The 115343-nt window shown below is 47.6% G+C and carries 97 protein-coding genes and 2 riboswitches (1 of these 99 running past the window's edge); of the genes, 66 read left to right on the top strand and 31 right to left on the bottom strand.

Annotated elements, in window-relative coordinates; translation table 11 throughout:
* Both mmuP and mmuM read left to right on the top strand, forming a co-directional pair.
* On the top strand, window positions 1–837 hold the 3' portion of the coding sequence (mmuP, locus tag Q9R46_RS23580) for an S-methylmethionine permease (protein WP_311282011.1). 558 nt of this gene lie to the left of the window's left edge; only the last 837 of its 1395 coding nucleotides appear in the window; the start codon falls outside the window, past its left edge; it ends in the stop codon at window positions 835–837.
* Between the two features lie 62 nt (window positions 838–899).
* On the top strand, window positions 900–1910 hold the full coding sequence (mmuM, locus tag Q9R46_RS23575) for a homocysteine S-methyltransferase (protein ID WP_397386412.1): 1011 nt from the start codon (window positions 900–902) through the stop codon (window positions 1908–1910).
* A gap of 136 nt (window positions 1911–2046) precedes the next feature.
* Here mmuM and Q9R46_RS23570 read toward each other — a convergent pair whose 3' ends face one another.
* From Q9R46_RS23570 to Q9R46_RS23550, 5 genes are all read right to left on the bottom strand, one after another.
* Window positions 2047–4452 carry an ABC transporter permease gene (locus Q9R46_RS23570; protein ID WP_311282009.1) on the bottom strand — a complete coding sequence of 802 codons (2406 nt, stop codon included), beginning with the start codon at window positions 4450–4452 and terminating at the stop codon, window positions 2047–2049.
* 3 nt (window positions 4453–4455) lie between these two features.
* Entirely contained in the window at window positions 4456–5214 is a 759-nt protein-coding gene (locus Q9R46_RS23565) for an ABC transporter ATP-binding protein (RefSeq protein WP_311282008.1), read from the bottom strand.
* A gap of 104 nt (window positions 5215–5318) precedes the next feature.
* The gene (locus Q9R46_RS23560) at window positions 5319–6767 is read right to left on the bottom strand and encodes a sensor histidine kinase (RefSeq protein WP_311282007.1); all 1449 of its coding nucleotides are present in this window, start codon (window positions 6765–6767) and stop codon (window positions 5319–5321) included.
* 20 nt (window positions 6768–6787) lie between these two features.
* The gene (locus Q9R46_RS23555; protein ID WP_311282006.1) at window positions 6788–7486 is read right to left on the bottom strand and encodes a response regulator transcription factor; all 699 of its coding nucleotides are present in this window, start codon (window positions 7484–7486) and stop codon (window positions 6788–6790) included.
* A 103-nt stretch (window positions 7487–7589) separates the two neighbouring features.
* Window positions 7590–8441: a helix-turn-helix domain-containing protein gene (locus Q9R46_RS23550; protein WP_186331824.1), complete on the bottom strand. Its 852-nt coding sequence runs from the start codon at window positions 8439–8441 to the stop codon at window positions 7590–7592.
* A 205-nt stretch (window positions 8442–8646) separates the two neighbouring features.
* Between Q9R46_RS23550 and Q9R46_RS23545 the strand changes: the two genes are divergently transcribed.
* Window positions 8647–9423, top strand: a complete 777-nt coding sequence (locus Q9R46_RS23545) for a sugar phosphate isomerase/epimerase family protein (protein WP_311282005.1) — start codon at window positions 8647–8649, stop codon at window positions 9421–9423.
* A 71-nt stretch (window positions 9424–9494) separates the two neighbouring features.
* Window positions 9495–10517 carry a Gfo/Idh/MocA family protein gene (locus Q9R46_RS23540; RefSeq protein ID WP_090924332.1) on the top strand — a complete coding sequence of 341 codons (1023 nt, stop codon included), beginning with the start codon at window positions 9495–9497 and terminating at the stop codon, window positions 10515–10517.
* A 510-nt stretch (window positions 10518–11027) separates the two neighbouring features.
* Here the strand turns inward: Q9R46_RS23540 and Q9R46_RS23535 are convergent.
* Together Q9R46_RS23535 and Q9R46_RS23530 are read right to left on the bottom strand one after the other, a co-directional pair.
* On the bottom strand, window positions 11028–11891 hold the full coding sequence (locus Q9R46_RS23535; RefSeq protein ID WP_311282004.1) for an IS3 family transposase: 864 nt from the start codon (window positions 11889–11891) through the stop codon (window positions 11028–11030).
* An 11-nt stretch (window positions 11892–11902) separates the two neighbouring features.
* Entirely contained in the window at window positions 11903–12220 is a 318-nt protein-coding gene (locus Q9R46_RS23530; RefSeq protein ID WP_090921784.1) for a transposase, read from the bottom strand.
* A 608-nt stretch (window positions 12221–12828) separates the two neighbouring features.
* Here Q9R46_RS23530 and Q9R46_RS23525 point away from each other — a divergent pair.
* A complete protein-coding gene (locus tag Q9R46_RS23525) occupies window positions 12829–14253 on the top strand; it encodes an aldehyde dehydrogenase family protein (protein ID WP_311282003.1) in 1425 nt (474 codons plus the stop codon).
* Window positions 14254–14615: 362 nt separating this feature from the next.
* Window positions 14616–15383, top strand: coding sequence for a MerR family transcriptional regulator (locus tag Q9R46_RS23520; protein ID WP_145415389.1), 768 nt, complete (start codon window positions 14616–14618; stop codon window positions 15381–15383).
* 183 nt (window positions 15384–15566) lie between these two features.
* On the opposite strand, the gene Q9R46_RS23515 is transcribed toward Q9R46_RS23520, so the two are convergent.
* Window positions 15567–16046, bottom strand: coding sequence for a GAF domain-containing protein (locus Q9R46_RS23515; RefSeq protein ID WP_145336610.1), 480 nt, complete (start codon window positions 16044–16046; stop codon window positions 15567–15569).
* Window positions 16047–16233: 187 nt separating this feature from the next.
* Here Q9R46_RS23515 and Q9R46_RS23510 point away from each other — a divergent pair, with 187 nt between their 5' ends.
* The 4 genes from Q9R46_RS23510 (at window position 16234) to Q9R46_RS23495 (ending at window position 19746) form a co-directional block, all read left to right on the top strand.
* Window positions 16234–16530, top strand: a complete 297-nt coding sequence (locus Q9R46_RS23510) for a hypothetical protein (protein WP_145336608.1) — start codon at window positions 16234–16236, stop codon at window positions 16528–16530.
* A gap of 233 nt (window positions 16531–16763) precedes the next feature.
* Entirely contained in the window at window positions 16764–17336 is a 573-nt protein-coding gene (locus Q9R46_RS23505) for a GNAT family N-acetyltransferase (RefSeq protein WP_308723476.1), read from the top strand.
* A 247-nt stretch (window positions 17337–17583) separates the two neighbouring features.
* Complete coding sequence (locus Q9R46_RS23500) at window positions 17584–19092, top strand: MDR family MFS transporter (RefSeq protein WP_260984867.1); 1509 nt, start codon at window positions 17584–17586, stop codon at window positions 19090–19092.
* Window positions 19093–19254: 162 nt separating this feature from the next.
* Window positions 19255–19746: a hypothetical protein gene (locus Q9R46_RS23495; RefSeq protein ID WP_311282002.1), complete on the top strand. Its 492-nt coding sequence runs from the start codon at window positions 19255–19257 to the stop codon at window positions 19744–19746.
* Window positions 19747–19845: 99 nt separating this feature from the next.
* Here the strand turns inward: Q9R46_RS23495 and Q9R46_RS23490 are convergent, their stop codons facing one another.
* Entirely contained in the window at window positions 19846–20307 is a 462-nt protein-coding gene (locus Q9R46_RS23490) for a MarR family winged helix-turn-helix transcriptional regulator (protein WP_090924920.1), read from the bottom strand.
* A gap of 464 nt (window positions 20308–20771) precedes the next feature.
* Here Q9R46_RS23490 and Q9R46_RS23485 point away from each other — a divergent pair, with 464 nt between their 5' ends.
* The 8 genes from Q9R46_RS23485 (at window position 20772) to Q9R46_RS23450 (ending at window position 28859) form a co-directional block, all read left to right on the top strand.
* Window positions 20772–22106 (top strand): MFS transporter, encoded by a 1335-nt coding sequence (locus tag Q9R46_RS23485; RefSeq protein ID WP_311282001.1) that lies wholly within the window; start codon window positions 20772–20774, stop codon window positions 22104–22106.
* A gap of 199 nt (window positions 22107–22305) precedes the next feature.
* Window positions 22306–23652: a hypothetical protein gene (locus Q9R46_RS23480; protein ID WP_311282000.1), complete on the top strand. Its 1347-nt coding sequence runs from the start codon at window positions 22306–22308 to the stop codon at window positions 23650–23652.
* 49 nt (window positions 23653–23701) lie between these two features.
* Window positions 23702–25264 carry a hypothetical protein gene (locus Q9R46_RS23475; RefSeq protein ID WP_311281999.1) on the top strand — a complete coding sequence of 521 codons (1563 nt, stop codon included), beginning with the start codon at window positions 23702–23704 and terminating at the stop codon, window positions 25262–25264.
* 155 nt (window positions 25265–25419) lie between these two features.
* A complete protein-coding gene (locus tag Q9R46_RS23470; protein WP_397351832.1) occupies window positions 25420–25665 on the top strand; it encodes an AbrB/MazE/SpoVT family DNA-binding domain-containing protein in 246 nt (81 codons plus the stop codon).
* Complete coding sequence (locus Q9R46_RS23465) at window positions 25662–26015, top strand: type II toxin-antitoxin system death-on-curing family toxin (protein ID WP_397386410.1); 354 nt, start codon at window positions 25662–25664, stop codon at window positions 26013–26015. Before Q9R46_RS23470 ends, Q9R46_RS23465 begins: the two co-directional genes overlap by 4 nt.
* Before the next feature lie 216 nt (window positions 26016–26231).
* Window positions 26232–26969: an ABC transporter ATP-binding protein gene (locus tag Q9R46_RS23460; protein WP_090924924.1), complete on the top strand. Its 738-nt coding sequence runs from the start codon at window positions 26232–26234 to the stop codon at window positions 26967–26969.
* 16 nt (window positions 26970–26985) lie between these two features.
* Window positions 26986–28239, top strand: a complete 1254-nt coding sequence (locus tag Q9R46_RS23455) for an ABC transporter permease (protein WP_311281998.1) — start codon at window positions 26986–26988, stop codon at window positions 28237–28239.
* A gap of 209 nt (window positions 28240–28448) precedes the next feature.
* On the top strand, window positions 28449–28859 hold the full coding sequence (locus Q9R46_RS23450; protein WP_145415372.1) for a hypothetical protein: 411 nt from the start codon (window positions 28449–28451) through the stop codon (window positions 28857–28859).
* Window positions 28860–29486: 627 nt separating this feature from the next.
* Here the strand turns inward: Q9R46_RS23450 and Q9R46_RS23445 are convergent.
* A complete protein-coding gene (locus tag Q9R46_RS23445; RefSeq protein ID WP_145336118.1) occupies window positions 29487–30755 on the bottom strand; it encodes a BaiN/RdsA family NAD(P)/FAD-dependent oxidoreductase in 1269 nt (422 codons plus the stop codon).
* Between the two features lie 195 nt (window positions 30756–30950).
* Here Q9R46_RS23445 and Q9R46_RS23440 point away from each other — a divergent pair, with 195 nt between their 5' ends.
* The 6 genes from Q9R46_RS23440 (at window position 30951) to Q9R46_RS23415 (ending at window position 37485) form a co-directional block, all read left to right on the top strand.
* The gene (locus tag Q9R46_RS23440; protein ID WP_311281997.1) at window positions 30951–32645 is read left to right on the top strand and encodes a two-component system sensor histidine kinase NtrB; all 1695 of its coding nucleotides are present in this window, start codon (window positions 30951–30953) and stop codon (window positions 32643–32645) included.
* 221 nt (window positions 32646–32866) lie between these two features.
* Complete coding sequence (locus Q9R46_RS23435) at window positions 32867–33301, top strand: BrxA/BrxB family bacilliredoxin (protein ID WP_090924929.1); 435 nt, start codon at window positions 32867–32869, stop codon at window positions 33299–33301.
* Window positions 33302–33487: 186 nt separating this feature from the next.
* Window positions 33488–34297: an ammonia-dependent NAD(+) synthetase gene (gene nadE, locus Q9R46_RS23430; RefSeq protein WP_090924930.1), complete on the top strand. Its 810-nt coding sequence runs from the start codon at window positions 33488–33490 to the stop codon at window positions 34295–34297.
* A gap of 283 nt (window positions 34298–34580) precedes the next feature.
* Window positions 34581–35036, top strand: coding sequence for a holo-ACP synthase (gene acpS, locus Q9R46_RS23425; protein WP_311281996.1), 456 nt, complete (start codon window positions 34581–34583; stop codon window positions 35034–35036).
* A 229-nt stretch (window positions 35037–35265) separates the two neighbouring features.
* A complete protein-coding gene (gene mutY, locus Q9R46_RS23420; protein ID WP_311281995.1) occupies window positions 35266–36534 on the top strand; it encodes an A/G-specific adenine glycosylase in 1269 nt (422 codons plus the stop codon).
* A 504-nt stretch (window positions 36535–37038) separates the two neighbouring features.
* Window positions 37039–37485 carry a hypothetical protein gene (locus Q9R46_RS23415; RefSeq protein ID WP_311281994.1) on the top strand — a complete coding sequence of 149 codons (447 nt, stop codon included), beginning with the start codon at window positions 37039–37041 and terminating at the stop codon, window positions 37483–37485.
* An 8-nt stretch (window positions 37486–37493) separates the two neighbouring features.
* Here Q9R46_RS23415 and Q9R46_RS23410 read toward each other — a convergent pair whose 3' ends face one another.
* Window positions 37494–38105: a superoxide dismutase gene (locus Q9R46_RS23410; protein WP_145336127.1), complete on the bottom strand. Its 612-nt coding sequence runs from the start codon at window positions 38103–38105 to the stop codon at window positions 37494–37496.
* A 417-nt stretch (window positions 38106–38522) separates the two neighbouring features.
* On the opposite strand from Q9R46_RS23410, the gene Q9R46_RS23405 reads away from it, so the two are divergent.
* The 8 genes from Q9R46_RS23405 (at window position 38523) to Q9R46_RS23370 (ending at window position 45399) form a co-directional block, all read left to right on the top strand.
* Complete coding sequence (locus Q9R46_RS23405; RefSeq protein WP_090924581.1) at window positions 38523–38948, top strand: GNAT family N-acetyltransferase; 426 nt, start codon at window positions 38523–38525, stop codon at window positions 38946–38948.
* 316 nt (window positions 38949–39264) lie between these two features.
* Window positions 39265–39849, top strand: coding sequence for a signal peptidase I (gene lepB / locus Q9R46_RS23400; RefSeq protein WP_311282032.1), 585 nt, complete (start codon window positions 39265–39267; stop codon window positions 39847–39849).
* 184 nt (window positions 39850–40033) lie between these two features.
* Complete coding sequence (gene queG / locus Q9R46_RS23395; protein WP_311281993.1) at window positions 40034–41983, top strand: tRNA epoxyqueuosine(34) reductase QueG; 1950 nt, start codon at window positions 40034–40036, stop codon at window positions 41981–41983.
* 15 nt (window positions 41984–41998) lie between these two features.
* Window positions 41999–43024, top strand: coding sequence for an HD-GYP domain-containing protein (locus Q9R46_RS23390; RefSeq protein ID WP_145336131.1), 1026 nt, complete (start codon window positions 41999–42001; stop codon window positions 43022–43024).
* 179 nt (window positions 43025–43203) lie between these two features.
* Window positions 43204–43467 (top strand): YneF family protein, encoded by a 264-nt coding sequence (locus Q9R46_RS23385; protein ID WP_123066848.1) that lies wholly within the window; start codon window positions 43204–43206, stop codon window positions 43465–43467.
* A gap of 56 nt (window positions 43468–43523) precedes the next feature.
* Complete coding sequence (gene folE, locus Q9R46_RS23380; RefSeq protein ID WP_145336133.1) at window positions 43524–44117, top strand: GTP cyclohydrolase I FolE; 594 nt, start codon at window positions 43524–43526, stop codon at window positions 44115–44117.
* Between the two features lie 111 nt (window positions 44118–44228).
* Entirely contained in the window at window positions 44229–45101 is an 873-nt protein-coding gene (locus tag Q9R46_RS23375; RefSeq protein WP_311281992.1) for a lipoate--protein ligase family protein, read from the top strand.
* A 73-nt stretch (window positions 45102–45174) separates the two neighbouring features.
* Complete coding sequence (locus Q9R46_RS23370) at window positions 45175–45399, top strand: hypothetical protein (protein WP_145336135.1); 225 nt, start codon at window positions 45175–45177, stop codon at window positions 45397–45399.
* A gap of 236 nt (window positions 45400–45635) precedes the next feature.
* Here the strand turns inward: Q9R46_RS23370 and Q9R46_RS23365 are convergent, their stop codons facing one another.
* The gene (locus tag Q9R46_RS23365) at window positions 45636–46934 is read right to left on the bottom strand and encodes a Fe-Mn family superoxide dismutase (RefSeq protein ID WP_311281991.1); all 1299 of its coding nucleotides are present in this window, start codon (window positions 46932–46934) and stop codon (window positions 45636–45638) included.
* A 173-nt stretch (window positions 46935–47107) separates the two neighbouring features.
* Window positions 47108–48127, bottom strand: coding sequence for an alpha/beta hydrolase (locus Q9R46_RS23360; RefSeq protein ID WP_145336141.1), 1020 nt, complete (start codon window positions 48125–48127; stop codon window positions 47108–47110).
* 422 nt (window positions 48128–48549) lie between these two features.
* Between Q9R46_RS23360 and Q9R46_RS23355 the strand changes: the two genes are divergently transcribed.
* Both Q9R46_RS23355 and thiC read left to right on the top strand, forming a co-directional pair.
* Complete coding sequence (locus tag Q9R46_RS23355; protein WP_090924571.1) at window positions 48550–49293, top strand: IclR family transcriptional regulator; 744 nt, start codon at window positions 48550–48552, stop codon at window positions 49291–49293.
* Between the two features lie 164 nt (window positions 49294–49457).
* Window positions 49458–49571, top strand: a riboswitch (TPP riboswitch).
* A gap of 395 nt (window positions 49572–49966) precedes the next feature.
* The gene (thiC, locus tag Q9R46_RS23350; RefSeq protein ID WP_311281990.1) at window positions 49967–51787 is read left to right on the top strand and encodes a phosphomethylpyrimidine synthase ThiC; all 1821 of its coding nucleotides are present in this window, start codon (window positions 49967–49969) and stop codon (window positions 51785–51787) included.
* A gap of 719 nt (window positions 51788–52506) precedes the next feature.
* Here the strand turns inward: thiC and Q9R46_RS23345 are convergent.
* The 5 genes from Q9R46_RS23345 to Q9R46_RS23325 form a co-directional block, all read right to left on the bottom strand.
* Complete coding sequence (locus Q9R46_RS23345) at window positions 52507–52956, bottom strand: hypothetical protein (RefSeq protein WP_311281989.1); 450 nt, start codon at window positions 52954–52956, stop codon at window positions 52507–52509.
* Between the two features lie 103 nt (window positions 52957–53059).
* Complete coding sequence (locus Q9R46_RS23340) at window positions 53060–53734, bottom strand: aspartate/glutamate racemase family protein (RefSeq protein WP_311281988.1); 675 nt, start codon at window positions 53732–53734, stop codon at window positions 53060–53062.
* Window positions 53735–53872: 138 nt separating this feature from the next.
* Complete coding sequence (locus Q9R46_RS23335; RefSeq protein ID WP_186331900.1) at window positions 53873–54040, bottom strand: hypothetical protein; 168 nt, start codon at window positions 54038–54040, stop codon at window positions 53873–53875.
* Between the two features lie 500 nt (window positions 54041–54540).
* Entirely contained in the window at window positions 54541–55335 is a 795-nt protein-coding gene (locus Q9R46_RS23330) for a zinc ribbon domain-containing protein (RefSeq protein WP_311281987.1), read from the bottom strand.
* Between the two features lie 80 nt (window positions 55336–55415).
* Window positions 55416–56366 (bottom strand): helix-turn-helix transcriptional regulator, encoded by a 951-nt coding sequence (locus Q9R46_RS23325; protein WP_311281986.1) that lies wholly within the window; start codon window positions 56364–56366, stop codon window positions 55416–55418.
* 344 nt (window positions 56367–56710) lie between these two features.
* On the opposite strand from Q9R46_RS23325, the gene Q9R46_RS23320 reads away from it, so the two are divergent.
* The 6 genes from Q9R46_RS23320 to Q9R46_RS23295 all read left to right on the top strand — a co-directional run bounded on the left by Q9R46_RS23320 (window position 56711) and on the right by Q9R46_RS23295 (window position 61744).
* Window positions 56711–57409: a response regulator transcription factor gene (locus Q9R46_RS23320; protein WP_145336153.1), complete on the top strand. Its 699-nt coding sequence runs from the start codon at window positions 56711–56713 to the stop codon at window positions 57407–57409.
* Window positions 57402–58508, top strand: coding sequence for a HAMP domain-containing sensor histidine kinase (locus Q9R46_RS23315; RefSeq protein ID WP_145415345.1), 1107 nt, complete (start codon window positions 57402–57404; stop codon window positions 58506–58508). Before Q9R46_RS23320 ends, Q9R46_RS23315 begins: the two co-directional genes overlap by 8 nt.
* A gap of 79 nt (window positions 58509–58587) precedes the next feature.
* Window positions 58588–59457 carry a M15 family metallopeptidase gene (locus Q9R46_RS23310; RefSeq protein ID WP_311281984.1) on the top strand — a complete coding sequence of 290 codons (870 nt, stop codon included), beginning with the start codon at window positions 58588–58590 and terminating at the stop codon, window positions 59455–59457.
* Window positions 59458–59507: 50 nt separating this feature from the next.
* The gene (locus Q9R46_RS23305; RefSeq protein ID WP_145415343.1) at window positions 59508–60155 is read left to right on the top strand and encodes a VanZ family protein; all 648 of its coding nucleotides are present in this window, start codon (window positions 59508–59510) and stop codon (window positions 60153–60155) included.
* Window positions 60156–61009: 854 nt separating this feature from the next.
* Window positions 61010–61417, top strand: a complete 408-nt coding sequence (locus Q9R46_RS23300) for a hypothetical protein (RefSeq protein ID WP_311281983.1) — start codon at window positions 61010–61012, stop codon at window positions 61415–61417.
* A gap of 12 nt (window positions 61418–61429) precedes the next feature.
* On the top strand, window positions 61430–61744 hold the full coding sequence (locus Q9R46_RS23295; RefSeq protein WP_311281982.1) for a hypothetical protein: 315 nt from the start codon (window positions 61430–61432) through the stop codon (window positions 61742–61744).
* Window positions 61745–61938: 194 nt separating this feature from the next.
* On the opposite strand, the gene acnA is transcribed toward Q9R46_RS23295, so the two are convergent.
* Entirely contained in the window at window positions 61939–64653 is a 2715-nt protein-coding gene (gene acnA / locus Q9R46_RS23290; protein WP_311281981.1) for an aconitate hydratase AcnA, read from the bottom strand.
* A 340-nt stretch (window positions 64654–64993) separates the two neighbouring features.
* Here acnA and Q9R46_RS23285 point away from each other — a divergent pair, with 340 nt between their 5' ends.
* The 14 genes from Q9R46_RS23285 (at window position 64994) to Q9R46_RS23220 (ending at window position 81949) form a co-directional block, all read left to right on the top strand.
* Window positions 64994–66031: an amidase domain-containing protein gene (locus Q9R46_RS23285; RefSeq protein ID WP_311282031.1), complete on the top strand. Its 1038-nt coding sequence runs from the start codon at window positions 64994–64996 to the stop codon at window positions 66029–66031.
* A gap of 138 nt (window positions 66032–66169) precedes the next feature.
* Complete coding sequence (locus tag Q9R46_RS23280) at window positions 66170–67270, top strand: D-alanine--D-alanine ligase (RefSeq protein ID WP_145336168.1); 1101 nt, start codon at window positions 66170–66172, stop codon at window positions 67268–67270.
* 59 nt (window positions 67271–67329) lie between these two features.
* Complete coding sequence (locus Q9R46_RS23275; RefSeq protein ID WP_123066865.1) at window positions 67330–67653, top strand: hypothetical protein; 324 nt, start codon at window positions 67330–67332, stop codon at window positions 67651–67653.
* A 252-nt stretch (window positions 67654–67905) separates the two neighbouring features.
* Entirely contained in the window at window positions 67906–68907 is a 1002-nt protein-coding gene (gene uvsE / locus Q9R46_RS23270) for a UV DNA damage repair endonuclease UvsE (RefSeq protein WP_311281980.1), read from the top strand.
* Window positions 68908–69016: 109 nt separating this feature from the next.
* Window positions 69017–69880, top strand: a complete 864-nt coding sequence (locus Q9R46_RS23265; protein WP_260984864.1) for an inositol monophosphatase family protein — start codon at window positions 69017–69019, stop codon at window positions 69878–69880.
* 33 nt (window positions 69881–69913) lie between these two features.
* A complete protein-coding gene (locus Q9R46_RS23260; RefSeq protein ID WP_311281979.1) occupies window positions 69914–70231 on the top strand; it encodes a hypothetical protein in 318 nt (105 codons plus the stop codon).
* A gap of 269 nt (window positions 70232–70500) precedes the next feature.
* Window positions 70501–71826 (top strand): SGNH/GDSL hydrolase family protein, encoded by a 1326-nt coding sequence (locus Q9R46_RS23255; RefSeq protein ID WP_311281978.1) that lies wholly within the window; start codon window positions 70501–70503, stop codon window positions 71824–71826.
* 1047 nt (window positions 71827–72873) lie between these two features.
* Window positions 72874–74610: a sensor histidine kinase gene (locus tag Q9R46_RS23250; protein ID WP_483874825.1), complete on the top strand. Its 1737-nt coding sequence runs from the start codon at window positions 72874–72876 to the stop codon at window positions 74608–74610.
* Window positions 74585–76138 (top strand): response regulator transcription factor, encoded by a 1554-nt coding sequence (locus tag Q9R46_RS23245; RefSeq protein ID WP_145336241.1) that lies wholly within the window; start codon window positions 74585–74587, stop codon window positions 76136–76138. Before Q9R46_RS23250 ends, Q9R46_RS23245 begins: the two co-directional genes overlap by 26 nt.
* 256 nt (window positions 76139–76394) lie before the next feature.
* Window positions 76395–77684, top strand: a complete 1290-nt coding sequence (locus Q9R46_RS23240; protein ID WP_145336179.1) for an ABC transporter substrate-binding protein — start codon at window positions 76395–76397, stop codon at window positions 77682–77684.
* Window positions 77685–77823: 139 nt separating this feature from the next.
* Complete coding sequence (locus Q9R46_RS23235) at window positions 77824–78726, top strand: carbohydrate ABC transporter permease (RefSeq protein ID WP_311281976.1); 903 nt, start codon at window positions 77824–77826, stop codon at window positions 78724–78726.
* 2 nt (window positions 78727–78728) lie between these two features.
* Window positions 78729–79568, top strand: coding sequence for a carbohydrate ABC transporter permease (locus Q9R46_RS23230; RefSeq protein ID WP_311281975.1), 840 nt, complete (start codon window positions 78729–78731; stop codon window positions 79566–79568).
* A gap of 221 nt (window positions 79569–79789) precedes the next feature.
* Entirely contained in the window at window positions 79790–80974 is a 1185-nt protein-coding gene (locus Q9R46_RS23225) for a rhamnogalacturonan acetylesterase (protein ID WP_311282030.1), read from the top strand.
* 573 nt (window positions 80975–81547) lie between these two features.
* Window positions 81548–81949, top strand: a complete 402-nt coding sequence (locus Q9R46_RS23220; RefSeq protein WP_311281974.1) for a sensory rhodopsin transducer — start codon at window positions 81548–81550, stop codon at window positions 81947–81949.
* A gap of 172 nt (window positions 81950–82121) precedes the next feature.
* Here Q9R46_RS23220 and Q9R46_RS23215 read toward each other — a convergent pair whose 3' ends face one another.
* The 4 genes from Q9R46_RS23215 to Q9R46_RS23200 all read right to left on the bottom strand — a co-directional run bounded on the left by Q9R46_RS23215 (window position 82122) and on the right by Q9R46_RS23200 (window position 86938).
* A complete protein-coding gene (locus Q9R46_RS23215; RefSeq protein ID WP_311281973.1) occupies window positions 82122–83276 on the bottom strand; it encodes a Ger(x)C family spore germination protein in 1155 nt (384 codons plus the stop codon).
* On the bottom strand, window positions 83273–84751 hold the full coding sequence (locus tag Q9R46_RS23210) for a spore germination protein (protein WP_311281972.1): 1479 nt from the start codon (window positions 84749–84751) through the stop codon (window positions 83273–83275). The genes Q9R46_RS23215 and Q9R46_RS23210 overlap by 4 nt, the downstream gene beginning before the upstream one ends.
* On the bottom strand, window positions 84726–85841 hold the full coding sequence (locus Q9R46_RS23205; protein WP_311281971.1) for a GerAB/ArcD/ProY family transporter: 1116 nt from the start codon (window positions 85839–85841) through the stop codon (window positions 84726–84728). The genes Q9R46_RS23210 and Q9R46_RS23205 overlap by 26 nt, the downstream gene beginning before the upstream one ends.
* Window positions 85842–86002: 161 nt before the next feature.
* Complete coding sequence (locus tag Q9R46_RS23200; protein ID WP_311281970.1) at window positions 86003–86938, bottom strand: DMT family transporter; 936 nt, start codon at window positions 86936–86938, stop codon at window positions 86003–86005.
* A gap of 244 nt (window positions 86939–87182) precedes the next feature.
* Here Q9R46_RS23200 and Q9R46_RS23195 point away from each other — a divergent pair, with 244 nt between their 5' ends.
* Window positions 87183–88574: an aminotransferase-like domain-containing protein gene (locus Q9R46_RS23195; protein ID WP_311281969.1), complete on the top strand. Its 1392-nt coding sequence runs from the start codon at window positions 87183–87185 to the stop codon at window positions 88572–88574.
* An 889-nt stretch (window positions 88575–89463) separates the two neighbouring features.
* On the opposite strand, the gene Q9R46_RS23190 is transcribed toward Q9R46_RS23195, so the two are convergent.
* Window positions 89464–90780 (bottom strand): glutamate-1-semialdehyde 2,1-aminomutase, encoded by a 1317-nt coding sequence (locus tag Q9R46_RS23190; RefSeq protein ID WP_311281968.1) that lies wholly within the window; start codon window positions 90778–90780, stop codon window positions 89464–89466.
* 321 nt (window positions 90781–91101) lie between these two features.
* Complete coding sequence (locus Q9R46_RS23185) at window positions 91102–92142, bottom strand: LCP family protein (protein ID WP_145336196.1); 1041 nt, start codon at window positions 92140–92142, stop codon at window positions 91102–91104.
* A gap of 228 nt (window positions 92143–92370) precedes the next feature.
* Between Q9R46_RS23185 and Q9R46_RS23180 the strand changes: the two genes are divergently transcribed.
* The 4 genes from Q9R46_RS23180 to bcp all read left to right on the top strand — a co-directional run bounded on the left by Q9R46_RS23180 (window position 92371) and on the right by bcp (window position 95538).
* Window positions 92371–93417 (top strand): ABC transporter ATP-binding protein, encoded by a 1047-nt coding sequence (locus Q9R46_RS23180; protein WP_090924538.1) that lies wholly within the window; start codon window positions 92371–92373, stop codon window positions 93415–93417.
* A 1-nt stretch (window position 93418) separates the two neighbouring features.
* Window positions 93419–94213: an ABC transporter permease gene (locus Q9R46_RS23175; RefSeq protein ID WP_311281967.1), complete on the top strand. Its 795-nt coding sequence runs from the start codon at window positions 93419–93421 to the stop codon at window positions 94211–94213.
* A gap of 4 nt (window positions 94214–94217) precedes the next feature.
* Window positions 94218–95003: an ABC transporter permease gene (locus tag Q9R46_RS23170; RefSeq protein WP_311281966.1), complete on the top strand. Its 786-nt coding sequence runs from the start codon at window positions 94218–94220 to the stop codon at window positions 95001–95003.
* A 64-nt stretch (window positions 95004–95067) separates the two neighbouring features.
* Entirely contained in the window at window positions 95068–95538 is a 471-nt protein-coding gene (gene bcp / locus Q9R46_RS23165) for a thioredoxin-dependent thiol peroxidase (RefSeq protein WP_397386409.1), read from the top strand.
* A gap of 113 nt (window positions 95539–95651) precedes the next feature.
* Here the strand turns inward: bcp and Q9R46_RS23160 are convergent, their stop codons facing one another.
* From Q9R46_RS23160 to Q9R46_RS23135, 6 genes are all read right to left on the bottom strand, one after another.
* On the bottom strand, window positions 95652–96776 hold the full coding sequence (locus Q9R46_RS23160; protein ID WP_311281964.1) for a GerAB/ArcD/ProY family transporter: 1125 nt from the start codon (window positions 96774–96776) through the stop codon (window positions 95652–95654).
* A gap of 25 nt (window positions 96777–96801) precedes the next feature.
* Window positions 96802–97911, bottom strand: a complete 1110-nt coding sequence (locus Q9R46_RS23155) for a GerAB/ArcD/ProY family transporter (protein ID WP_311281963.1) — start codon at window positions 97909–97911, stop codon at window positions 96802–96804.
* Window positions 97912–97930: 19 nt separating this feature from the next.
* The gene (locus tag Q9R46_RS23150; RefSeq protein WP_154891948.1) at window positions 97931–98167 is read right to left on the bottom strand and encodes a hypothetical protein; all 237 of its coding nucleotides are present in this window, start codon (window positions 98165–98167) and stop codon (window positions 97931–97933) included.
* Between the two features lie 6 nt (window positions 98168–98173).
* Window positions 98174–99373, bottom strand: coding sequence for a Ger(x)C family spore germination protein (locus tag Q9R46_RS23145; RefSeq protein ID WP_311281962.1), 1200 nt, complete (start codon window positions 99371–99373; stop codon window positions 98174–98176).
* 20 nt (window positions 99374–99393) lie between these two features.
* On the bottom strand, window positions 99394–100908 hold the full coding sequence (locus Q9R46_RS23140) for a spore germination protein (RefSeq protein WP_311281961.1): 1515 nt from the start codon (window positions 100906–100908) through the stop codon (window positions 99394–99396).
* A 173-nt stretch (window positions 100909–101081) separates the two neighbouring features.
* The gene (locus Q9R46_RS23135; RefSeq protein WP_311281960.1) at window positions 101082–101738 is read right to left on the bottom strand and encodes a DedA family protein; all 657 of its coding nucleotides are present in this window, start codon (window positions 101736–101738) and stop codon (window positions 101082–101084) included.
* A 264-nt stretch (window positions 101739–102002) separates the two neighbouring features.
* Here Q9R46_RS23135 and Q9R46_RS23130 point away from each other — a divergent pair, with 264 nt between their 5' ends.
* The 7 genes from Q9R46_RS23130 to Q9R46_RS23100 all read left to right on the top strand — a co-directional run bounded on the left by Q9R46_RS23130 (window position 102003) and on the right by Q9R46_RS23100 (window position 114937).
* On the top strand, window positions 102003–103307 hold the full coding sequence (locus Q9R46_RS23130; RefSeq protein ID WP_311281959.1) for a polysaccharide deacetylase family protein: 1305 nt from the start codon (window positions 102003–102005) through the stop codon (window positions 103305–103307).
* A gap of 104 nt (window positions 103308–103411) precedes the next feature.
* Window positions 103412–104404, top strand: coding sequence for an AAA family ATPase (locus Q9R46_RS23125; RefSeq protein ID WP_311281958.1), 993 nt, complete (start codon window positions 103412–103414; stop codon window positions 104402–104404).
* Complete coding sequence (locus Q9R46_RS23120; RefSeq protein WP_311281957.1) at window positions 104401–105798, top strand: DUF58 domain-containing protein; 1398 nt, start codon at window positions 104401–104403, stop codon at window positions 105796–105798. Before Q9R46_RS23125 ends, Q9R46_RS23120 begins: the two co-directional genes overlap by 4 nt.
* Window positions 105740–108412: a DUF4129 domain-containing transglutaminase family protein gene (locus Q9R46_RS23115; protein WP_311281956.1), complete on the top strand. Its 2673-nt coding sequence runs from the start codon at window positions 105740–105742 to the stop codon at window positions 108410–108412. Before Q9R46_RS23120 ends, Q9R46_RS23115 begins: the two co-directional genes overlap by 59 nt.
* 823 nt (window positions 108413–109235) lie before the next feature.
* Window positions 109236–110774, top strand: coding sequence for a glutamine-hydrolyzing GMP synthase (guaA, locus tag Q9R46_RS23110; RefSeq protein WP_311281955.1), 1539 nt, complete (start codon window positions 109236–109238; stop codon window positions 110772–110774).
* A 168-nt stretch (window positions 110775–110942) separates the two neighbouring features.
* Window positions 110943–112823 carry a flagellin gene (locus Q9R46_RS23105; protein ID WP_311282029.1) on the top strand — a complete coding sequence of 627 codons (1881 nt, stop codon included), beginning with the start codon at window positions 110943–110945 and terminating at the stop codon, window positions 112821–112823.
* Window positions 112824–113273: 450 nt separating this feature from the next.
* Window positions 113274–113373, top strand: a riboswitch (purine riboswitch).
* Between the two features lie 187 nt (window positions 113374–113560).
* The gene (locus tag Q9R46_RS23100; RefSeq protein WP_145336233.1) at window positions 113561–114937 is read left to right on the top strand and encodes an NCS2 family permease; all 1377 of its coding nucleotides are present in this window, start codon (window positions 113561–113563) and stop codon (window positions 114935–114937) included.
* Window positions 114938–115343: the final 406 nt, after the last annotated feature.

The following is a 115343-nucleotide window of genomic DNA, read 5'->3' as shown; positions in this document are numbered from 1 at the left end:
GCTCCGTTCTTTTCCAACATTACAGCGTCTGGGTGGTTCCCGTATGGAGCGACTGCGATCCTGATGACGATGCTGGCTGTCAATTTTGCTTTCTCAGGCACGGAACTGATTGGTATAGCCGCAGGCGAAACGGAAAATCCGGAAAAAACCATTCCGAAAGCCATTCATACCACGCTGTGGCGTTTGATTATTTTCTTTATTGGCACGATCGTTATTCTGTCAGCATTGCTTCCGATGTCAGATGCAAGTGTGCTGGAAAGTCCGTTCGTTGCTGTCATGGAGCGAATCGGTGTTCCTTATGCAGCCGACATCATGAACTTTGTTATTTTAACGGCAATTCTATCCGCAGCCAATTCGGGGTTATATGCTTCATCGCGGATGCTCTGGTCATTGGCGGATAAAAAGACCATCTCTCCATGGTTTGCCCGTTTGACCAAACGCGGTGTACCGTTCAATGCACTCGTGCTTAGTATGGCTGGTGGTGCGCTGGCGTTACTATCCAGCATCATTGCGCCGGGAACCGTCTATATTACGCTTGTTTCGATCTCAGGTCTTGCTGTGGTAGCTGTGTGGATGAGCATCAGTATATCTCAGTATATGTTCCGTAGGCAGTATCTGCGGGAAGGGCATGACGTGAAAGACCTGGTTTATCGAACGCCATTATATCCAATCGTACCTATCGTTTCATTTGTATTGTGCCTCGCATCCTGTATCGGTATCGCTTTTGACCCGACGCAGCGGATTGCTCTATACTGTGGTATTCCATTCATTATTTTGTGTTACATTGTGTATTATTGGACGGATCGTATGAAGAAGAAAAGAGGGCTGACTTCATGACTCAACGAGAGCAAACGAATGATATAAATGTGGTTCAACGTATTCTGGACGAGTATCCGATTATGATTCTGGATGGTGCACTGGCAACGGAACTTGAACAGCATGGCTGTGATCTGGATGATCCGCTCTGGTCTGCACGAGTGTTGCTGGAGAACCCGGATGTTATCGTGAACGTGCATGCTGATTATTTCCGTGCAGGGGCAGATTGCACAATCACCTCCAGTTATCAGGCGACAGTGGAGGGCTTCCTCAAGCGTGGCATTGGAGAAGAGGCTGCACTGGATCTGATTCGCAAAACAGTAGAGCTGGCCGCCAAAGCGAGAGATGAGGTATGGGCAGAAGTGCAAAGAGCTACAGCAGGTGCAGAAGGTTCAACTGGACAACCTGCGGTAGCGACATCGGAACATGTCGAGAACGCGGGGAACGAGCAACGTGAACATCGTACAGGTGAGCACACTGGTGGCGACAAGCTACGTCGTCCGCGACCTGTCGTTGCTGGTTCTGTTGGCCCGTACGGTGCCTATCTGGCGGATGGTTCCGAATATGTGGGACATTACGGCGTATCGGATGAGACACTTGCTGCATTTCACCGACCTCGCATGGCTGCGCTGATTGAAGCGGGAGCTGACATTCTGGCATTTGAGACAATTCCTTCGCTACAAGAGGCTCGGGTTCTTGTAGAATTACTTAAGGAGTTTCCCGATACTCATGCATGGCTTTCTTTCTCGTTAAAAGATGGGACAAGCATTAGCGAGGGCACACCTCTTGAGGTATGCGTACAGACCTTTGGCTCTGAACCGCAGATTGCGGCAATCGGCCTGAATTGCGCTCCGATGGAAGTGGTCACGAAAGCCATTGGTATTCTTCACCAAGGTAGCGATAAACCGATCATCGTGTACCCGAATTCAGGTGAAACCTACGATGCCGAGACCAAAACATGGAGCGGCGAAGGTTCCTGCGGAAGCATGAAGGACGCATCGGAACAATGGGTTGCCGCTGGTGCGCAGATTATTGGTGGATGCTGCCGGACAACACCGTATCAGATTAGTGAGCTGGCGAAGAAGTGGCGTTAGTGAGTAGCACGAAATTTTTATAGAACAAACCTGAATAAGAACATAGAATGTATATAAACATAAAAAACTTATATAATCTCCAAGAGCCCTTACCTTTTTCTAAATAGGTAAGGGCTCTTTTTAGGTTCCTTTTAGGTTATTCAATAACTAACATACGTGGTGATGCCTTGCGAATTTCCAGGGATGCCAGCCAGCATCCGATTGCTGCTGCCAATATACTCAAACAGGCGAATAGCAGGATGCCCCATCCATCCAGAACCAAGGGAAGGTGTACGATTCCATATCCCGAGAGAACTTGTTCAAGTAACCGGGGAAGAAGATAGACGCCCGCAATAATGCCAAACATTGAACCGATCAGGGATAACGACGCGACACCAAACGTGAGGGAAGAACGAATACTGCCGGATGTCATACCTATTGATTTGTAGATGCCATACGTCTTGTTCTCTTTGCGAATGCTGATCCGGCAGGTACTGAAGATGATCATAAAGGTAACCATGATGAACAGTAGACCAATCAGAGCCATGGGATATATAAGAATGTTTAATGCTTCTTTGAAAACGGAATCCAGCAGTGTTTTTTGCGTGACGATGGAAGCAGAGTCTCTGAACCGCTCATTCAGTTGGGCTGCGATTGCCCCTGCTTGTGATGGGTCGATTACATTAATAAAGGCAGCATCTACGTCACTGTAACTTGGATTTACGCTCTTAACCGCCTGAACGGTGATTCTCCCGGATACCGACATGTTTGCGATCGCTTGATAGATACCCGAAATGATGAATGTGCGCTTCTCTCCTTCAACGTAAAGATCGATAAGGTCTCCCAAATCCTTGTTTAACATCTTGGCAACACTGACTCCGATTGAAATTTCATTTTCGCGTTCAGGGTTATTTCCTCTTAACGTTTCGAATCCGGAGTCCTTATAGCTCCCATCCAATACACCCAAATAAAGACTGATCGACGGACGGGTTGTATGGTTTGCCGAAACTTCGGATGGAATAACGCCGGTAAGGTTTCCTTGCCAGCCCACATTTTTGATGCGGTGATCTTCTTCCAGTACACGTTGAAGTGTTGCTTTTGGAAATGTCGTTTTGTCTACGACCACCGCGGCAATATTAGCATTGTCATACCCCCATTGGGCTGCCGTCTGATTGATTCCGGTAATACTGGTCAGAACAGTATATCCGAAGACGAGGACGGAAGCGGCCACCGACGTCAGCAATATCATTAAGACAGATCTTTTTCCATTTTTGACCAAACTGCGTACGCCGATAACCCAAGAAATAGGCAACTTTCCAAATGAAGCCATATGTGCTAGCGGTGAATTCATTCGTCGCATCATGCGTACATTGTCGCTCTCCGACATACCATAACGAATGGCCTGAACAGGCTGGATCATGCGAGATTTTCTGGCGTATAACACGACAAATGCAATAACTAAGACGAGTAACAGCAGCCCTACAACAATAGCAGCTCCAATGCCCTCAATGGCAAGATCACCCTGGTCAGTCCGCAGGGACGATACGGAGATGTTGATGATAAATTTGGAGACGAATACGCTAAGTACCTCCCCGGGAAGAACGGCGATGATGGACAACAGGGCATATTGAATAACGTAGGTAGCAATGGTTGCTCGGGAGGTCAGTCCAAGCGACTTGAGGATACCTATCGTTTTGTAGTTGGCTAGTATGGCATCGGATATGGTGAAGCCAACCGTAATGAGTGAAATCATCATCATGACGGTCCCTAAGAATATCATAATGAAACCGATGATCTGGTTGATGATTAGATAGAAGGATGAGATACTTTCGAATTCCATTTTGGTTTCCAGAAAAGGAGAACCTGTTTCGCTTGTATAACGGTCCCAGTAGCTGGAGCTCGTACTGTAATCATCAAAATGTATGCCTATCATGTGGTGTTCTTTACCTGCAAGTGTGGTGAAATCATGTTGATAATCTCCAGGATTCATCCAGATTCTTGCCGTATTGCTGAACGGTGCTCCGTAAGGAACATCTACAACAATCGCAGATACGGTGAGACTTAGCGTAGCAGGTCCCGTTCTGAATTGAACGACATCACCGACAGTAATGTTATAACTGTAGGCCATCGAAGTAGGGATCCATACATTTCCTTGTGCGGGAGACGAGCTTTCTTTACCGGCTGCAAATACGAGTTGATCTACATTCCATGGAGGAGGAGGGGTGTTCATCATGTACAGATAAATGTTGGGAATATCCACATTATCCAAGGTCATGCCTGACAACGTACGGTAAGTAAGCAAAGGCGAGACCTGAACACCGTTCTGAGCGGCCCACCAGTCATACACCGTCTGGGGATCATTTAGATCTTTTTCGAATGTCAACAGCTGATGCGATCCGTTCGTTCGGCTATGCATTTCCTTGAACTGATGACCTGTGTTCGCCAAAATGATGACTGAAGTGCACACCAGAAGGGTGGAAAGTAAAATAAGCAGGGTATTAAACAGGTTTTGGATTTTATTTTGAGTGAGATAAGAAAAACTCAGCTTCAGGATGGCAACCATAAATTACTCCTTCCCCGATACAAAAGCGAAGACTATGGACTCCCGCTCCGGAATCTGATGCTCGTGATATTTATCGAATTCCAGCATACCGCCGATTTTGCCATCCTGGATCAAGATCAGACGATCAGCCCGGCATGCGGCTTGGATATCATGGGTTACCATCACGACGGACTGTCCTTCCCGGTTCATATCTGTCAGGATGTCGAGCACCGCTTTTCCATGTTCGAAGTTTAAACTTCCGGTAGGCTCGTCAGCGAACAGGATATCCGGTGAATTGATGAGTGCACGGGCAATCGCAGCCCGTTGTTGCTGACCCCCGGAGGTCTGGGAGGGCAGGCGATTGTGTTGTTCATGGATATCCATGTCGCGCATAAGTTGTTTCGCCCGCGCTTGAACCTCGCTTTTTTTGTTTCTGGCGATGTATCCGGGAAGTGCGATATTTTCTTGAATAGAAAGGTCGGGAACCAGGTTGATGCTTTGATAGATGTACCCGATTCGACGTGTGCGAAATGTTGACAATTCTCGTTCGCTATAGGTATCAATACGTTGATCCTGAAAATAAACCTCGCCAGCAGTGACTTGGTCCAGTCCGCTCAGTAAATATAACAGCGTTGATTTGCCTGAACCGGAATTGCCCATGATTACAGTGAAATCCCCTTCATAGATATTGAGATTAACATTACGAATCGCATGGTACTGTTCACTCCCGGTCTGGTAGGTCTTACACAGGTTTTGGGCACGAATGATAGATGTTTTGTTCAAGCAGATTCACTCCCCGTTGCAGTATATCGTTCATCATAAAGGGAAGATATTGAGAAACCCTTATCCAAATATAAATAAAGTATTACAAACCTAGGACAGACAACTCAACATAAGGGCAGACTGAACTGAAAGAGAGTTTCTTGGCCATTTTTGCTGGAAAAATGAATCTGCCCTCCATGCGCTTCAATGATGCTTTTGCAGATAGAGAGGCCAAGTCCTGTTCCTTCCTGAATTGGAGTGGAGTAGGGGGAAGAGGAAGAGCCACCTCTAAAATATCGTTCAAATACAAATGGCATGTCCTGAGCCAGTATCCCTCGCCCCGAATCAGTGATGGTCAGCTTGAATTGTCCCGAGTGAACCTCGGCATGAATGCGGATATAATCACCGGGAGCAGTATGTTTAAGTGCATTAGATACCAGATTGGAGATGACCTGTTCCATGCGTACAGGGTCAATCCGAATAAGTACGTCAGGGATAGGGCTAGGCTGTTCGTAGGTCAATCCGTGGGATTGCACGATATGTGCAATGGGTCTCAGCATATTTTCAAAGACGGAACGACTGTATCGTTCTTGTGGCTCAACCGAGATCTGCCCAAGCTCATGTAATGCGTGAACAAGCAAATCCTCTACTAGCCGGGCTGTTTTGTCTGTATGGATCTGCATAATATCCAAATATTCTTTGAGGGTATCTTCATCTTCGCATACCCCTTGGGAGATCGCATCTATGTACGCTTTTATCGTTGTAATGGGAGTCTTCAGGTCATGAGAGATATTGGTGATGAGCTCTTTCTGGGCTTTTTCCTGCCTCATGCGCTGTGTGCTTAGATGCATAAGTTCCATCCGCATCAAGTCCAGCATAGCGTAGAGGTCGCCTATTTCGTCCGTGCGTTGGTATTGAATTTTCTCGTCATATTTGCCTTTAAGAATCGATTCGGCGTGATGTTTCAGCTGGTTGACCGGGGTTAACATCTGTCTCTTGATCCGGCGAACGATGGTGTATAGAAGAAACATGAGCATTAGGGAAAGTATGATTACTGTAACCAGTAGGAATATGGGAACAGTAGATTTCTTCTGAGCAAACACCAGAGATTGGGGGACGGTGAAAATGACATTTCCAATCTGAGGACCCTCCGGGCTTCCCATAACGGGAAAAGCAATGTCCAGTGATTCATTGCCATCCGCAAGCTGTAACACATCTGCGAGATTATAATGCAATGAGGATCTCAGATTAACTAATGATCCTTCGGATGATGATACAGAGGACAGTTTGATTAGACCATCCAATCCTACATAGGAAAAAGGAATGTTTTCTTTGCTCGCTGTGGCGCGGATTTGCTCCTGAACAACAGGGTTAGCAAGACGATCATGATTTTGCTCCAGTTCAAGCAGGATCGGGTTAACCTTCAGACGCACCTGATTAATCATCGGTACAGACTCACTGGAAGAAGGAGATGTGAGCAGGTGAAGGAATAAGCCAAGGCTACATAGCAGAATTAGAAGTAGGATTGCTAATGATAATTTCAGCCATCGTGTAGACCAGTTGTGCAGTGACATGAACGCTTCTCCATTCGTGCTTAGTCATGATTAAACTTGTATCCGACTCCCCAGACAGTTTTTAGAAGGGTTGGATGAGAGGCATCGTGTTCGATCTTTTCCCGCAGTCTGCGTATGTACACCGTTACTGTATTTTCATCTCCGTAAGCGTCGAAGCCCCAGATCGCATCAAGTAATTGAGATTTGGAGAAGACCTGATTTTTGTTGCTGGCGAGATAATATAGCAGTTGGAATTCTTTGGCCGATAGAGAGACTTCATTACCATTTACGGTAACTTTATAAGCCTTCTTGTCAATCTCCAGGTTAGCAAAACGTAGCAGATGGGAGTGATCCTGTACCGTGTTCAGACTGTCGTATCTTCTGAAGTGAGCATTGATTCTGGCGAGCAGTTCGCTCAGGGAGAAAGGTTTGCTCATATAGTCGTCTGCACCAAATCCAAGCCCCAGTACCTTGTCGGTATCACTTCCTCTGGCACTTAGGATAAGAATGGGAATGTTGTTCCGCCTGCGAATTTCACGGCATACATCGATACCGTCCTGATCTGGCAGCATAATATCGAGAATAATATAGTCCGGCCGGAGCAACTCCATAATCTGAAGTCCATCCTCTCCAGTAGCAGCAACGGCGGCCTCATATCCATTTTTCATCAGAAAATCGCGTAAAATGCGGGAAATGTCATGTTCGTCTTCAATAATGAGAACTTTGCGTTTCGAGTTCATGGGATCACTCCAGTACATCCAGTTTTATAATGAAGGTTTATGAAAATAAGTAATGATTTAGGATGCATCGCCGAATGCATGGATTGGAATTAAAGTGTTTAACTTACACATGCTCCAGATCATCGATCGGTTCATGCTGTCTGGATTTCTGGTACTCTGCTGGAGACACGCCAAAATGCGCCCGAAACACCCGATGGAAATAGGAGTAGCTGGCAAAACCGCAGGATTCCGCAATATGCTCTAGTGTCATCTCGCTGTATTTCATACGCTCCAGTGCTGCATTCAGTCGGATTTCGATAGCATATTGGATCATGGTCTGATTATAGTGTTCCTTGAATAAACGCACGGCCCGCGAAAGACTGAGTCCGGCGTAACGGGCGGCTTCCTCCAATTTGAACGTAACCGTGGCATGTTCTTCGATAAAACGCTTCAGCTTAAGTGCCGAGGAGACGGCCCGGTCGGTCTGGATATTTTCCGTAATCGCCCGGTCAATGTACAGGCATAGCCCCCGCAGCAGAGCGTCCTTCAGCTCGGCATTTTCCTCCAGCGGGCCGCGACGTTTCTCCAGCAGCATGTTGCGCCACAGGCTAATCAGTTTGTCATCCAGCCCAATACGGCTTACCGTCGGACGTTGCTGGCGTTTCCACCACTTTTCAATCCAGTCGCCTTCACAGAAAAGATAGTAGTCCCCACTCGACAAGCGCCCTTCCTTGTGTGGCTCATCTACGACGAGGCGATAATCGTCTCCTGGTTTTAATAAAAGCAAATCACCGCTGGTCATGCGGAATTCCTCTTCCTGTACATATACTTTGCACGAGCCTTCTGTCTGCAAGCGGAACAGATAGGTGGCTAGCTCGCCTTTCATATTATGGGTGAATGCCTTGTAGTGATAGGAGTAGTCACAGATCAATACGGATGTGTCCAATGTGTCCACAGATGTACGTCCCCCAATCATTCGATCCTGTTGTATCACCGATTCATCATCCTGTCCGAGTGCAGTTAAACGGCTGAAATGATGGGACAATCCAGGATGGAAATAAAATTTGATCAGATAGTTCATGTTCTGACTATATTGTATATGTTCATTTTAGCCTGTTTTGCGTTAGGATGATACCAGATAGAGCAATGTAAGCAAATTTGAGAGCAGAGGAGTATCTGTCATGAAAAAATTGAACATTGGTTTGCAACTTTTTACACTTCGTGATGAAACTGCAGCAGATTTTCGTGGTACACTGCGCAAAGTGGCCGCCCTTGGATACGAAGGGGTTGAATTTGCCGGATATGGCGACATTCCAGCAGAGGAAATGAAAGCGCTACTAGATGAGCTAGGTCTAAAAGGTTTCAGTAGCCACGTGTCCCTTCATGCGATGCGCGAAGACCTGCAAAAACAAATCGATTACCTGAAAACCATTGGTGCACAATATATGATCTGTCCTTATCTGATGCCGGAAGATCGCCCGGACAATGCAGAAGGCTGGACAAAACTTTTCGATGAATTGCAACAATACGGAGCCGAAGCAGCGAAACAAGGTTTGATCTTTGGTTACCACAACCATGACTTTGAATTCCAAGGCCAAGTTGGGGATGCCAATGCTTTTGATGCGATGTTCGCTCAAACGACTCCAGAAGCTGTACAAGTGGAAATGGACGTATGTTGGGTACAGTTTGCTGGACAAAATCCAATCGAGTATATTAATAAATATGCGGGTCGTTTGCCGCTGCTTCACTTGAAAGATTTCAGCAAAGACGAGCAGGGTCAGATGAAAACACTGGAGCTGGGACAAGGTGAAGTGGATCTGCCAGCTGTAATTGAAAGCGCAACAAATGCAGGGGTAGAGTGGCTGATCGTGGAACAGGACGTATGTCAGAACCCTCCGCTTGAGAGCGTGGAGAACAGCCACAACTGGCTGAAACAAAACTACCTGAACCAGTTTTAAGAGTTAAACGACTCAACATAACATCTGACCGTGTCAAACATGAATCTAATTGTCAAAGGAGACTTTTGTACATGAGTAAAATTAAAGTTGCTGTATTCGGCTGTGGAGCCATCGCCCAGCGCAGACATATTCCAGAGTACGCTGCCAATGAGAACGTAGAACTTGTCGCATTTGCTGATCCGGTAGTGGAGCGTGCGCAGGAAATGGCTGAAATGTACGGCGGTAAAGCATATTCCAGTTACGAGGAATTGCTTGCAAACGAAACAACAGTAGAAGCGGTGAGCGTATGCACACCGAACTATCTGCATGCACCGATGACGATTGCCGCTGCTAATGCGGGCAAGCATGTGCTGGTTGAGAAACCGATGGCGGTTTCCACTGAAGAAGGCGAGCAGATGATTGAGGCGGCTAAGAAAAACGGCGTATATCTGATGGTAGGTCACAACCAACGTTTGATGCCTCCTCACGTGAAAGCCAAAGAAATTCTGGATTCCGGCCGATTGGGCAAAGTGCTGACCTTCCGTACTGCTTTTGGTCACCCGGGTCCGGAAGGCTGGAGTTTAGATGGAGCAGGTAGCTGGTTTTTCCGCAAAGAAGAAGCCATTATGGGCGCGATGGGTGACCTTGGCGTGCACAAATCCGACTTTATCCGTTATTTGCTGAACGACGAAGTATCCGAAGTAGCTGGTTTCATCAGCACGCTGCACAAAGAAGGCACGGATGTGGATGACAATGCGACATGTTTGTTACGCATGAAGAGCGGTGCAATCGGCACACTCGTAGCCAGCTGGACACAATACAGAGGCGGAGACAACAGCACCGTGCTGTGGTGTGAAAATGGCGTAATGAAGATCGGTACAGTGGAAGGTGACGAGGTTATCGTCGAGTTGACCAATGGTACGGTCGAAACGTACAAAGTTGGCGCGATGGCAACCAATGAAAAACAAGTACCAAGCGGCGTAATCGATGCATTCGTAGAATCCATCGTAACCAAGACGCCTCCATCCATCTCGGGTGAAGAGGGCTTGCGTTCCCTGCAAGTCATTCTGGCTGCGTTTGAATCCGAGAAAACAGGTCAGATCGTTAAGCTGTAACAGACTTAATGGGCTGTAATAGGCTATATTCAGGATAGACATTGCTATTGGTTAGCAATCATCAAATTTAGAGGACATTCTCCAGCGCAGTGTGCTGGTGGGTGTCCTTTTTATGTGAGTCATCGGTTCAGTTAGAGTGCAACTGTTAAGCACATTACGCGAGTTGATTTCATGTTCACATATGATGCAGACGGGATATGAATTTAATCCAAAGACATTCTCCAGTACCCTATACTAGAGAATGTCTTTTTTGTGAGTAATCTAGGGAGACATCGTATGTCCAAAATACCAGGACTGCGCTAACGATCCCAGATGAGCTTATTTGCACCGTTTTGGCGGTCTGAAAAATGTAACGATCACCAGCGACGTTATTTATTCAGAAAGGCCCCCAAAAGAGCAGATTTGAGGGTGAAATGAGAAAATAGCGTTTCCTGTGATCGTTAGATTTGAGAAGAGGCTAAAATAGGCGAAATAGCGTTATCTGTGGACCTATGTCAAGAAAGTAGACACTTACGCGACGGATTTGTCCGTAAATTTCTTCGCAAAACGAGCAGGGGAAAGATAACCTAGCGCCCCATGCATTCGCTTGCGGTTGTAATAGAACTCAATGTACTGGTAAATGGCGGTATAAGCCTCTTCTGGATTCTTAAAACGAGGGTTACAGTAAATGAGTTCCTTTTTCAAAATACTGTGCCAAGACTCGATACATGCGTTATCATAACAGTTTCCTCGGCGGCTCATACTGAGTTCCATACCATACGATTTCAGTTGCTCCACGTATTCTTTTGACGTATACTGCGAGCCACGATCGGAGTGATGGAGCAGTCCTGGAGCGGGGCATTTGGCCCGGTAAGCATCATTCAATGCATCGAGCACCAGGCTCGTTTCCATATGGTTGTACAGACGCCAGCCTACAATTTCACGCGTACACAAATCCAGAACACTGGCGAGATATAGCCGGCCTCCTCGGCAGGGAATGTAGGTGATATCGGTGACCCATGTGGTGTTCGGTTTGGACGTTTGAAATTGCTGGTTCAGCGTATTGGGTGCAATGGGATGATGATGGTTAGAATCCGTTGTTTGGACACGATACCGAGGACTATGCACGGAACGAAGATTCATTTGACGCATGTATATACTGACGGTACGGGAAGAGATGTTGTATCCTTCCCGATGGAGCGCATACGTAATTTTCGGACTTCCACACCGCTTCTGGTGGTCGTAGAAATGAAACCGAATACGCTTCATGATCTCAGCTCTCCGGTGCTGCTGTTTACTTGTTCGATCCATCCGCCATTTGTAATATCCGCTCCGTGACACATGTAACAGGGTGCACATCTTCTCCAAAGAAAACAGGGAGCGATGGTTTTCCACAAACTGAAATCTTAGTTCTTTGGTTTGCTGAAGATGTGCACTGCTTTTTTTACGATAGCCAGTTCCTCTTGCGTGTCCGCAAGGGTATGTTCTTTCTCTTGAAGTAACCGGCGCATTTCTTTAAGCTCTGCTTCCAGTTCTTTCACTCGATCTACGCTAGCTACGGGTTCATGTTTAAGTTCGCGATACTTGCCCATCCACTGGTGTAATGTACTTTTTGGAATGTTGAGTTCTTCTGCCAAGTCTCCGAGTGTCTTGGTTTGTTCTTGGATAAATTTTACCGTTTGTTTCTTGAATTCTTCATTGTATCGTTGCCGTTGTTCTCCCATATGGACACACCTCCGTTAGCCTTATTATCCTTCTGTCCGTTAACGGGTGTCCACTTTTTATTCTAGTTCCATGGTGATCGTTAGAATTTCATTCGCCTCAAATCTCGCTAAATAACGTTCCTGGTGATCGTTAGAGCTGAGAAGTATCGTCCTATGCCAGCCCTGTGGTTCAACAGACTGCTGCATACTGTGAAGTATGTTCTTTTGCACAAAGTAACATGTGTGTGTACGTGATATGTACTAGGTTTACTAGTGGCAATGGTGCCATAGAAACAGCACTGGTCACAGTGCGCAGTAACGAAGCACCAAAATAACAGCAACCAGTGACAGGACTCAGTAAGGATGCCCAGAGCAACGGCAGTCAGTAGCAGTACCTAGTCACGATAAAGCAACACCCGGTAGCGGGGCTTAACCACATTTTCACCAACGATCCGTTCCAATTCACTTTTATCGTTTCGCCAACTGGGTGGAAGAGGACGAAATGGTGTATAACTAGAGTAGAGTTATGTAAGGTAAGTAATTGTTACTCGTGGGTAATGAGCATCCATAGATGCTTATGAAGAGAAATATGGAGCATGTGAGGAATCGAATGAACGGAGGATGCGTTTATGAAAAAACAACATCTGTTTATCGGCGGTAAACATACCGAATCGGTAAAATATACAACACTTCAGGCGCCGTATTCCGGAGAAACGCTGGCAGAAGTGGCTTCGGCCTCGGCGGAGGAGACCGAAGCCGCCATTGCGGCGGCCGTGAAGGCACGTAAAGCGATGCGCCAGATGCCTGCACATCAGCGTGCAGACTTGCTGTACAAGCTGTCCGCCATGCTGGAGGAACGCAAAGAGGAGGCGGCCCGCATCGTTGCATTAGAGGCGGCAAAGCCGATCACGGCGGCAAGAGGCGAGATTGATCGTACAATCGAGACCTATCGGTTTGCTGCCGAAGAGGCAAAACGGTTGACCGGAGAGACCGTTCCGATGGATGCGGCAAAAGGCGGCGAAGGCCGCATTGGCTATACGATGCGGCAGCCGCTCGGGGTGATTGGGGCCATTACACCTTTCAATTTTCCGATGAATCTCGTTGCGCACAAAGTTGGACCCGCACTGGCAGCTGGAAATACCATCGTGCTTAAGCCTGCGGAGCAGACTCCGCTGTCTGCCTATTACATCGCAAACCTGCTCCAAGAGGCGGGATTGCCTGACGGAGCACTGAATGTGGTGAGCGGTGATGGTAAAACAATTGGCGATGTACTTGTGAGCCATCCGGATGTAGCTTATCTTACCTTTACAGGTAGCCCGGCCGTAGGAACAAACATCCGTAGCAACGCTGGACTGAAACGGGTTACGCTAGAGCTGGGCTCCAATGCAGCTGTCATTATAGACAAGGATGTTGATCTGGACAAGGTGATTCCGCGTAGCGTGACGGGAGCTTTCACATATCAGGGCCAGGTCTGCATTTCATTACAGCGTATCTATGTGCATCAGTCGATCGCCGAGCCATTTATTAAGCGCTTTGCCGAAGCTGCTGAACAGGTTGTGATTGGTGATCCGCTGAGCGAGGATACGGTTGTATCAGCACTCATTACATCTAAGGATGTGCAACGTACTCTGGACTGGATTGAAGAAGCGAAACAGGCAGGGGCAACCGTGGTCGCAGGTGGTGAGGCTGAAGGAGGCATATTGCGTCCAACCGTGCTTGCGAATGTGCCACGCGATGCAAAGGTTTCTTGTCAGGAAGTGTTTGCACCGATTGTTGTGATTAACACGGTTGATTCCGTAGAAGAAGGCATTCAGCATGTTAACAACTCTATGTATGGACTCCAAGCAGGAGTATTCACCAATGACATTCAAACGGCACTCCGAGCTGTGGACGACATTGAAGCGGGCGGCGTAATGATTAATGATATCCCGACATTCCGGGTAGATCATATGCCGTATGGCGGTGTGAAGCAAAGCGGCATCGGGCGCGAAGGTGTGAAATATGCAACGGAAGAAATGACGGAATTGAAGTTTGTCATGTTTAACAAAAATTAAGTGAGTTCATCGCTTTTGCTTTGCAATAAAGCGATCATATGATATTTTCGAAGATCCTGTATCCATCTCGTGGGTGCAGGATTTTTGCTTGTAATTCTATTTCACAAACGATCGACATCCGCTTGAAGTGGCATCAAAAAAACGATCATTTTTCTGCGCTGACTATAGGTTCACATTGGGTGAGAAGGGTATAAAATAGGTAACATCCTGCAAGCAACTGTCTGAAATCGTTGAATTTCATAGGACATGGATGCATGCATTTTCAACAGCGTTTTCAATTCTTTTGTATCTTTTAAATATATCGTAAGCAATACGGCGGGTGAACACACAGAGAACGCATAACAGGTAGGAGGTGAACTCATATGGCGTATTCTATGACCGAGGTATCGGGTATGTCAGGTGTGAGCCTGAGTGAGTTGAGCTATTATGCGGAGTTGGGGCTGCTGTCCCCTGCTTTTCGCGGACTGGATGAGGATATCTATTATGAAAAAAAAGAATTGCTGACATTGCAACAGATTTTGTTCTGCAAGGAAGCAGGGATAGCGGAGGAAGAGATCGGTTCTATGCTCAAGGAAGAACCGGTGGAAATCATCCGTGTCATGCGGCAACATCGTATCCGAATTTTGGAGGAAGCACTTCGCTTGCACGGTTTGATCCAAACACTGGATCGAACGGTTTCTTATTTGCAGGGGGAAGAAACGATGGAGGGGCACGACCTGTACCGTGGCTTCGCGCATAATACGCGTCATGCCAGATTGCCAGAAGCAGGTCAAACACAGCACTTGCCTGAGACCCTCCCGTCACGTGACTCGAAAACGGAGAAGATCGAGTTGAAATCCAAAGAGGATTTTTTGGACTCACAGACCCAAATCGATCAGGTTCATCTGGATTTGAAACAGGCGCTGGAGCTTGGACTTGATCCGGGAAGTCCGGCTGTGCAGCAAATTATTGGAAGACATCTTGAATGGATCAAAGGATATTACACACCTACGGCTGAGATTTATCGGGATTTGGCCAATCTGTACGTCGAGCACCGCGATTTTCGTAAAATGTATGATGGTTATCATCCAAGACTGGCAGAGTTTTTGCGAGAGGGAATGATCATTAAAGCGGCACAAGATCTATCCTGAGTGCATAAAGTAACATGGGCGGGCAAGATGATTGGTAAGAACATTGGTAAGAGCATTCGTAAGAACATAGCAACAAAAAGCGCAGACCTCCGGGAGGGCTGCGCTTTTTGTTCATACATATGGATATCACCGGGTGAGGACAGAGTCCTCTTGTTCACATGAATAGGAGATGAATCAGACAGTTTACAGTTGCTCGACGAGCAAGCTGACTGCTTTTTCCAGGAAGATACGATCCTCATCGTCAAAACGGTTTTTGATCGGACTGTCGATATCCAGCACGCCATATAATTGTCCGTCTTTGATAATCGGAACAACGATCTCACTGTTGGATGCAGCATCACAGGCGATATGGCCTGGAAAAGCATGCACATCATCGACAACGAGTGTGCGTCTCTCCGAAGCAGATGTGCCGCATACTCCGCGTCCAAGTGGAATACGGATGCAGGCAGGCAATCCCTGAAACGGTCCAAGGACCAGTTCTTTTCCATCATACAGATAGAATCCGACCCAGTTGGTGTCGGTTAAAAATACATTGAGCAGCGCAGCAGCGTTAGCCAGATTGGCAATCGCACTAGGTTCATCGCGGATCAGAGCACTTAACTGTCCCAGGACGGCGGTGTGCTGCTCGCTTCGTGTTCCTTCATAGGAAACAGCTTGAAACATGGTGAATCACCCTCCCGAGCAAAAATGGTACTTATTTTCAAGATAGTGCAGTAGATGCGGTTAGTCAAGCGGAATGATTTTGGAAAGAGATGACAGTACCTGGATTATACGCCTGTTTCTCCGCTTCTTTCGCGGGGTAATTACTTAGCAACCAAGAAGGGCTACAACCCGGGAAGGAGCTTAGCTTATGCATGCAGAAGTACAGAATCTATTCGTACGAATTCATCTTCTATATTTTGCCCAAAATCAGGATTTAAACGTAAGCGACGCGTTGCCTTTGTTAGAAGAGCGAGGATATCGCGTGGGCGAACGTGAGATCAAGCAGGAGCTTGAACACCTGACGCAAGAGAACTTCCTGACTGCCCACGGAGACCAGTGGAGCCTGACCGGGACAGGCATTGAGGAGTATAAGGAAATTGTTGCTGTGCTTGGACGGGTGAGCGAAGAATTGTTGCCTGACAGCAAGAAGGCCTCTCCGGCTTAAAACTGTTGCAGATCAGGTTTTGCGAGTAACTGAGCAAATAAAGATTGTTTCTCGGCATAGAACAGGACAACCTGTGCTGGTGGATTCATAGGTAGATCAGGACCGGGAGCGGATGCGCCCGGTTTTTTGATATGATCAGAGGAGTGAACAGTTGCCAATTGGTGCAGGTTATGGTTAGATGGCTAATGAATCTTATGGTCTGCAAGAGAAGGATCGGATCGGAGTGTCAAGTGATGTATAAATGTAAAGGAAGAATCCCGGAACTGGAGACGCCGCGGTTACGCTTGCGCAAAATGCGCCGTAAGGATGCTGCGCAGATGTTCGTGCACTGGTCCGACCGGGAGGTTACACGGTATATGAATCTCGCGCCCATGATTGGGACAAGCGAGGCGGCCGATATGATCGGGCTGCTGAACCATATGGCAGGGGAAGAGGACGCCATCCGGTGGGGCATTGAACTGAAAGCTACAGGCAAGCTTATCGGTAGTTGCGGATTCAACACCTGGCAGCTGGAAGGGGCGTTTCGCGGTGAGATCGGATATGAGCTGGGCCGAGAGTATTGGCGTTACGGCTATATGTCTGAGGCGTTCACGGCGCTTTTGCCCTTTGGTTATGAGACGATGGGATTGAACCGGATTGAAGCACTTGTGGACCCGCGTAACGCAGCCTCAGGAACTTTCCTGACAAGCCAGGGATTTACAAGAGAGGGCCTGCTTCGCCAGGTACAGCATACGTCTACGGGATATAAGGATATGGTGATGTACTCGCTATTATATGATGAATTCCTCCGAAACAAGAGAAGGTAGTGGCAAGAAAGGTAGGAAAAGATACTTAATTTATTTTGAGATTACACATTAACGAAGAAACAGAACAAAGCTGGAGAAGTGGAACGTTCACCTTTATCACCGGATTTCTCCTTATAGAAAAGAGATGAAAAAATCTGGGGATAACTGTGATCGAAAGCTTGTTCTGTTTTGGAGCAGAAAGTAAAATCAACTGTTAATTATGTATAAGATTAAAGAGAGAAGGGTTTGTGTGAATACAACAGGAGGTTTGAAGCGCAGTTTCATTCTTGCGGGCTTGTTGCTGGCGACGTTTCTGTCCGCGATTGAAGGCACGGTGATCGGTCCGGCGGGTCCAACGATTGTCAGCGAATTGGGGAGCGTGCAGCTGCTCAGCTGGATTTTTACGGCGTACCTGCTCACGATGGCAGTCAGCACCCCGATTTTCGGCAAAATCAGTGACATATACGGACGTAAACCCGTGTTTCTCATCGGCTGTGCCTTGTTTTTGCTAGGCTCACTCTTATGCTGTCTTTCACAGAATATGGAGCAACTGATTATCTACCGTGCCATTCAGGGGATTGGGGCAGGCGCTGTAGTACCGGTTACATTTACAATTATCGGAGATATTTATCGCATAGAAGAGCGTGGCAAAATCCAGGGCTGGATCAGCTCGGTATGGGGCATTTCGTCTCTCGTCGGGCCGTTGCTCGGGGGTTATTTCGTGGACAACCTCGGATGGCAATGGATTTTCGGATTTAATGTGCCCTTTGGCTTGCTCGCCATGTGGTTTGTATTCCGTTATCTCAAAGAGGACATTTCACCACGTACCGCTAAAATTGATTATGTTGGTGCACTCACCTTCACCGTTGGTATTACCGCTATGCTTTTTGTATTGTCGGCAGGTGGGCAGTATTACGCGTGGAGTTCTCCATTGATTGTGGGACTGAGCGTGGTCGCTGTTTTGTTTCTTATCTTGTTTTTTGTGGTGGAAAAAAGAGCCCAAGCCCCGATGGTTCCACTTCATCTGTTCCGTATCCGGGACATCCGGGTGGCGAATATCGCCGGCCTGCTGACCAGTACCTTGATGATCGGCTTAACCAGCTATCTGCCGCTCTGGGTGCAGGGCGTACGTGGAGGAAATGCAACCGAGTCCGGTTTGCTGCTCGCGCCCATGTCGGTTGGCTGGCTAATCGGTAGCGTGCTGGCAGGCCGATTGTTGCTCAAGATTGGATCACGGCTGACCAGCTTAATCGGACTTACCGGGATCGCCATTGGTTCAGGTGGACTGTTCTTAGTTGGCGGAACCTCGCCACAAGCCGTATTGTTTATTCTGACCTTTATTTATGGTCTAGGGTTCGGGTTTGCCTTTACGATCTTCACGATTATCGCGCAGTCGTCTGTAGGGTACAAAGAACGCGGTTCTTCAACGGCACTGCATACGTTCATGCGTACACTTGGTCAAACGATTGGGGCGGCGGCATTTGGAACATGGCTGAATTTCCGTATCTCGACACTGTCGAGTGAACAAAATTTAGCGGCATCAGGTATATCGGAGAAGGATCTGAATGAGCTGCTTGCACCGCATACGGATGTTGCGTTATCGGACGAGAAGTGGGCGTTGCTACGCAGTGTGCTGGAGGGTAGCTTGCACTCCTTGTTTGTCATCATGTTTGTTATTGCGATCGTTTCATGGGTCACTACGCTGGCCTTGCGCAAAAGGCTAATTGTTCCTGAGGATGCAGATGCCCCGCCGCAAGTGGAGGCTATGCAGAAGTAACGGCCATGCCGGGAGAAAGAACGGAAATGCACCGCAAAACAATGGAATTCAAGGATCGAAGCATATCTTTGCTATGTCCTAAAAAAAGCAGCTGAACATCAGCTGCTTTTTATATTTCCATGGGTTTGGTATGATGAACTGGAAAAAGGAGGATGATGTGACTTGAGTAACCCGAAGTGGCTAGCCCTGCATTCCGTTTCTTTTCCTGTCCGTATCTTCTCCGCATTGCTGACCTGTATTTCAATGTCTCTTATTACAGTTCTCAACGAATACGTGCCTGTATCTGAGCGAATGGATAATACGTACTATACTCCGTTCTGGTCTTCATTAGTTATTACCGTGTTGATCTATCTGGCCATAGTCATTTTTCTCATGCTTCCATTGTCACTCTTTGCGGATGCGGTATCGATATCTGTGGTGCAACGAACTAGAGGGAGAATCCATCCGGTTGTATCTGTAGTGATTGGTTATGTTCTTTTAGCAGGATTAAGCGGTGTTCTGTTCTCTCTTTTTGTGTTTCGGGGGAATACGTTTCTTTATATGGACGCCATTCGCCAGATTTGTATCATGACCCTGATCTTTCTGATCTGGCAATATATTTTAAGAGCAGGATCTTACTGGCTACAACACAATAAACAAGCAAAAACCGGATGAGCCTTGGTCAGGCCCTCCGGTTTTTGCATCTCTACCACTCTGCTCAAGTTATCCAGCGTAAACCTGGTTGTCTAACTCGGATGAGGTGCACGTACGCATCTAGCTGCTCGCTGACAGACTTTCTGCTCCATGGGCCAGTCTGCCCAGAAGCTCGGACAGCAGTTCTTTGTCTTCTTCGCTTAGACCGCTGACTGCACGATCAATCTTGACCGCATATCCTGGATAGATGTCATCCATCGTGCGCTGGCCTTCTTCTGTCAGTTCCACAAAAATGATTCGTCTGTCTTGCGGACAATGTTTGCGGCGTAGAAGTCCTTTTTGCTCCAGCTTGTCAATGACATAGGTAACGTTCCCACTCTGCAACAGCAGTTGAGCTCCTACCTGCTGGATGGGTTGTGCTCCTTTCATATATAACACTTCGAGCACTCCATAGGCAGTCGGATTAAAACCATGTACTTTACTTCCAGATACAGCGTGTTCATTCACACTTTTGAACGTATGGGCCAAGGTGCGGTACAGATGAAGTGAACGTTCTGTCCCGATCTCTTGTAATTCCAGCATGCTGATCCCGCCTTTCAGTGTATTTATATAAGTTGACGTGATATATGAAGGTTCTCTTTGCTGTATAAGTTTGAACTAAGGTTAATTTACCCGTGCATAAAGTTAAACTTATACAATGCGTTTAGTAAAAGATCAGATCAACTTATATGAGTTGGATCATTATATCGATTGACGAATCAGAGGATCGTCATATGTTCATTGTAGACCTCAATTTGGCCGAAAAACATGCGATATGTCACAAGATTTGCATTTTTAGCATTTAAAATTTGATCATTTGTCACGATTTTGCGTACATATTTTAGATTGGAGCAATGAAATGGATTAGAGTGCAGGATACCAGGAAAATGAAAAATCATCCTGTGGATGTTCCTTTATCTCCGACTTGGGCAGGAGGTTCTGACTCAACCTCTTTTATATAATCATTTTCATATTAAACATTCGGAAAATGATGGAGGAGAAACGGGATGACAACAAAAAACGCTTTAGCGGGAAAAAGTGCACTGAAACAAAATCGTGCTTTTGTAACATTGATGGTGTCTCAGGCGATATCCAACTTGGGGGATTGGCTGCATCTGTTGGCCATTTTCACTCTGGTTGGGCTTCGCTGGAATGCAACGCCGTGGGAGATTACGTTTGTGATGTTGTCTGCGGCATTGCCGATGCTTCTCACAGGGCCATTTGCGGGTGCGCTGGCAGATCGGTTGAACCGTAAATGGTTGATGGTTACCGCCGACGGAGCAAGAATTATCATTGTGGGTGCGTTTATTTTCGCGAATCAGATATGGCAAATTTACGTATTGCTTATTCTTAAATCTCTATTTGATGTCATGTTCTCACCCGCGAAGAACGGCAAATTAAAAGAAATTGTGCCAGATCACCAGCTTGCTCAAGCGGTTTCCATTAGCTCGGTGATTGAACAGATGTCCAAAATTATCGGCCCGGCGTTGGGCGGATTACTCGTAGCCGGGTTCGGGATCACGTGGTGTTTTGTGTTAGATGCGTCATCGTTTCTGATCTCTGGCATTATTTTATTGTGGATTCCCGGACATCGGGTGATCCAACGAGTGAATTCCGACGTAACAGGAGTAGAGGAAGAGACAGCAGGATCGATTCAAGTCAAACAATCCTTTTGGAAAGAAACACTTGAGGGCATCCGTATGCTAGCTTGTCTGCCTCATGTCGGAACGTCACTTTTTTTACTAGCATCCGCGATTTTGTTTCTGCAATTTGCCGATTCACAAACGGTTGTTTTATTCAGGCAACTTCCCGGTATTTCCGGCGATCTGCTTGGATGGTGTGTCGCGGCAAGTGGTGTCGGAACGTTAATTGCGGCGATGAGTGTCCGGAAATGGAAAACAGCAAGCCATGGCTTAAAAATGGGGCTGGGAACTGCTGTGACAGGCCTTGTAATCGGGACGGCTGGTATAGTCGTTGTCGTATGGCCTTCTGCAGGAATGGGTGCGCATTTGCTTCTTATTTCGCTGTTTGCCTTGGCCGGTGTTGGCATTGGATTTGCTGTCGTACCTTTTCAGATTCTGTTGCAAGAACAGACTCCTGAGCCGATGACAGGCAGGGTATTCGGTACTGTAGGCAGTGTGATGACAACGAGCAACATTCTTGGTCCTGTGGCTGGCGGGTTATTAGTGACTTCGTTTGGTGTTGTGCCTGCGTTTGTAAGTTCAGGTGTGCTGCTGACACTACTCGGTCTACTGTATTTGTTGAAGCCAAGAGCGAAGTGTGCAGAAGATCTGGAGGCAGTTCTTCCGGCGAAGTCTGTGGCAACCGGAGAAGGATCGTAAGGTGTTTTAGAGAGATAATCGCCCAGCATGAAGGCGGAAATTAATTTAATTTTAAAATGTTTTTACTGAAAAATCGTTTGAGGAAACGCCTTCATGTTTAATGAGGAACAGGCAAAAGTCCCTGTATACTAATTAATCCTAGGGGAAAACTCATATGCCTTGTCCCACCAACGCTAACGCGGAAAGGGGGTGAAGTTACTTGAACTTAATAGGGAAATTACCCAGATCGATCACTCGTCTGGCAAGCATTCCGTTAGCCATTCTGGCCGGAACGTTGGTTATGGGCATCGGTTCGTCGCATGTATATGCGGATGATGCTCAGAATCAGGCGGGTTCAAGTAAACCGTCCAGCGGATTGTCATTGAACCTGCTCTCACGCGATGCAGATGGCAGCCTTGATCTGACTCCATCGATATCGGTATCCACACCACTACTCGATGTAGAAGTTCCTTCGATCCAAACGAATGCATCTACCGGCAAGCTAAGTGTATCTGAGTTGAAGGTCGATACACCGCTTGGATCGGCAGGAACATCGCAGATTGGCATCGATGCGAAGCAAGGGACGGTGGATCTTCCTTCTGTACAAGCAGACACACCTGTCATTCAAGCAGATGTGTCCAGCAGTCAGGTTGATCTCCAAGGGGGAACAGCTTCCTTGCCGGGGATTAAAGCCGAGGTTCCCGAGGTTATCCAAGCAGAGACGTCTGCTGTACAAACAGACCTGCGGCAAGGCAAGGTTAAACTTCCTTCCGTGAAAGTTGATGTTCCTGAAGTTACATCGGTGGATGTCAGGGTATCAGGTGTAGATCTGAGCGAAGGCAAGGTACAGCTTCCAAAGGTGAAAGCAAATGTGCCTGCTACTGGTGTATCAACAGAAGTTGATTCTGGTAAAGGAAAGATTGAACTTCCGGTTGTGAAACCGGAGCAGCCTGTAGATACTTCAGATCAGCCTAGTAAGGCAGTCGATCTACCTTCGTCTCAGGGCAAGCTGAGTGGACAAAACACGGCACAAGATGAAATACAGGTTACAGGTCAGGTTATGGATCGTGAGATCAATCCGGATTCGGTAACCGAGCCTGCTGTTTCTCAGGCTGTGCCTGTGAAGCAAGATGGTCTGAAACAACGTGCGAAGGAAACAAATTCAAACGTATCTTTACTGGATAATGAATGGTTGGGGATGAACCCATCCTTTGGTAAATCAACAGCGGAGAAGCAAGGTCAAGGGAATCTGAATGCGGATCAGGCAATACCTGAGAAGCAGGATGAAGCCTCTGTACCATGGCAACCACGGGCAGAACGACCTGCTAACTGGTCTGTTATGGCAATAGCTCCTTCTGCAACGAGTACCTCTACAGGTACAAGCACCGGTTCGTCCGGTGTGACGGGGGGCGGAGCATCCGTTCCAGCTGTAGCACTGCCTTTAGCTTTAACAAGTCCGGTGATGCCGGGTTATGGTTTTGCTTTTAAGATGGAACGCTTGGATGGTTTCAGCCAGTGGTCACAAGCACCACCAGGTCAGCCGCCGAAATATACCTCTTTCTCATAAACAACAATGGCGTTAATTCAACCAAAAATGAGAAGGAGTGTATATTATCATGAAAAAAGTGAATCGTTGGGTAAAATTGTCGGTATTGTCGGGTACGTTGGTAGCTGGATTGCTGGGAGCTTCACAGGCAACCTATGCAGATAGCTATAACAGCAACAGCAACGGTAATTTGGATCTGAATGCAGGTCTGCGTCTGGAACTGGGATCATTGTTGTCAGGACAACGTGACGCTGGTTACGGGAATACTGGCAACTATGGGGGTACCTCTAGCGCAAGCGGTGCATTGAATCTGGATCTGGGGCTAAACGCCGGTGTATCCGCCGAGAACACGAACCGTTACAATAACGAATCTACGGACGTTACGAGCGAGCAAAGTAGCTCTGGCAAACTGGGCCTCGGTCTGAATGCCAATGTGTCTGGAGAAGCAGCAACGATGAACGAGTATTCACGAGATGGTCAGGCACGCAACAGCAACACGAACAGCAGCTATGCTAGTGAAAGTCGAGGCAAGCTCGATCTGGGTCTGAACGCGAAAGCGGAAGGGGAGAGTGCAACATGGGCTCAATCCGAACGTAGCAGTAACGTGAACGACCGTGAGCGTACCGCAAGCAGCAGCTATGCGAGCGAAAGCCGTGGCATGCTCGATCTGGGTCTGAACGCGAAAGCGGAAGGAGAGAGTGCAACAATGGCTCAATCCGAACGTAGCAGTAACGTGAACGACCGTGAGCGTACCGCAAGCAGCAGCTATGCGAGCGAAAGCCGTGGCAAGCTCGATCTGGGACTGAACGCGAAAGCGGAAGTAGAGAGTGCAACAATGGCTCAATCCGAACGTAGCAGTAACGTGAACGACCGTGAGCGTACCGCAAGCAGCAGCTATGCGAGCGAAAGCCGTGGCATGCTCGATCTGGGTCTGAACGCGAAAGCGAAAGGAGAGAGTGCAACGATGGCTCAATCCGAACGCAGCAGTAACGTACACGACCATGAGCGTACCGCAAGCAACAGCTATGCCAGCGAAAGCCGTGGCATGCTGGATCTCGGTCTGAACGCGAAAGCGGAAGGAGAGAGTGCAACAATGGCTCAATCCGAACGTAACAGTAACGTGAACGACCGTGAGCGTACCGCAAGCAGCAGCTATGCGAGCGAAAGCCGTGGCATGCTCGATCTGGGTCTGAACGCGAAAGCGAAAGGCGAGAGTGCAACATTGGCTCAATCCGAACGTAACAGTAACGTGAACGACCGTGAGCGTACCGCAAGCAGCAGCTATGCGAGCGAAAGCCGTGGCATGCTGGATCTCGGTCTGAACGCGAAAGCGGAAGGCGAGAGTGCAACAATGGCTCAATCCGAACGTAGCAGTAACGTGAACGACCGTGAGCATACCGCAAGCAGTAGCTATGCGAGCGAAAGCCGTGGCATGCTCGATCTGGGTCTGAACGCGAAAGCGAAAGGAGAGAGTGCAACAATGGCTCAATCCGAACGTAACAGTAACGTGAACGACCGTGAGCGTACCGCAAGCAGCTATGCCAGCGAAAGTCGAGGCATGCTGGATCTGGGTCTGAACGCTAATGCGGATGCAGAAAGCGAAACGATGACCATGGTGGAAAACAATCGATAATATGAGTTTTCACTTTAATATGAAGAAGCAGAGGCTCCGAACCCCTGCTTCTTTTTTTATATTCAACCAAATACAATGGGTGAATCATGGAGTTATTGTTATAACAGTTGAATAGTATAATTATAGGAGGAATCTAAGTGAGTAGGGTGAGAGAGATGGAACGAAAAGTAACGAAGTTTGGTAACAGCCTTGGAATAACGATGACAGAAGCATTCAAGCAAATTGGACTTGAACAAGGAGACATGGTTCAGGTAGAGGTCGACCAAACGAGCGGAGAAATTATCATTAAAAAGTCGGTCAAGGTAAATTTGCCTAACGGAATAAGTAATGATTTTATGGATACGTTAGCTTCTGTTATGGATGAGTATGATCAAACTTTGAAAGGTCTTAAAGACAGATGAGTCTCATTCGTTATTCAAATATTCAAGAAGTAATTGCGATTAATGTTGCGATGATCAAACGGTATAGCCCGGGAGAGCAGATTAGTGTAAAAGATTCTAATCTGCTTGAATCTGCTGTTCTTAGACGGCAATCATCTGCTTTTGGTGACGAAGCGTATCCGACAGTCTATGAGAAGGCGGCTGCAATTTTTCAGTCATTAGGCCAAAACCATCCTTTTCATAATGCGAATAAACGAACAGCCTTTACTGCATTAGTCATGTTTCTACGTTACAGTCATATTTACTTTAAAATGGAACAGACCTTAGCTGAGGATTTTACGGTTGATATGGTCAACCCCATATTCATTTGAAGATCTTACTTCGATGATTCAAACTCACTGTTGGTCTGAGGAGAGAACATAATAGGGATCAAAGAATGCATGAGCAATAAATCATGGAGTTTTAATGGTTTATTGTTTTTATTTGCCTACTTTTTGCTCAATTTGATCAAACATGATACTCCAAACTCATTTACAATATAAATAGTTCATCACGTATAAAAAGGACAAGAACAGGAGTGTTAAGCCATGCAGCACGCATCGCAGGAAGAAACAGCTTTACCTAATTCTATCCTGAACGTACATATTCGCGAAGCTGGTTACGCGCCAGGGCAGTCTACGATCCGGAATATTCGGATGCACGTGGCGCCGGGAGAGTTGGTCGGGATTATCGGGCCCAATGGTGCAGGTAAAAGTACAACCATCAAGACATTGCTTGGCCTGCTGGAGCATGCCGACTATGATGTAACCATCGGTGGGGAAGGGCGTTACGCCTACATTCCCGAACAGCCTGTTTTTTACGAGTATATGACCTTGTGGGAACATCTTGATCTGGCTGCTGCAGCGTATGAAATAGAAGAAGAGGTTTTTGTTGCGAGAGCGGAGGAATTGTTAGTCCGTTTTGGTATGGATCATGTCCGTAATGATCTGCCAGCGAGTTTCTCGAAGGGCATGCGTCAGAAAATGATGCTCATGATCGGATTTCTCTCCTCACCGGATATCTATATTGTGGACGAGCCATTTATCGGTTTAGATCCGCGTGCAACAAAGGATTTTCTGAAATTGCTTGATGATGAGCGCCGCCGCGGGGCGGGCGTGTTAATGTCTACACATGTGCTCGATACGGCTGAACGGATCTGCGACCGCTTCATTCTGATTGCTGCCGGCAGGTCGGCTGCGGAAGGAACGTTGAATGAGATCCGTGCCGCGGCGGGAATGCCGGAAGCATCTTTGTTTGATTGTTTTGACACGTTAACATCGGATTGAAGAAAGGAGAAGCCTGATGGTAGAGCCCAAACGTTATACCCCGCATCTTCTATACCAGAGAAGACAGAGAGAGCATCTTCGGGAGCAGTGGCGCAATTTCAAACTTGTGGTGGACTGGACAGTCTGGCTGTATCTGCTGATTCCGGGTCTGCTATATTTTATCGGCTGGTACACGAGTTTGTGGACGAAAGCACTGCCAGCATGGGCAACAAGTGTGCCCTTACCTTTGCTTACGGGGATTATCGAACTGATCATCTTGACAGGTGGAGTTCTGCTTTTTATCGAAGAAGCGGATGTATTGTTCCTGAAATCGAGAAGGGTATGGATGCGAACACTGATGATGCGAGGGCTTGTGCGGGTGACGGTGTTACAACTTGGAAAAATGATACTTATTACTGCACTTGTTGCACCACTGCTCGCTCATGTGTATGAAATGTCTCTTTTACAGATCGTGCTAACAAGTATCTGGTTGGGAACCGTAGCGTCGCTTCAAGTCATTGCTATACATATAATTAAAGTTCGATATACGGGATGGCGGCGCTGGCTCTCATTGACCTCGCTTGTGATCGCCATGGGATGGATGATTGTTCGCACATCGGCTTGGATGTCAGGGGACATGTATACGTGGAAAATCATGCTCAGTATTGCCGCCGTTTTGCTACTGCTCATTACGATGATCCAGATGAGATTACGTATGAAAGGTACGTTTGAAGGCGATGTGCGCGAGGATTTGAGAAGCAGGCTCAGGTTGACTGCACTGATGTTAAGTCAGGCTGTGAGGAAGCCGAAGTCTCCGCAGACACGAACAATCGTTTTTCGTAAACCTCGTAAATTATTCCGTAAACGTTCCATTCCAAATCGGACGGCAGAGATCGCTTTCAAAGCATTCTTTCGTAATTCCGAGACGTTGAAATTGTTTCTGCAACTAGGTGGGTTGTCTATCGCAGCGGTAGCTTTACCGCCGTTCCCGGTCAATGTCATTGTGTGTGGATTACTGGTGATTATGCTCACCGTGATGTTGTACCGTGCATGGGATGTACTGGCAACCTCGGAGTATGTTCAGCTTGTCACGTATGATTCTGCTGCGCTGCATGAGGCAGGCTCCATCATGGTGCGTATGTTACTGCTCCCGCTTATTGCGCTGATGGGGTATATCATGGGAGTGTTCTGGCTGGGCTGGCTTTCCGGTTTTCTGACGGCTGCATGCACAGTGGCATTGGGCTATGGTTCAGTGTCCGTTGCAGGCTTGATCAGACAGACTCGTTCATAGTTTGTTTTTGCATCACGATGAGTGAAAGGAATTTGCTATCCGGGGCGCATATCACTTGGTTGAACTGCCCATGCTATAGATGAAAAGTTAAGTGAAGCATGTGGAATTAGGGCGTCCTGTTTATGTATCTCTGGATTCATGGATGTCTTGATTTTCAATAGGTTTCACAGACTGGAGATAGAAATATCTATAGTGAGGAGGAGTAGATCATGATGGATAACGGTGAGCTTCAAGTGCATTTTTCCGATCCTTCGGCACTGCTTGAGGCAAAAGCAACCTTGGAGGAATTAGGCTATAAGCCATATCAATCTACACCACTTGAATTATATATTCCGACGGATCGTCAGGACCCGCAATCCGCAGTAGAGATCGTGCAATCACATGGAGGGAGTGCGGTGTTCGCTTCTTCAGTAGATCAACTGGATCAGTTCCAAAGCGTATCCATTCCGGCACATCTAGTGAATGAGGACTGGAACGAAAGCTATGCACGCGGTGGGAGCCAGGCGGTAAATCACGGTCAGAACGTTGAACAAAGTGTAGACCAGGGCGAGCATAATTATAGTGATGACCCGGTTTACGATGATTCGGCAGATGGATTTTCCGGTAGCGTTAAAGCCTGAGGATAGAACTACGAAACAGGAGAAACAGGGAAAACCAGACACGGCGCTAAAGATTAGAATTAAAGTGGCCACAACAGCAACACTTGTTGCCATTAACAACTCTAATAACGTGACAACACCAGTCCCAACACCAGTCCCAAGAACAGTACAAGAAACAGTACAAGAAACAGTACAAGAAACAGTACAAGAAACAGTACCAATTGCAGTTCTGCACCAATGTACTAGTCCGCAACTATGTTGCATTAAACGGCAAGGTGTATCTGGAACACTAATTAGAGCTGTAAAGAAGAGTTAAAACAAAACAAAGGGCACTCCGGTCATGGACAACGACATAGGGGGTGCCTTTTGCTTTGCGCAAACGTATGGTGTAGTAACTTTTATAGTGCCTCATCGGCCAGTGCTGTACCTGATTATTTTCTAACGATCACAGAGAACGCTATTTGGTCGATTTAGAGGTGTTTGAAAATCTAACGATCTCCAGAGACGTTATTTTAATAGAAATAGCTCATTTCAAGCTGGAAAGGCCTGTTTTGAGCCAAATAGCGTTCCTGGTGATCGTTAGAATTTGAAGAGGGTCAATATTCATGAAATAAGGTTTGTGGTGATCATTAGCGTTTAACGTATTACCTAGGCATTAACATGTTTGTACTCCGCGGCATGCATGCCCGCAGTATAGCCTGTAGAGAAAGCGGCGGTGATATTGTAACCTCCGGTGTAACCGTGAATATCGAGCACCTCGCCGCAAAAGAATAGTCCGGGCAGCAGCTTGGATTCCATCGTTTTGGGGTATATTTCCTTTAAGTGAACCCCACCTCCGGTAACAAAGGCTTCTTTAAGTGATCTTGTGCCGTCTACTCGGAAAGTGAAGGATTTCATCAATTCGCATAGATGGTTTAACATCCCTTTTGGAAAATGGTGAAATGTCAGATCGTCCCCGATCTCCGCTCGTTTCATCAATAGTGGAATCAGACGTTCAGGCACCCATGTTTTCAAAATATTTTTGACAGCCTTGCGTGACTCCTGCTCTAGGCCTTGCTTCACTTGTGCTTCCAGCGCAGCAGGGGTAAAGTCAGGGAAGAGATCGATGCTCATGGTGACCTGTGTATTCCCTGATTTCATCTGAACCTTGCGAATAAACTGACTGCAACGCAGGGCAACCGGGCCAGATACGCCAAAATGGGTGAAGATCATATCTCCGCGGTGAGAAATGACGGTTTTTCCTTTGGCATCCAGTACGGATAGCGCGATGTCACGCAGAGACAAGCCCTGCAATTCCTTGGACTGAATCCAGCTCTCCCCGGATACGATCGGCACCTCGGTTGGATACAATTCTGTGATGGTATGACCAGCTGCCTCTGCCCAAGGGTATCCGTCACCTGTGGAACCGGTTTGCGGCACAGATTTGCCGCCTGTTGCAATAATAACGGAGCGGCCGTGAATGATTTTGCCTGAAGCGAGCTTAACGCCCTGCACTTGCTGACCGTTATGAATAAGCTCTTTAACAGGTTCTTTCGTACGGATCTCGACACCAAGAGAAACAATTTTCCCGACAAGTGCATCAACAACCGTCTTGGCTTTGTCCGTGACGGGGAACATTCTTCCGTTATCTTCTTCTTTCAAGGCAATGCCGAGATTTTCAAAAAAACGCATGATACCCTGGTTGTCCAGATTTTGAAACGAGCTGTATAAAAAACGTCCATTACCCGGAATATGTCGAATAAGCTCATCCGTTTCTTTGGCATTGGTTACATTGCAGCGTCCTCCGCCGGAAATGCCCAGTTTGCGGCCTAATTGATCTCCTTTGTCCAGCAAAAGTACAGATGCTCCGTGCTCGGCAGCTGCCACACAAGCCATCAGACCTGCGGAACCACCGCCTATTACGATAACGTCATACATTTATGATTACCTTCTTTTTGATTGATTTTGTCTTTTTTTTTATAGACAATGTCTGTTACTGCCTTTTTCTGAAATCAGACAGGGTGATTCGATGTTCTATTATGCAGCCTAAAGGGATATATTGTAATATGCTGTCGCCTATGTTTTAATCAGAATTAAATGAGGGAATGTACAGGCAGAGGAGGAGATGACGTTGTGGTTGCGTTAAAGGACATTCTTTTACAAGTACTGCTGGCCGGATCGGCAGTATTCCTGATTCCCTTATTTTATTTGGGTCTCTCCAAACAACAGGTTATGCGAATGGATCATGCAGATCAAGTCAATTTCAGCTTTGCGGCAACAAGTATCATTAGTATGCTGCTCTGTTTACTTTTTGCATTATCCGTAGGTTCCGAGACCGTTCCTATATCCCTGAGTATTATCCCGGTTACTCTTGCGATTCTATATTGTAAAACCCACATAGGCGCTGCCTTGTCTATTCTACATATTCTCTTCTATTTTCTGTTAGCACATCCCTATGATCTGTACGGATTTCTTCTTCATACGGGAATACTTCTCTATCCTATTGTATGGTTGTCTGCCAAACGATTCAAGCATAATACATGTTCCCGCAAAATGAATACGGTCATCGCGCTGATTACCGCTGAACTGGCTGTCGCGAGTCTGTTATGGATGGTTTATGTCTATCCTGATACGACATATTCCAAGCTTTATCTGATTTTATCGGCACTTGGATATATGGCAGGTGCACTGGCTGCTGGGAGCATGAGTCAGCTGTGGCTGGATCGGATGGGACGTTATCGGGGAATGGAACAGCAACTATCTGAAGTGCATCACCATTACATGAGTGAAACAGAGAAACTGCACCAGATTCTGAATGCAGTACCTCTTTCTATAGCCACGGTAGATGTCGAAGGCAAAGTTGTGTTTGTAAACGAACTGATGAAACAAACGGCAAAAGAACAGCTTCCATGCACATCGGCACATAACTTGATTGGGCAACACGCCAGTCAATTTGTTGAGCATGAACAGGCAGATAAGATGGAACAAAGCATCCAGCAAGCCGTTGTCCATGGTGAAGTAAGTGTGCTGACGGTGCGATACGGCTCGCATGTATTTCTGTCCCGGACAGTGCCAATCTATGCTTATGCTGCGAAAGGCTCGAAGGAAGTATCTGGAGCTATGCTCATTATTCAGGATGTTACCGAGCTTGAGATGTTACGTAACGAACTTGATAATGTGGATCGTCTAAGCTTGGTGGGACAGATGGCGGCAAGCATTACACATGAGGTGCGCAACCCGATGGCTGTGGTGCGAGGGTTTCTTCAGTTAATGCAGGAAAAGAGTCCGGATTCCCTGAATCATTATTATCGGATCGTGATGGAGGAACTGGACAGAGCCAACAGTATCATCAATGATTTTCTGTCCCTGGCTCAGAACCGTATTGCCGAAAAAGAAGAATCACAATTACACGACATTATTCATGAACTCAGTCCTTTGCTATGGGCAGATGCCAATCTGCGAGGTCAGAGCATCGAACTGATGCTGGCCCATAACGTACCGAAGCTGCATCTGAATGCGAAAGAAATCAAACAAGTCGTACTGAATCTGGCTCGTAACGGAATGGAAGCCATGACCGAAAAAGGTGTGCTTACCTTGGAAACCCGTTTGGTCGATGACAGGGTGGAGCTGTGTGTGCACGATACGGGGCCAGGAATACCGCCGGTAAAGCAGGAAAAGCTGTTCGAACCGTTCTATACAACCAAAGCAAAAGGAACCGGACTGGGACTATCCATGTGTTTAAGCATTGTCGAGCGCCATAACGGCACAATTACCGTTGAGTCCGAAGAAGGTCATGGAACAACCTTTAAGGTGGCCTTCCAGAGTTAGCGTGTCAGCATATTTTGCCAGACCATTAGCCATAATAAGTGAGAGAAAGCTGTTCCGCAGGTGTTGTCTGAACCTTGCTTTCATTGCATGGGGATGTATAATAGGAATAGCACAGCGTGTATCCATTTTTTTCGATATGGACGCATTCGTTGGTGCATAGCTATTGTCCTCTAACTTTTCAAACGAGATCATAGAATAACCATTATAAGGAGTGAAACTGAATGTCGATGTCATTTGATCAATACATGAGAGATATGGTTCAGCCAATGCGGGATGAGCTGACTCGTCTGGGGATCCAGGAGCTGCGTACGCCGGAAGAGGTTGAAGCAAGCTTGCCGGATGCTAAAGGAACAGCACTGGTCGTAATTAACTCTGTATGCGGATGTGCAGCAGGTCAATGTCGTCCAGGGGTTGCTCAGGCACTTCAGAACGATTTAACACCGGATCACCTCTACACTGTATTTGCTGGTCAAGACAAGGAAGCAACGGCGAAAGCACGTGAATTCTTTGCACCATACCCGCCATCCTCACCGTCCATCGCTTTGCTGAAAGACGGAGAACTCGTTCACTTTATCGAGCGTCACCAAGTGGAAGATCGTTCTGCAGAGGAAATCGCGGCTGACCTGACAAGTGCGTTTGAACGTTACTGCCGTTAATCCGCTTCATAGAACGCCCCGCACTTCGGATGCCCGATGCCGGGGCGTTTCATTTTGGACAGATCAGGTTATTGAACCATTCGAACCTTTCTAGCTGCACATCCAATTACCTTTCAAGCTAAGTATCAAATACCTTTAAAATGTGGCATCAAAATCCTATTCATGTAGAAACGGGGTGTATGAACGATGAGTTTGCAACAACAGATCATCGCTGAATTGAAGGTTAAACCGAGTATTAATGAAGCTGAGGAAGTACGCAAGCGTGTGGATTTTCTTAAAACGTATGTCAAAAATTCCGGCACCAAAGGACTGCTGATCGCCATTAGCGGCGGTATCGACAGTGCTGTGGCAACGGCCCTTTGCAAACAAGCCACGGACGAGCTTACTGCAGAAAACAATCAAGAGTACAAAACGCTGGGTGTGTTCCAGCCTTATGGAGAGCAAGCGGATATTCAGGATAGTTATGCTGTAGCCAAAGCATACGATCTGAAGCATGTTGTGGAAACAAATATCGAGGATGCCGTGAATGAAATTGCTCTGGAAGTGGAGCAAGGCTTCAAATCTCTGGGGAGTCCGCGCCATATGACTCATCAAGGCAAAGGTAATGTGAAGGCCAGAACACGTATGGTGATGCAATATGCGCTTTCTTTTGAAGAAAACCTGCTGGTCGTAGGTACGGATCATGCATCCGAAGCGATCACCGGCTTTTACACCAAGTGGGGCGACGGGGCCGTGGATATTACGCCACTGAGCACACTCAACAAACGTCAGGTTCGTCAGCTGGCTGCTTACCTGAAAGTGCCGCAATCCATTCTGGACAAAGCGCCTTCTGCCGGATTATGGGAAGGACAAACCGATGAGGACGAGCTGGGTATCTCCTATGAGGCGAACAGCGATTACCTTGAAGGCAAGCAGATTGATCCTGCTGCGCAAGAGCGCTTAGAGGCGTTTTACACACGCACACATCACAAACGCAATGCGATTCCTGGCATTTAAGGTTGGGAATTCAGGAATTTAGAATGAATCTGGGCAACGTTTCATTTTTGCCAATGAGTTGTTGCATGAAAAAGAGTCACTGCCTTGAGCAGCGGCTCTTTTTGTTGTTCTAACTTACCGCATTTCATAGGGTGAAAATTTTAGCAAAAGTGGGAATGCGGATAACAGGTACTCGCATCCATGCACGCCTCCTGCTACAATAGAATACGTGTTCGGCAAGCAATGGATTCGTTGAAGTAAGGATTATCTTTTACAGCCTAAAAGATTAAGCGGGTGAATCGTTATGATATATGGCATTGGCAACGATGTATTAGAGATAGAACGGTTACGCAGGTTGCTGTCTGGCCGCCAGGCAGAGGCATTTATGAAACGTATTTTAACTCAGGCTGAACAGGAAATTGCAGCTAGGCGCGGGAAACGGATGGCGGAGTTTGTATCCGGGCGTTTTGCGGCCAAAGAGGCTGTATCTAAAGCATTCGGATGCGGGATCGGCGCTGTCATGGGTTTTCATGATATCGAAGTGTTACCTGATCCGTCCGGTCGTCCGGTCGCTACTTTGTCCAGTCAGGCCTGGGAGCGGCTTCAGCTACCTTGTGGTCAGAGGTACCAGATTCATCTAAGCATTACACATCAGACGGAATTGGCGGCGGCATTTGCCATTGTAGAGCAGGTACATGAAGTGGACGGGAAAGAGATATCAGGGAAATGCACAGGTGACCCGGATGAAGATAAAGGTTAGAAGCGTGAATCGTTATTGGGGTTGGATCAGGAGCATGAGCAAAGAGGAAAAGGCATGAACAGGTGCCAGAGCACGGGTGAACCGCTTGAGAATATTCGCATGGCCTAGGTCGACAGTTGCACGTATCTATTAGATCGGAGCCCTTTTTCATAAAAAAAGCCGAGGCACTGCCTTTTCATTTATATCGTGAAATTTTCAGAGAATCGTGGGTACAGGAAAGGATTGACATATGGGTTTACAAGAACAGAAACGACATTTCAGCGTGAATTTGCTGGAGTGGTACATGATTAATCGTCGGGATTTGCCGTGGCGTCGCCACAACAATCCGTATTTTACTTGGGTTTCGGAAATTATGCTGCAACAGACACGTGTAGATACGGTGATTCCGTATTTTAACCGATTTATCGGGAATTTCCCGACCGTTCAGGCACTTGCCGAGGCACCGGAGGAAGAGGTACTGAAAAATTGGGAAGGGCTCGGATATTATTCAAGGGCGCGTAATCTTCAGGCGGCAGCTAAGCAAGTTATGGAGCTGCACGGCGGGGAGATGCCGCAGGACAAGCAGAGCGTCTTTGCGTTAAAAGGAGTCGGCCCTTATACAGCAGGCGCCATTCTCAGCATTGCCTTTAACCAGCCGCAGCCAGCGGTGGACGGCAATGTGATGCGGGTGCTATCCCGATATTTCCTCATTGATGAGGATATTATGAAGGGTAGCACCCGGGTTTTGATGGAAGAGCTCGCGGGAGAGCTCATTCCGGAAGGGCGCGCGCGTGATTTCAATCAGGCGCTGATGGAGCTTGGCGCGCTGGTGTGTACACCCAAAGCGCCGCATTGCTTAACTTGCCCGGTGATGGAGCAATGTTCCGGCAGAATTGCCGGAAGGGAGCTTACGTTGCCGGTCAAGACCAAAGCGAAGCCGCCACGCCCTGAGCAGCGGCTGGTTGCCCTGGTGGAAGGCCGCGGTGCTCATCGCGGCCGTGTGCTTGTGCGCCAGCGCCCAGAGACAGGCCTGCTGGCCCGGATGTGGGAGCTGCCGCATGTGCTGGCGGCACCTGCCGCAGCGGGTAAGGCGGCAGCGCCGCTGGCGGATGAGCCGGCCATGGCTTTGCTGGCCGGCAGTCTGTGGGCGGAAGGCTTCGCCGCCCGCCCGGAAGGGCTGGCTACCCATGCGGAGCATGTGTTCAGCCACATTGTCTGGAGCCTGCAGGTGTACAAGTGCACCGAGCAGGACCAGAGCAGTGAGCTTCCGCTGATCGCCGCGGAAGCTAGAGCCGCCTACGATGAACAGGCGGCATCCCTAGCGGAACCAGCTCCAGCTGCAGAGTCATCTGCATCCAGCGCCGCTCAAGCGGCACACGAAGCGATGACAGGCAAAGGCGATGGCCTCACTTATCAATGGATTGGCCCGGAAGATATGGAGAAGCTGGCGTTCCCTAATGTATTTCTGAAGCTTCTTCGCAACTATTTTGCTGGAGCCTATGATGAAGTCATTGAGTAATAACGAGGCCGATTGGCTAACCATTGGGATTATATGAACCATCTCTAATGATGTGGGAGAGAAAGTGGGGGGATTTCTAACGATCTCCAGGAACCTTATTTTGCGAAAAATGAGGGCTTCAAAATTCTAACGATCATGAGAGAGGCTATTTCCCTCGAAAACGTGCATTTGGGGTAATATTTGACCGAAAATAGACAAATAGCGTCTCTGGAGATCGTTAGAATTTAGATCGGCTGAAAAAAGCGCAAATAGCGTTGCTGGTGATCGTTAGCGCAGGCTGGCAGCCGCCCGGTGAGCGCGTGGAACGGCCTGCCGGCATTGGGTCAAGTCCGGTGAGCGCGTGGCACGACCTGCCAGCATCGAGTTAAGTCTGGTGAACGTGTGGTGCGGCTTACCAGCATCGAGTTAAGTCCGGTGAACGCGTGGCACGGCCTACCAGCATCGAGTTAAGTCTGGTGAACGTGTGGCACGGCCTACCAGCATCGAGTTAAGTCCGGTGAACGCGTGGCACGGCCTACCAGCATTGAGTTAAGTTCCGGTGAGCGCGTGGCATGGCCCGCCAGCATTGAGTTAAGTTCCGATGAGCGCGTGGCATGGCCTGCCAGCATTGAGTTAAGTTCCGGTGAACGCGTGGTGCGGCCTGTCAGCATTGAGTTAAGTCCGGTGAGCGCGTGGCACGGCCTGCCAGCATCAAGCTCATCACCGGCCCCTCGATCAGGAATCACAAGCGTCGAGATATGCGTCGGAGCCCCTTGGCAAGCCTTAGTAAGCATGGGTCTCAGTTACAGGGCCCCTGCGGCACAGTCTGCAGACATTGCATCACGGCCTTCCATTAGAGGCTACAACATCCCGTTCTACCTGGCACGTGCCCCGCATATTCAGTATGCCTCACTCGAAAACAAAAAAGAGCCTGAATCGATCACAAGGATCGGTTCAGGCTCTTTTATTTGAACAGCGTGTTACTTCGCTGCCGCGTAGCGTTTGTTTACTTCATCCCAGTTGATTACATTCCAGAATGCACCGATGTAATCAGGACGTTTGTTTTGATATTTCAGGTAGTATGCGTGCTCCCAAACGTCAAGACCCAGAACTGGAGTCAGACCTTCGAAGAGTGGGCTGTCTTGGTTAGGCGTGCTAGTGATGGACAATTTGCCATCTTTGCCTACAACGAGCCATGCCCAGCCGGAACCGAAACGAGTTGTAGCTGCTTTAGCGAAGTCTTCTTTGAACTTGTCAAATCCGCCCAGTTCGCTGTCGATTGCTGCTGCGATGTCACCTGTAGGTGCGCCGCCGCCGTTTGGTCCGATGATTTCCCAGAACAAGCTGTGGTTAGCATGTCCGCCACCGTTGTTACGAACCGCTGTGCGGATGCTTTCCGGTACGCTGTCCAGGTTAGCGATCAGATCTTCCAAGCTTTTGTCTTGCAGTTCAGGAGCGCTTTCCAGAGCTGCGTTCAAGTTAGTTACGTAAGTGTTGTGATGGCGATCGTGGTGGATTTCCATCGTTTGTGCATCGATATGTGGTTCCAGTGCATCGTTAGCGTAAGGAAGTGCTGGTAATTGAAAAGCCATAGTGAAATACCTCCTGAGATTTTGTGATTTGTTGTTAAGGTACATATGTAATAATACCCTTGCCATTATTATTAAACCGCATTCGGGATAATTAATCAACATTTTTGTTTATTAAGTACCCCGAACCGTTAATCAAAAGCCGGGCCAGAGATAACAAACATATTTTACCCATTATGAGTAAAATTATGAGATTTCGACGGGGAAAACCGTTTAAATTCGAATTTAATCAATGTAAACGTTTACAATAAAGCGCTTTCAGAAGAAAATGCGTGTTTTATGGAGAAAAGTATGGTTTAATTGACGAAGAAGCGGTATTTTCTCGTTTTTTGTCATTATATGAACATCGGGTTTTTGGTAAAAGGGGATACCCTTTTTGGTAAAACCTCATCTAAGCTAACGAAAAGGGAGATTTAAGACATGCACGTTCGTTCCTTTCAGTTGAGTGATGCAAGCCAGATGACGGAGCTTCTCCAGGTTGCGCTATCGGAAGAGTGTTATGAGAACACGATGGGCCCGTTTGCCCGTCAATTGTCATGGGATTCTGACCTGATCATGGTTGCGGAAGAAGAGGGAGACCTCGTGGGCGCTTTGATTGGTACGATTGATCAAAACCAGGGATGCATCTACCGTATTGCGGTTCATCCAGACTATCGTCGCCGCGGCGTCGGTAAAACACTTGTCGAGGCTATGGAACAGCGGTTCCAGCAGCGTAAAGTCAGCCAGATTTGGGTGGCTGGTGATGAGCACAACAAAGCAGCCATGCCTTTGTATGAAGCAATGGGATATGGGGCCAATAAGATTCTGAGTGCTTTCCAGAAACTTAGTATTTTGTCCAAGGCTTAATCGATGTAGGTAAATTCGGTGTAGTTAGACAAAAAAATAAAGAGATTTTCATTTCATATTAGGCATATCTGTGCACGCATCATGGCGTGAGAGATATGCCTTTCTATTTGTATGAGGAGGAATCGGCTGATATGCATCCTGTTTCCTTTTTCCCAAAGCGTGTATAAAAGATTGTAATTGTCTGTATGCTGGTGGGCATCTCCAATTGTTTCGCTCTTCCAAATAGAGTAGACTGAAAAGGAGAACGACCAAGGTTATTCGTTATAATCTACAAACTGATAAATGAGGTGTCTCTTTGAATTCTAATATGCCTTCTATGGAGCATTCGACGTTTGAGGAGCAAAATCAGAAGCCTGTCCCCAAGCAAGCAACGAAGTCCTGGACAGCCGAACTGTGGGACTGGGTGAAGACCATTGTGGTGGCTTTTGTGATCATGATGCTACTTAACCTGTTTGTATTCAATCTGTCGATGGTCAAAGGACAGTCAATGCAGCCAACGCTGGTCGAGTCTGATCGTCTGTTTGTGAACAAGATGGTCTATCATTTCGGTGAACCGGCCCGGTCGGATGTGATCGTTCTTCGTGATCCGAGTGAAGATGCAGGCAAAAAAGATTTTCTGGTGAAACGAATCGTCGGACTTCCTGGAGATACAATTGAGGTCAGAGACCATCATCTATATGTAAATGGTGTACGGCAGGCAGAGAGTTATACCGACATTGAGGTACAGGACCCTGATTTTGGGCCGCTAACGCTGGCATCGGATCATTTCTTCGTCATGGGAGATAATCGTCATGAAGGCAAAAGCAAGGACAGCCGTGTGTTCGGGAGTATCACTTCCAGCGAGATTGTCGGCAAAGCCGAGTTTATTTTCTGGCCATTCTCCGAGATGAAAAAGCTGTAAAATGTTGGACCACAACAACTTCGAAGCGCAATTTGCGTTTAACCATACAGGCACGTAGACTGTACATTTAATCGTATGCAAGATATATATCGTTATAGTTCAGCGCCTGGTCTCTTAAGTGAGGCGGGCGTTCATTGTTTAAGGATAACGAGATTACGTGCCTGAAAGAAAAGAGGGAAGAACAATGACGAACGTACGGACCGGGGCAGCACAGGCCGCCTCCGTATGGGAAGCGTTAAAGCAGGAGATCAAGGCGGCAGGCCCGGAACTGGGAATAGATGATATCGGATTTGCTTCTGCGGACCCCTTTGTCTCTTTGAAGTCACTGCTGGAGCAGTCCCGGGATAAGGGGTATGCGTCAGGATTTGAAGAACCGGATATTGAAAAAAGAGTGCATCCCGCCCTCCCCGATGGGGAACCTGCTTCCCTGATCGCCATAGCTGTAGCTTATCCGTCCAAAATGGTCAATCCGCCGAAGTCGGAGCCTGGCGCGTACCGCGGTATTCTCGCCCGTTCGGCTTGGGGGCAGGATTATCACCAGGTGCTTCGCGCGGCGATGGACAAGCTGGTGAATTTTATCCGCGAACGCGTACCGGAAGCAATCATTGAAAGTATGGTGGATACAGGAGCGCTTGTGGATCGTGCCGTCTCGCAACGGGCGGGGATCGGATTCAGTGCCAAGAACTGTTCGATTATATCGCCCAAATTCGGTTCATGGATATTCCTTGGTGAGCTTGTCACGAACATTCCGTTCCCGCCGGATACTCCCGTGACCGAGGATTGCGGCGAATGCACGAAATGCATTGATGCCTGTCCTACAGGTGCCCTGGTTGGCCCTGGGCAGTTGAACGCGCAACGCTGCATTTCTTTTCTGACTCAGACTAAAGGGTTCCTGGATGAAGAGTTTATGTTAAAAATCGGCAACCGTCTGTACGGTTGTGATACATGTCAGATTGTATGTCCGAAAAATCGGGGCAAAAACTGGGATCATCATCCCGAGTTTCATCCCGATCCCGAGGTTGTTAAGCCTTTGTTGCTGCCGCTGCTGGATATCGGCAACCGTGAATTCAAGGAACGTTTCGGTCAAAGCTCTGCTGCATGGCGGGGCAAAAAGCCGATCCAGCGCAATGCGGTCATTGCACTAGGCAATTTCAAAGACAAAAGCGCTGTACCGAAACTAACGCAGGTACTGAAGCGTGATCCGCGTCCGGAACTGCGGGGAACCGCTGCCTGGGCGCTGAGCAGAATTGGAGGAGAAGACGCCATGAGAGCTATTGGGGAAGCTGCCGCGATCGAACAAGACGGTAACGTGCTAAGTATGCTGCAGAAGGCCAAGGAAAGATTGTTATCGTCCGAGACCTTACCCGATCGACCACAGGCGGAGCAAGTAAATGTGGGGAAGCAAGAACAAGTGAAGAAACAAGAACAGGCAGATACAGTTGAAGCTGTGCAACACACACAAACCGAACTTGTATCTCAGATAAGAGATACAGAGTTTGGAAGGGACATACAGTGGGCTACGAACGCTAGAAAGAGTGAAGGTGACGAGGAGCATGAGCAGTCTGTCTCTTCTGTCAAGCCGGAAGCAGCTGCATGGAAGCCATCCGCAGTAACCGGGCTTCACGGCACGCCTGTGTTCTATGATGAGGTGCTGACACCGATCGGGACACTTACCTTATGCGCAACCGATGAGGGACTGTGTCATATCGATTTTGGAGCTTTTCATGTTCGGGAAGCTCATCTGCAACAGTGGGCCCGTACGTGGGTCGGTGAATACCGATATGAGAAAAACGAAGAGAAGCTCAGCGAAGCTGCGGGGCAGCTAAAGCAGTATTTTGCTGGGGAAAGAACGACATTTGACTTGCAGCTTAAGCAGTATGGGACTGCATTCCAGCTACAAGTTTGGGAGGTTCTGTCCGATATATCTTATGGAGAAGCCTTAACCCACCAAGAGGTTGCGGAAAAGATCGGCAGGCCCAAGGCTGTACGTGCAGTTTTGGATGCTATTAGCAAGAACCCGATCCCGATTATTATTCCCTGTCATCGCATGAGCGGTAAAGACGGCACCCTGGTGGGTTACGCAGGCGGTCTGCAAACCAAGGAGCAATTGCTCGCATTGGAGCAGCAATCGTAAGAGCGGGGGACGTTCATGAAGTATGTAAACGTGGAAAGCGTGGAGGCGGGAGAGATTCTGGGCAAGACAGTGTACTCCAGTAACGGTACAGTATTGTTGTCTGCCGGAGTCGAACTCACCGTGTTTATGGTCAATACGCTGAAGCGTATCGGGGTTACCACGCTGTACATCCAGGATGAAGCTTATAAAGATGTAGAGATAGAAGATATTCTGGATGAAGCTACGAAACGGGCCATTATCAATGAGATGAGTGTTACGCTGGAAGCGGTACGGTCCGGAAAAGACTGGAGTCCGAAGAAAGTCGCGCTTAGTATAGACAAATTGTTGAATGATGTGCTAAACGGGCGAGAATTGCTGGTGCAGTTAACCGATATCCGAACCCAAGACAATGCACAATATGTTCATGCGATGAATGTCTGTTTGTTGTCTTCGGTTATTGGGCTGAATATGGGGCTTAACTACAATCAGCTCAAGGATCTGGCTGTAGGCGCCCTGCTACATGATATTGGAAAAGTAGGCGAAATCCCTGGCACCATGCCTTCTTCAAAGCTGCATCATACATGGCGTGGCTTTGAAGTGATCAAGAATAAACGTGAGTTCAGCTTGCTTGTTGCACACACTGCGCTACAGCATCATGAGCATGAAGATGGCACTGGTGTACCAAGAGGCATCAGGGGCAAAGATATCCATCTATTCGCCAAAATTGTAAGTGCGGCTAACATCTATGATAATCTCATTAACGGTTTGTCAGGCAGCAGCATGCTGCCGCATGAAGCGTGTGAGGAGATGATGGCGATGTCCGGAACGAAGCTGGACCGGGATATCCTGATTGAGTTTAACAAAAGTGTATCCGTATATCCCAACGGGACGGCCGTTCGGTTGTCTACGAAGGAAACGGGCGTCATTGTCCGCCAGCACCGTGGTCTGCCGGGCAGACCAATCATTCGGGTGGCTCGCGGTAGCACGCGTTATTCGTTAGATGTCGTTGAGATTGATCTGGCCAAACAAACAACGGTCTTTATTGAAGGTGTGCTGACTTAAAGCAGGAAAACTGGAAAATGCGTTTGCTCAGGACGTGTGGAAATGCTATGATAACTCTCAGGAAATCCGGTCGGTGTTATGTTTTGCATCATGGTATAAATCTTCATCATTCATGATGTGTACAAGCACAGATCATCAGTTTTTTTAGATTGCATATTGCATACAGAGGTGTCTAAGAGATGGAGATTGTAATACCGATTATTACATTGATTGTGGGTCTGGTCGGTGGATTTTTCATCGGGGTGTTTTACCTGCGTAAGCAGCTTGAGAAAATGCAAAGCGACCCTGACATGTTACAAAAAATGGCCAAGCAAATGGGTTATAACCTGAATGGCAAGCAAATGCAGCGTGCCCAGCAGATGATGAAGAACCAGCAACCAGGCGCCAAAATGCCTCAGCCGACTCAACATCCTGCGCGTAAAAACTCGGGCCGCCGAAAATAATAGCTGTGGGTAACTAAGTCGCTCGCAGGATGTGGTTCGAAAGGAGGCGCTTGGCAGTGGCTGGCGTGAAAGATTATTTGAATTCCAAAGTATCCGACAATCGGGAGAAGATCGAGTATCATGTCGAACAGATTCTCAAATTGATCGGAGAAGATAGCACACGTGAAGGGCTTCTGGAAACGCCTGCGCGTGTAACCCGGATGTACGAAGAGATTTTTGGTGGATATGAAGTGGATCCCCGTGACGTGCTCGGTGTCACCTTTGACGAGAATCACGAAGAACTGGTCATCGTGAAAGATATCGTGTACTACAGCCAGTGCGAGCACCATATGGCACCGTTCTTTGGTAAAGTCCATATCGGATATGTACCGAGCGGGAAAATTGTGGGTCTGAGCAAAATGGCACGTCTGGTTGAAGCGGTAACACGCCGTCTTCAAGTGCAGGAGCGAATTACATCACAGATTGCCGACATCTTGACAGAAGCGGTTGCACCCCATGGTGTGATGGTTGTCGTAGAAGGTGAGCACTTGTGCATGTGCTCCCGCGGCGTGAAGAAACCGGGCAGTAAGACAGTAACGTCTGCTGTACGTGGATCTTTCCGTGATAACCCTGCACAGCGTGCGGAGTTTCTGTCTTTGGTCAAAGAGTAATACTAAATAAGCCGAGTTCCTTGGGGAACCGGCTTATTTATATAGTTTTTTTTCGTACTTGTCGGAGGGACTGAAACTACATATGAATTCGATAGTCGGAGGTTATGGACGATGAATATACCTTCCCAATCCAACCAACTGCCTGAGCCAGAGAAGAGCGAGTTGACTGTACAGAAAATATCCGCTGATAAACATTCATCGCTGCGTTTGCAAATTTGGGAGACACCGCTTATGCGCCCTGGCAGCAGTGTGCTTGATGCTTTTGCATGGGAAGAAGTGATGTGCAGACGAGTGGGAGCAGGCCATCTACCTGTTGCTCATATATGGCGGCACCCAGATGCCTTTGTGGCCGGCTTACGCGATCGAAGGCTGCCTCGGGCAGTCGAAGCGATGGAGACTATCAGAGCTCAGGGGACAGCTGTATGTGTAAGGCCTTCTGGTGGTGCCGCCGTTCCGTTGAATCCGGGTGTTGTGAATGTATCGCTGATATTGCCTAATCCGGGTCACGCCATTAATATTCATGATGATTTCCGCGAGATGGCTTCGATCATTGCCGAGTCGTTAACTCCCTGGTCAACTCAGGCGCAGACCGGAGAAGTGCAGGGGGCGTTCTGTCCTGGGGATTATGATGTCAGCGTGGGTGGATTGAAATTTTGCGGTATTGCCCAGCGGCGTCAGGCCAAAGCCTACATCATTACTGCATTTATCATTGTGGAAGGTCAAGGGGATCGGCTTGCTGCGGAGGTGCGCAAATTCTATGAAGAGGCCTCGGGGGGCATAGCCGAAGGATATCCTGAGGTAAAGCATGGAACTATGGCAAGTTTGCAGGAGCTGGCAGGGGTGCCATCCACGGCTGCGTATACGGCTTCGCTGGTACGCACACTGCGCAACAGGTATCCTCATGCAGCGACAGAACGGTTGCTTTCTGTTGATGCGGATGATGTGTTGCGGACGGCAGAACAGATGAAACAGCGCTATGATTGAGTTCTTTTGCAGGTAGGCTTGGAATCGGTGAAGAGAGATGGTATGATGTGATTTCGGAAGGAGAGGATTTAGAGTGGAAACATTGCGATATACATACCTGTATGAAGTCATTTCGACAGGTGAAACATCAGAATTCAGCCAAATGGCAACCAGTAAAGAAGAGGCGGCTGCCCTGATTGTGGCACGTATTGCCGATCTGGAGTTCACAGAAGAGTCCGATATCAAACTGGGTGATCTGATCGCCATCAGCAAACAGGTTGGCGACAACTATGTAGCGTGCGAGGGCTGTGCTTCTTAACATAGGTATATTATGAATCGATTGTAATATGAAGTCGATATTGAGGCGAATCTCTAATGAGAGGTTCGCTTTTTTGTTTCCTCGCGTAAGTCGGATAATATCGCATAAATTTGGGTTTTATCCAGCTATAAGAATAATGTCAACAGGTTTCAACGAGATATCTTTCAGTCATAGGCTGGAGATATCTCGTTTTTCATTTAATAAAGGATTTAATATTCCGCAGGTGTTACAACATGCTAGTAAGGCGGCCACAACAGCTTGCGTGCGGTTTCGTACCGTTCAGCGACAGCAGGCCAGTAGACGACATTCCACCAGTCTTCGATGTACTTTTTGCGTTCGTTTTGATGCTTGAGATAGTAGGCGTGCTCCCATACATCCAGTGGCAGGAGTGGAACGATATCCGATTGGGACAGATTCTGATGTTTTTCAGCCTGCAAAATTTCCAAGCGGTGAGCTCGCGGACTCCAGACCAGCATTGCCCAGCCGCTACCTTCCACCTTGTTAGCTGCCTCGGTAAATTGATTTTTGAATGCTTCATAGCTACCAAAATCACGTTTGATCTGCTCTGCAAGCATTCCGGCAGGCTTGCCGCCGCCTGCCGGGTTCATAATGGTCCAAAAGATGGTATGCAGATAATGTCCTGCTCCATTAAAGGCTAGCTCACGCTCCCAGTGTTTGATGAGTTCAAAATTGTTCTTTTTTCGGGATTCCGCGAGTTTCTTCTCCGCAACGTTCAAACCGTCCACGTAGGACTGATGGTGCTTGTCATGATGAATGCGCATCGTCAGCTCATCAATGTGCGGCTCCAGCGCATTATATGCGTAAGGGAGGGGAGGTAACGTGTGCCCGCCAATGGGAACCGGCTTTTCTCTTACCGGGGCAGAAGCAGGCAGCGTTTCGGCAGGAGCCGTCCCACCCGTTGATGGTTGGAGTGACGACGATTGTACCTGTGCAGATGCGGCAAGGGAACCATTGGCATTGGTTTGCCCGGCAGAAGTAGCCTGTAATTCCGTTGCTTCTAGACGTGTGTCTTGGGCGACCTTGGAGTTAATGTTGTGTAGTGCATTCTCTAGCAACATCGATGGTGCCGGTTCTGTCTCACGCAAAATGCCGGGTTGGCTCAGCGTTTCTAATACCCCCAGGAAATACTCCGATTCGCGGATGATATGCAAGATGAAGGTTTGAGCAAGTGGGGCCGCACGCACCGCTGCACTTTGCTCCAGCATGATATAAAGTTGCTTGATAAACTCTTTGGACTGATGCTTTGCTGTCTGGACGAGTTGATCTATACTTCGCATGATATAGGGAGCAGGCGGCTGGGTTGCAGGCAACAGCTGTTTTATCAACTGATTTGCCACTCGCTCACTGTTCGCAAAGGCTGCTTCCCATTCCTCCAGAAGTTTAACGTAGGAGGGCTCAAGGTCCGGAACCAGTGTGCGAATGATAAGCGTGTGTTCTTTCTCTTGCTCTTTCCAGAAACGGATTTCTTCCAGCGTCCGTAGAGGAAGCAGATGGCCGTATCCATCGCAGTTCATATGTGTTATACCTCCAATCTTTCAGATTATTTCTTCGTCCAATTACCTTTGCTCTGTCTCAACAGTGTATTCTTGGGACGCATTGTCCTATGTGTATAAAAAAAGAGCCCCGGAGGGCTCTAAACAGATCGAAATGTTGCATATCATTTGGATTGGTGGACTAAATTAGCTTATTACTTCCGGTTTTGCTGCACATCCTCACTGCTTGTCTTCGTCACATGACTAAGGAAAATCGAAACGCGGCGCAGATATTCCTTTGGATGCTCCCGGAAGATCAGTTCATGATGCGCTCCTTGCACAATCCATTCTTCTGAATAGGGATTCGTCTGATTAGCGGCAAGTTGTTCAGCAATCGGGTAAGGGGCCTTCTCATCTTCTGTACCGTGAATAAAGAAGATCGGGAACGGATAGTCCTTTTTCTTCACTTCCTGATACGGGATTTGCTGCAAGCCGGTACCGTTCAAGATCGGGAAGAGCAACTTCATAATTTCGAGCGTAGGCTGACGCGGCAGGTTGATCTGATTATGAATGTTGTGGTACAGCGTATCCGGCTCCAGCAGGAACGTACTGTCCAGAATCATGGCATCTACCTCTTTGGTTAACAGTCCGGTTTGCAGAGCCGTTCCCGCTCCCATGGAAAATCCCCAGACGACCAGTTCCTGCGCACCGCGCTGTTTAGCAAACTGAATAGCTCCCAGCAATTGCTGAGACTCGGCTTTACCACCTGTTGCTACCGCTCGGTTGACCTGGGAGGCAAAGCCGTAATCGAACATCACCACGTTAAACCCGAGCTGGTGTGCGTAATGGGCGAGGTCATACATAGGCACCCAGGTTTCCTCCCGATTGGCTCCATAACCGTGGCTGAAGATGATGGTTTTGCCTGTATCGGTATTCGCAGGGATATACCAGCCTTGCATGGTTCGGCTACCGTCGGCCGCAGGGAATGTAATGTCCTCATATTTCATGTTTTTGGCCTGCATCGGGTTCGAAAACACCGGTGCGACCGTAGGGTTGGAGAGCACCCATGCAATATAACCGTGTAAGGCAATAAAACAAAACAACAGAAAAAATACAACGGAGAGCAGCAACGCTACGACAATATGTTTGAACCGAATCAGCCTCGGTGACAACGAAGAGGGCAGATCGGACACTTTGGTATGCAGCGGGGCTTCGCTCTGGGATGTCGGATACATGCACGCCCCTCCTTTGAGTTTCGGTTGAGAATAAATATGGCCAAGATCATAACGATGTGAAAATAGCATATAGGTGCTTTTTAGCACTTAATCATGACGATGGCATCCTGATGCTAAAGTCATGCTTTTGTTCTTTTATCTGAAATCGTTCCTATCTTTATCGTATGTCCCGATATAGTCAAAGTCAATTGATTGGAGGCATTTGTTACGCAATTGTTATATAGTTCTTAAGATATAGAGGTAACAATTCCATAGTGTGTAAATTACAGGAGATTACGATGTGCCTAGTGGATATCCTTGTTCATTTTTTTGTTTTTGGATCATCTTCAAAACGGTTCTTTCTGGTTTACAGATGAGACCGTTTCTCATATAATTTATGTAACCAAGTTTCATGTGATGAAACATGAGGAGGGCATCATGCCATGGAAGACCGCAAGTTAACCGTCCGGGCTGTAGAACGGGCGCTGGATATATTATTATGTTTTACCACGCGCAGTGATCTTGGACTCACCGAAATTGCCAGCCAGATCGGTTTGCACAAAAGTACGGTGCATCGGTTGATGGCTACACTGGAGGATCGGGGGTTCGTGATACGTGATGCAGCAACCGAAAAGTATCGACTGGGCATTCGGATCTGGGAGCTGTCGGCGCATATGTCACGTAGTGACGATCCTGCAATTTTGCTTTTACCTGCAATGGAGAGACTTCGTGATCGCTTGGGCGAGACGGTAAGTCTTTACCTTCGTGACGGCGGTGAACGGATTCGGATTCAGGCTGTGCAGAGTGATCAGGCTATTCGGCGGGTTGCGCCTGTAGGGGTCAGACTGCCGCTTTCCGTAGGCGCTTCAAGCAAAGTGTTAATGGCATTTGCCGCTGACGAGGATCGGGAGGAACTGATGAACGGCCCGGAATGGCCTGTATTTATCGATCCGGCCGTCTATCTGGCACAGATGGAAGACATTCGGGTGAGTGGCTACGCAACCAGTTATGAGGAACGCGAGCCGGGAGCTGCCGCTGTGTCCGTGCCCATTATGGATCGCAGAGGCAACATTGCAGCGGCGCTTTCCGTGTCCGGACCTGTTAGCAGGCTCTCGCAAGAGACATTACACGAGTACGCACCTGTGTTGAAAGAGGCAGCTGTGCAAATGGGACTTATGTTGCCTTAGGGGTGGGCTCTTTGCATGAAGTTTTGCTAGAAGGGAATTTCCCCTCTGGAATATTAAGGTTGAATTTCAGCCCAGATTACGCTACTCTGTAATGGACGACCCAGCGGGGTCGGTTGAAAATGTTATTTTGCAAGTTGAACAGCGGCTTGATTGTCGCAATACGTTTACGTTACTGGGGGAGTCCGAATTGTCCGGACTGAGACGGGATCGCATGAGATTCCGGACCCTTTGCACCTGATCTGGATCATACCAGCGTAGGGAAGTAATCGGCCACATGACCACAAACACCACAGGCGTTAACCCGGGACCCATGCTGTATTGCAGCGGATGGCCCTGGTTGCGTGTATGGTGATGGACATCAGTCGGTTCCTTCGGAACCGGCTTTTTTTATTTACAGCGGCAAGCAGAGATTCATGTGTTGTGTTTCACCATGGCAGTGACGGCACAACAATTGCGGCATATATGCCGCGACTTCTAAGAGAAGTGATCTCGCGTATCGTGCTCATGCTGATTGTACATAAAAGTTGTCTTTTGGATTATTCTGGCTGCTTATGCAGGGTTAATCCTGCTGTGCTTCTGTGCTCTGCTTTTTCCAGACAGGTGTGGTAAGTCAAAGCTGTCACATTGGTGGACGATATGGGCAAAAGAAGATCACAGAGGAGGAACAGGAGACATGAGTACACATAAGCAAACGGGGCAACAGACGGGAATAGAGGAAACAGGGCGCGATGGTCATCCGGTGGAAAAGAAAACCGGAGCGGCTGGAGGGGTACAACCCTTCCCGGGCAGCCGCAAAGTCTACATTCAGGGCTCACGACCGGACATTGCTGTGCCGGAGCGTGAAATTGCCCTTCATGACACGAATACTCCCCAAGGGGTGGAGCATAATGAGCCGCTGCGTGTCTACGATACGAGCGGCCCGATGACCGATCCCGAATTCCAGATGGACATTCGGAAGGGGCTACCTGCGCTCCGGAATCACTGGATCATGGAGCGCGGTGACGTTGAAGAATATGAAGGTCGGGCGGTGAAACCTGAAGATAATGGCTTGAAGCCAGGCGGACGGAGGGCCGGGGCAGAGGAGTACCCGGGTTTCCGCGGGCAACCGCTACGAGCTCAGGCCGGGCGGTGCGTCACGCAGATGCATTATGCGCGGCAGGGTTTGATTACGCCGGAGATGGAGTACGCCGCTATTCGTGAAGGCGTAGAGCCCGAATTCGTACGGCAGGAGCTGGCGAGCGGCCGTGCGATTCTTCCATCCAACATCAATCACCCGGAGAGTGAGCCGATGCTGATCGGGCGTTATTTTCATGTGAAAATCAACGCCAACATAGGCAATTCCGCTGTATCTTCCTCCATCGAGGAGGAGGTGGAGAAGATGACCTGGGCTGTTCGCTGGGGATCGGATACGGTAATGGATCTCTCCACAGGCAGAGACATTCATACCACACGGGAATGGATCATCCGTAACTCTCCAGTGCCGATCGGTACGGTGCCGCTCTATCAGGCGCTGGAGAAGGTGAATGGCGAGGCGGAAGCACTCACTTGGGAGTTATACCGAGATACGCTGATTGAACAGGCGGAGCAGGGCGTGGATTATTTTACAATTCATGCGGGTGTGTTGCTGCGATATATTCCGATGACCGCGAAACGGATGACGGGGATTGTGTCACGGGGCGGGTCGATTATGGCGGCGTGGTGTCTGGCACATCATCAGGAGAACTTTTTGTACACCCATTTTGAAGAAATCTGCGAGATTATGAAAAGGTACGATGTTGCTTTCTCCCTCGGGGACGGACTACGTCCAGGTAGCATCTACGACGCCAACGATGAAGCACAGATGGCGGAGCTCGCCACACTTGGGGAATTAACGCAGATTGCATGGAAGCATGATGTGCAGGTCATGATTGAAGGGCCGGGGCATGTGCCGATGCATAAGATCAAAGAGAATGTGGATTTGCAGATGGAGATCTGCCAGGAAGCGCCGTTTTATACGCTCGGACCACTGACCACAGACATCGCACCGGGATATGATCATATTACGTCCGCGATTGGGGCAGCGATGATTGGCTGGTTTGGTACGTCTATGCTCTGCTATGTTACCCCGAAGGAGCATTTGGGGCTTCCGAACAAGGATGATGTGCGTGAAGGGGTTATCGCTTATAAAATAGCCGCTCATGCCGCAGATCTAGCCAAAGGCCACCCACGCGCCCAGCGCCGGGATGATGCATTGTCGAAGGCACGCTTCGAGTTCCGCTGGAGAGATCAGTTTAACCTGTCGCTTGACCCGGAACGAGCGCTATCCTACCACGATGAGACGTTGCCCGCAGAAGGGGCGAAGGAGGCCCATTTCTGCTCGATGTGCGGGCCGAAGTTCTGCAGTATGCGCATTACGCAGGACATTCGTGCCTTTGCCGCTGAACGCGGCCTGAACGACGATGAAGCAGTCACGGCAGGAATGCAGGCAAAAGCGGAGGAGTATCGGGCACGGTAATGCTAGGACGTGTCTTCAAAACACTGAAGTGCATCTTTTACCGACTATCGACTTTTCGCCCCTTGTTGCTTCCGTTTCCCTTGACGTGCCCGGTAGCTTGTGTGAAACTTTCTGGATTGGAACGGATGTTGGTAAAATGGAGTTCCTTCAGCGTTTTAAGACACGTTCTAATCAAGTCTGTTCCAGATACGATACAAGATACCGGCGATTACAAACAATAAGCCATCGGACAGTCTTAGATTACCTGCATGCAGGATAGCTGAACATCCCATACCTATTATGAACAAGATAAGAATATATAGAAATCTCATGTGCTGATCACCTCATATTCTATATTAAGGGGTCAGACGGTTCCAGCTTCTGCACAGAGATGATCTAAAATCTAACGATCTCCACAAACCTTATTTTGGTGATTTTGCCTCGAAAAAAATTCTAACGATCCCCAGCGACGCTATTTCGCTGAAATTAGCCGAAAAAGGGGTGATTCGCTGCTGGAAACCTGAAATAAGGTTTCTCAGGATCGTTAGAATTTCAATGGGGCTGAAATGAAGCAAATAGCGTTCTCTCAGATCGTTAGAGATAAGAAGGGACGATCTAATTCTACCGCGATCATCTTTCGATTGTATAAATCCTCTACGATTGTATGAATCCTCTATCACTATCATCATAGGCTCTGGCTCTGACCATATCAGTAACCATTGACATGAATCGCATCATACTTACTCATAATATCCTTTTGCATACACGGCTGCTGTCGAGAAGCAGAGATGCTTCATTTCGTCCTGCTGATTTTCAGGCGGCATCTCCAGAAACCACGGCTCCTGCATATCCTCTCGGGTCATGGGCACAGGACGCCATAGAATCAAGCCGATCTGATCGAACTGATAACTGCAACCAAGCTCAGGATCTTCGCGGTCATATGGCGCAATAACGTCCAACTGCGGTATCAAAATGTCAGCCTCGGTGCCAAGCAGATCAAGTTCTCCCAGCATGCATTTAAAATCGTCACTTTCATAAAATTCAATAAAATGTGCTTTGCCTTGGGCATCATACTCCACTTTTGGATCAAGGGTGAAAGCTTCCGTTTGTTCCACTTCACTCTGTGTCATGCCTAACCGGATATCTCCGATGGATTGACCTGGTTCTACAGCGAGATGTTTCATGGTCATGGTTATATTCCCCTCCAAAATAAAGTCTGCATAGCTGTGGTTTACCACCCTTGTAAGGAAGCAGGACAGTGCGTACTGGAAGCTGCACACAGCGCGAAAATACTTATACTTTCTTCGTAATACCGATATCCTGCTCTAGACTCGCGCCTAACCCTGATAATGGCGTATGAATGGTTATGCCCGTATCAGCAGATGCCTGCTCAGCCGCAGGAGCCATGGAGAGCTGAGCGGCAACAAGACAGGTATCCTCGCATTCAAGAGCAAGTTGTTGCAACGCACCTTTTAATGCTGCGACGTATCCTTCCTGGTCGCCTCGCATAATCATGTCGAATAGACCGGGGAGCAACATTGACTCTAACTCAGGCTTGTTCTTTCCTGCCGAATGTCGATCCATATAGTCACGATATCGAGCCATCGTCGGTTCTACTGTGGCGGGGTTAGTAAACGCGAGCAAATACCGCTTCGGATGTTTTACCATCATCGCGAGCAGTGAATCGTCAATACCCGTTACCCTAATCGGTAACGGTTGTATTTGTTCCAGTACGGCAGCGAACAAGGTGCATGTCACAAGAATGGCGTCAGCGTGACAGCGGCTCATCCATTGCAATGTCTGATTTACTTTTTCCCGAACAAGCGCACTATTGAAATGCTCATCATGCTTGAGCCGATCAAGACCGGGGTCTACGTAGTGAACCAGTTCGATATTATAGGAAGTCAGGGCTTGTTCAATCAACCTGATATTGGAGTGATGCGCGTGGAAACAGGCAATGGTGCTCATAGGCAATCCCCTTTATGTAGAGTGACTACAAGACGCGCCTGGATCACACAATGAGCGTGAACCATCGGTAAGAAACTTCGAGCCTGAAATGTCACCTTTTACACGTAGTATAGGGAGTAGCCTCAGAGATGTAAAGACTTATCTCATGTTCATGGATACGTTCTTTTTCGCCATTTTTTGCTGTAGAATTTCATGGAAGGATAGGCCTTGAGTGTTCTCATTTTCCTTTTTGGGCGCATTGGTCGCCGTGTTGCGCGGATATTGGTGGTGATACGGGATCATTTGCTGAATAGGCATGCGGATCATCTTGGTTTCCTCCTTACATGCATGATGGACATGCATCGTTAGTTTTGTATGTATTTTCAACACTCGTTTTGTTGGTGAACATAAAATGAATTCACGTTGTACGCATATAGGTACATATGACTTGTTACATGAAATGGTTCATATGAAGCCGGAATTCCGACTCGGATGTAGTGATTTTACCCGGTATTCAGAAGATGTAAACGGTTTTAGGGAAATTCAGGAATAAAGAACCTGATATGAAAGGCGAGGTGTGGGAGCGTGGTATCGGTTGTTATGCGAATGGTCCTAATTTTAGGGAAGTCAATGGTGCTTGCCTCTAAGACATATGTCCAAGTGACTAGGTATGGTATATGCTAACTAACTTGGTTCTATGGTCGGGGTATGTTGATCGAAAAATGTCAAAAAAAGCTGCCAAGACCACTTGGCAGCTGCAGGTTTCCCATTGGATTCTCTATTTAAATTCCCTTTTTGAAGAGGGGTATCCGTTAGTATTACTTCCGTTACCTGCGTTCGTTTACCGCAATATATACATCCACCTGTGCATGTTCCGGGTTTAAACTCCGCTCATCGTAATACTCAAAATCGCCGGTAAATGTGCGGTCACTCTGATGGCTCCACGTCCACACTGCCCCCCACACCTCACTGACCACCTCAACCATGGGTCCGGTTCTCGAAGTAAACACTGCATAGGTAGCAGGCGGTAACTGTACCTCGTCGAAACCTTCAGGTAGTCGTTCTTCCTCGCCGACTTCATGTCCGACCAAAATGGTATATTCTCCAGCAATGCCATCTGCGTAATCCGTGTAACAGCCATAACGTGCAGCTTCAGTAGCCGGAATGTGTTCGGAGGCAAAATAACGACCCCACAACGCACCGATGCTGCCTTGGCCGCTCATCTCAATTGCGTTGGTTGTACGTGCTGACAGCCCGGCTATGCGTTTGCCCGGAAGGGTTACATAACGGACAGGCTCTCTGGAAAACGAAGTATCCTTTGGTGGATTAGCAATAGTTCCGTCCTGACCGTTTCCTACATTTCCTGCATTCCGCCATCGTTTCAAAAAGGGCAGTTGGTTGCGTAGCATCGAGCGGGCTGATTCCTCGTCCATACCTTCTTCTTTCAGAATAGTGGTGCACATCTCGATCATGCCTTCTAGTGTCATCCCCGGTTGTTCAAACTTGCCACCCTTGTAACAATAAATGCAGTATTCGCGGGTTTGGCTGCCGTCTAACTCGGTGCCGAATTGCTCGGTGCTGGTTAGAGGCATTCCACAGCTCTGACATACGGTAACGTTCATTCTTCATTCCTCCTTGGGTATGGTACAACTTCAACGTGAACATAGTTGAAGTATACGGGGAGGAACTGGACAGCTGTCTGTCAGGTTTGAGCTGAGGCTTTATAATTTTGCACAATTTGCTCTGCCACGCGGCATACATTGTCCCGAATGTGCAGAGGTTCCAATACCTCCACATCCGCGCCAAAGCCGAGAATAAAGCCATATAGCCAGTTATCCTCAGGGAAAGCGATCTGGCTGATATAATACCCGTTGCCGTCAGGCAATACATTTTCAATCCCAAACCATTCTTCCGCGAGATGACGGGCACGGGCATGGAATTTCAGCGTGAGTCCAATGTGATTGTTCGGACGGCTCCATTCCTGCTGCCACGGTCTGTCCTGAAGGTTGATGGATTGACGTTCAAAATGTTGTTCGGCAAGCACAACCTCTTTCATGCGCACCAGCTTGAACATGCGGAATTCATTCCGTTCATGGCAAAAGGCATACAGATACCACGCGTGCCTTTTCAGCACAAGGGTGTGTGGATCAACCGTGCGACAGGTCTCGGCACCTTCGGCGCTGCAATAAGCAAAATGAATGCATTGAAGTTGATCGATTCCCTGGTCGATGACCTTTAATTTCTGTTGTAGTGCTTCAGGGTGAGTCCACGTTGAATAATCCACGATGAATCGATGCGTGCTGGCCTGAAAATCTTCATTTTTGGCTTCCGGCACGATACTGCTTAGCTTCTCTACCAATAACTCACGCGCAGTATTCGTATGAGTGGTTGAGATGCTACGCAGCGCCGTGACGATGGAAGCGAGGTCCTTGTCGGTTAACAGATTACGATCCAGCCGGTAGCCTTCTGCCAGCCCGATTCCACCGCTTGCGCCCTGATATGTCACCACGGGAATTCCAGCTTGGCCTAATGTGTCGATGTCTCGATAGATTGTACGTATGGATACTTCAAACATGTCTGCCAGGTCTTTGGCCTGTAATCGCCTGCGATTAATGAGCAGTACCACAATGGCTAACAAACGCTCCAGTTTCATAGCGATACCTTCCTTTTTTATTAGTGTCTATATAAATGGAATATTTTTTTACACTTGAACGGAGAGGACAGAAAAAACCTGGAGAAGCAAAGCGGTCGCTTGAGAGATTTCTGAAAGAAAGCTGCTTCGGAAGCATACGCTGATCACCGGATTTTCCCTATAGAAAAGGGAATCAAAAAATCTGGAGATAACAGCGATTGGAAGGTTATTCTGTCATTGGAGTGGACTGTGTAAAACTTTTGTCCAACTTATATAACATTGCTTTCAATTGTTTATCTGGGAGTTATCTGTTAGATTCAAAGGTGTTATATTGCCCAGCATCCCATATAGGAGTGAAATAAGCAATGAAGCGAATTACGATTCTGATTGCGGACGATGAAATAGAGATCGCGGATCTGGTTGCTTTACATTTACAAAAGGAAGGCTACCATACCGTCAAGGCCTCTGACGGACAGTCGGCACTGCAGGCTGTTCAGACACACGCCATCGATCTGGCGGTTCTGGATATTATGATGCCGGGTATGGACGGGTATGAGGTGACCCGTAAAATCAGGGAACAGCACCATTTTCCCATCATTTTCCTGAGTGCGAAAACATCGGACATGGATAAAATTACAGGACTCGTGATGGGTGCCGATGATTATATGACCAAGCCGTTCAATCCGATGGAGCTTGTGGCTCGCGTGAACTCTCAACTACGGCGTTCTTTGCAGTTCAGCCAGTCCACAACTGCAGCGCAGCGTTCTGTTTTGGAAAAAGGCGGACTTGTTATTGTCCCCGACCAGCACAGCGTAACGCTTTACGGTAAACCGCTGGAGTTAACACCGAAGGAATTTGACATTTTAGTGTTACTTGCCAGCAATCCCAAACAGGTATTTAGCACAGAAGTCATATTTGAAAAGGTATGGGGCGAGGCTTATTTCGAGAGCGGCAATACCGTCATGGTGCATATCCGAACGCTGCGCAAGAAGCTCGGAGAAGATGTGAACAAGAACAAGTTCATCAAAACGATCTGGGGTGTGGGGTACACGTTCAATGACTAAACGGAGAAGTTTTCGTACAACGATGATTATGATGCTCGGTCTGAGCATGCTGGCTTCCGGCGTCGTCACGTTTATCGTATATAAGCTGTTGCAGATGTACTACGCGGGGGTAAGGCGGGAAGACCCGCTGGCGGAATATCGGAATATCATGAGAAGTATTGGCGATCTATATGTCTTTATGCTCCTCTTCATCCCACTTGCGATTTTATTTTTCTACTTGTTTACCAGACGTTACGTTACGTATTTCAAAGAGATTTCCGCGGGCATTAATCACTTGGCTAACGGGGATTTTGATCATCAGGTACAGATTGTGGCCAAAGACGAATTGGGTGCGATTGCGGAAAGTGTCAATATGGCGAGCCAGAAGCTGCGAGAAGCGGTGAATCGAGGGGATTTTGCCGAAAACAGCAAAGACCAGCTCATCGTAAACCTTGCGCATGATCTGCGCACGCCGCTGACCTCTGTACTGGGATATCTGGATTTGTTGATGAAGGATGAACAGTTGACCGAGGAACAGGCGCGGCATTTCATAGCGATTGCGTTCACCAAGTCCCAGCGGCTGGAGAAGTTAATTGATGATCTGTTTGAAATCACACGAATGAACTATGGCATGTTGCCTGTACACAAAACGCGGCTGGACCTGAGCGAGCTGTTGAAGCAAATGAATGAGGAACTTTATCCTGTTTTTGAAAAAAATAATCTGGTCACCCGTTTACATATCGATAACGATCTTACCGTATCCGGAGACGGGGAGCTGCTCGCCCGTGTGTTCGAGAATCTGCTCATCAATGCTGCGCGGCATGGGAAGGACGGGATGTACGTGGATATAAAGGGATTTCAGGATGAAGGCCAGGTTGTCATTCAGGTGACGAACTATGGAGGACATATTCATCCTGATGATCTGCCACGCATCTTCGACATGTATTACACCGGAGATCGGGCACGGACCGTGCAAGAGGGAGGCACGGGTCTTGGACTGTTTATCGCGCGTAATATCGTGGAGCAGCATGAAGGGATAATATCGGCTGTAAGTGATGTGGTACACACGATGTTTGAGGTTCGTCTGCCTGTTTTCCAGCAGGTTTCTCATGAAACTTAAGAAAAATTTAAACATTGCCCTGCGTTTTCTTTAAATTGTTTTGCCTATCCTTGAATTATGAGAGGGAGGAGGAACAATCATGAAAAAGTGGGGCTTTCTACTATGCATCATTTTGATCGGGTATTTCGTGACGCAATCCACGGCAGCTTTGTGGCAGAAGGAAGAGATGCCGATTGTTGTTTTGGATACCAAAGAGAAATACGCGGGGTACCGAGAAGCTGCATTTCAAGAAATGAAACAGCAAATACATAAAGGCAATCTTGTTTTGGTCAATTCCGAGCATCCGATTCACCCGGAGGGTATTCGCTCCGACATTGTAGTTGTGGCTGAAGAGGAAGACTTGCTTTTAGGTTATGGACTACTGGATCACAAATTGATGTTATCGCGTGAGGTTACAGAGAGATTCCAGAAGATGGTTGAAGCAGCAGGCGAAGAAGGAGTACGCTATTTCCTGATGAGCAGCGGATACAGAGATTTTGAGAAGCAGGATGAGCTATATCGGCAAAAGGGTTCGGACTACGCGTTGCCTGCGGGTTACAGCGAGCACAATCTGGGGTTATCCCTGGACATAGGTTCAAGTCTGGCCGCAATGAGTGAGGCTCCAGAAGGAGCGTGGCTGGAGAAAAACGCATGGAAATACGGTTTTATTTTGCGATATCCCAAAGATAAAGTGAACGTGACAGGCATTCAGTATGAACCCTGGCATTTCAGATATGTCGGCATGCCGCATAGTGCGGTGATGTACAAGAATCAGATGGTTTTGGAAGAATATCTGGAGATGTTAAGAGAAAAGAAAGACGTGAGCGTCGATCTGGACGGCGTTACATATGATATCCATTATTATCAGGTATCGAAGGATACGAAGATTTATCTGCCAGAGAATGATGCCTACGACATCTCCGGTGATAATATGCAAGGAGTTATTGTTACGGTTGAAAAATCGTCTTGATGATGAGTATCAACCTAAGAGGGCGGCCTGATGGAGGAGGTAGAGACAGCATGAGACAGAACAAGCCGAACGAGCAGTATAGGCAACAAGGTCAAAAAAATCATCAAAAAATCAAACTTTTTGATGTGAACCAACGTCATAAGAGTCACGGTCAAAAACACAATCGCAATGAGATAAAGAGCAATCCGTTTCGAATCGTCTGGATTGCCCTGTTCGTGATTTATCTCTATCTGCTGACCAAACTGATTTTATTTAAAGGTGGAGCGGTGGATGCAGGACTGGTATGGGACAGACTGATGGCACTGCTGCGTCAACCGGATCTGATCCATACACGAACTGTAAATCTGACGCCTTTTCAGGAGATCAAACGAGACTGGCACAGTCTCTCCGTTCATCACCGATCAGGAACAGCAATTCACTTGGTGGGCAATATTCTTGCATTTGTGCCGTTTGGTGTATGGATTACGGGGATAATACGCCATTCTTTTTTCGCCGGGATTCATGTAATGTTTCTATCCTTTCTGCTTAGTCTGGGTTATGAAGTGACACAGTTGCTGACGGGGATGGGTATCTTTGATGTGGATGATCTTATGCTGAATACAATTGGCGGAATGATCGGATATGTGTTGTATATCGTGTTACTGGTATTGAACAGGCTATTCACTGGGGGAAGATCGAGAGTAGTGGTGAATAATTAGGCGACGGACGACGAGAATCACAGGAGAGTAACTCTGAGAATTACAATGTAAATCACTGGGAGAGTAATTAAGCGAAAGAGTGATCGTGATAACTGTGGAAGAGAGGCCCGTGTTTCTTGGCCTGCCTAAGGAGGGATTACACTGATTATTATCGCTGTGCTGTTGATTAGTGCAGGGTTTATGTTTCTGATATGTCCGCAGAGTACAACAGGTGCCACAGATCAGCAAATCAAGGATCGTCGATTTCTAGCGAGGTGGATAGGAGCAACTTTGATCGTCATGTCGTGTTTATTTCTGATGATGGGAACCATGCAACTGTTCGATCAATCCTCGCATTATATTGGGCATTAAGTGAATCTCCCTATTAGATTTCAGTGTTTTGTCCCCCTCACGGCGCTAACGATCACGACAGACCTTATTTGGCTGATTTTGCCGAGTCATCAATTCTAACGATCACCAGGAACGTTATTTGGCTGGATTTCAGCTGAAACTAGGATAAATCGAGGGGATTTACTTAAATAGCGTCTCTACGGATCGTTAGAATTTCACAAGGCCTATTTGGCGCCCAATAAGGCTTCTCATGATCGTTAGAGTCGTTAGCATTTTGGCTGCCGGTCTCATTGACGTTGATTTCTTAACTTCAGAACCTTTCCTGCGACGGATACGATTTTGCTTTGTTCGCCAGCGGGGATTTTCACCTGAAAGTTACACTCTAGAGCATTGATTTGAGTAATTTTAAGCGGAGCATTTTGTGATACTTCTTCATCGTTGTAGTGGAGAGACATTTAATGAGATAAAGAAAAGACGATTCACCCATAACCTGTATGCTCACTATACTTGGAGGAGGGCTCGCATTGATTTTGTTAGCTAGAGAGCTTGCCGGAAGAATGAGAGCGTTGATCGCTATCGAAAGTGAGATCGCAGACGCAACACATAGACAAGAGGATGAACAGGCCATACTGGACTTGGAAAAGAAAAGGTCCACACAGATCCGAAGCTTCACACGTGATGAATTATTGGTTATCCAAACGGTTATGAATATTGGCCAATGCGAAAGAGGTTATCGTTATTATGCCAACTCAGAGAATCCAGATTATTATGAGATCATTCATCTGCCTATTGAGTTGAACGAGCATGAGTTGATGCAGAAATATTCATATTATCTGGTACATAAAACGGAACGCGAGCTTGCAGATAGAATTGAGCATTATACGGCTGTTTCTGAACAACTGAAGGAAGGCCTGGCTATTTTGAAACTCTAGGAGGCAGATCGGATGATTATGAAAATTTCGTATTACACTCCTGACGGTTTCTATTATTATGTCCCTGACCGGCATGCAGATCAAATCGAAGCGTGGAGAAATGAATTTTCTGATTTTCTGCAACGCATTGAAGGTAAACATCCGTTCACTCAATATATGGAATCGATTAATTTCGATGATGAACTGGAATATGGGGTGTTTATTCGCAGTTACGGCGGGGATGACTTTATGGATTGGATCAACGTCGAAAAGTTGAAAAGCAGGGGAATCTATCGTATACCTGAACCGCCGGATGATTCAGAGGTGGGAATCAGGATCGATTTTTAATCAGATTGCGACAGCAAAGCATCAACAGCAAAGCAAAAATGACTGAAACAAAGCAAAAAGGACTAACGCAAAGCAACATTAAACCCGAGTCCCGCCTCAATACTCCGAATTAAAAAGCCCCGCTTCATTGTGCATGCTACGCACATGAAGCGGGGCTTCGTTATTTCATTTTATCCCATGAAAGATGAAGGGGATTAAGCTTTTTTCATCATTTGACGCAGTACCGTTTGCAGGATACCACCGTTGTGGTAGTAATCCACATCAACCATACTGTCCAGACGAGCGATAACAGGGAAGTCGAACTTCGTTCCGTCTTCACGTGTCACGGTAACAGTCAGTTCTTGGCCTGGTTTCACATCGTTGCTCAGACCTGTGATGTCAAACGTCTCACGTCCGTTCAGACCGAGGCTGGACCAGCCGTGACCTTCCTGGAATTGCAATGGCATAACGCCCATGCCAACCAAGTTACTGCGGTGAATCCGCTCGAAGCTTTCCGCGATTACCGCTTTGACGCCGAGCAAGAACGTACCTTTGGCTGCCCAGTCACGGGAGCTTCCTGTACCATACTCTTTACCTGCGATAACGATCAGGTTCTGTCCTTCAGCCTGATACTTCATGGAAGCATCGTAGATGGACATTTCTTCGTCTGTTGGCAAGTATTTCGTAATACCACCCTCAGTACCTGGAGCTACCTGGTTACGAATACGGATGTTGGCGAATGTACCACGCATCATGACTTCATGGTTACCACGGCGTGAACCGTAGGAGTTGAAGTCTTTGCGCTCTACGCCATGCTCTTTCAGATACAATCCAGCTGGACTGGACGGTGCAATGTTACCTGCTGGTGAGATATGGTCCGTTGTTACGGAGTCACCCAGCAATGCCATTACACGTGCAGCTCGGATATCGGAGATATCGTTCAGCTTGTCACCAAGCTCTTGGAAGAATGGCGGGTTCTGGATGTAAGTGGAGTTCGGGTCCCACTCGTACAGTTCGCCTTCCGGTACAGCAATTTGGTTCCAGCGCTCATTGGCAGTAAATACGTTCTCGTACTTGTTGCGGAACATCTGTGCATTCAGGGAGCTTGCAATCGCATCCTTGATCTCTTCGGAGCTAGGCCAGATGTCTTTCAGGAATACAGGTTGATTATTTTGGTCGTGACCGATTGGATCGGTTTCGAAGTCAATATCAACTGTACCTGCCAGTGCGTAAGCAACGACCAGCGGTGGAGAAGCCAGATAGTTTGCTTTTACTTGTGCGTGTACACGGCCTTCGAAGTTACGGTTACCGGACAATACGGCCGCTACAGTCATGTCGTTGGCGGCAATCGCTTCACTCACTTCATCTGGCAGTGGACCGGAGTTACCAATACATGTTGCACAGCCGTAACCGGCAACGTTGAATCCAAGTTGGTCGAGATAAGGGATCAGACCTGCTTTTTCCAGATACTCGGTAACGACGAGGGAACCTGGAGTCAAGCTGCTTTTCACATATCCTGGTTTAGTCAGACCGAGTTCAACCGCTTTTTTCGCGAGCAAACCAGCACCGACCATAACGCTAGGGTTAGATGTATTCGTACAGCTTGTGATTGCCGCGATGACTACAGCTCCAGCTTTCATCTCAGTTGTGGAACCGTCAGGGTGCTTCACAGGCACTTTTTGTTCAATCTTCTCATCGCTCAGTCCATATCCGCCTTTGTCGACAGGCGTACGGATGATGCTGTTGAAGCTTTCTTTCATTTGAGTCAGCTCGATACGGTCTTGTGGACGTTTTGGTCCTGCAAGGCTCGGTACAACGGAGCCGAGATCCAGTTCGATTACATCCGTGAACTCCGGATCAACGGTGCTGGAAGTACGGAACATGCCTTGAGCTTTGTAGTATGCTTCAACCAGTTCTACTTGCTCGTCGGAACGTCCAGTGCTGCGCAGGTAGTTCAGTGTTTCGCTGTCTACCGGGAAGAAACCGATTGTTGCGCCGTATTCCGGTGCCATGTTGGCTACTGTTGCACGGTCAGCAAGACCGATGTTGGCAAGGCCTGGTCCGTAGAACTCAACGAATTTGCCGACAACGCCTTTTTTACGAAGCATTTGAGTAACGGTGAGCGCGAGGTCAGTTGCTGTTGCGCCTTCGCTCAGGCTACCTGTCAATTTGAAACCGATAACGTCTGGTGTTACAAAATAAAGCGGTTGGCCCAGCATCCCTGCTTCGGCCTCGATACCACCTACACCCCAGCCGACAACGCCGAGACCGTTGATCATAGTGGTGTGAGAGTCTGTACCTACGAGGGAATCCGGAAATACAACCGTTTCGCCATCAACCGTTTTGGTTGCAGCCACGGAAGCAAGGTACTCCAGGTTAACCTGGTGAACGATCCCTGTGGATGGTGGAACAGCACGGAAGTTGTTGAATGCCGTTTGTGCCCAACGAAGGAAGCGGTAACGTTCTTCGTTACGCTCGAATTCAACTTTGATATTGTAATCGAGTGCATCGCTGGTTCCGAAAGCATCAACCATAACGGAGTGGTCAATAACGAGATCAACGGGAACGAGCGGATTGATCTGTTTTGGATCGCCGCCTGCTTTTTTCACGGTGTCACGCATTGCTGCAAGGTCAACAACAACCGGTACACCCGTGAAATCCTGCAATACGATCCGCGCGGGGATAAACGGAATTTCCTTATTATTATCACGGCCTTCTGCCCAGCCGGTCAGTTGTTTAACGTGTTCTTCGGTAATCGCACGTCCGTCGAATTGACGAATCGCTGCTTCAAGCAGCACTTTAATCGAGAAGGGAAGCTTGGAAAGGTCGCCGTGGCCGCCTTCCTGAAGAGCATCGAGACTGTAGTAGCGGTAAGACTTGCCTCCAACCTCAAGCGTACGAGCGGCGGAGAAATGGTTCTTGGCTGACATACATGTACCTCCTTAAAATGTGTCGGTGAGATGAAGAAAACGTTCATTTCTAAATGAAGAACAGGCCTTCACCGTTCCGTGTTCTTGTTCAATGGTTTCATCAGGTGAAACATAATTTCATAATCATAACTTTAGTTCTAAGTATACCGTTTTCACATCCGTACGTAAAGGGCTTTTTGCCTGTGCAAGCAAGCGTTTGAAAGGATGAAGGCGTTTTCTATATTCTGGTGTGAACGTGGATGATTTTGAACTTTTCAGGTCATAGAATTAGGTGCGTTATTTCAACTGTGTACATACAAACTAGGTTCTCTTCATATGAATAGTAGGAGTTTATCTCGTGATGATCCAGACAGAATTCATGCCAAAGGGGGACACAAGCTTGGAACGCGAATGGAAGAGTGCCTTATATACGTACGTCAACCAGTACAATCGCTGTGAGATTGATTACCGTCCACAGACGAGCGAACGGATCGTAACCGATCCCGAATTTGTGGTGGAACGGGGAGAGCGTATGGCAAGGCTGGATGAATGGTATCGCAAACGGCGCGCCGTACCTCTTCGCAGCGAGACCAGCGCCAAGCTTGTGCGTACACTCATTGATGGTTCTGAAGAAGCGGTGGTGGAAGTGCAACTGTACAGCAGGCTGTTCTATGAGAAGAGTGGTATCACCCACCGGGAGGATCGGATCGAACGTGAGCGATTAACCTTTTTGCGCGATAATGGGCATTGGAGTATAGCGCGTGTGGAACGAGAAGTGCCGGAGCGCCGTCCAGCGGGGGAAGGGCGTCCGTATCAACAAGCCGATTTTGTACAGGCGGTGAATCGGCCACTTCTGAATCGGGAAGTATTGGGTCAAGGCAGAAGTGCCAAAAGACATATATATCGCCGGGATCTGGCTGTTGCCTACGCAGATCGATGGTGGAATGCGGGCAATCCCGCATATGAAGAATTCGATGTGGACTGCACGAATTACGTGTCCCAGTGTCTCTTTGCAGGGGAAGCACCCATCCACTATACTGGTAGAAGAGAAGCGGGCTGGTGGTATAAAGGGTATGTGAACGGCGCGGAAATGTGGAGTTATAGCTGGGCCGTATCCAACAGTCTGGCAAGATATCTGTCGGGCAGCAGCTGGGGGCTGACGGCCACCGAGGTGGATCGTCCTGAGCAACTGATGCTTGGTGACGTCATTTTCTACGATTGGGACGGCGACGGAAGATTCCAGCACAGCACGGTGGTCACCGCTTTTGACGCGGGGGGCATGCCGCTGGTAAATGCACATACGGTGAGCAGTCGCCATCGTTACTGGGATTACCGGGATTCCTATGCCTGGACGGAGCGGACGGTATACCGGCTTTTTCATATCGCGGACGAATTTTAACAGGGAAAGATTTGCGAGATTCGGTGACGCAGACAGCCCGTTCCGTGTAAAATAAGAACAGAGACCGGAAGCAGCAGGGCAATCGCCTGTAACGGCTGCGCAGATAGCACCACGTACAGATATAATCGGAGGTTACGCATGAGTATGGATAAATTAAAAGTAGGCGTCGTATACGGCGGGAAATCGGGCGAGCACGAGGTATCGCTGCAAACGGCGTTTGCTGTAACAAATGCATTTGATTACGAAAAATATGAATTGGTTCCTTTTTATATCTCCAAGCAGGGGACGTGGAAAAAAGGAACAGTGATGCATGCACCTTTTGCACGCATTGAAGATCTGAAACTGGAACACTCCGCAGGCGGCACACAGGACGCGCTGAACGCATTATTTGCACGTTTGTACGGTGGCGCGGAAGCACTGGACATTATGTTCCCGTTGCTTCACGGCACGTTCGGCGAAGATGGCACCATCCAGGGTATGTTCGAGATGGCGGATATGCCGTATGTGGGCGCGGGTGTGCTGGCTTCGGCAGGCGGCATGGACAAAGTCGTCATGAAAAAACTGTTTGCCCAAGCCGGGATTGACCAGTGTGCTTTCACGTATTTTAATGCAACACAATGGAAACAGACGGAACACGAAATGATCGTACAGGTTGAAGATCAGCTGGGTTACCCTTGCTTCATCAAACCGGCCAACCTTGGCTCCAGTGTGGGTATTTCCAAAGCGCGTAACCGCGATGAACTGAAAACAGCGATTGAGTTTGCACTCCGGTATGATACCAAAGTAGTCATTGAGGAATTTGTGGAAGCACGCGAGGTCGAGGTTAGTGTTCTCGGCAATGATGAACCGATGGCATCTGTTCCGGGCGAGATCGTATCCTCTGGTGAATATTACGATTATGCAGCCAAATACATCGACGGTCAGTCCCAGATGCTGATTCCTGCACCGCTCGACCCTGAGGCGGCAGACCGCATCCGTGAAGCGGCTTTGCAGGCGTTCCGTGCTATCGAGGGTAACGGCATCTCCCGCGCAGATTTCTTCATTCGCAAATCGGATGGCGCACTGTTGATTAACGAAGTGAACACCATGCCTGGCTTCACTCCGTACAGCATGTACCCGCTCTTGTGGCGCGAGACAGGCGTATCGTATGCGGAATTGCTGGATCGCATGATCGAACTGGGACTGGAGCGGTATAACCGCAAACAGGCACTGAATTACGAAAACGGCGTTCAGGCATAGCCTGGACGATCCGCTATCCAAGCTAGATTTCCACTATCAGGAGATTGGGAGGAATGTGCATGGGATTTCAGACAGAGTTTAATTCCGTATGTAAATTCAAAAGCGAGCAAGAGTTATTTGAACTGCTGGAATACGGCCGCGGCAAAATGGTCAAGCAAGGTTTTCGGGTATTTCCTACCGGGCAAAAAGTCATTGCTTACACGCCGGACAATGTAGCGGTGGCTATTGTGAAAATTGTGGCTTCCATTGCGGAGATCAATTTTCAGAACCAGGAAGTGACGGAAGTAGAGATGCAGCTCATTCGCAAGCTGACCGAGGAAGAATCACGGGTCCAGACGGCGCTTGCCGATGAGATGTTCTTCGGGGAACAGGCTCAGGAGTAGTCTGATCACAGGACGCACTGAACAGTGCTGTCAATAGAGTGGCTCTCTCCAGAGAACTAACGGAGATACTGCTGAATATAGCTGACTACTCTCTCGGACAAACCTCTAGGCAAAGCACTTGGATGGTTTTACATTCATGCGATTACGCTCCCCTGTTTAGGGTAAAGCTTGGTTATATACCATGTCGGCTTAGCTTCGCGGCTGTCTTCAGTCGTGCAAGTCTGTCCGTCCTAAACAGAGAGGAAGAAATTCATGCTTGTACGTTTCGGTTACGTGGCAATGTCGGTGCTGGTGGAGAATGCTTCGCCTTCCAAGACCATGACAATGGCCAGTTTTAATAAAATCGGAGACAGGGAAGCGGCGATTCGCAAGCTGGAACGCATTGCAGCCGAGAACCTGCATAATACCTTACGTTTGCTCCGGCACAACAAAGGAAGCCATATTCATGTATATCGCTTTTCTTCGAAATTAATTCCACTGGCTACCCATGAAGATTTGAGTGATTGGGACCCGTTTCCGGCACTGAAACCGGATTTCGAAGCGATTGGTGACTTCGTGAAGGAAAATCAGATGCGTGTATCCTTTCATCCGGATCATTTTACCGTACTGAGTACTCCTCGCGAAGAAGTGCTACGCAACTCGATGAAGGATCTTCGTCATCATGTTCGTATGCTAGATGCGATGGGGCTTAATGCCACGGCCAAGAACAATATTCACATTGGTGGTGCATATGGGGACAAGCCATCCGCTGCACGGCGTTTTGAGGAAAATTTTTTGAAGCTGGACCGGGACATTCAGGAGAGACTGACGCTTGAAAATGATGATAAAACGTTCAACTCACCTGAGACACTCGCGGTATGTCAGAATCTTGGTTTGCCGATGGTACTGGATATCCATCATCAGTGGGTGAATAACGAAGGCGAGAAGCCATGGGAGCTGTGGACGGATATTTTAAAAACCTGGCAGTCACCGCTAGCACAGGCCGATGCTCCGCCAGACCGACCGTTAGTTCCGAAAATTCATGTGTCCAGCCCGAAGAGCGAGAAGGACCCTCGCGGACATGCGGACGGGGTGGAAGTCGAGCCGCTACTTGATTTTCTGCGTCATATTGCGGCGGATACACCTGCCCTTGATGTCATGATCGAGGCCAAACGCAAGGATGAAGCCTTGGTGCAGCTGATGCAGAAACTGGCCTTTTATCAGGATGAAGGTGTTGAATGGGTGGACGAGTCCACGGTACGAATACATCCCTGAGGTCAAAAGAGGCTTGGACAGCAAGAAACTTTACGAATGCTCAGACGTATACTTCTAACAAGTATTTTTAACTTTTTCGTAGATTGATATAGAAAGTAGAGTGAACGCTTTGAGTGAAAAGGAAAAGGTACCTTATGTCGTGACAAGCAAAAGCTATACTGCCGTTGCTATTAATGCAGCGTCCAAGGCGGGAGAGTGGATCAAGAGCCGTCTGGGTACGGTAAGTGAACTCGGAACGAAGTATTCCCCTCAAGATCTGGTGACCGAAGTGGATAAAGGAGCAGAGCAGATGATTCGCCGCCTGATTCTCACCCATTTTCCAGACCACGCTATTCTGGGGGAAGAGGGAGTTGAACCGGGGCCTGAAGCTTCAGCAAGAGCGCTGAAAGAGGCAGCGGAGGAAGAGTATCTCTGGATTGTTGACCCGGTGGATGGAACGACGAACTTTGTGCACGGATTCCCGTTCTACTCGGTGTCCATTGCGCTGGCTCATAAGGGCGAAGTGATTGTGGGTGTGATCTACGATCCTTCCCGTGACGAATTGTTTGTTGCGGAAAAAGGAAAAGGAGCCTACGTGCACGGAAACCGGATGACGGTATCGGGTGAGGAAACACTGGGCCAGAGCCTCGTGGCGGTAGGCTTCCCGGCAGATACGACGTTTGCGCTGCCACTGAATATGGCCGCTGTTCAGGCCCTTGCTCCACAGGTGCGCAATCTGCGTGCAGGCGGTTCAGCTGCAATTCATCTCGCTTACGTGGCTGCAGGGCGTCTGAGTGCTTATACGGAAGTGGGGCTCAAGCCTTGGGACATTGCCGCAGGTGCGCTACTGGTTGCGGAATCCGGTGGTAAAGTGACGGATACGAAGGGAACACCATATACGCTTGCCGTGAACCACATCGTTGCCAGCAATGGCAAGATTCACGATGCGTTGACAGAAGTATTGAAGGAAGCCAAGGCTACCGGACTGGAGTAAACACATACCACTTTATTATAGGAGTGAATAACGATGGATGAATCCAAAGAACTGGAACAACGGCTTAGCGATATGCTGACGGAAGGAGACATGGAGGCGTCCGGTGATGCTGGTGAGCGCGAACGTCAACTCATTCCTCCCAAATATGAGGTGCGTATTCAGACAGAACGAGACCCGATTGTGGAGGAAACGTTAAAGTTTCGTACCATGGCTCGGGAATTGGATAATCGATATGACAGGTATGTGGATCGGGCTACCGGGCAGGATACTAAGGAAATCGGCGAACCCGCGCCAAGTCAGCCTGCAGATCAGGATCGAGTTAAGGATTCAGATTCGGATATCGAAGCGTAACATACAGGAAACTACGACCATCAATCGATATACCGCTTATCAGTAGGCACACTATCATTCAGATTGCTCTCATGAATAGAGTCGGATTTTTAATAGTAATAGACTTCCCGGCAAAGGGAGGTCTATTATTTTGCGCGCACATTTAGGCAAGAGGACAAAGCTATATTTGTAGTGATAGAATAGAGGTACACAAGCATATGTCATCGGAATGAATGGTGTACTATATAATCGTGTAAATGCTGGATTTAACTAAAGGAGTGTTCACAAGAATGAAGCGTAAACGTATTTGGAAAAACACCGCTGCAGGGCTGAGTGCCAGCATGCTGGCAGGTATGTTGCTACTTACGCCGTCCACATTACCGGCACATGCTGCTGACGCCAAAACGGGCGTATTACCTGTGGCTTCAAATGAAGCATCGCTTACAGCAACCAAGAAAGATGCCTCCGCTGTAACCAAAGAGTTTCGGATCGTCACATTGGGTGACTCCATTACCGTAGGATATGAGCCGAAGATGACCACATTGCCTTATGGTTACGTTGAGCGTTTGCAAGAACAAGGCTTGCTCCATGGGCGCACACAAGTAGATAACTTCGGCATCGCTGGACTTAAAACGAGTGGTTTGAAGAGGTTTACCGATGCGATCAAAGAAGGTAAGGCGCTGACTTCCGAAGCCATTCAGCCGAACCTGCCTGATCCGCGCGCAGGACAGATCGGAGCAAACACAGCTGCGATTCGTGAAAGCATTGCACAGGCTAATCTGGTAGCGATGACAATCGGCGGCAATGATGTCTCGGAGCTTCTAGGTACGGCGAATACCATGAGTGATCAAGAGTTACAAGAGAAAGTAAAAGAATTGCTGTCAACGTATACAACGAATGTTACTGCTATCATTAATGATATTCATGCGATTAATCCATCTGCGCGGATTGTTATTGCTGACCAGTACCAGCCGATGCCCGAAGTAGCAGGCAAAGAGCTGTATGCCAAGCTGATGCAGGCTTCAGAGGGCTTCACACAAACGATTGACGGGATTGCTGCTCAGTTCACAGCCCAAGGAGCTGATGTGAAAGTAGCTCATGTAGCCAACGATTTTGTGGGCGGCGAAGGCACGATGACACATATGATCAAAGATCGGGATTTCCACCCGAATCAGCTTGGATATGCTGCTATTGCTGAAGAGTTTGCAAAAACCATCTGGGGTGACTACACGAAACTGACCGCGCCGGATGCAGGTCAACCGATGAATATTATCGTTAGTGGCAAGACGCTGAACACACCTTATAAACCAGTGATTCGTAACGGCAAAAACTTCGTCGCGATCCAGGATATCGTGAATGCAGTGGGTGCCAAAACCGTTTGGGATAACAAGACGTCAACCGCAACCATTACCTACGGTGACCGCACAGTAGCTGTGAAGATCGGAGCGAATGCCGTGAAAGTGAACGGTGCATCCGTAACAGTGGACACGCCGGCTTTCCTGAACAAAGTAGGCAAAGAAGCCAAAACGTATGTACCGGTGGCTATGGTAGCCGAAGGTCTTGGTTTTGACGTGCAGTATATCGCGAAGCTCAAAACGGTATTTGTAAATCCGTAAGGTTGTTTATCAAAGTGCACATTCTTATGATTGAACATGTAGATATCGAACTTGTAAGTTTGAATATGTAGGAATGAATGTGTAAGAATGAATGTGTAAGAAGTGACCTTAATCCCAAAATATCATTAGTGGCGTGGCAGGACATGTTCCTGACTCGTCACTTTTTTGTGCTGTTCTTTTTGGTCGATTGGATTCGTAAAATCAGTAGGAGATCGAGAAATAGAAATGGTGCCTTCCTCGAGGAAGTCAGGGGGCGGCCATATTCTAACGGTCAGGAGAAGCCTTATTCGGCTTGAAATAAGCCTTTTGAAATTCTAACGATCCGTAGAGACGCTATTTAAGGAAATTCCTTCGATTTAACCCTGTTTTACATAAAAATGAACCCAATAGCGTCGCTGGTGATCGTTAGATTCTGAAACACCGTCAAAATGACTAAATAAGGTCTGTGGTGATCGTTAGCGATGCAAGAGCGCAAGAAGAGCAGTGGGTTTCGAGTAACCGGAATCCGCATATCCTATGGCCCAGCATTGTTCCTCTGAGGAGTGTGACTTTGCAGCAACTTTCCACATTCGTTTCAAGATGAATGTAACCGTCCAGCTAGAAGTGATATCACCTTCCCCACTGAGGTACGAAACTCTCGTAGCATAAAAAGTCACCCTCATCCTGCAAGCTAATCAACATTGCCACGCAGATAAACAGGTTCCACTAAAAAGTGTTATAGTCACCTACATTGATCGTTGTATAGCTTCTCAGGTGACTCCATATGTTGCATAAATATGACTTGTCATCCGACCATGGATGTGTAAATATGAAAATAAATTACATGTAAGCTGAGTTTGTGCATACAGCAGGGTAGCAAACATACTTTTTAATTGTGATATCTTGCGCACCAAAATCAGATTAAGTTTACCGATATATTCAGATCTTTATCAGCTCGATACTAGGCCGGCAACCCTCTAATCCAGCAACCCTTCGCCAAGCAAAGGAGAGCTCCGAGTGAGTAAATTTAAAAACGCTTTCACCACACTACCCATTCACCACAAAACGATGTTGCTGATTGGATTTTTAATGCTGATCAGCTTTGCTTTCTACGTATCTGTCATGCAGTACGTGCTGAATATTTATGACCGTCAGATCTACGAGAAGTCATCGCAAGTACTGAATATGTCGTCCGTCGGCATCGAGAACAAGCTACGCGAGTTATCCAATCTGTCCTTCAAAGTAATGTCGGATGAGCCGCTGCAACAGTATCTATTGCAACTGGAGAAGGCGGAGACCGGATATGAGCGGAATAGTCTTCGTAAAAAGATTACAAACCGACTCGTTGCCTACGCTGGTTCCGAGAAATATGTGTACTCCATGATCTTTATCGACAACGATAACAATGTCATGGCTGCAGGTAATCGCGAAGGCATCTCAGAGACGAAACAACAGGAGCTGATTTCGCTCGGTGAGCAGTATGCCGGTTCCAACGTATGGCTGGCAAGTGGAGATCAACAGGCGAGATTGCTGTCGGTCAGACAGGTGAAGTCCTTTACGGGCGGATCATTTACGCTGGAAAAGCTGGGGACCCTCATTATCCGTGTACGGCTGGATCGTATCGTACAGGATCAGATGCAGGAACCGGCAGAGGACTCGCAGTTGCTGATCGTTGATGGGACGGAAGTCATCTACCCAACCGAATCGACCGTAAGCAAATCCGAAATTGCGGAAGAAATGAAGCGGACTCAACCTTACGGAATTGCCACATTGGAGCAGGGCAAATATTTTGTTGCAAGAGCCCATTCATCCTATACCAGCTGGAATTATTTATATACCACGCCATTTGATCAGATGTTCAAACAGATTCAATTTGTCAAACAGCTCGTCATGGTCATTTTTATTATGATCTTTCTGGTGGCCCTTGTGATTGGAGCTAAATTCTCTCGCAGCATCACCCATCCGATTGCTCAATTAATCAAGAAAATGCGTAATATTGAAAAAGGGGATCTGGATAAACTGGAGGAAGCAGCCCTTGGCAACATTCCCGTATCTCCGCAAAATGAAGTCGGACTGTTACATCGAACGTTCAAGATGATGTTACAGCGGATTCGAGAGCTGATTGATGAGAATTATGCGAAGCAACTCGTCATTCGTGAAACAGAGTTGAAAGCGCTTCAAGCACAGATCAATCCACACTTTTTATATAACACGCTTGAATCCATTAACTGGCTTGCCAAAGTGCAGAAGCAGCATCAAATCTCCGAGATGGTCGAAGCGCTGGGCTTCCTGCTACGTAGCTCGGTCAATATGTCCGAGAAGTGGATTACGCTGGAACGGGAGCTGGACATCGTGCGTAGCTACGTTACGATTCAGCATACCCGGTTCGAGGAAAGACTTGATTTTGACATGCATATTGCACCTGAGGTCGGAACAGCTCGAATTCCCAAGTTAACCTTACAGCCGCTTGTAGAGAATGCCATTCACTATGCACTTGAACCAAGCATCGAGCCTTGTCAGATTCGAATCCGTGCCAGAGCAGAAGGGGAGCATATTCGGATCGAGGTAGAGGATAACGGGCCGGGCATGACCTCCGAATTTATGGAACGTTTACAGGAAGGTCAGATTCAGACCAGAGGACAGGGCATAGGGCTTACGAATATTCAAGAACGTCTAAGGTTGACCTTTGGCGATGAAGGCACCATGAGCATAAATAGCAAGCCTGGATCAGGAACTGTAGTATCGATCAGCATACCTTGGATCAGAGAGGACGATGACGATGTACAAAGTGATGCTCGTAGATGATGAACGTGTCATACTGGAGGGAATTTCCCAGGTGGTTGACTGGGCGGCTGCTGGGACAGAGCTTGTAGATACGGCCAGAAATGGAGTGGAAGCACTGGGCAAAATCGAAAGCGCCAAACCCGATATCATTATCACTGACATTTCCATGCCGGGTCTGGATGGACTGGGTCTGATCGAGAAGGCGTCCGAGGCTTATCCGGCGGTACGATTTATCATGTTGTCCGGCTATAAGGAGTTTGAGTATGCTCGTAAGGCAATGCAGTATGGGGTTAAGCACTATCTGCTCAAACCCTGTAACGAGAATCAGATTCATGATGCTCTGGTTGAGCTGTTGCAGGAGCGCCAGGATGCGCAGGTGAAAGAACATGTTGCAGGAGAGATCAAGCAGCGTCTGCAACGAGTACTTCCCCATGTGAAGGAACAGTTTCTGCTGGAGTTCATGACCAATCGCACGTATGGACCCGTGGATTTGGCGTATTATCAGGATCTGTTCAATATGGAGCTTCAACAGAATAGCGTCCGTTTACTGTTGCTTCGGATAGTGGATGAGCATGATTACAGCCATTTATTTGCGATTAAAAATATAGCTGCAGACCTGCTTCCGGATGTACTGTTAAGCACAACGATTGAAGGCAAGCTCTTGATTGTGCTGGCAGAACAATCCGATGTGAATGTACTCCAGGAACAGATTGAAGCGGTTCGCCAGACGTTTACCCGTCTGTACAGATTAGAGCTGACGGCTGCGCTCAGCGAAGCGGATCATATGACCCAGTCCCGGCGGTTGTTCCGCGAGGTGATGCAGTACTTGAATCATCGCTTTTTCATTGGAGAGGGCAAACTTATTACCAAGAATGATGTGGTGCTGGCAGGGGAGTGTGACGGGGTGAATGTGGAGCAGGATGCCGAGCAACTGTGCCAGTTAATCAAATCGGGCAATACGGAGGAGGCTGCCGCCGAGGTACATCGTCTGTTCGAGCAGCTGGCAGACCAGAAGCTGGATATTGAGGTGACACGTGCTTATGTGGTGCAGTTATACTCTGCCATGATTCAAGTTTGCCCGCCAGAGGAGGCAACCGATTTCACGCAGCGGATGGCCGAACTGACGCATATGGATACGCTAGCTGATTTGAATACATTTGTAGCAGACAGTGCTACCCGTTTAACAGCTGGTTATTATAAAAATTACATCAGCCGTCAATCATCGGCAGTGGAGAAAATGATGGACATTGTGGACCGTCACTATGGTGAGGCTGACCTTTCCCTGAGTGGAGTAGCGCATCAAATGTTATATATGAATCCGGACTATCTCGGCAAAATTTTCAAAAAAGTCACCGGCGAAAATTTCTCCAATTACGTTAATCGTCTTCGCATCGAACGGGCGTGTGAACATATCCGCAGAGGCGGGGATGTGAAGGTGTTCGAGCTGGCCGAATTGTTCGGCTTTGGAGGTAACTCGCAATATTTCAGTCAGGTATTCAAAAAATGGACCGGCATGACGCCTACGGAATACCGAAGATTCGGCATCTAACAGGGGATTAGAAATGGCAAAGCTATGATCATGCGAGGTCATACCATATCTCAAGAGGAGGATAACCGGCGCTTGGAGCGTCAGGGATGTCCTCCTCTGTTTTTTGAACCAACAAGACGGTTTTGTGTATTCAACTTGGATCGTACTTTTGCGAAAATGACAATATCAAGTTTGTGAAAGCGTTATCAGTATATCGTTAACAAGATGGAGATAACCCGTTCACAATACCATATCAGCATAAAAAGGGGAGATTGGCATGGTGAAAAAGGCAATATTCCTGATGATGGCTGCGTTGCTTGTATTTACAGCAGCTTGTAGCTCAGGTGGAGGCAGTGAACAAGGGTCCGGGAGCAAGGGTGATTCGGTAAACCTGCGTATCGCATGGTGGGGCTCGGATACACGGCATGAATATACGCAGAAGGTCATCGACCTGTATAAAACGAAAAATCCAAACGTCAAAATCGATGTGGAATATGCTTCTTTTGACGACTACTGGAAAAAGCTTGCCCCGCAAGCCGCAGCCAACCAGCTGCCTGACATTATCCAGATGGATATTTCCTACATCAGCCAATATGCACAGAACGGTCAGCTTGAAGATCTCGCACCGTATCTGGGCAACCAGATCAAGGTGGATGATGTGGCTGAGAATGTCATCAGCACAGGTGTAATTAACGGCAAACAGTACGGTGTACCTGCCGGGGTTAATGTCCTTGGTTTCCAATATGATCCTGCATTGCTCAAGAAAGCTGGCGTAGATGCCATGCCGGAAAATCTGACATGGGAATCCTACGAAGCGCTTGGTAAACAAGCAGCAGAGAAGGGACTGTATCTGGATGGCGGCGTGGCTCCGGATATTTTCTTCCACTATTTCCTGCGTACCAAAGGCAAATCGCTCTACAACCCGGAAGGAACCGGACTTGGATATGATGACGACGCTCTGTTTGTAGAGTTTTTCGGATTAATGCAACGCATGATCGAGCAGAAGGCTGCGCCTTCGCCGGATGTGGCTAATCAAACGAAAGGCATCATCGAAGAGTCGGATTTGGTCAAAGAAAAAGGCATCGGCGTATGGCAATGGTCGAACCAATTCGTTGCGTTGCAACAGGTAGCTAACCGTCCGCTTGCGATTGCGCCAATGCCGGGACCGGATATGGAGAAAGGGCTTTATATGCAGCCAAGTATGTACTGGGGTGTAACGTCGAACTCCAAGGTGAAGGAAGAAGCAGCGAAGTTCATTGACTTCTGGGTGAATGACGAAGAAGCGAACAAACTGATCAAAGGAGAGCGCGGTGTGCCGATCTCCGGAAAAATCAAAGAGGCTATTGCTCCTGAACTGAGCGATGCAACGAAACAGGTATTCGAATTCGTGGCATCGATGGAGCCGAAAGCTTCTCCAATGAGCCCGCCACCACCGGTTGGATCACCTGAGGTCATTTCCTCACTCGCTGATGTCGTGGAAGAGCTGAACTTTGGTAAAATTACTGCCGAACAGGCGGCACAGACCTTCCGCAAAAATGCAGAATCCGTGCTTGCCAACAATAAATAACAATTGAATGATGGCTTGCTCGTCCCTCATGCAGGGATGGACGGGAAACGGGCTGCTCGCTGACGGCGAGGGCCTTTCCCCGTCCTGTCTGTAACATGAAGGCGTCAGCAAGCTGATCCATGAAGGAGGTACGTTCCCATTGAGGCAGTATTCTTCATTGCGCAGAAACTTGACGGGGTATGCTTTTATCAGCCCATTTATTATTGGTTTCCTGGGATTCACGCTCATCCCGATGTTTGTTTCCCTCTACATGTCGTTTACGAGTTATAACTTGTTCACCTCTCCCAAATGGATCGGGATGGACAACTATACCAAGATGTTTTTTGATGATCCGAAATACTGGAATTCGGTTAAGGTTACGTTTTTATATGTATTCATCGGGGTGCCGTTAAGGCTGATCTTTGCCCTCTTTGTCGCAATGATTCTGAACACGGGCTCTCGTATGGTGGGAACGTATCGTACATTGTACTATCTGCCTTCCATCATCGGCGGCAGCGTGGCCGTATCCATTATGTGGCGTAACCTGTTCAGTAACGAAGGCGTCATTAACAGTGCGATGACCGCCATCGGCATTGGGCCGATCAGTTGGTTCGGTGACCCGGATGCGGCGCTTGTGATGCTGATCTCCCTGTCCGTATGGCAATTCGGTTCGTCGATGCTGATCTTCCTGGCAGGACTCAAAAACATCTCTCCCGAGATGTATGAGGCTGCAGGGGTGGATGGCGCGAATCCGGTTCGGAAATTTTTCAGCATTACGTTGCCATTGCTCAGTCCAATCGTGCTGTTCAATCTGGTCATGCAGACGATCGGTGCATTTATGACCTTCGTACCTGCGTACATCATCTCCAAAGGGGAGGGTGGCCCGATGGACGGAACGATGCTCTATTCGTTATATCTGTTCCGCCAGGCATTTATGTTTAACAACATGGGTTATGCTTCTGCCATGGCTTGGGTCATGTTGATCATGATTGGTGTGCTTACAGCGGCTGTGTTCCTGACATCCAAGTTCTGGGTATTCTATGAATCTGAAGGAGGGAAGTAATCATGGTGTGGAGAAATGTAAAATGGCCCATCTATCATCTGTTCGTTGCCGCACTTGCCCTCCTGATGCTCTACCCGGTGCTGTGGATGTTATTCAGTTCTTTCAAGGAGAGTCGCACGATTTTTGTAACGGCTGAAAGCCTGTTTCCTACCGAATGGATCTGGTCAAACTATATGGATGGCTGGAAAGGAACGGCTGGACGGCCGTTTATGGATTACATCACCAATTCACTGATCATAGTGGTGATCTCTACGATTGGGGCAGTGCTGTCCTCGTCCCTAATCGCGTTTGGTTTTGCCAGACTGAATTTCAAAGGGCGTACCTTCTGGTTCTCGCTGATGATGCTTACGCTGATGTTGCCGCATGACGTCGTACTGGTTCCGCAGTATATTATCTTTACCAAGCTGGGCTGGCTGAACACGATTCTGCCGATTGTTGTACCTACATTCTTCGGAATGCCGTTTTTCATCTTCCTGATGGTTCAGTTTATTCGCACGATTCCGAAAGAACTGGATGAGGCTGCGACCATTGATGGTTGTAACAAATTCAGGCTCTATATCCAGATTATCATGCCACTGATCAAATCTTCGCTGGCAACAGCGGCAATCTTCTCCTTTTACTGGAGATGGGAAGACTTGCTTGGACCGGTGCTGTATCTGAACTCGCCTGACAAGTATACGGTATCGATGGCGCTCAAGATGTTCCTCGATAGTGAATCTGCCTCCAACTGGGGCGCGATGTTCGCGATGTCGATTGTCAGTCTGGTGCCGGTCGTGGCTGTATTCTTCATCTTCCAGAAACAGATTGTGCAAGGCATGAGCACGAGTGGTTTGAAGGGGTAACGAGGCGAGATATAGGAACATTCCCAAATCAAGGTCGCATCAAACTAATAAGAATACGTGGAGGAGAAAAATTAGTGGATGCAGCAGACTTGGAAAACGCAGAACATACAGAACAAATAGAACAAGTTGATCAAAAGAGTGCCTCGTGGAAGTTTAGTTTTGGCCCTATTAAAGCTCAATCGGATCATAGATCAGAAATCATATCGGAATCCACTTTAAACATGAGGAATCCCGATAAGGAAGCTTACGAAGAAGGCATCCATACGAATGTAAGAAAAGCAGATGACTATGTGGCTGTTTCGTCTAAAACGATATACGATGAGAGCCAAGGATTCGGATTCGAACCAGGTTCGCTGGTGTATGAAAGGCAGCGGGTTGAAGAGCAGGAAGCTGGGTCGCCTTCTTCAAAAAGGGCTTATCCTCCGCAAGGGCAGGCAACAATGTCTGCCCGCTTGCGTTCCAGCTTTTGCATCCCGCTTAAGGCATCGTTTATCGTCGATGTACCCAACGGAACGTATCAGGTGCTACTGATCGCCGGAGATGCGCTTGCCGATACAATCACGCGTGTCAAAGCGGGAGAAGGACGTCTGATGTTACCCACGATTCGCACGGTGGCCGGGCAATGCGCAGAAATGCGGTTTGCCGTTGTGGTTCGCGGGGGGGAACTTCGCCTCACCTTCTCGGGATCTGCACCTCGGATCAATGCACTGGAAATAACGCTGGCCAATCAAACGATGACCGTGTTTCTCGCGGGGGATTCAACGGTAACAGATCAGCCAGAGAGCGGATACCCGTATTGCGGCTGGGGACAATTACTGCCTGCACAGTTCAAACATGACGTGGCCGTGGATAACCATGCACAGTCAGGGCGAAGTTCCCGTAGTTTTATTCATGAAGGCCGCTTGGATGCGATCATGAAGCGAATGAAGCCGGATGACTTTTTATTCATTCAGTTTGGACATAATGATGAGAAGCCTGACCCTGAACGAGGGACAGATCCTTTCACTACCTATAAGCAGTATTTGAAAAAATATATCGATGCCGCACGCGAGGCTAAGGCACGTCCGGTGCTGATCACGCCTGTGCATCGCCGATACTTTGCGGAAGATGGCACATTGACCGATACACACGGCGATTATATTACCGCCGTGCGTCAACTTGCGGCAGATGAAGAGGTGCCTCTAATCGATCTCGCTGAACGCAGCCGCCTGATGTTTGAGCAGGCGGGTGAAGAAGGCACCAAAGATGATTTTATGTGGGTGCTACCCGGCGAATATATCAACTTCCCCACAGGGATGGAAGATAACACACATTTTCAGGAGCGAGGTGCCCGCCGCTTGGCAGAGCAGGTGACCGAAGCCATCCGCGAGATGCATTTGCAACCATTGCAGATGTACCTCAGATAAGAGCAAAAGTAGCAGGTAAGGAACAAACTGTTTTGGTGAGGTTCTAATTTTTAAGTTACTGAGATTTGATACCGCAGGATTTTAAGTCCTGTGCGTCTGAGAGTTAACTTGAACTGCAACTGTTGAAAGATAAAACGCGAGTCGAGCGAAGCAACGAGCGCAAAAAAATGGCCCAACGAAGCGAAGGCCATGCCTTTTAAAAGCAGTAGAGTGTGAGCGAGGCAGCGAGGGGGGCGGAATCGGGAAAAGGGAGCGAAGCGCCCGCGTTTGGCACGGGATTTCCCCCTTGGAGGGGAATAGAAGAAATCCCGGACCAATGAGTGGCCCGAAAGCCGATCCGCGCACCGAGCGTCCGCCCGCGAGCCACCGAAGGTTTTAATTTTCAGGGCGTATCGCGAAGTAACGAGCGAAGCGCCCGCGTTTGGCACGGGATTTCCCCCTTGGAGGGGGATAGAAGAAATCCCGGACCAATGAGTGGCCCGAAAGCCGATCCGCGCACCGAGCGTCCGCCCGCGAGCCACAAAGATGGTTTTAACTCACATCACCTTCGCAATAAGCCAAAGGAGGAGAATCATGCCAAACCACACAAGCATCCCAAAATCCACAATCCACGGTCATACCTACTGGGTTATTCCTGATGGTTATATTCCTCCAGATAGCTCAGGCGCGCTGGAGAGCCACGAGAGTATCTGTGTATTAAACACGGGTAGTGAAGATGCAACACTGGAAATTACGATATTTTTTGAAGATCGAGAGCCACTGGAACATCTGCATGCCGAAGTCCCGGCTCGAAGAACGAAGCACATTCGCACGACATCACTCCGTTCTCGCGAAGAAGCCATTCCTTCAGGCGTACCATATGCAATCACGGTAGCAAGTAATGTACCCGTCATCATTCAGTACAGCCGTCTGGACACAACCCAACCCGAACTGGCATTAATGAGTGTCATGGCATACCCAATCGCGGAAGCGTAGGTCTACGTAAAATTGACGTCATGAGACGCCAACTACGGGAGGTAAATCTAACGAATGGAGCAGCAGTACGCAGCAGTATGGATCGGCCCCATTAGTCAAAGTTAATGGAACCAAAAGGCCTGTAATCTACATCAGATGCGATGCAGATTACAGGCGCCTTTTTCTCCTCGCTTTATTCCCCGTATTTATACGTACTGGCATTCAGAATCTTTACGTTGACTTCAACTTTGCCGAGCTGAATACGTTCAAGGGGTTCATCCTGCTGGGCAACCTCTTCTTTCCACCAATCGAGATTGTGCCGGTAGAGGTGCTCCACAAGACCAAAAGAATCCACTTTGCGTGCTTTGGTTTTGGCAAATGTCGTACGGATTTGAGCTTCCATCTGTTTGCTTGCCTCTTGTTCCATAACATGGGGAGAACGGATGGAGCCATGATCCTCGGCAATGGTACCTTTCACCGAAGTGAACAGATCAAAAGTGATACCGTCGGTGCTTTTTCTCGCTTTTATATGCGTTTTAGGTTTGTGAAGAGTCAATGTAAGGTCAGGGGTACTTCCGTGATTCCCATGAACGTACAGCGGATATTGGTACACATGGTCGTAATTCACATAACGTGTGCCGTCGGCTTCGGCTCCCGAGACTTTTCCTTGACTTTTGCCATTACTCACGACGTAAAATCCATCCATTTGAATCAGCGGCGGGTTCTTCTCACCGTTATGCCATGTTTGATTTTTCGTAGAAACGGAAGGCAACAGCACTACTGATGCAGGTTCTCTCAGAGAATCCAGCAGTTGATGCAGGCGAACAGGCTCATACTTGGAATGTTGCTTGTATAGTTTCATCGGTTCAAATAACTCAATCGTTTGCGCCGACTGGTTTAGAATCGCGGATGGAGAGAGCAACGTAGACATATCTTGTTCCGTCGCATAGATCCACGGTGTGTATCGCAGTTGCCCGGAATGGAGCAGTGTATTAAAAATATCCTCCAGTCTTCCTTCGAGCGCGTTTTGGGATAACACAATCGCTTTTACATGAGTCCACAACGTTTGCTGCTGTGATGTCTCATACAGATTGTTGATCGCCATACTTAACGTTGTACCTGTGCCTTGGCCGATCCAGATTTGACTGCCTTCCCTTGGGGTTGGCCCTTCCTGTTTGGCAATGCTGGAAAAATCGATCAACTGCGCATAGGTTGTATACTGATTATCCGCGTAATCGATGCCAATCGCAGTAATAAAGTTAATGCTCTGCACTTCCTTGGAATCCCAGCATCCCGTCAGCAGCATGACACAAGCTGCAAGTATACTACTTATCCAAGCCCATCTCATTTTGGTTTATTCTTGTGACGGGTAGAGTCCTGCGTACGTAATGCAGCCGGGCGTTTGGTACGTGTCATGGATGGCGGCATCGATACGGCTTTTGAGAAGTCTCCCGGAATATACGGCGACACTGGGGAGAGGTAGGATACCCCGTAACACTCCAGAGATACGAGATGAACTAATAAAGCGAACAAGGCAACCATAAACCCAAATAAGCCCAAAACAGAAGAAGCAATTAACATCCCAATGCGGACTTGGGAAGTGGCTCCTCCAAGCACCGTGTTCACCAGAATATAGCTGGAAATGACGGAGATGGCCACGGTGACAATAATGGTCGGGGATGTAATTCCGGCTCGAATGGCTGCGTCCCCGATAATTAAGCCACCAACCACACTGACGGTCTGTCCCAAAGCACGTGGCAGCCTGCGGCCAGCTTCATTGAACAATTCAAACATGAAAATCATCAGAAAAGCTTCAAGGGTAACCGGCATGGGCAATCCCATTCGTGTTCCTGCAATGGTTGCAAGCAGCGGCAACGGAATCTGTTCCAGATTAAAGCTGGTCAGACCGATGTAGAAGGCGGGAAAAAAACAGGCAATGAGCAGCCCGGCAACCCGTAATATCCGTTCAAAGGTCACGATGAAAAAGGGAGTGCTCTCGTCTTCAGGTGATTTCAACTGGTTGAAGAGGGTTGTGGGTGCAATGACGGCTACCGGCGACCCATCCGTGAGTACGGCAAAACGTCCGTTAATTAAAGAGTCGGCAACGTAGTCTGGACGTTCGGAGTTATCCGTGAGCGGAAAGATGCTTCGTACGCCTCCCATGACGGCACGTTCCATGATGGAGGTGCCCATGATTCCGTCGACGTTAATCTGATTCAGATTGCTACGAGCAGTCTCTAGAATTTCGGGGTTAATTATATCTCTTACATATAAGAGACCGATCGTTGTCTGTGTGCGGTCTCCTTTTATAATTTTCTCATAACACATGGATGATGTTTTCAATCGTTTGCGAACCAAGGCGATGTTCGTGGACAGCTCTTCGGTGAAACCGTCGCGCGGTCCTTTTACGGATGTCTCGATGGCAGACTCTTCTGGGGTGCGTCCCGGAATATTGGCAATATCCAGACTGCAAGCCTGTACACCATTTTCAAAAATAAGTAGAAGCTGCCCGCTAAACAGAAGCATGTTTATGTTTTGGAGATCGGAAATATCATCTATGGGTTTCAGGGTTAACCCAAGCTCCTTGGGTACAGCCTCTTCCAAAATCAATGTATGTTTTTCTAACCGTGGAATGATAAATTGATTGATTTGTTTACTGTCCACCAGCCCGTCGCAATAGAGCAGAATGACAGAACGAACAGTCTCATCTTGGGCAGAAAATGTCTGAATGACCACATCGGCGCAGGATTCAAATTTTTTTCTCAGGGAGGCAAGCAGGGTCTCATAGGATGTTGTGTCAATCGGGTGTATCTCCTTCTCCATGGTGTTGTTTCCTCCTCTGCTGGCGTGAATGGATGAAGGCAACGATCGTTGCCAGAACCGCAAATCCGCTCAGATACACGAGATTATATGGAAAGATGTAATCAACCAAAATTTTCACGAAAGTCATATCGTCCAGAGGATATAGCATGGATAGAATAAAAAATACAGCCAAAGACGCACAAGTGACCATCCTTCTGGAAGTGCTCTTAATATTCCAAATTTCTACCACAATATACATGGCCAGACTAATCCGGGTGAATGAACCTGCGAGCCACTGATAGATGGAAAAGAAATCGGTCTGCGCAATATATTTGCCCAAGGAGGCGATGCGCCACTCTTCGAAGGCCGGATACCTCATTTTGGCCGCTTCGTTCGGATTAAACTCTACAATTGCCCCGATGAGCGGGCCTGCGGTCAAACCAATAATAATAAGCGCAAGCATCAGATACTGCCGTAGCTTGATACGATTGGCAAGGTGAGGCTGAATGTACCAGAGGAAGAGCAGTTCAAACATGCCCGCGAGACAGTACACCATGCCATGAATTACAGGTGACCATCCATGCTCCAACACAGGCAACATCCGGCTGTAATCTTTGTACGGGGAATTGACAATCGCAACATAGAAACCGAGTAGCACGACAAGCGGCAGAATCAGTCCGGCTGTAAAGGCAAGCGAACGCATACCCTTATAGGCAGCATATCCGCATAAAGTCATGAGTGCGATCGTTGTAGCGATCACAGGCGTTTCGGTCAGATAGTTCGTTTTGGCCCAAGTGGTGGTATCACGTAACGTAAAGTAGATGGTACATAGAAAAAAGAGACTGTTTCCCACCCGCAGTAGCAAACCCACGGGTTTACCAAGATGGGAAGACAGCCAATCATGCAGATTTTGATGTTGTAAGAAGCGGGAGACAAAAGCAAGCATACATGCAAAAAGAACCAGCGGTCCGGTCGATAAAAGCACGGAAATCCACGAGTCCCTTTTGGCTGCACTCAGAAGAGATGGAATAATTAATACATGGTTGATAAGGCCTACGGATAACATGATTAACATCATGGCTTGCAAGAACGAAGGTTGTGTACGCTTCATGCTGAGGAACTCCCTTTCAGAGTAGAGTATCCTCAGCAGTGTTAACGTGTTTGGTAAGCTTCATACAGGATCTGTATATCATCAAATCGAAATACCGTACAGTCATCGCCTTACGCATTTCGAGCATTGTTCCTTTTGCGGTGTTTCTGGCATGACGGGTATCATGCTTTGGCATGACTGACCAGCTCACGTTTGCGACCACTCATGTTGGTGCCAAGTACACCGATGATGATCAGGATCGCACCTACATAGTGATAACTCTGAACAGGCTCATGTAGAATCAGTGCACCGCCTGCGATGGAAATGAGTGTAGACAGATTACTGAACACACTGACACGTGAAGCCTCCAGATGAGTCAAGGCGTAGCTGGACAGCAGGGTGGATACCATGGTAGATAAGATAGCCAGATAAGCGAGTGCACTCAGGTAGGACAGATCTCCAAGTGGTTGAACATAATCAGCCATTGAGCCCGTAAATGCATGGCGTATTAGTGCAATCGCATTAAACACAACACACCCTACCATTAAGGTCACCCAGGTCAGTTCCAGCGGTTTATATTGCCGAGTAAGTGGTCTGGCCAGTACCCCGTATCCTGCAAAACTGATGGCTGATAGAACCAGTAGCACTATGCCTTGCATATTACTCATCGACATGCCGCTACCTTTCATGGCAAAGATAAAGATGACGCCAGCGACAGAAAGGAGCAGAGACATTTTTTGCACAATAGATGTACGTTCCTTCAGAAAGACGGAGGCCAGAACAAGGGTAAATACAGGAACCATCGCCTGAATAATTCCTGCTTCCGAAGAATTGGAGGTTACCAGTCCGAAGGCTTGAAAGGCAAAGAAGAGCACAGGCGAGAGTAGTCCTAGCGGAATGATTCGCCACAGGTCGGCTATACGTAGATTGATTTTAATCCAGCCGAACAGCACAGGAATGCTGACCACAATGAGTGACAGAGCGAAGCGGTGTGCGAGCACATCGAGGGGATGAGCAATAGTAACGGTCATTTTAACAAATAAAAAAGATAGTCCGATAATGGCGGCGTAAACAACAGCTGCAATATAAGCGTAGGTTCGGTTACGTGTAGTATTCATTCCTTTTCCCTCCAGTAATGCGATATAGTCCGATATCGTTTCGGAACGTATGCTTAATAATTCAGGTCAACACAAAATTGAGTTAAGGTAACTCAACGTAAATTCCGATGAACTCGATTTACTGATTACCTATCAAGCGATGGAACATATTAGCCTTATTTAATATACTTCTACTTCCGCTGTGCTACAATACAGAAAAGAAGTGATTGTACCGGTACAATTTTGCGGAGAAGGAGTGGATGGGGTGAAAAAATACGAGGTAATCGCTCATGCATTGCAACAGTGGATACAGGAGCAAATGGTTCAGCAGGGGAGCCGCCAGTGGGATGACAAAGGAATAAGATTGCCAGCGGTTCGCCGTGTGGCAGAACAATATCAATGCAGTGTGAGCACAGCGATTCGAGCGTATGAATGGTTGGAACAGCGGCATTTGGTGTACGCGGTACCCCAATCCGGTTATTATGCCGTACAGAATGGATTAGGTGTACAGGATATGGACTGGCAGGAGCCGCTGGATTTTGCATCTGCGGCTCCTGATCCAAGGGTGTTTCCTTATGCGGATTTTCGGCATTGCGTGGAGGTGGCGATGAAACAGAAGCAAGACGAGCTTTTTTTATACGGCACACAGCAAGGGTTGCCTTCGTTGATTGCTCTTTTACAGAAACAGTTTGCGGATTATCAGGTATTTGCGCGAGCGGAACAGTTTTTCATCACATCGGGCGTGCAGCAGGCGCTTGCGGCGCTGGCCTTGATGCCCTTTCCCGGTGGAAAAACCAAAGTCATGGTGGAACTACCTACATATCACAATATGCCTACCTTGCTGGAAAGTCTGAACGTGCCTATTGCGGGTGTACGAAGAACGCTGGAGAAAGGGCTGGACTGGGATTCGCTTGAACGCCAGTTTGCGGAGGGGGATATCAAGTTTTTCTATGTGATCCCACGGTTCCACAATCCCATCGGGACTTCCATGAAGGCGGCGGAAAAGAAAAGACTTCTTCGGCTTGCCGAGCGATATGATGTTTATCTGGTCGAAGACGACTATCTGGCCGATTTGGAGGACAATGCGAGACAAGATCCTTTGTGGGCTTATGATACGCATGACCGCGTTATTTATCTGAAAAGTTATTCCAAGATTCTGTTCCCTGGAATTCGTATGGGTGTAGCTGTACTGCCCGTAGCCTTGATTGCCTCTTTCGGTTCAATGAAAAGAATGCTGGATATCGACACCTCACTGCTGTCTCAAGCTGCGCTGGAAGTGTACATTCATAGCGGAATGTTTGCCCACCATCGCAAAATCATTCGCAGCCGCTATGCCGCGCGAATGGAAGTTATGCATGAACAGCTGGCGGCATATTCCGATTTCGAGCCATTTCGCGCTGCGCCACGAAACGGCGGGGAGCATACCGCCCTCCCTCTGCCAGGGAATATACCTGTCCGCACCTTACTATCCCGTTTACAGAGCCGCGGAATTATTGCCGATACAACAGAACGATATTATCCCGAAGGGACGTACCATGCCTATACGGATCAGATGTTGCGACTGAACATCTCCAATGTTCCGAAACAGCGTATTGCAGAGGGGATGCAGATCATCCGGGAGGAGATACTGAGATTGCAGATCAGATCTGCAACGTGAAGATAGACCAGCCTTTAACGGGCTGGTCTATCTTGAATTTAAATTATGTCGCGAAACGTGAGTATTAGGTGGGGGCTATCATCGCACCTGAGATGAAATCATCTCCAAAACATTATTGGGATGATGGGGTAAAGGCGAGGTATTGCCGGATTGTATGAGATTGCGGCCTTGCATAATCCCGTATTTTAGGACGGAAAATTCTAACGATCCTGAGAAGCCTTATTTAGCATGTTTTCAGCCAATCCATATTCTAACGATCACCAGCGACGCTATTTAGTCCAAAATCGCTCTTTGAGGAGGCAATGGGGCTCCATTTTGCAAAATAACGTTTCCTGTGATCGTTAGATTTCAAAATCGATCAAAAAGCAGAAAATAGGGCTTCCTGTGATCGTTAGAATTTCGGCAGTATGGAGGGAAATGATATTGATGAATAGTGTGCTCATCAGGTTGAAAAGCGAGAGTAATGACTGATTAGCAATTCAACGTGCACTCAACGTGCACTCAACGTGCACTCAAGGTGCATTCAACGTACGAGTCAAAGTGAGAGTATTAGCCGACTGCACCAAGTACGAGTTAAAGCGGTTATGTTTGGTTGATAATGGCGAGGTGTGTACACAGAGTTACAGCTTTTTTCAGCATAAAAAGACCTAGCCCAGAGGGCTAGGCTTTCTCTCTTTCTTTGTCGCTACTCTTTTGACCATTTCTCAGTTCTACCGATATTCTATGCGCTACTCGAAGGCTCAGCATTAATGCCATGAACTAACCAGTGCTATACGCATACGCTATGCTCAAACCAACAGTGTTATACAATGTACTTTTACGCTTTACCCCAATGCACTAACCCATAACTCTACGCTTTATCCAGTGCGCTACCCGATGGCTCCGGCTCTTACTCCTGTGCCATTGCTTTAAAGGAAGCTTCAGCCGCTTCGAGCGTGACAGCAATGTCTTCGTCCGTATGAGCGGTGGTCAGGAACCAGGCCTCATACTTCGAAGGAGCCAGATTGATACCGCGGTTTAACATGTGGCGGAAGAAGGACGCGAAGCGTTCACCGTCCGTGTCTTGTGCGTGATCATAGTTCGTCACCGGATGATTGCAGAAATGCGTGGAGAATGCACCACGAATGCGGTTGATCGTCAGATCAATGCCGTGACGGTCCGCGGAAGATTGCAAGCCAGCCGTCAAATCGATGGCGAGACGTTCCATCTCTTCATATACGCCAGCACCTTGCAGCACTTCAAGACAAGCGATCCCCGCAGAGATGGAGGCCGGATTTCCTGCCATTGTTCCGGCCTGATACGCCGGTCCGAGCGGAGCAACCTGCTCCATGACATGTTTACGTCCGCCGTAGGCACCGATCGGCAAGCCGCCGCCAATGATTTTTCCAAGTGCAGTAAGGTCTGGTTCGATCTCCGCGTGATTGCTTAATCCGGTGTACGTCTGCGTGGAACCGTAGTGGAAGCGGAAGGCGGTAATAACCTCGTCATAAATAACGAGTGAACCGTTCGCGCGTGTCATCGCACAGAGGCCTTCCAGGAAGCCGGGCTCTGGCATAACCATGCCGAAGTTACCGACAATCGGCTCCACCATAACGGCAGCTACATCATCACCCCAGCGTTCGAGCGCTTCCTTCAGACCACCCAGGTCGTTATATGGAACGGTAATGACTTCATGAGCAATGCTGGTCGGGATACCTGCGCTGTCGGGAATGCCAAGCGTAGACGGGCCTGAGCCAGCGGCAACCAGCACGAGGTCGGAGTGACCATGATAACATCCGGCAAATTTCACGATTTTATTCCGTTTCGTATATGCGCGAGCTACGCGAATCGTCGTCATCACGGCCTCCGTACCGGAGTTTACAAAACGAACCTTGTCCATGGACGGGATCGCTTCTTTGAGCATTTTGGCAAGCTTAATCTCAAGCTCCGTTGGCGTACCGTACAGGACACCATTTGCGGCAGCTTCCGTGATGGCTTTGGTAATATGAGGGTGGGCATGTCCAGTCACAATCGGGCCGTATGCCGCGAGATAATCGATATACTTGTTGTCGTCAACATCCCAGAAGTGAGCACCTTGCGCTTTTTTCATAAAAACGGGTGCCCCGCCGCCCACCGCTTTGAATGAGCGAGAAGGGCTGTTTACGCCGCCTACAATATGCTCCAGGGCTTCTTTATATAACAACTCCGAGTTCGTACGTGTATTCATGAGATAACTTCCTTTCGTAATTCCATTAGTTTAAACCAGCAAAACAAAGGCATGATATGATTATTTTCGCATACTTTGGCGTACAGGCATAGCGAAAGGGCAGCATGTCGGCTGCCCTTCTGAGAATGAATGAGATGATCGCTATGTTATAAATGGCATGTTTTATAGTCACAGGCTACATATCATTTAACGAGTAACCGTGCACCGTGACTTTTACTGCCGCACGAATTGATGTTTAATCCAATCAACTATTTACCTAGTTAGGTCAGACCTACGTTATGGCATAGATGCATAACTAGTACTCCGTCTCTCCGGGCTCATTTACTCTGCCGGTTGCTGCGTGTTTTTCTCATTACCGCTAGCCGTCTTGTCTTCTTTGGCTTTTTCGTCTTCCGTCTTGGCTGGCGGGTGAATGATGTCTTGAACATGCTGTTTCAACTTTTCTTCACTGGTCACCGTCAAGACTTGTGCACCGCCAGGTGTGCGTTCTTCTTTCAACAGGTTCATTGGTGGAACTTGCTCACTGCCATTCATACTGCTCTGGTAACCAAGCCCGCCCAGCTTCCACATGTCGGAAAGCGTCAGGTTGGTATCTACATACGGGCTAACTTGTTCCAGAATGGAAGGTAGTTTGGCAATCGTTGTTGTGGACTGCATTTTGGCCGTCACGGCTTTGAGCAGCTCCCGCTGACGTTCCGAACGTGCGAAGTCGGACATCGCATCATGACGGAAACGAACATACATCAAGGCTGTTTTACCGTCGAGATGCTGGTAGCCTTTTTTCAGATCAATATCGTACTCATTGTTGTCGGCTTTACTCACATAATGCATGTCCTTCTCGACATCAAAGTCTACACCGCCAACCGCATCGACAAGTTTGATGAATCCCTGGAAATCGGTATACACATAATATTGAACAGGGATACCGAGCAAGTCACTTGCGGCTTCCATCGCTACGTTCGGACCGTGGGTAATCGCGGTGTTAATGCGATCTTTACCATATCCGTCGATATTGATGTAAGTGTCCCGCAGAATGGAGAAGAGATTGATTTTTTTGGTCAGCGGGTCAAGTGATACCACCATCATGCTGTCGGAACGGGGCACTTCACCCTTTTTCAGACCGCGGGCATCAACACCCATAACCAATATGTTCACGGTCTCGGTACCTTCCCATTTCGGAGGGTCGGGTGTCTTCACTTTCTCTACATTTTCAATATTGGCAAATGGCGAATCCTCGCCTTTCTTCTGCAATCCATCCAACTGATTAAGAATAGAACCGAAATAGTAGGCCACTGCCCCTCCAACAATTAACACGAAGGCGGCAAGAGAGATCCATAGGGTTCTCTTCGTCTTTCTGGTCATGCTAGCGCTCCTTTGTATTTGAGATAAAAAATAAACGATTTCAGTACATGTAAAGTTGCGTTGAGTTAGCGTATAAGTCGAAGCTTTCCGTTCGCTTCCCCTCCGAAGCTCAAGGCAGAGGAGGCCACTTCGAACTATTTTTTAAAGCTTGCTGAATTTTGACTGTTACTATTATAATTTCTTTTTGGGCTACAAGCAATTTCAACAAAATCCAAGTGAGGTATAAACATGCTGGCGATTGATGTAAAAGATTTGCGAAAGTCGTTTAACGTCCAGAAAAGCCGAGGTGGGCTGAAGGGCGCGTTTCAGGATCTGTTCAAACGTCAATACCAGGAAGTATTGGCTGTGAATGATATTTCATTTCAAATACCGCAAGGTGAAATCTGCGGATATATTGGAGAGAACGGTGCCGGCAAATCAACAACGATCAAGATGTTGACCGGCATTTTGGTGCCTACATCCGGGCATTTATCGGTAGGTGGGTATGTTCCGTATCAGGAACGGGAGAAGTTTGTCAAAAATATTGGTGTAGTGTTTGGACAACGTAGCCAGTTATGGTGGGATATCGGTGTCATTGAATCTTTTCATCTCCTACGCAAAGTATATCGTGTTGGGGAGCAGGACTTCCGCAAACGGCTGGACGAGCTGGTCGAGCGTCTGCAATTGCAGGAACTGCTCAGTCGCCCGGTGCGTAAGCTCAGTCTCGGTCAGCGGATGCGCTGTGAACTGGTGGCGGCCTTACTGCACAATCCAGGCATTGTGTTCCTGGATGAACCGACCATTGGTCTGGATATCGTGGTGAAGTCGGAAATCCGCGAATTCCTGAAAGACATGAATGAGCAGCATGGTACAACCATCCTGCTTACGACACATGACTTGCAGGATATCGAAGCTTTGTGTTCGCGTGTCATCATGCTGGATGCGGGAAGTATCATCTATGATGGAGGACTGGATCACCTCAAATCCCAGTGGGGCACGGAGCGTGAGGTTCGGTTCAAATTCGGTACAGGTCACACGATGACTCAGATGCAGGAATGGACAGCGGCGATGCCTGTGCGGTGGACCGTAGAGAATGAGTTGTCTGCTTCGGTGTGGATTCCGCTGGAGCTGAACGTTTCCGATGTACTGGCACGTGTGGTGGGACAGGCAGATATTACGGATATTCAGATCATTGAGACCAACACGGATGAGATTGTGCGCAGCATCTACCAGTCTGGTTCTGCCGAACGCCCGGAGATCGTGTCCGCAGATAAAGAAGCGGTAGGTGCTACCTAAGATGAACAGTGCATTTATCGATTTTATGCGCATTCGTTTTCTGACGATGCTCGCGTATCGGGTGAATTATTATTCCGGCATTTTGATATATACGCTGAATATTGGCGTGTATTACTTTACGTGGCAAGCTATTTATGGCAACAGCGGAGAGATTGGCGGATTCACGGCAGCACAGATGACAACGTATGTTGCCGTCTCTTGGATGGCGCGTGCGTTTTACTTTAACAATCTGGACCGGGAAATTGCCGCGGACATTCGGGATGGCTCCATTGCGATTCAGTTTATCCGGCCGATTAACTATGTGATGGTCAAAATGATGCAGGGGCTTGGCGAAGGTATTTTCCGCTTCTTGCTGCTCATGATTCCGGGCATGATTATTGCCATCCTGCTGTTCCCGGTGGAGCTTCCAACAGCGCCTTCGGCATGGATCGGTTTTCTCGTCATGCTGTTCTTCAGCTTCATCATTAATTCCCAGATTAATGTCATTACGGGACTGGCGGCGTTTTTTGTGGAAAATAACGAAGGCATGATGCGCATGAAACGTGTGGTCGTCGATCTGTTTTCGGGCCTGATCATTCCAATCAGTTTGTACCCGGACTGGTTGTCCACAATTATGAAGGTGCTACCGTTTCAGGCGATCACGTATCTGCCCGGTTCGGTCTTCACTGGCAGAGTGGAAGGCACGGGCATTTGGAATGTACTCGGGATTCAGGTGCTCTGGTTTGTCCTGCTGCTTATACCCATGGTGCTAATCTGGCGGCAGGCGCGCAAGCGTCTGTTCGTGCAAGGGGGATGAGCGAATGTACTATATGGGTCTAATCTGGGAATATTTGAAAAATTACATGAAGACACGTCTGACATACCGAGCCGACTTCTGGGTTGAGATTATCTCGGATCTGCTGTTTCAGGCGACCAATCTGATCTTTATCTTTGTCGTTTTCCGGCATACAGATAGCCTTGGTGGCTGGAGTGAGGCGGAAGTGTTGTTTGTTTACGGGTACTTTATGGTGCCGTACGGCATCTTTAGCTGTTTTATCAACCTGTGGGGGTTCAGCGAGCGTTACATTGTCAAAGGTGAGATGGATCGCATTCTGACAAGACCGGCACACAACCTGTTTCAGATTCTGCTGGAAAACGTAGACCCGCCCTCCCTTGTAGGTTCGTTCATCGGGTTAATCATTATGACCATCAGTGGAGCAGAGATGGGGCTTGTACTGGAATGGTGGCACATCCCTGCATTGATTATATTGGCACTAAGTTCAGTGCTAATCTATGCAGGCATCTATACCACATTGACGTCACTATCCTTTTACTCGGATGCACCGACAGGGATTTTGCCGCTAATGTACAATATCCAAGGATACGGTCGCTATCCGGTAACGATCTATAACAGAGCCATTCAGGTGCTGCTCACCTGGATCATCCCGTTTGCCTTTGTTGGCATCTATCCGGCAGCACTGTTCCTTGATCGAGCGGAGATGCATCGGATGGCTTTGCTCACTCCGGTCATGGGGCTTGTCTTTGCAACGATTGGGCTTACCCTGTGGAACTTCGGTGTGAAGCGGTATCGGGGAGCGGGGTCTTGATCCTGCTTACAGGATTACTTCACGCAAATCTGAAGGATCATATAACTTGAATTCCAAGGAGGACATGAAAATGACTTTAACAGAAGGTGTACAAGTTCCGGATTTTGAATTGCCATCAAGCACGGGTGAGTCTGTGAAGCTGTCTGATTTTCGCGGCAAGCGAGTTCTGATTTACTTTTATCCGAAAGATATGACGTCGTCTTGCACGCAACAAGCCTGTGACTTTCGGGATCGACATGAGGATTTTCAAGGGCTGAATACAGTCATCCTGGGAATCAGCACTGATCCGATGAAGCAACATGATAAGTTTATTGCCAAATACGGATTACCTTTTATCCTGTTATCGGATGAAGAGCACACGGTTGCCAAGCAGTTTGGCGCATGGCAGCTGAAGAAGATGTACGGCAAGGAGTACATGGGCATTGTGCGTTCCACCTTCCTGCTGGATGAAGAGGGCAAGCTGATTAAACAATGGACGAAGGTACGTGTGAAGGGACATATCGAAGAGGCATTGGAGACGGTAAAAGGGCTGTAATCCATCGGTTCCGATCTTGTGAAAATAAAACGAGCCATGCACGAAGCGTGTATGGTCAAAAATAATAAACAGGCTACATCTATGGACACCACTCCCATTGAGATGTAGCCTGTTTATTTCTGCGAAAGAGTACTTGCATTATTACGTTGTTTAAATCGACCTTTTATAAGGTGAATCAGTAGTAGGAAAGCTGGAATGACAATACTGACCGTAAAATCCCAATCGAACCAGGCGTACATGATGCCGAGGGTGTAGAAGAGGACATCCGGCGAAATCACAATAGCCATACCGAATAATAAGAGCATCGTTGGCAGAATTAACGGCTGGTAAGATTTGAGACGACACAGTTGTGCAAGTCCAAGAATGAATCCAAACGTGTATAGCGAAGTTTTAAAGTAAGTAGACACGAGCCAAGCTGTCGAAGAGATGGCTTCGATTCGTTGAACGAAGCCGCCAATGTTAATCTTTTGTGCAAGAATATACGATACATAAATATTATGCTGAGTCAGTTCAGCCCCAAGTACAAGTAGCGAGGTAAGGAGTATGAGGGTTAGCATGATTCCTGCAAGTAATGCGGCTAATAATAGGTCTCGCCGCTTATGCACGCCGTGAGTAATATAGGGATAAATCATGGTGATGATAATGAGTTCTCCATATGAAGCTGTAGCCCCTCGAACGCTCCCGCTTATAAATGAAAACAGGGGAGTATCAAAGAAAGGCTGGATGTTCGCTACTTCCATTTTGGGAAGCAAACAAAGCATTAGGATAATCAAGCTGATCATAACGAAGGGGGCCAGAATCTCTGCCATTTTACCGAACGTGCCCAATCCTTTCAGTGCGGACCAACCTAGGGTTATAACAAAAAGAAGAATGATAGCCCGAATGGGGGTATGGAGATAAACCTGGGTTGTCATAAAATCTCCAACTTCACGGATACATATAGCTGAACCCATCAGAAAATAAAACAGATATGCGGCAGCCAAAATTGCACCTATCCATTTACCAAGTGCTTTGGAACAGATCTCGATGAGTGTAAGTCCGGGGTAAGCTTGATGCAGCTTATAGGAAAGCCATAAGATCGACATGCCGATCCCTTGGGAGACGATCGAGCAAATCCAGGCATCCTGTCTTCCAGAGTAAGTAAGTAATGTCGGGTAGATTAGCATCATATCTCCAATCATGCCCATAAAGGCAAGGACTGCAAATTGCCGCACGGTAAGTCTCTCTTTGATGAGCATGATCTGTACCCTCCTTCGATTATCTTTAAGTTCTGCCTTTATTAAATGATAATTTGGACTTGATTTGATGAATGATTAACAGCAGGACAGGTAAGATCAGACTCACCGTTAAATCCCACTCCAGCCAATAGGGAATGACCGTTGTGTTAAAAAAAACGATATTGGGTGTCACGAGGTTAGACAGCGCATATACAATCAGTACGCATGGCAGAATGAGAAAATGGTAGCTCTTGAGGCGAAAAAGTTCAGCGATACCAAGAACAAAGGCATACAGATAAACGGTGGATTTAAAATAGGTGGATATCAGCCAGGACGAGGCCATGAGCACTTCAATTCGTTGAAAGAAGTTGGCTATATTGATTTTTTGGACTAATACAAATGAACCAAAGATCGTGTGCTGTGTAAGAAAAAGTCCCACTACCAGCATGGAGATCGTCACCAGAATAGCCATGAGCAGATTGCCAAATCCGGCAGATATCATAAGATCACGAGTACGATGGGCTTCTTGATTTGCATAGGGGAGGATCATCAGAATGGGAAGGGCTTCACCAACCGGATAGATAAAACCGATCACAATCCCATGCGTAAACTGGCTGAAGGTGGTGTCCGTAAAGGGTACAAGCTGGTTTAATTGTACCTCGGGCAACAAAAAGACCACTAAAACAAACATAAAAATAGTAATGATGGGCACGAGAATTTCACTGCTTCGCCCAATGCTTTCTAGTCCGTTATACAGTGCCCAACCGATGGGAATGAGAAAAATCAGAAGTACAGCCCGAATGGGGGTATACAAAAAAATCTGACTGGTCATGAAATCACCAACGACCCGAGATTGTGCTGCAGAGCTAAAAATAAAATACATCAGGTAGAACAGGGATAACACCGTACCTGGCCAAAATCCAAGGATTTTGCGAAAAACGCCAATCAAATTTTCATTGGGATACGTGTCTGCAAGTTTGACGAAAAGATACATCAACCCCATGCCAAGAGGAACACCGATAAAAGCATAAAGCCAAGCATTTTGCCCCGAAAAGGTTGCGATAACCGAGGGGTAGATCATCATCATGTCACCGGCAATGATCAAAATAGTCAAGATACATAATTGTCTAATGCCAAGGCGACCTTGTTCCAGCATGTTGTCAACTCCCTTTTGGCTAGCTCCCTGTAATATAGGCCAGTAATTGATTCACGGGTTTGTAAATCCAGATGATAATGTATAGCGGGCTTGGAAACTCCCATAGATTCACCGCGACAACACCAAAAAAGGTGCCTGTCAGCAGTAAACAGGAATAGACGGTGATTTCTTTCCATTCCTTCTTTTTCCATAACTTGGGTAGATCAATCACCCCCATCAGGCACCCGACAATGACAACTGCAATCGATAGCAGCAAGCGTGCTCACTCCTTGGCTTTTTTATTAAATGAATTATCCAACGTCCCTATACGACGGATCTGTACGTTTGCTTCATATGTGACGTCTAAATTTTGAAAGTACTTATCCCAGTTCTTTTCTTCTCTTTTGTAGATTTTCGGGTACTTGTGATAAATGTCTTGTCCAAAACCGAAGATATCCACTTTATATTTGCTGCGAACGAGACTCACCGTACCTTTCATCAGTTCAACGATCCGATCTTGCGCCAGTTCTTCCAATTGTTTGATGGCTTCCATGGAACCGATCTCCATATCACAATCTACGGAACCAATAACGGAGACGGTGTTGACTTTCAGACTGATTTGAGGTTCGCCCCGAACCAGTTTGACTTTGTGGTCGGTGGAGGTACGCAACGTTTTCAGGGTGACATAACCTCCTTTTGGACATTTGGTTGGGCCAATCGTTGATTTCACGTTGTCACGAATATAGTTGTAGCCTTTGGAGTCATCCTCACTAAGCCAACCGATCAGTTTGTCTTTTTGAAACACGCTAAGACCAGCGAATTGAAGAGTAGCCGGAGGTTCTATGCTCTGGACATTTTTGGTCTCACCGCTTTTCTCTTGATCTCCAATAAGCTCAATACCAGTAATAACAGGGGACATGCTGGGTGTGAGAATATACTGCATCAGCTTGTCACTGGTCACGGTTGTCGTTGGAGCCCAGCTTTTAGCAGAAATATCGAGTGCATTGAACAGTTTTTCTGACGGAAGATTTTCTAGTGGTGTGAGTACGTTCAAAATGTTAGAAGCGGTTGTTTTGCGAGCTATCATTACATAATAGTCCGGACGCACGTCAGGCTCTCTTAAAAGAGCTTCGATCACATCGTATATACCGTTTTTGCGTGCAAACTCTTCTCCGAAAACCAACACCCGGATATGAGCCATAAAAATGGCACGAGGGCTTGTCTGGGTAAGCTTCTGAATAGCCTCCAGCAGTGTGCGGGCGCTGGCTTGATATTGGGTAACGGGTGTTCCATTGCCGCCTTGACCTTTGGCGACTTCACGAGGCACAACAACCTGTGCACTAACTCTGATCTGGTCACCGTCTCGGTCTACACCCAGACCCAGCATAATCCCGAGCTGATTCAGCTCCTGGCGATCCCAACACCCGCTTAGTAACGGCAATATAACGATGAGGGATAGCATGATACGTAAACATTTCATCATAACCTTTTCTCCTGCCTTCACTAACGCTTGTTTTTTTTACGTTTCTGCCTCGTTACGTTCGAAGTGCCGTTTGATAATGGGCGAGTTTTCATATGCGACCAGGGAACACGGAACAGCGTATCTTTCAGATCATTCTGAATGAAAGGCGCAAAAGGAGACATGTAAGAGATCCCAAAAGAGCGCAAGCTGCAAAGGTGAGTCAGCGTAATGAGTAGCAGAATCAGAATGCCATAGAAACCAAACGCCGCCGCTGCTATCATCAGAATAAAACGCAAAATACGAACCGAAATAGATAATCCGTTCTCAGGAATGACATAGCTGGAAATGGCAGTGATAGAAACAATAATAACCATCGCTGCAGACACAACGCCTGCCTCTACCGCGGCCTGCCCGATAACAAGTGTGCCTACGATGGATACGGCCTGTCCGACCGTTCTCGGAATTCGAATGCCCGCTTCTCGCAAAATTTCGTAGGTCAGTTCCATCAGAACGGCTTCAATAAAAGCTGGAAAGGGGACACCTTCCCGTTGTGCAGCCAGACTGATCAACAAGGTAGTTGGTAACATCTCCTGATGAAATGTCGAAATAGCGATATAAAAGGATGGGGCTAGCATGGCAATCAGAAACGACAAATATCGCAACAAGCGAACAAGAGAGCTGATGTCGGCACGCTGATAATAATCTTCAGGAGATTGAAAAAAGTGCATGAATAATGCAGGCACAAGCAGAACAAACGGTGTGCCATCTATGATGATGCCAACTCGCCCTTCAAGCAGTGCAGCACATATCGTATCCGGGCGTTCGCTGTTGTAGACCGTCGGAAAGATCGTCATGGTTTTGTCCTGAATCAGTTCCTCGATGTACCCGCTCTCCAGAATACTATCGATATCAATCTCACCCAGCCGTCTGCGAAGCTCATCAACGACATCTTCGTTAACGGTATGCTCCAGATATACGACCGCCACTCGGGTTTTGGTGACCCGTCCAATCTCATGCTCCTCGATCCAAAGCTGCGGATCACGAATCCGCTTGCGAATCAGTGCGGTATTCGTACGCAAGTTTTCCGTAAAACCTTCCATTGGACCACGCACAACGGTTTGCGAAACGGGTTCACCTACAGGGCGGTCTTCCCAACCGGCAGCGCCGATTTTGAGTCCCCGAGTAGAGCCATCCAGTAGCAGAATGGCTTCACCGGCCAGCATGGCTTTCAACACATCATCCATGTCATCAATGAACATCACATCACTAGCGGTAAGAACGTCGTTTTGGAGATAACTTAAATGTTCGTCGTCCGCTGAGAAATCAGGCAGGTTGCGTTCTTGCATCAAGGGTTGAAGAACGGCCTGATTGACCACTTTGGTATCGACGAGCCCATCAATGTATAACAGCATGGAAGGCCATTTGTGCAGGCTCTGCAATGGACGAATCATCAAGTCATTGCTATTCCCCATCATCTTTTTGCAGTAGGCAATATTTTCAGCCAGATTTGGATGAATGGCCTGCGTTTTGTGTGCTATTTGTGTATCTGTAGCCATCCAGTTCTCCCCCTCACCCATCCTTTATTTGCAAGTAGTATGACCGGGAGTGTTTTAGTTTATGAAAAAAATATGAATGAAAGGATATCTGGTCTTTATATCCCAATAAAAGCAAACAAAAAGAAGCCGCATATTCACGGCTTCTGTATTTTTAAGGTTCAATGGACGCATCATTAGTCCGCATTTTGTTTTTGACGCTGACGAACAGGGAGGCGCTTGCGACGGTAACGTGCAAACAAGGCTTGACGGTAACGATAGAGGATGCCAGCGATCACAAGCAATGCAACGAAGGCAAGAATGTATGCCGTATATTGATGAGCCAGTGAGAATACCACGCTCCAGCTAGGACCAAACACTTTGCCGATTCCCAGGAATAACACCACCCAGAATAAAGCACCAGAATAAGCGTACAGAGCGAACTTGCGAAACGGAATCGCGGCAATACCGGAGAAATAACCGGTGAAATGGCGGACGCCGGGGATGAAATATCCGATGAATATCAGACCATTGCCATATTTGGCAAACCACTTTTGCGTTTTATCCAGCTTGTCCGGTTTGAGTAAAACCCACTTTCCATATTTAATGATAAAAGGAATACCGGCTTTGGCCCCAATAAAATACGTAATAGTCATGCCAATCGTTGTCCCGAGAAACGCCAAAATGATGAGTGTTCCGAAATCAAGCTGTCCTCTGTAGGACAGGTAACCTGCATAAGCCATCGTTGTTTCGCCCGGGAAGGGAAGTGCGATAAACTCCAGCAACAGGCCGAAGAACAATACACTGTATCCGTAAGACCCGAATAGTTGCTGGACCTTCTCAAGTAATTCCAATAGATTCACACTCCTGGTGGTGTCATATGAATCAGGCCTTCGAGGTAGAGACATGCCCGTTTCATGTTCGTTATTTCCTAATGCTACCGAATTGCGAATGAAGAATCAATGTCCCCGTATCGAAGCCAAGTGTTTTTGTTGCAAATATTTGTTGCAAATAATAGATGAAATGATGTCTTTTTTATGATCTGCCTCCATATAATTCTAACAAATCTGCTGAAGTCTATCAGCAAATTCAATAGAGTGCTGGAGGGTGAATTACAAATGGCGCAGGAATCTCACGAAATGACGCAACGAAATGGGCAACTTATGGCGCAGCAAACTTCAACTCGTTCCTGTGGGAGAGTACGTGTGTGGAAGTGTTTATCTATATGGTTCACACTTGCTACATTACTGCTGACAGATATGTTCGGAGCAAGCGTGCCGTCTGCCGCAGCAGCGGGGAAAAGTAAAACATCAGACAAGGTTGTCTATTTGAGCTTTGACGATGGCCCGGGCAAACATACGTCTGAGGTATTGAATATTTTACGCGATGAGCATGTTCCTGCTACTTTTTATGTGCTGGGAGAGCATGCAGAATGTATGCCGGGAATGATCAAAAGAATCGTAAGTGAAGGACATGCCATCGGCAATCATACATATAACCATGAATACAACGAGTTGTACCGGAACTTTGAAACGTTCTGGCAGCAGATTAAGCGCACGGAAGATATCATTAACAACATTGTGGGTTTTCGCCCTGCACTTGTCAGAGCGCCTGGTGGAACATACGGACATTTTGACCATACGTATTTTGATCTGTTGAAAAAGGGAGGATACGCTGTCATGGACTGGAACGTAGACAGCGGTGATTCCAAGCGGAGAAATGTGCCCGCTAGCGACATCGTCGCTCGTGCAACTGATGTGCCAGCAGGAATGTCTTCTGCTGTTGTGCTGATGCATGATGGAGGTGCGCATGCCGAGACAGTAAAGGCACTGCCGGATATCATTCAATACTACAAACAGCAGGGGTACCGTTTTGAAGTGATGCAGGCTTCAGACAAACCTGTTCAATTCCAGGTCAAACCTGCGGTGAAATATAAGGTTCGCCAGTCTCCATCTGCTAGCTGGATTACCAAACATGTAAACACAAACGCTGCGCAATGGATCGTAGCCAAACCGCTCAAAATTGAATTGGGATATATGACCGTCGAACTCAAGCCGGACGAATATCGCTTCAAAGACCAGACGATAATGGTTCCCTTGCGAAGTTATATGAACAAGCTGGGAGGCAGTATAAGCTGGGATCAAACCTCAGGTATTGCAACCACATGGTGGAAGGATCGCATAGTCCAAATTAATCCGGCGATGGGTACATTGACGTCCAAACGATTGAATATTCAGGATGGCCTGACGGTTCAAGCTGTGATGGAGAGCCGTGAAGGCACGATCTGGGTATCAGCAGGTGATTTGATAGAGCAGCTTGGAGCAAAGCAGTATACAGTCCAATCCAAGAACAGTGAGTGGGTAATTACCGTGGAGCCACCTTGGACGTCTATGGAGCATGGACATTTTTATAGCATAATTTGAAAGAAACAGCAGTTCATCTGACTATTCTCTCTACTTCCGGGCAACAATGAATCATAGATTATGATAATCACGATTCATAGGCAAGGAAGGAGAGTGTGGTTCACGTGACCAGAGTGCGAATAGAGCATGATCATGCTACCGAACTGTTAAAAAGGCTCAGCGATCGAATTGCTGATGTAATCATTGGCAAGAAACAGGAAATTCAATATATCATTGCCGCAATGCTTAGTGAAGGCCATGTTCTGTTGGAGGACGTACCGGGTACAGGAAAAACGATGCTGATTCGCACCGTGGCTTCATCTTTAAGCTGTGCGATGGGGCGTATTCAATGTACATCCGATGTCATGCCAGCCGATGTGACGGGTGTATCTATATATCACGCTCCTACAGGAGAGTTTAGCTTCAGGCCCGGACCGCTGATGAACAATATCGTGCTTGCGGATGAGATTAATCGGGCATCTCCCCGTACACAGTCTTCGTTATTGGAAGCCATGGAGGAACGCAGTGTGACCGTAGACGGCACAACTCACGTATTGCCAAAGCCGTTTCTGCTGCTTGCAACACAGAACCCGTTGCAGTTTGAAGGCACCTATCGTTTGCCGGAAGCGCAGTTGGATCGCTTCATGATGCGGATTACACTGGGATATCCTGAGCCGGAGCAGGAGGTAGAACTGCTTTCTCGTGAGCGTAGCAAGGATATGTTAGAGAACATGCGTCCGATTATGCTGGCTGAAGAAGTGGTGGCCATGCAACGTGAAGTGAGGCAGGTACATGTGGATGCCGTGATCAAGCAATATCTTGTCGCTGTCGCTGTGGCTACGAGAAGTCATGACGCCGTAAGACTGGGCATCAGTCCCCGGGGAACGCTGGCCTGGATGACGGCTGTGCAGGCATATGCCTACTTACAAGGTCGCAGTTACGTTGTGCCAGATGATGTGCAATCCCTCGCTGTACCGGTTCTCGCCCACCGAATTCAGTTGAAATCAATGAACAGAGCGGATGGAAGCGCAGTTCAAGAGCAAGTCATCCGTGAAGTATTGTCGTCTGTTCCTGTACCCGTGCAGATGAGTGGGCAGGGAAGGGGACGACGCGCATGAGAGGGTTTCGCGGAAGTATAGCTCATATGTTAATGGCTGTTCTTCTGGGTGGTCTCTATTTCTGGCATGGTGGAAAATCAGCGTTGTTCTTGGCAACGGTATCCGTGCTTGTTGTGGTATATGGAATACTCCTACGTGTGTTTGGTCCCCGTCAGATTGTTATCAACAGACACTTACGACAAGGGCAGATCACAGCGGGAGAAAGCATCCGCGTTCGGGTTGAGTTACAGATGAGGTGTCCGCTTCCACTATTATGGCTCGTGGTATGTGATAACACCCCTGGGGGTATACATCGTAAATTGCTTTTTCCAGGTTTGAAAAGACGATGGTCTTATCAGTATGAGATAACAGGTCTTACCCGAGGAGTGCATGTTTGGCAGGAAGGGCGAGTATACTGGGGCGATATTTTTGGGTGGAGCAGAGCCTACGCCACAATTAAGGGTGAAGAGCCTGTTGTGGTGGTGCCCGGGACCGGGAATGCTACAACACCAATCTGGCCGGAAGCCTGGACGGGTCATGGCGAAGGCGTGGGTGTGCAACATCCATTGCAAGGTATACCCGGAACAGAAATTCGTGAATATCAACACGGGGATCCGTTTAACCGAATTCATTGGAAGAGCGCGGCGAGAAGCGGAAAGTTGCATACGCTGCTTCCTGATATGCCACAAAGTACCTCACTCGCGATCATGGTATACGAAGAGTGCTCAGGATATGAGGGGGTTGGGGCGGGAGAACGTAGCCAGGAAATTCATCAGGAAAGGCAGGAATTGTTCGAACGAGCAGTGCTCGGTGCGGCGAGTTGGGTACGTGAGGCAACAGATGCACAAATGCCTTGTGAGCTTTGGTTAAGTGGAGATGAGCTTGCAAGTAAACATGACATGTCGTTAGAAGAGGATGCAAGGCATGAAGCACAAACAAACCGTAGTCGGAATGATGCTGGTGGAAGCCGGAGTGTTCATGGGCAACAAGCCAACAGTCTGGATCATGCGTTAAGACGGCTTGCTTATGCACGTTTACATCAGGAACAGGGATCGATTGGAGAGCAACTTGGCGTTGACAGACTGGAGCATCTTTCATACGGGTCAAGTATTCTGGTCTTTACCGGACAGCTGGATGAACGTTTGGTTGCATGGCTTGAATATGCGTCGGCACTTGGCTTCCAGGCGAGAGTCCATCTAACCATGAACGGACAGATGAGAGGCACGGCGGGTGACGGGAAGGAACAATCTGGTGCATCAGCTGTGCTGAGTCCGTCAGTAGTACAGGCGAATCGTTCGCAAGTGTGGACTGAACGCCTTGTATCCAAAGGGGTAAAAATTGTCTATCAGGAGTCTATTGGAACCGTTGGGTCTTGGCATGGCGGAAAGGCAGGGATTGTTGATGTGGGAGCGTAAAATGAAACAGCAGCCCGAATCTGTAGTTCTGTCTGAACAGGCAGTGCAGACACAGCGATCGGAATTAAATTCGCCGTTATTTTCGTCTATGTATCTAACAACTCCTGTGTTATATCTATGGCTTATCACAGTGGGATTGCTCATATTGTGTATGGAATGGATATATCCTGTGACATCTGGTGATCAAGAAGGCAGTGAGCGATTTTCGGCTGTCATGGCTGGCTATTCAGCCATCCTTCTATCCGTTGGCCTGCTGCGTACAGGCTGGATGGGCAGCATTGCGCTACGCATCCCTATGATATACGTTGCACTGTGTGTAATGTACGGAGGCAGTCATCCGATCGAATGGGGCTTATCCTACCCGGGGATACTTAATGCTGATCTGGGACAGTGGATCGATACAGGACGTTTTCGTGTGATGAGCAGGGAAACCAGAGGATTATTCATGTTGTGCGGCTGGAGCATGTTGCTCGCCTCGGTACAGTACCTCGTATTGCTTCGTCGTAGCATATCTCTGTTTGGCACGGGAACATTAGTTTATCTGATCCTGCTGGAGATTGTTGTCGGATATGATGCTTATGGCTCGGTGGTTCGTTCGGTATGCTGGCTGCTGTGCATTCAGGGCATGCTTCACCTGCTGCGCCTTTCGGAAGGCACAGGTCATGAACGAAATGCGCAGGATCAGAAAAGTGCACATGAAACTGAAAATCGAGGCATGATCCAAGGTGTACTTCAAGGTACAAACGAAGGTGCAAACCAGAGTATAAAGCAAAATACACACCAGAGTACAAACCAAGGCGAAAACCAAGGTGTATACCCAAGTGATCGCAGAAAGGTGGCACAACGTAACAAGAACAGCTCTAATCGGATACGAAGTAAGATTTATCTATATTGGATGGCTGTATCTGTGGGCACGGCGGTCTGTGTGGTGTTGATATCTACACTTCCTGCACGGCTCAGTGTTGTGTCACCTGCCGGACAACTCTCTGTTATGGATACGGTCGAACGTTTGGCTAGATGGGCAGGATACATTCCTTCAGGCAGTGTACCGGCTTCGCTGAGTGTGACGGGATATAGCACCGTTGATGCGCCAATGGGGGCACCCCTGGTACAAGGAAATGAACCTGTATTTGTGGCAAAAACGCCTGTCTCTACGTATTGGCGCGGGGAGACTCGTTCCTACTACAATGGAAGTGCCTGGAGTGATACGGAGCAGCGCTTCCGTTATGTTAACTCATCGGGTCTGCTACGTTCCGATGGATGGGAGGAGCATCCGTACTGGCAGCGTGTTCGTCAGATCATCACGATGGAACGGGAGTGGCGTGGTCCGAATCCGCTTTTTACGGGAGGGTTGCCGGTAAGTTTGTCTTTTCAAGATGGTGATGTCCTTAATAAAAAGAATGAAAAGAGACTGCTCTCTAATGAAGATACGGGCACCTTGTGGCTTGCAGGAGGAAGAGACAGGAATGAGCTTGTCCAGCATTATGCGGTAGATGTGATGGTTCCGAATGTGACAGCAGAACAGCTTCGACAGCGTGTAGGGATGGATGGGAAGAGTGCTGGCAAGGAAGGCAAGGACAGTAAGGATGACAAGAAGAATTTTAGCGTGAGCGAACAGAAGCATGCTGGAGTGAATAATCCATCCGATCCTGCCTCTATTCGCCGAAAGGATCTACAGCTTCCAGATACACTTCCGCAAAGGGTAAGGGATCTTGCTACCGAGATTATCGGTTCAAGTACAACACGGTACGATGCTGTACAGGCCGTGCGCAGTTATCTGAAAGCGAACGCCCGGTACACGCTGGATACCCGAATGCCGCCACGAGGGACGGATTTTGTGGATGATTTTTTATTTGTGACCCGTGCGGGGTATTGTAACCATTTTTCCACCGCCATGGTTGTGTTACTTCGTGCCGAGGGGATACCGGCACGCTGGGTGAAAGGCTACGCCTCAGGACAAGCGGACCCGCAGAACCCGGGGCAAGTGGTTGTCACCCAGGGGGATGCCCATTCCTGGGTGGAGGTGTATTTTCCCGGCGTGGGCTGGGTGCCGTTTGAGGCTACGCCGGGGTTTGATTCGGCGCAGGCTCTGGATGCCAGTGCCGCAGGGGTCGCCTTGGCACAGCCAGGCGACGAAGCCCCGCTGCCGGGTACAGGCAGCGGGCTGGAACGTGCGGGCGCTTGGCTTGCCGCTCACGCACGTTCCCTTGTCGCGGCGCCGTGGGCGGCCGCGACGGCACTTGCGGCAGCGGCGCTGCTGTGCGCCGCTGCATGGGCCTGCGCGCGGCGGCTTCGCCCCGCGCTGCAGCTTAGGCTGCTGCTGGCGTGGCCGCGCAGCAGCTTCCCGGACCGCGAGCGGCTGCTGCAGGCTGCCGCTCCGGTCTGGAACGCGCTTGCGCGCCGGTACGGCCCGCGGCCGCCGGGCATGACGCTGCGGGAATACGCAGCGTCACCCGCCGTGGCCGCGGGCACGGACGGCGCGGACATCGCGCGCTTTGCAGCCGACTGGGAGCGGCTGCTATACGGGCCAGACCGTCCGCTACGTGCGGACAGTCTCGATTTCTTGCGCCGGGCACTTCGCCTGGCCCGGCACTCCCCCAGACGTCAGCGCTAAGTCATGACCAGTCTCGTTTGCCCAAGGGTGAACGAGATTTTTCTTATTTAAACCAACACTCTATCAAATTGCAAACGGAGCGAATGCATGGTGCGCTAGGTTATCTTTCCCCTGCTCGTTTTGCGAAGAAATTTACGGACGAATCCGTCGCGTAAGTGTCTACTTTCTTGACATTGGTCCAGACAATAGTCTATTTTCAAACCTCAGTGGCCCGAGATTAGACTTCACAATCTCTAACGATCACCAGCGACGCTATTTAGCCCTTTTTTGCCAGTCTAAAATTCTAACGATCACCAGAAACCTTATTTACTTGAAAAGACGACATTTTCGCCAGTTTTTGGGCGTTTTAGTCCAAATAGCGCTTCTGAGGATCGTTAGATTTTCAAGCACTACTTAGAGTGCAAAATAAGGTTCGGTGTGATCGTTAGCGTGTTCAATATCATTCGGGGATGCCAGCAGCACATTTGATGCTTAGATGTGATACTCGAACTCGATACCAAAACTCCATAGCAAACTTTATACTCAAACTAACCAAGTCACCACCTCCGTTAGCACGATATCTTTAGATGGCTCTTATTCTACATATCCGGCGGATGAAATCGGTTCTTTTATCCAATTATAAGAGGACATAAGGGGTGGAGCATATGTGCAGACAATATTGAACAAAAGTGCATCCAGGAGATTCGAGTTCGAGAATGGCAGGGACTGTCGCCTGATGTCACACCGTCGCACTATGTGCCTGAAAAATGGAGTTTTGTCTTTCCTTGACGGTAGGTTTTGTCGTTGCGTATAATTAGTTTCATTAATTGAGGGAGGCACGGTAATGAATAAGCAAAATGAAATTGTGGTTGTCCTTGACTTTGGAGGCCAATACAACCAGTTAATCGCCAGAAGAATCCGGGATCTTGGCGTATACAGCGAGCTTTTGCCATATAACACACCTGCGGAGAAAATTGCCGAATTGGCGCCAAAAGGAATCGTATTCTCCGGCGGTCCATCCAGCGTATACGCTGAGAATGCACCACACGTTGATCCGGGTGTCTACGATCTTGGACTGCCAATCTTCGGAATCTGTTATGGCATGCAACTGATGGCACAGCAGCTTGAGGGGAAAGTAGAGCGCTCCGAGAAGCGTGAATATGGTAAAGCTGATCTGGCGTTTGCCGAAGGTGCTGCACTGGCTAAAGGCATTGAAGGTGAACATACCGTATGGATGAGTCACGGTGACCACGTTGTCACATTGCCTCCGGGTTTCAAACTGGATGCAGGCACGGAAAGTGCGCCAATCGCTGCGATGAGTAACGACGAGCGCAAATTGTATGCAGTGCAGTTCCACCCGGAAGTACGTCACTCCGTTCGCGGTAACGAGATGATTCGCAACTTCCTGTTCGAAATCTGTGGTTGCGAAGGCAACTGGACGATGGAAACCTTTATTGATGACACGATTAGAGATATTCGTGAAAAAGTGGGCGACGGCAAAGTACTGTGCGCACTCAGCGGTGGTGTGGATTCTTCCGTTGTGGCAGCATTGCTGCACAAGGCGATCGGCGATCAGCTGACATGTATGTTTATCGACCACGGTTTGCTACGTAAAGGTGAAGCAGAGAGTGTAATGGAGACGTTTGTTGGCAAGTTCGATATGAAGGTTGTCAAAATCGATGCACAAGAACGTTTCATGTCCAAGCTGGCTGGCGTGGATGATCCGGAACAAAAACGTAAAATTATCGGTAACGAATTTATTTACGTATTTGATGAAGAGTCCAAGCAGTTCGATGACTTCGAATTCCTGGCTCAAGGTACACTGTATACGGACATCGTAGAGAGTGGTACGGCTACGGCACAGACAATCAAATCCCACCACAACGTGGGCGGTCTGCCGGAAGACATGAACTTCAAGCTGATCGAGCCTTTGAATACACTATTTAAAGACGAAGTACGTAAAGTAGGTACGGAGTGTGGCTTGCCGGACGAAATCGTACACCGTCAGCCTTTCCCTGGTCCGGGTCTCGCGATCCGTGTACTTGGCGAAGTGACGGAAGAGAAACTGAAAATTGTTCGTGATTCCGACTACATCCTGCGTGAAGAAATCGCCAAAGCCGGTCTTGACCGCGAAATCTGGCAATACTTCACCGCCCTGCCTAACATGAAGAGTGTTGGCGTTATGGGTGACGCGCGTACGTATTCCTACACGGTAGGTATCCGTGCCGTAACATCCATCGATGGCATGACTGCCGACTGGGCCCGTATTCCTTGGGATGTGCTGGAGAAAATCTCTGTACGGATCGTTAACGAAGTGGACAACGTCAACCGTATCGTCTATGACGTAACTTCTAAACCGCCTGCAACGATTGAGTGGGAATAGGATAAAATTATATTATTGCATTGAACTTGTGCTCTCTACTATCCTTGTAGTATTAATGGATGTAGAGAGCATTTTATTTAGTAAATGGAATTTTTTACAGTTTCGATTCAAGTTTCTTTGATTTTTACCGATAATATTGTTGAGTGGGGGGGATGTTAATTGAGAATAATGCACAATATTGCTGCAATGAAAAGTCTGAATCAATTAAATAATAATACTAAAGCCAGTTCAAAATCACTATCAAAATTGTCAACGGGTTTGAAGATTAATCAAGCAGCAGATGATGCTGCTGGACTTGTAATCTCAGAAAAAATGCGCGCGCAGATCCGAGGATTAGCTCAAGCGAGTAGAAATATAATGGATGGTGTTTCTCTGGTTCAAACGGCCGAAGGGGCACTTGGTAGTATCCAAGACCCTAATCTTTTAAGGCTTAAAGAACTTGCTGTTCAATCTGCAAATGGAACATTAACGGACGCCGATCGTAAAATGATTCAATTAGAGACAGAACAAATTAAGCAAGATATAAATGAAATCGCTAATAATACATATTTTAATGGAATTAAGTTGCTTAACGATGAGGCTGAAATACTCGAACCAATAAAGGGTGAGGTAAAGCTTAATTGGACTTATAATGCAGGTAGCAGGGAGCTGTCTAAAACTGCAGATGGAGGTTATATTGGAGTTAGTGGATCGGGCAGTTATTTCAAGATAAATAGTGAAGGAGTACCCTTATGGTATGAATCGTTTACTTCCCTAAGAGTAGAAAGTATAAAGGAAACGAGAGATGGAGGTTATATTGTTTTAGCTAACAAATCATTGGCACCTGATGATGAAAAAATACAGATTATTAAACTAGATAGAAATTTAAACCGACAATGGGATTCTAGCATATCTGGAATATATACGATTGAAGGAAAAGAAGTTATTGAAACCAAGGATGGATCGTTTGTTGTTGCAGGAATTGGTTCAGGTATACAAAATTGGGACGGTATTGTTGCTAAATTTGATAGCATGGGTGTACAAATAGCGACTTCTGTTAATGGATCATCTCAATCCGTTCCTGTGGGGTATGGAGGAGACGAGTTCAGTAAAATTATTGAAACCGCTGATGGTGGTTTTTTAGCTGTCGGTAAATCTAGTCTGAAAATTGGAAGTGTTTATTCAGATGACTCAAGTTGGATCATGAAATATGATAAGGATTTAAGACCGCAATGGGATCTAAGGGTGGGATCCACAGGGGATGATGAAGGACTGGATGCAATTGCAACAAGTGACGGTGGGGCAATCATTGTAGGTTCATATAACGATTCCACAAAAAGAAGTGGATTAATATACAAGGTAGATCAAGCGGGGAATATTGTTTGGCAAAAAAACATGTCTAACCAAACGTCTCAAGATAGTGTATTACATAGTATTGTACAAGGAACCGATGGCAACTACGTAGTCGCAGGAAGACTGGATGGAAAATATCACATATCCATGTTTAATTCTAGTGGGACGGAACTTGCTGTATTTGCTATTGAAGGTGGTTCTGACTATTCACATAGTTACAGTTTGATAGGCAATACCGATGGAAGTTTTACAATGTCCAGTCTAGATACACTGGTTAGCAACGACATTATTAATTTTAATTTGGAGAATATATCTCTACCTCGTAGAACTCTTGAATTACAAGTAGGTCCCAATCATGGGGAAACGTTTCATATTTCCTTAACAGATGCTCGGACGAAAGCGCTTGGTATTGATGATATCAATCTGGATACAAAGGATAACGCAAATGCAGCACTTTTAAAAATTGATCAAGCGATGCACCTTGTTTCTAGAGAACGTTCGAAATTTGGAGCTTACCAGAATGCTTTGGACCATATACACAATAATACATCGAACTATGAACTTAACATTACTTCGGCAGAGTCTCGAATTAGAGATACTGATATGGCCACTGAAATGATGAAGTTTACGCAAAAAAATATTTTGTCCCAAGCAGCGCAAGCTATGCTCGCACAAGCTAATTCACAACCGCAGGAGATCTTGCAATTATTAAAATAAGGAGTTAATTTGTGTTTTAACTTCATTTCATCCTCCTTTCAAGCATCATAGGTCTGATAGAGTGAATCTCATTCATAAAACATAATCGAGGTTAGCATACCTGATACAGCCTATATTAAGATCATGGGCTTTGCCTTTATTCAGAATGAAGGGTAAGCTTCCCCTATCACAAAAATTTATAAATAAATGTAGCCACCTTGTGTATTGATGCAATGATAAATGGGGTGGCTTTTGATTTGTCTAATTAGAACTAATCTTAAATGTAGTCCTGAAAATATGTACATATTCTTGTTTGTATACACTATCAACTGTACTTGGAATTGGTTTGTAAATCGCTAAACTGGTTCAATCTGGCATATAATACGAACGTTAATCTGGACATCTAATATAAACATTCGTTTTTATCATTGACAAAATAGAAGCTCCCTCCTAAAATGATGATGGGAAACAAACAAATAGCGCATACTAATTCGTATAATCCTGGGGATTGGCCCGGGAGTCTCTACGAGATCACCCTAATGATCTGGCTACGAAGAGGAGCAGGCTAAGCACATGAATTCTACATGACTGCGGTGGGACATCACCCGCGCACATTAGAATTTTTTTTGTTCTTGGTCAACGGGCCGTGTGCCTGCTTCTGGTCAAGCTGAACTCTGGGGAAAGTACTTCTCAGGGTCATTTGTCGTTTTTCAATATAACTTATGGCTTCAACATCTCTAAGGAGGAGTTAGTGAATTATGGATCGTTTCTTTAAACTCAAAGAAAACGGAACAAATGTTAGAACGGAGATTGTTGCGGGTCTGACCACCTTTATGACAATGGCTTACATTCTTTTTGTAAACACATTGTTCTTGGGACAAAATGGGGCAGGGATGTCCGACAATGCAGTATTCTTTGCAACAGCTGTCGGCGCTGGATTGATGACAATAATTATGGGGTTGTTCGTGAACGTTCCGATTGCGCTTGCTCCGGGTATGGGATTGAATGCATACTTTATGACCGTAGTTCTGAGTTCGAATGGTGCAATCAGCTGGCAGGCAGCCCTCGGTGCTGTATTCCTTTCGGGTATCGTGTTCATTATTCTGACCGTGACCCGAGTTCGGCAAATGCTGCTTGTTGCAGTTCCACAATCCATTAAAATGGCAATCACCGTAGGTATCGGTCTTTTTATTACGATTATCGGTTTTAAACTCGCCAATCTGGTGGCAGTTACCGTGAATGTTGCACCGGATGCAGATTTGAGCCAGCCGATTCCAGGAAGCAGCTTTAACTTGTCTCTTGGGAACTTTATTACACATCATGATGCATTACTCGCTTTGATTGGTTTGCTACTGATTGCGGTCCTTATGGTAATGCGTGTTAAAGGGGCTTTGTTGATTGGTATCGTAGCAACAACGCTGATTGGTATTCCGATGGGGGTAACCAATTTGAGTGGCCTGTCCAGTGCAAGCTGGCTGCCTAACTTCAGTGACCTGGCTGTCGGGCAACTTGATCTGAAAGGTGCGATTAGCCTTGGATTGTTCGAAATCATCTTCATTTTCACATTCGTTGAACTGTTTGATACCTTCGGTACGATGGTTGGAACGGCAACACGTATGGGGATTATGAAGGATAAAGCCAAAGGTGAGAAAACGATTGGTAAAGCCATGCTCGTCGATGCTGTCGGTGTCAGCGCAGGTGCGGCACTGGGTACAAGTACGATTACGGCTTATGTTGAAAGTGCTTCGGGTGTTGAAGCTGGTGGGCGTACAGGGTTAACCTCCGTAACGACAGGTTTGTTGTTCATTCTTGCTTTGTTTATCGCGCCACTTGCTTTGGTTGTTCCTTCTGCGGCAACGGCTCCGGCTCTGATTATTGTAGGGGTACTTATGATGAGCCAAGTTCGTAGTATTGAGTGGGATGATTTTCTGCAGGCTTTCCCTGCATTCCTTACTATTGTACTGATGCCATTTACAGGTGGGATTGCGAACGGGATCTCTGCAGGTATCGTATCCTATGTTATTTTGGCTGTGTTCAGTAATTTGGTTACTGAGCGTAAAGTGAAAATACATTGGTTGATGTGGGTTCTGGCCGTTATCGTTATATGCCGTTACGTGTTTATCGGCGGAGAATAAATTTTGGTTTGTATATGAAGAAAGCGGAGCTACGATATCACATCGAGCTTCGCTTTTGTTGTTTCTTCTATATAAGAGTTTGAAACGTGAGGTGAAAAGTGGATCAGTTCAGAACCTTTTAGTTGCTCTAACTCAGAGATAAAGAGTCGTATTATGAAATGATATGGTCATTCAAATGGAAAAGATAATTCCGGACAACGGTGAGAATAAGTAGAAACGTATTTGGGAGAGGGTGCTGTAAAGTCGACCTGAAATGCATGTTCTCGTGAAAATGATGAAATGTTCAGATGTTTTAAAATAATGCTTTACATGTGGTGGTGATACGTGGTATATTCTTATTCCGGCCAAGAAAACACAGTTTACACGGTGCGGCAAGCAAATCAAAATAAGCTTCGAAAGAAACTCA

Source organism: Paenibacillus sp. RRE4, assembly GCF_031844205.1.
Taxonomy (GTDB): Bacteria; Bacillota; Bacilli; order Paenibacillales; family Paenibacillaceae; genus Paenibacillus; species Paenibacillus xylanexedens_B.
The sequence above is the reverse complement of the archived record's forward strand: the minus strand, read 5'-3'. Positions and strand labels throughout refer to the sequence as shown.

What these genes read in the sequence shown, in the direction of transcription:
- Q9R46_RS23280 (WP_145336168.1), top strand. Translation starts at nt 66,170, where the DNA reads ATGAGTATGGATAAATTAAAAGTAGGCGTCGTATACGGCGGGAAATCG.
- uvsE (WP_311281980.1), top strand. Translation starts at nt 67,906, where the DNA reads ATGCTTGTACGTTTCGGTTACGTGGCAATGTCGGTGCTGGTGGAGAAT.
- Q9R46_RS23335 (WP_186331900.1), bottom strand. Translation starts at nt 54,040, where the DNA reads ATGATCCGCATGCCTATTCAGCAAATGATCCCGTATCACCACCAATAT.
- Q9R46_RS23520 (WP_145415389.1), top strand. Translation starts at nt 14,616, where the DNA reads ATGGCGTATTCTATGACCGAGGTATCGGGTATGTCAGGTGTGAGCCTG.
- mmuM (WP_397386412.1), top strand. Translation starts at nt 900, where the DNA reads ATGATTCTGGATGGTGCACTGGCAACGGAACTTGAACAGCATGGCTGT.
- Q9R46_RS23260 (WP_311281979.1), top strand. Translation starts at nt 69,914, where the DNA reads ATGGATGAATCCAAAGAACTGGAACAACGGCTTAGCGATATGCTGACG.
- Q9R46_RS23100 (WP_145336233.1), top strand. Translation starts at nt 113,561, where the DNA reads ATGGATCGTTTCTTTAAACTCAAAGAAAACGGAACAAATGTTAGAACG.
- Q9R46_RS23205 (WP_311281971.1), bottom strand. Translation starts at nt 85,841, where the DNA reads ATGAAGCGTACACAACCTTCGTTCTTGCAAGCCATGATGTTAATCATG.
- Q9R46_RS23245 (WP_145336241.1), top strand. Translation starts at nt 74,585, where the DNA reads ATGTACAAAGTGATGCTCGTAGATGATGAACGTGTCATACTGGAGGGA.
- Q9R46_RS23505 (WP_308723476.1), top strand. Translation starts at nt 16,764, where the DNA reads ATGTATAAATGTAAAGGAAGAATCCCGGAACTGGAGACGCCGCGGTTA.
- Q9R46_RS23315 (WP_145415345.1), top strand. Translation starts at nt 57,402, where the DNA reads ATGACTAAACGGAGAAGTTTTCGTACAACGATGATTATGATGCTCGGT.
- Q9R46_RS23140 (WP_311281961.1), bottom strand. Translation starts at nt 100,908, where the DNA reads ATGGCTACAGATACACAAATAGCACACAAAACGCAGGCCATTCATCCA.
- Q9R46_RS23130 (WP_311281959.1), top strand. Translation starts at nt 102,003, where the DNA reads ATGGCGCAGGAATCTCACGAAATGACGCAACGAAATGGGCAACTTATG.
- Q9R46_RS23550 (WP_186331824.1), bottom strand. Translation starts at nt 8,441, where the DNA reads ATGATTGGGGGACGTACATCTGTGGACACATTGGACACATCCGTATTG.
- Q9R46_RS23285 (WP_311282031.1), top strand. Translation starts at nt 64,994, where the DNA reads ATGATCCAGACAGAATTCATGCCAAAGGGGGACACAAGCTTGGAACGC.
- lepB (WP_311282032.1), top strand. Translation starts at nt 39,265, where the DNA reads ATGGAGCATTCGACGTTTGAGGAGCAAAATCAGAAGCCTGTCCCCAAG.
- Q9R46_RS23450 (WP_145415372.1), top strand. Translation starts at nt 28,449, where the DNA reads ATGATGGATAACGGTGAGCTTCAAGTGCATTTTTCCGATCCTTCGGCA.
- Q9R46_RS23445 (WP_145336118.1), bottom strand. Translation starts at nt 30,755, where the DNA reads ATGTATGACGTTATCGTAATAGGCGGTGGTTCCGCAGGTCTGATGGCT.
- Q9R46_RS23490 (WP_090924920.1), bottom strand. Translation starts at nt 20,307, where the DNA reads ATGCTGGAATTACAAGAGATCGGGACAGAACGTTCACTTCATCTGTAC.
- Q9R46_RS23155 (WP_311281963.1), bottom strand. Translation starts at nt 97,911, where the DNA reads ATGCTGGAACAAGGTCGCCTTGGCATTAGACAATTATGTATCTTGACT.
- Q9R46_RS23170 (WP_311281966.1), top strand. Translation starts at nt 94,218, where the DNA reads ATGTACTATATGGGTCTAATCTGGGAATATTTGAAAAATTACATGAAG.
- Q9R46_RS23510 (WP_145336608.1), top strand. Translation starts at nt 16,234, where the DNA reads ATGCATGCAGAAGTACAGAATCTATTCGTACGAATTCATCTTCTATAT.
- Q9R46_RS23185 (WP_145336196.1), bottom strand. Translation starts at nt 92,142, where the DNA reads ATGACCAGAAAGACGAAGAGAACCCTATGGATCTCTCTTGCCGCCTTC.
- Q9R46_RS23545 (WP_311282005.1), top strand. Translation starts at nt 8,647, where the DNA reads ATGAAAAAATTGAACATTGGTTTGCAACTTTTTACACTTCGTGATGAA.
- bcp (WP_397386409.1), top strand. Translation starts at nt 95,068, where the DNA reads ATGAAAATGACTTTAACAGAAGGTGTACAAGTTCCGGATTTTGAATTG.
- Q9R46_RS23570 (WP_311282009.1), bottom strand. Translation starts at nt 4,452, where the DNA reads ATGGTTGCCATCCTGAAGCTGAGTTTTTCTTATCTCACTCAAAATAAA.
- Q9R46_RS23465 (WP_397386410.1), top strand. Translation starts at nt 25,662, where the DNA reads ATGAGTCTCATTCGTTATTCAAATATTCAAGAAGTAATTGCGATTAAT.
- nadE (WP_090924930.1), top strand. Translation starts at nt 33,488, where the DNA reads ATGAGTTTGCAACAACAGATCATCGCTGAATTGAAGGTTAAACCGAGT.
- Q9R46_RS23255 (WP_311281978.1), top strand. Translation starts at nt 70,501, where the DNA reads ATGAAGCGTAAACGTATTTGGAAAAACACCGCTGCAGGGCTGAGTGCC.
- Q9R46_RS23475 (WP_311281999.1), top strand. Translation starts at nt 23,702, where the DNA reads ATGAAAAAAGTGAATCGTTGGGTAAAATTGTCGGTATTGTCGGGTACG.
- Q9R46_RS23275 (WP_123066865.1), top strand. Translation starts at nt 67,330, where the DNA reads ATGGGATTTCAGACAGAGTTTAATTCCGTATGTAAATTCAAAAGCGAG.
- Q9R46_RS23225 (WP_311282030.1), top strand. Translation starts at nt 79,790, where the DNA reads ATGAGGAATCCCGATAAGGAAGCTTACGAAGAAGGCATCCATACGAAT.
- Q9R46_RS23105 (WP_311282029.1), top strand. Translation starts at nt 110,943, where the DNA reads ATGCACAATATTGCTGCAATGAAAAGTCTGAATCAATTAAATAATAAT.
- Q9R46_RS23215 (WP_311281973.1), bottom strand. Translation starts at nt 83,276, where the DNA reads ATGAGATGGGCTTGGATAAGTAGTATACTTGCAGCTTGTGTCATGCTG.
- Q9R46_RS23375 (WP_311281992.1), top strand. Translation starts at nt 44,229, where the DNA reads ATGAATATACCTTCCCAATCCAACCAACTGCCTGAGCCAGAGAAGAGC.
- Q9R46_RS23220 (WP_311281974.1), top strand. Translation starts at nt 81,548, where the DNA reads ATGCCAAACCACACAAGCATCCCAAAATCCACAATCCACGGTCATACC.
- Q9R46_RS23160 (WP_311281964.1), bottom strand. Translation starts at nt 96,776, where the DNA reads ATGCTCATCAAAGAGAGACTTACCGTGCGGCAATTTGCAGTCCTTGCC.
- Q9R46_RS23340 (WP_311281988.1), bottom strand. Translation starts at nt 53,734, where the DNA reads ATGAGCACCATTGCCTGTTTCCACGCGCATCACTCCAATATCAGGTTG.
- Q9R46_RS23405 (WP_090924581.1), top strand. Translation starts at nt 38,523, where the DNA reads ATGCACGTTCGTTCCTTTCAGTTGAGTGATGCAAGCCAGATGACGGAG.
- Q9R46_RS23360 (WP_145336141.1), bottom strand. Translation starts at nt 48,127, where the DNA reads ATGTATCCGACATCCCAGAGCGAAGCCCCGCTGCATACCAAAGTGTCC.
- Q9R46_RS23240 (WP_145336179.1), top strand. Translation starts at nt 76,395, where the DNA reads ATGGTGAAAAAGGCAATATTCCTGATGATGGCTGCGTTGCTTGTATTT.
- Q9R46_RS23200 (WP_311281970.1), bottom strand. Translation starts at nt 86,938, where the DNA reads ATGAATACTACACGTAACCGAACCTACGCTTATATTGCAGCTGTTGTT.
- Q9R46_RS23355 (WP_090924571.1), top strand. Translation starts at nt 48,550, where the DNA reads ATGGAAGACCGCAAGTTAACCGTCCGGGCTGTAGAACGGGCGCTGGAT.
- Q9R46_RS23250 (WP_483874825.1), top strand. Translation starts at nt 72,874, where the DNA reads ATGTTGCTGATTGGATTTTTAATGCTGATCAGCTTTGCTTTCTACGTA.
- Q9R46_RS23365 (WP_311281991.1), bottom strand. Translation starts at nt 46,934, where the DNA reads ATGAACTGCGATGGATACGGCCATCTGCTTCCTCTACGGACGCTGGAA.
- Q9R46_RS23555 (WP_311282006.1), bottom strand. Translation starts at nt 7,486, where the DNA reads ATGAACTCGAAACGCAAAGTTCTCATTATTGAAGACGAACATGACATT.
- Q9R46_RS23410 (WP_145336127.1), bottom strand. Translation starts at nt 38,105, where the DNA reads ATGGCTTTTCAATTACCAGCACTTCCTTACGCTAACGATGCACTGGAA.
- Q9R46_RS23145 (WP_311281962.1), bottom strand. Translation starts at nt 99,373, where the DNA reads ATGATGAAATGTTTACGTATCATGCTATCCCTCATCGTTATATTGCCG.
- Q9R46_RS23120 (WP_311281957.1), top strand. Translation starts at nt 104,401, where the DNA reads ATGAGAGGGTTTCGCGGAAGTATAGCTCATATGTTAATGGCTGTTCTT.
- Q9R46_RS23455 (WP_311281998.1), top strand. Translation starts at nt 26,986, where the DNA reads ATGGTAGAGCCCAAACGTTATACCCCGCATCTTCTATACCAGAGAAGA.
- Q9R46_RS23390 (WP_145336131.1), top strand. Translation starts at nt 41,999, where the DNA reads ATGAAGTATGTAAACGTGGAAAGCGTGGAGGCGGGAGAGATTCTGGGC.
- Q9R46_RS23470 (WP_397351832.1), top strand. Translation starts at nt 25,420, where the DNA reads ATGGAACGAAAAGTAACGAAGTTTGGTAACAGCCTTGGAATAACGATG.
- Q9R46_RS23190 (WP_311281968.1), bottom strand. Translation starts at nt 90,780, where the DNA reads ATGAATACACGTACGAACTCGGAGTTGTTATATAAAGAAGCCCTGGAG.
- Q9R46_RS23530 (WP_090921784.1), bottom strand. Translation starts at nt 12,220, where the DNA reads ATGGGAGAACAACGGCAACGATACAATGAAGAATTCAAGAAACAAACG.
- Q9R46_RS23305 (WP_145415343.1), top strand. Translation starts at nt 59,508, where the DNA reads ATGAGACAGAACAAGCCGAACGAGCAGTATAGGCAACAAGGTCAAAAA.
- mutY (WP_311281995.1), top strand. Translation starts at nt 35,266, where the DNA reads ATGGGTTTACAAGAACAGAAACGACATTTCAGCGTGAATTTGCTGGAG.
- acpS (WP_311281996.1), top strand. Translation starts at nt 34,581, where the DNA reads ATGATATATGGCATTGGCAACGATGTATTAGAGATAGAACGGTTACGC.
- Q9R46_RS23485 (WP_311282001.1), top strand. Translation starts at nt 20,772, where the DNA reads ATGACAACAAAAAACGCTTTAGCGGGAAAAAGTGCACTGAAACAAAAT.
- Q9R46_RS23385 (WP_123066848.1), top strand. Translation starts at nt 43,204, where the DNA reads ATGGAGATTGTAATACCGATTATTACATTGATTGTGGGTCTGGTCGGT.
- Q9R46_RS23460 (WP_090924924.1), top strand. Translation starts at nt 26,232, where the DNA reads ATGCAGCACGCATCGCAGGAAGAAACAGCTTTACCTAATTCTATCCTG.
- Q9R46_RS23210 (WP_311281972.1), bottom strand. Translation starts at nt 84,751, where the DNA reads ATGGAGAAGGAGATACACCCGATTGACACAACATCCTATGAGACCCTG.
- Q9R46_RS23435 (WP_090924929.1), top strand. Translation starts at nt 32,867, where the DNA reads ATGTCGATGTCATTTGATCAATACATGAGAGATATGGTTCAGCCAATG.
- Q9R46_RS23345 (WP_311281989.1), bottom strand. Translation starts at nt 52,956, where the DNA reads ATGACCATGAAACATCTCGCTGTAGAACCAGGTCAATCCATCGGAGAT.
- Q9R46_RS23525 (WP_311282003.1), top strand. Translation starts at nt 12,829, where the DNA reads ATGAAAAAACAACATCTGTTTATCGGCGGTAAACATACCGAATCGGTA.
- queG (WP_311281993.1), top strand. Translation starts at nt 40,034, where the DNA reads ATGACGAACGTACGGACCGGGGCAGCACAGGCCGCCTCCGTATGGGAA.
- Q9R46_RS23230 (WP_311281975.1), top strand. Translation starts at nt 78,729, where the DNA reads ATGGTGTGGAGAAATGTAAAATGGCCCATCTATCATCTGTTCGTTGCC.
- Q9R46_RS23175 (WP_311281967.1), top strand. Translation starts at nt 93,419, where the DNA reads ATGAACAGTGCATTTATCGATTTTATGCGCATTCGTTTTCTGACGATG.
- Q9R46_RS23330 (WP_311281987.1), bottom strand. Translation starts at nt 55,335, where the DNA reads ATGAACGTTACCGTATGTCAGAGCTGTGGAATGCCTCTAACCAGCACC.
- Q9R46_RS23515 (WP_145336610.1), bottom strand. Translation starts at nt 16,046, where the DNA reads ATGTTTCAAGCTGTTTCCTATGAAGGAACACGAAGCGAGCAGCACACC.
- Q9R46_RS23560 (WP_311282007.1), bottom strand. Translation starts at nt 6,767, where the DNA reads ATGTCACTGCACAACTGGTCTACACGATGGCTGAAATTATCATTAGCA.
- Q9R46_RS23320 (WP_145336153.1), top strand. Translation starts at nt 56,711, where the DNA reads ATGAAGCGAATTACGATTCTGATTGCGGACGATGAAATAGAGATCGCG.
- thiC (WP_311281990.1), top strand. Translation starts at nt 49,967, where the DNA reads ATGAGTACACATAAGCAAACGGGGCAACAGACGGGAATAGAGGAAACA.
- Q9R46_RS23295 (WP_311281982.1), top strand. Translation starts at nt 61,430, where the DNA reads ATGATTATGAAAATTTCGTATTACACTCCTGACGGTTTCTATTATTAT.
- acnA (WP_311281981.1), bottom strand. Translation starts at nt 64,653, where the DNA reads ATGTCAGCCAAGAACCATTTCTCCGCCGCTCGTACGCTTGAGGTTGGA.
- Q9R46_RS23540 (WP_090924332.1), top strand. Translation starts at nt 9,495, where the DNA reads ATGAGTAAAATTAAAGTTGCTGTATTCGGCTGTGGAGCCATCGCCCAG.
- guaA (WP_311281955.1), top strand. Translation starts at nt 109,236, where the DNA reads ATGAATAAGCAAAATGAAATTGTGGTTGTCCTTGACTTTGGAGGCCAA.
- Q9R46_RS23180 (WP_090924538.1), top strand. Translation starts at nt 92,371, where the DNA reads ATGCTGGCGATTGATGTAAAAGATTTGCGAAAGTCGTTTAACGTCCAG.
- Q9R46_RS23310 (WP_311281984.1), top strand. Translation starts at nt 58,588, where the DNA reads ATGAAAAAGTGGGGCTTTCTACTATGCATCATTTTGATCGGGTATTTC.
- Q9R46_RS23325 (WP_311281986.1), bottom strand. Translation starts at nt 56,366, where the DNA reads ATGAAACTGGAGCGTTTGTTAGCCATTGTGGTACTGCTCATTAATCGC.